This is a genomic window from Streptomyces sp. NPDC055140, from assembly GCF_053607285.1.
Genome location: NZ_JBSGTG010000019.1, coordinates 37973 through 152462 on the forward strand (window position 1 = coordinate 37973; position 114490 = coordinate 152462).

General features: G+C 69.7%; 106 protein-coding genes and 2 pseudogenes (1 of these 108 only partly in view). 51 read left to right on the forward strand and 57 right to left on the reverse strand.

Going from position 1 to position 114490, the window contains the following annotated elements:
* Nucleotides 1–55: 55 nt before the first annotated feature.
* From ACWFR4_RS30810 to ACWFR4_RS30845, 8 genes are all read right to left on the reverse strand, one after another.
* Complete coding sequence (locus tag ACWFR4_RS30810; protein WP_453655484.1) at nt 56–1006, reverse strand: quinone oxidoreductase family protein; 951 nt, start codon at nt 1004–1006, stop codon at nt 56–58.
* A complete protein-coding gene (locus ACWFR4_RS30815; RefSeq protein ID WP_453655485.1) occupies nt 1006–1860 on the reverse strand; it encodes an alpha/beta fold hydrolase in 855 nt (284 codons plus the stop codon). Before ACWFR4_RS30815 ends, ACWFR4_RS30810 begins: the two co-directional genes overlap by 1 nt.
* Nucleotides 1861–1922: 62 nt before the next feature.
* Nucleotides 1923–2771: an alpha/beta fold hydrolase gene (locus tag ACWFR4_RS30820; RefSeq protein ID WP_453655486.1), complete on the reverse strand. Its 849-nt coding sequence runs from the start codon at nt 2769–2771 to the stop codon at nt 1923–1925.
* A gap of 105 nt (nt 2772–2876) precedes the next feature.
* Nucleotides 2877–3065 (reverse strand): hypothetical protein, encoded by a 189-nt coding sequence (locus ACWFR4_RS30825; protein ID WP_453655487.1) that lies wholly within the window; start codon nt 3063–3065, stop codon nt 2877–2879.
* 90 nt (nt 3066–3155) lie between these two features.
* Nucleotides 3156–3956, reverse strand: coding sequence for an enoyl-CoA hydratase/isomerase family protein (locus ACWFR4_RS30830; protein WP_453655488.1), 801 nt, complete (start codon nt 3954–3956; stop codon nt 3156–3158).
* A 20-nt stretch (nt 3957–3976) separates the two neighbouring features.
* The gene (locus tag ACWFR4_RS30835) at nt 3977–6289 is read right to left on the reverse strand and encodes a CoA transferase (RefSeq protein WP_453655489.1); all 2313 of its coding nucleotides are present in this window, start codon (nt 6287–6289) and stop codon (nt 3977–3979) included.
* Between the two features lie 159 nt (nt 6290–6448).
* Nucleotides 6449–7300 carry an IclR family transcriptional regulator gene (locus tag ACWFR4_RS30840; RefSeq protein ID WP_453655490.1) on the reverse strand — a complete coding sequence of 284 codons (852 nt, stop codon included), beginning with the start codon at nt 7298–7300 and terminating at the stop codon, nt 6449–6451.
* Nucleotides 7301–7389: 89 nt separating this feature from the next.
* Nucleotides 7390–8751, reverse strand: coding sequence for an MFS transporter (locus ACWFR4_RS30845; RefSeq protein WP_453655491.1), 1362 nt, complete (start codon nt 8749–8751; stop codon nt 7390–7392).
* A gap of 545 nt (nt 8752–9296) precedes the next feature.
* Between ACWFR4_RS30845 and ACWFR4_RS30850 the strand changes: the two genes are divergently transcribed.
* Complete coding sequence (locus tag ACWFR4_RS30850) at nt 9297–10268, forward strand: quinone oxidoreductase family protein (RefSeq protein WP_453655492.1); 972 nt, start codon at nt 9297–9299, stop codon at nt 10266–10268.
* A 504-nt stretch (nt 10269–10772) separates the two neighbouring features.
* On the opposite strand, the gene ACWFR4_RS30855 is transcribed toward ACWFR4_RS30850, so the two are convergent.
* Complete coding sequence (locus ACWFR4_RS30855; protein WP_453655493.1) at nt 10773–11195, reverse strand: cupin domain-containing protein; 423 nt, start codon at nt 11193–11195, stop codon at nt 10773–10775.
* 366 nt (nt 11196–11561) lie between these two features.
* On the opposite strand from ACWFR4_RS30855, the gene ACWFR4_RS30860 reads away from it, so the two are divergent.
* The 3 genes from ACWFR4_RS30860 to ACWFR4_RS30870 are packed head-to-tail and all read left to right on the forward strand — an operon-like array spanning nt 11562 to nt 14706.
* Entirely contained in the window at nt 11562–12353 is a 792-nt protein-coding gene (locus ACWFR4_RS30860) for a 6-phosphogluconolactonase (RefSeq protein ID WP_453655494.1), read from the forward strand.
* A 44-nt stretch (nt 12354–12397) separates the two neighbouring features.
* Nucleotides 12398–13699, forward strand: a complete 1302-nt coding sequence (locus ACWFR4_RS30865) for a family 4 glycosyl hydrolase (RefSeq protein WP_453655495.1) — start codon at nt 12398–12400, stop codon at nt 13697–13699.
* Complete coding sequence (locus ACWFR4_RS30870) at nt 13696–14706, forward strand: BadF/BadG/BcrA/BcrD ATPase family protein (protein ID WP_453655496.1); 1011 nt, start codon at nt 13696–13698, stop codon at nt 14704–14706. Before ACWFR4_RS30865 ends, ACWFR4_RS30870 begins: the two co-directional genes overlap by 4 nt.
* Before the next feature lie 15 nt (nt 14707–14721).
* On the opposite strand, the gene ACWFR4_RS30875 is transcribed toward ACWFR4_RS30870, so the two are convergent.
* Nucleotides 14722–15450, reverse strand: a complete 729-nt coding sequence (locus ACWFR4_RS30875) for a GntR family transcriptional regulator (RefSeq protein ID WP_453655497.1) — start codon at nt 15448–15450, stop codon at nt 14722–14724.
* A 127-nt stretch (nt 15451–15577) separates the two neighbouring features.
* Here ACWFR4_RS30875 and ACWFR4_RS30880 point away from each other — a divergent pair, with 127 nt between their 5' ends.
* Genes ACWFR4_RS30880 through ACWFR4_RS30890 form a run of 3 tightly spaced genes read left to right on the forward strand, consistent with a single transcriptional unit; the run spans nt 15578 to nt 18742 of the window.
* A complete protein-coding gene (locus ACWFR4_RS30880; protein WP_453655498.1) occupies nt 15578–16966 on the forward strand; it encodes an ABC transporter substrate-binding protein in 1389 nt (462 codons plus the stop codon).
* Between the two features lie 5 nt (nt 16967–16971).
* Nucleotides 16972–17934 (forward strand): carbohydrate ABC transporter permease, encoded by a 963-nt coding sequence (locus ACWFR4_RS30885; protein WP_453655499.1) that lies wholly within the window; start codon nt 16972–16974, stop codon nt 17932–17934.
* Nucleotides 17935–17974: 40 nt separating this feature from the next.
* Nucleotides 17975–18742 carry a carbohydrate ABC transporter permease gene (locus ACWFR4_RS30890; protein WP_453655500.1) on the forward strand — a complete coding sequence of 256 codons (768 nt, stop codon included), beginning with the start codon at nt 17975–17977 and terminating at the stop codon, nt 18740–18742.
* Between the two features lie 80 nt (nt 18743–18822).
* Here the strand turns inward: ACWFR4_RS30890 and ACWFR4_RS30895 are convergent, their stop codons facing one another.
* Nucleotides 18823–19926, reverse strand: a complete 1104-nt coding sequence (locus ACWFR4_RS30895; protein WP_453655501.1) for a Gfo/Idh/MocA family protein — start codon at nt 19924–19926, stop codon at nt 18823–18825.
* Between the two features lie 55 nt (nt 19927–19981).
* The gene (locus ACWFR4_RS30900; RefSeq protein WP_453655502.1) at nt 19982–22519 is read right to left on the reverse strand and encodes a beta-galactosidase; all 2538 of its coding nucleotides are present in this window, start codon (nt 22517–22519) and stop codon (nt 19982–19984) included.
* 189 nt (nt 22520–22708) lie between these two features.
* Here ACWFR4_RS30900 and ACWFR4_RS30905 point away from each other — a divergent pair, with 189 nt between their 5' ends.
* The 10 genes and pseudogenes from ACWFR4_RS30905 to ACWFR4_RS30950 all read left to right on the forward strand — a co-directional run.
* Nucleotides 22709–23692 (forward strand): LacI family DNA-binding transcriptional regulator, encoded by a 984-nt coding sequence (locus ACWFR4_RS30905; protein ID WP_453655503.1) that lies wholly within the window; start codon nt 22709–22711, stop codon nt 23690–23692.
* A gap of 60 nt (nt 23693–23752) precedes the next feature.
* The gene (locus tag ACWFR4_RS30910) at nt 23753–25426 is read left to right on the forward strand and encodes an ABC transporter substrate-binding protein (RefSeq protein ID WP_453655504.1); all 1674 of its coding nucleotides are present in this window, start codon (nt 23753–23755) and stop codon (nt 25424–25426) included.
* Nucleotides 25427–25432: 6 nt separating this feature from the next.
* Complete coding sequence (locus ACWFR4_RS30915; protein WP_453655505.1) at nt 25433–26428, forward strand: ABC transporter permease; 996 nt, start codon at nt 25433–25435, stop codon at nt 26426–26428.
* Entirely contained in the window at nt 26428–27366 is a 939-nt protein-coding gene (locus ACWFR4_RS30920) for an ABC transporter permease (RefSeq protein ID WP_453655506.1), read from the forward strand. The genes ACWFR4_RS30915 and ACWFR4_RS30920 overlap by 1 nt, the downstream gene beginning before the upstream one ends.
* A gap of 1 nt (nt 27367) precedes the next feature.
* Nucleotides 27368–29224, forward strand: coding sequence for an ABC transporter ATP-binding protein (locus ACWFR4_RS30925; RefSeq protein ID WP_453655507.1), 1857 nt, complete (start codon nt 27368–27370; stop codon nt 29222–29224).
* Between the two features lie 69 nt (nt 29225–29293).
* Nucleotides 29294–30067, forward strand: a complete 774-nt coding sequence (locus ACWFR4_RS30930; RefSeq protein WP_453655508.1) for a phytanoyl-CoA dioxygenase family protein — start codon at nt 29294–29296, stop codon at nt 30065–30067.
* Nucleotides 30068–30103: 36 nt separating this feature from the next.
* Nucleotides 30104–30976 carry a hypothetical protein gene (locus ACWFR4_RS30935; RefSeq protein WP_453655509.1) on the forward strand — a complete coding sequence of 291 codons (873 nt, stop codon included), beginning with the start codon at nt 30104–30106 and terminating at the stop codon, nt 30974–30976.
* A complete protein-coding gene (locus ACWFR4_RS30940; RefSeq protein ID WP_453655510.1) occupies nt 30973–31911 on the forward strand; it encodes an ROK family protein in 939 nt (312 codons plus the stop codon). The genes ACWFR4_RS30935 and ACWFR4_RS30940 overlap by 4 nt, the downstream gene beginning before the upstream one ends.
* 76 nt (nt 31912–31987) lie before the next feature.
* Nucleotides 31988–34156 (forward strand): glycoside hydrolase family 3 N-terminal domain-containing protein, encoded by a 2169-nt coding sequence (locus ACWFR4_RS30945; protein ID WP_453655511.1) that lies wholly within the window; start codon nt 31988–31990, stop codon nt 34154–34156.
* Nucleotides 34157–34195: 39 nt separating this feature from the next.
* Nucleotides 34196–34321, forward strand: a pseudogene (locus ACWFR4_RS30950) (IS5/IS1182 family transposase); the annotation flags it as partial.
* 9 nt (nt 34322–34330) lie between these two features.
* Here the strand turns inward: ACWFR4_RS30950 and ACWFR4_RS30955 are convergent.
* Nucleotides 34331–34711, reverse strand: coding sequence for a hypothetical protein (locus ACWFR4_RS30955; RefSeq protein ID WP_453469583.1), 381 nt, complete (start codon nt 34709–34711; stop codon nt 34331–34333).
* Between the two features lie 101 nt (nt 34712–34812).
* Here ACWFR4_RS30955 and sigJ point away from each other — a divergent pair, with 101 nt between their 5' ends.
* On the forward strand, nt 34813–35730 hold the full coding sequence (sigJ, locus tag ACWFR4_RS30960) for an RNA polymerase sigma factor SigJ (RefSeq protein WP_453655512.1): 918 nt from the start codon (nt 34813–34815) through the stop codon (nt 35728–35730).
* A 156-nt stretch (nt 35731–35886) separates the two neighbouring features.
* Here sigJ and ACWFR4_RS30965 read toward each other — a convergent pair whose 3' ends face one another.
* Nucleotides 35887–36447: a hypothetical protein gene (locus ACWFR4_RS30965; RefSeq protein ID WP_453469869.1), complete on the reverse strand. Its 561-nt coding sequence runs from the start codon at nt 36445–36447 to the stop codon at nt 35887–35889.
* A 301-nt stretch (nt 36448–36748) separates the two neighbouring features.
* On the reverse strand, nt 36749–37006 hold the full coding sequence (locus ACWFR4_RS30970) for a hypothetical protein (RefSeq protein ID WP_453655513.1): 258 nt from the start codon (nt 37004–37006) through the stop codon (nt 36749–36751).
* Nucleotides 37007–37135: 129 nt separating this feature from the next.
* Here ACWFR4_RS30970 and ACWFR4_RS30975 point away from each other — a divergent pair, with 129 nt between their 5' ends.
* The gene (locus ACWFR4_RS30975; protein ID WP_453655514.1) at nt 37136–38059 is read left to right on the forward strand and encodes an NADP-dependent oxidoreductase; all 924 of its coding nucleotides are present in this window, start codon (nt 37136–37138) and stop codon (nt 38057–38059) included.
* Between the two features lie 263 nt (nt 38060–38322).
* Here the strand turns inward: ACWFR4_RS30975 and hypE are convergent, their stop codons facing one another.
* The 17 genes from hypE to ACWFR4_RS31060 form a co-directional block, all read right to left on the reverse strand.
* On the reverse strand, nt 38323–39396 hold the full coding sequence (hypE, locus tag ACWFR4_RS30980) for a hydrogenase expression/formation protein HypE (protein WP_453655515.1): 1074 nt from the start codon (nt 39394–39396) through the stop codon (nt 38323–38325).
* Nucleotides 39389–40513: a hydrogenase formation protein HypD gene (gene hypD, locus ACWFR4_RS30985; protein ID WP_453655516.1), complete on the reverse strand. Its 1125-nt coding sequence runs from the start codon at nt 40511–40513 to the stop codon at nt 39389–39391. Before hypD ends, hypE begins: the two co-directional genes overlap by 8 nt.
* Nucleotides 40510–40830, reverse strand: coding sequence for a HypC/HybG/HupF family hydrogenase formation chaperone (locus ACWFR4_RS30990; RefSeq protein ID WP_453470017.1), 321 nt, complete (start codon nt 40828–40830; stop codon nt 40510–40512). The genes hypD and ACWFR4_RS30990 overlap by 4 nt, the downstream gene beginning before the upstream one ends.
* A 49-nt stretch (nt 40831–40879) precedes the next feature.
* On the reverse strand, nt 40880–43237 hold the full coding sequence (hypF, locus tag ACWFR4_RS30995; RefSeq protein ID WP_453655517.1) for a carbamoyltransferase HypF: 2358 nt from the start codon (nt 43235–43237) through the stop codon (nt 40880–40882).
* The gene (gene hypB / locus ACWFR4_RS31000; RefSeq protein WP_453655518.1) at nt 43234–43983 is read right to left on the reverse strand and encodes a hydrogenase nickel incorporation protein HypB; all 750 of its coding nucleotides are present in this window, start codon (nt 43981–43983) and stop codon (nt 43234–43236) included. Before hypB ends, hypF begins: the two co-directional genes overlap by 4 nt.
* A 3-nt stretch (nt 43984–43986) precedes the next feature.
* On the reverse strand, nt 43987–44385 hold the full coding sequence (locus ACWFR4_RS31005; RefSeq protein ID WP_453655519.1) for a hydrogenase maturation nickel metallochaperone HypA/HybF: 399 nt from the start codon (nt 44383–44385) through the stop codon (nt 43987–43989).
* Between the two features lie 135 nt (nt 44386–44520).
* Nucleotides 44521–44625, reverse strand: coding sequence for a DUF6893 family small protein (locus tag ACWFR4_RS31010; protein ID WP_453655520.1), 105 nt, complete (start codon nt 44623–44625; stop codon nt 44521–44523).
* 10 nt (nt 44626–44635) lie between these two features.
* Nucleotides 44636–45178: a hydrogenase maturation protease gene (locus ACWFR4_RS31015; RefSeq protein ID WP_453655521.1), complete on the reverse strand. Its 543-nt coding sequence runs from the start codon at nt 45176–45178 to the stop codon at nt 44636–44638.
* On the reverse strand, nt 45175–46611 hold the full coding sequence (locus ACWFR4_RS31020; protein ID WP_453655522.1) for a hypothetical protein: 1437 nt from the start codon (nt 46609–46611) through the stop codon (nt 45175–45177). The genes ACWFR4_RS31015 and ACWFR4_RS31020 overlap by 4 nt, the downstream gene beginning before the upstream one ends.
* Complete coding sequence (locus ACWFR4_RS31025) at nt 46608–47273, reverse strand: DUF6084 family protein (RefSeq protein ID WP_453655523.1); 666 nt, start codon at nt 47271–47273, stop codon at nt 46608–46610. Before ACWFR4_RS31025 ends, ACWFR4_RS31020 begins: the two co-directional genes overlap by 4 nt.
* Nucleotides 47270–47923 carry a DUF5947 family protein gene (locus tag ACWFR4_RS31030; protein WP_453655524.1) on the reverse strand — a complete coding sequence of 218 codons (654 nt, stop codon included), beginning with the start codon at nt 47921–47923 and terminating at the stop codon, nt 47270–47272. The genes ACWFR4_RS31025 and ACWFR4_RS31030 overlap by 4 nt, the downstream gene beginning before the upstream one ends.
* Entirely contained in the window at nt 47920–48516 is a 597-nt protein-coding gene (locus ACWFR4_RS31035; protein ID WP_453655525.1) for a hypothetical protein, read from the reverse strand. Before ACWFR4_RS31035 ends, ACWFR4_RS31030 begins: the two co-directional genes overlap by 4 nt.
* Nucleotides 48513–50291 (reverse strand): nickel-dependent hydrogenase large subunit, encoded by a 1779-nt coding sequence (locus tag ACWFR4_RS31040; protein ID WP_453655526.1) that lies wholly within the window; start codon nt 50289–50291, stop codon nt 48513–48515. Before ACWFR4_RS31040 ends, ACWFR4_RS31035 begins: the two co-directional genes overlap by 4 nt.
* A gap of 91 nt (nt 50292–50382) precedes the next feature.
* Complete coding sequence (locus ACWFR4_RS31045; RefSeq protein WP_453655527.1) at nt 50383–51471, reverse strand: NADH-quinone oxidoreductase subunit B family protein; 1089 nt, start codon at nt 51469–51471, stop codon at nt 50383–50385.
* A gap of 128 nt (nt 51472–51599) precedes the next feature.
* Nucleotides 51600–53336, reverse strand: coding sequence for an enoyl-CoA hydratase-related protein (locus ACWFR4_RS31050; RefSeq protein WP_453655528.1), 1737 nt, complete (start codon nt 53334–53336; stop codon nt 51600–51602).
* 378 nt (nt 53337–53714) lie between these two features.
* Nucleotides 53715–54182, reverse strand: coding sequence for an SRPBCC family protein (locus ACWFR4_RS31055; protein ID WP_453469108.1), 468 nt, complete (start codon nt 54180–54182; stop codon nt 53715–53717).
* A gap of 133 nt (nt 54183–54315) precedes the next feature.
* Nucleotides 54316–54780: a RidA family protein gene (locus ACWFR4_RS31060; RefSeq protein ID WP_453469107.1), complete on the reverse strand. Its 465-nt coding sequence runs from the start codon at nt 54778–54780 to the stop codon at nt 54316–54318.
* A 401-nt stretch (nt 54781–55181) separates the two neighbouring features.
* On the opposite strand from ACWFR4_RS31060, the gene dctA reads away from it, so the two are divergent.
* The 3 genes from dctA to ACWFR4_RS31075 all read left to right on the forward strand — a co-directional run bounded on the left by dctA (nt 55182) and on the right by ACWFR4_RS31075 (nt 58966).
* Complete coding sequence (gene dctA, locus ACWFR4_RS31065) at nt 55182–56603, forward strand: C4-dicarboxylate transporter DctA (RefSeq protein WP_453655529.1); 1422 nt, start codon at nt 55182–55184, stop codon at nt 56601–56603.
* 128 nt (nt 56604–56731) lie between these two features.
* The gene (locus tag ACWFR4_RS31070; protein WP_453469298.1) at nt 56732–57646 is read left to right on the forward strand and encodes a LysR family transcriptional regulator; all 915 of its coding nucleotides are present in this window, start codon (nt 56732–56734) and stop codon (nt 57644–57646) included.
* Between the two features lie 237 nt (nt 57647–57883).
* Nucleotides 57884–58966, forward strand: coding sequence for a tartrate dehydrogenase (locus ACWFR4_RS31075; RefSeq protein ID WP_453469297.1), 1083 nt, complete (start codon nt 57884–57886; stop codon nt 58964–58966).
* A gap of 646 nt (nt 58967–59612) precedes the next feature.
* Here the strand turns inward: ACWFR4_RS31075 and ACWFR4_RS31080 are convergent.
* The 3 genes from ACWFR4_RS31080 to ACWFR4_RS31090 all read right to left on the reverse strand — a co-directional run bounded on the left by ACWFR4_RS31080 (nt 59613) and on the right by ACWFR4_RS31090 (nt 63511).
* Nucleotides 59613–60953, reverse strand: coding sequence for an MFS transporter (locus ACWFR4_RS31080; protein ID WP_453655530.1), 1341 nt, complete (start codon nt 60951–60953; stop codon nt 59613–59615).
* Between the two features lie 42 nt (nt 60954–60995).
* Nucleotides 60996–62477 carry an NAD-dependent succinate-semialdehyde dehydrogenase gene (locus ACWFR4_RS31085; protein ID WP_453655531.1) on the reverse strand — a complete coding sequence of 494 codons (1482 nt, stop codon included), beginning with the start codon at nt 62475–62477 and terminating at the stop codon, nt 60996–60998.
* A 263-nt stretch (nt 62478–62740) separates the two neighbouring features.
* Nucleotides 62741–63511, reverse strand: coding sequence for an IclR family transcriptional regulator (locus ACWFR4_RS31090; protein WP_453655532.1), 771 nt, complete (start codon nt 63509–63511; stop codon nt 62741–62743).
* Between the two features lie 329 nt (nt 63512–63840).
* On the opposite strand from ACWFR4_RS31090, the gene fae reads away from it, so the two are divergent.
* From fae to ACWFR4_RS31110, 4 genes are all read left to right on the forward strand, one after another.
* On the forward strand, nt 63841–64389 hold the full coding sequence (gene fae, locus ACWFR4_RS31095) for a formaldehyde-activating enzyme (RefSeq protein WP_453469497.1): 549 nt from the start codon (nt 63841–63843) through the stop codon (nt 64387–64389).
* An 83-nt stretch (nt 64390–64472) separates the two neighbouring features.
* Nucleotides 64473–65408, forward strand: a complete 936-nt coding sequence (locus ACWFR4_RS31100; protein ID WP_453655533.1) for an NAD(P)-dependent oxidoreductase — start codon at nt 64473–64475, stop codon at nt 65406–65408.
* Nucleotides 65409–65589: 181 nt separating this feature from the next.
* Nucleotides 65590–66399 (forward strand): DUF4389 domain-containing protein, encoded by an 810-nt coding sequence (locus ACWFR4_RS31105; protein WP_453655534.1) that lies wholly within the window; start codon nt 65590–65592, stop codon nt 66397–66399.
* A 178-nt stretch (nt 66400–66577) separates the two neighbouring features.
* Nucleotides 66578–67855: a hypothetical protein gene (locus ACWFR4_RS31110; protein WP_453655535.1), complete on the forward strand. Its 1278-nt coding sequence runs from the start codon at nt 66578–66580 to the stop codon at nt 67853–67855.
* Here ACWFR4_RS31110 and ACWFR4_RS31115 read toward each other — a convergent pair.
* Nucleotides 67827–68267 carry a universal stress protein gene (locus ACWFR4_RS31115; protein ID WP_453469522.1) on the reverse strand — a complete coding sequence of 147 codons (441 nt, stop codon included), beginning with the start codon at nt 68265–68267 and terminating at the stop codon, nt 67827–67829. The two genes, ACWFR4_RS31110 and ACWFR4_RS31115, sit on opposite strands and share 29 nt — an antisense overlap.
* A gap of 208 nt (nt 68268–68475) precedes the next feature.
* On the opposite strand from ACWFR4_RS31115, the gene ACWFR4_RS31120 reads away from it, so the two are divergent.
* A complete protein-coding gene (locus ACWFR4_RS31120) occupies nt 68476–71433 on the forward strand; it encodes an AfsR/SARP family transcriptional regulator (protein WP_453655536.1) in 2958 nt (985 codons plus the stop codon).
* Nucleotides 71434–71450: 17 nt separating this feature from the next.
* Here the strand turns inward: ACWFR4_RS31120 and ACWFR4_RS31125 are convergent, their stop codons facing one another.
* The 3 genes and pseudogenes from ACWFR4_RS31125 to ACWFR4_RS31135 form a co-directional block, all read right to left on the reverse strand.
* A complete protein-coding gene (locus tag ACWFR4_RS31125) occupies nt 71451–72959 on the reverse strand; it encodes a carotenoid oxygenase family protein (protein ID WP_453655537.1) in 1509 nt (502 codons plus the stop codon).
* Nucleotides 72960–73098: 139 nt separating this feature from the next.
* The gene (locus ACWFR4_RS31130; RefSeq protein ID WP_453655538.1) at nt 73099–74253 is read right to left on the reverse strand and encodes a hypothetical protein; all 1155 of its coding nucleotides are present in this window, start codon (nt 74251–74253) and stop codon (nt 73099–73101) included.
* 112 nt (nt 74254–74365) lie between these two features.
* Nucleotides 74366–74650: pseudogene (locus ACWFR4_RS31135) on the reverse strand (ATP-binding cassette domain-containing protein); the annotation flags it as partial.
* 77 nt (nt 74651–74727) lie between these two features.
* Here ACWFR4_RS31135 and ACWFR4_RS31140 point away from each other — a divergent pair.
* Nucleotides 74728–75255 (forward strand): hypothetical protein, encoded by a 528-nt coding sequence (locus ACWFR4_RS31140; protein ID WP_453655539.1) that lies wholly within the window; start codon nt 74728–74730, stop codon nt 75253–75255.
* A 156-nt stretch (nt 75256–75411) separates the two neighbouring features.
* Here the strand turns inward: ACWFR4_RS31140 and ACWFR4_RS31145 are convergent, their stop codons facing one another.
* Nucleotides 75412–75924, reverse strand: a complete 513-nt coding sequence (locus ACWFR4_RS31145; RefSeq protein WP_453469015.1) for a MaoC family dehydratase — start codon at nt 75922–75924, stop codon at nt 75412–75414.
* 271 nt (nt 75925–76195) lie between these two features.
* Here ACWFR4_RS31145 and ACWFR4_RS31150 point away from each other — a divergent pair, with 271 nt between their 5' ends.
* Nucleotides 76196–77395, forward strand: a complete 1200-nt coding sequence (locus tag ACWFR4_RS31150) for an acetyl-CoA C-acyltransferase (RefSeq protein ID WP_453469016.1) — start codon at nt 76196–76198, stop codon at nt 77393–77395.
* 26 nt (nt 77396–77421) lie between these two features.
* Here the strand turns inward: ACWFR4_RS31150 and ACWFR4_RS31155 are convergent, their stop codons facing one another.
* From ACWFR4_RS31155 to ACWFR4_RS31185, 7 genes are all read right to left on the reverse strand, one after another.
* Nucleotides 77422–78675, reverse strand: coding sequence for an RNA-guided endonuclease InsQ/TnpB family protein (locus ACWFR4_RS31155; RefSeq protein WP_453655540.1), 1254 nt, complete (start codon nt 78673–78675; stop codon nt 77422–77424).
* Between the two features lie 272 nt (nt 78676–78947).
* On the reverse strand, nt 78948–79265 hold the full coding sequence (locus ACWFR4_RS31160) for a putative quinol monooxygenase (protein ID WP_453655541.1): 318 nt from the start codon (nt 79263–79265) through the stop codon (nt 78948–78950).
* Between the two features lie 51 nt (nt 79266–79316).
* Nucleotides 79317–80366, reverse strand: coding sequence for a phosphotransferase family protein (locus ACWFR4_RS31165; RefSeq protein ID WP_453655542.1), 1050 nt, complete (start codon nt 80364–80366; stop codon nt 79317–79319).
* 150 nt (nt 80367–80516) lie between these two features.
* Nucleotides 80517–81329, reverse strand: coding sequence for an SDR family oxidoreductase (locus ACWFR4_RS31170; RefSeq protein ID WP_383112018.1), 813 nt, complete (start codon nt 81327–81329; stop codon nt 80517–80519).
* Nucleotides 81330–81445: 116 nt separating this feature from the next.
* Nucleotides 81446–82318, reverse strand: coding sequence for an SCO6745 family protein (locus tag ACWFR4_RS31175; protein WP_453469329.1), 873 nt, complete (start codon nt 82316–82318; stop codon nt 81446–81448).
* Complete coding sequence (locus ACWFR4_RS31180) at nt 82315–83907, reverse strand: long-chain-fatty-acid--CoA ligase (RefSeq protein ID WP_453655543.1); 1593 nt, start codon at nt 83905–83907, stop codon at nt 82315–82317. The genes ACWFR4_RS31175 and ACWFR4_RS31180 overlap by 4 nt, the downstream gene beginning before the upstream one ends.
* A 19-nt stretch (nt 83908–83926) precedes the next feature.
* Entirely contained in the window at nt 83927–84745 is an 819-nt protein-coding gene (locus ACWFR4_RS31185; RefSeq protein ID WP_453655544.1) for an enoyl-CoA hydratase-related protein, read from the reverse strand.
* Nucleotides 84746–84888: 143 nt separating this feature from the next.
* On the opposite strand from ACWFR4_RS31185, the gene ACWFR4_RS31190 reads away from it, so the two are divergent.
* Together ACWFR4_RS31190 and ACWFR4_RS31195 are read left to right on the forward strand one after the other, a co-directional pair.
* Entirely contained in the window at nt 84889–85830 is a 942-nt protein-coding gene (locus ACWFR4_RS31190; RefSeq protein ID WP_453655545.1) for an alpha/beta fold hydrolase, read from the forward strand.
* A gap of 55 nt (nt 85831–85885) precedes the next feature.
* Nucleotides 85886–86542 carry a TetR/AcrR family transcriptional regulator gene (locus tag ACWFR4_RS31195; RefSeq protein WP_453655546.1) on the forward strand — a complete coding sequence of 219 codons (657 nt, stop codon included), beginning with the start codon at nt 85886–85888 and terminating at the stop codon, nt 86540–86542.
* A 34-nt stretch (nt 86543–86576) separates the two neighbouring features.
* Here the strand turns inward: ACWFR4_RS31195 and ACWFR4_RS31200 are convergent, their stop codons facing one another.
* Nucleotides 86577–87776 (reverse strand): cysteine desulfurase-like protein, encoded by a 1200-nt coding sequence (locus ACWFR4_RS31200; protein WP_453655547.1) that lies wholly within the window; start codon nt 87774–87776, stop codon nt 86577–86579.
* A gap of 509 nt (nt 87777–88285) precedes the next feature.
* Nucleotides 88286–88654, reverse strand: coding sequence for a DUF6479 family protein (locus tag ACWFR4_RS31205; protein WP_453468540.1), 369 nt, complete (start codon nt 88652–88654; stop codon nt 88286–88288).
* A gap of 237 nt (nt 88655–88891) precedes the next feature.
* Here ACWFR4_RS31205 and ACWFR4_RS31210 point away from each other — a divergent pair, with 237 nt between their 5' ends.
* From ACWFR4_RS31210 to ACWFR4_RS31240, 7 genes are all read left to right on the forward strand, one after another.
* A complete protein-coding gene (locus ACWFR4_RS31210) occupies nt 88892–89407 on the forward strand; it encodes a MarR family winged helix-turn-helix transcriptional regulator (protein ID WP_453468541.1) in 516 nt (171 codons plus the stop codon).
* Nucleotides 89404–90240 (forward strand): ABC transporter ATP-binding protein, encoded by an 837-nt coding sequence (locus tag ACWFR4_RS31215; protein WP_453468542.1) that lies wholly within the window; start codon nt 89404–89406, stop codon nt 90238–90240. The genes ACWFR4_RS31210 and ACWFR4_RS31215 overlap by 4 nt, the downstream gene beginning before the upstream one ends.
* A complete protein-coding gene (locus ACWFR4_RS31220) occupies nt 90200–91051 on the forward strand; it encodes an ABC transporter permease (protein ID WP_453655548.1) in 852 nt (283 codons plus the stop codon). The genes ACWFR4_RS31215 and ACWFR4_RS31220 overlap by 41 nt, the downstream gene beginning before the upstream one ends.
* Before the next feature lie 86 nt (nt 91052–91137).
* On the forward strand, nt 91138–91359 hold the full coding sequence (locus tag ACWFR4_RS31225; protein ID WP_453468544.1) for a hypothetical protein: 222 nt from the start codon (nt 91138–91140) through the stop codon (nt 91357–91359).
* 153 nt (nt 91360–91512) lie between these two features.
* Nucleotides 91513–92430 carry an LLM class F420-dependent oxidoreductase gene (locus ACWFR4_RS31230; RefSeq protein ID WP_453655549.1) on the forward strand — a complete coding sequence of 306 codons (918 nt, stop codon included), beginning with the start codon at nt 91513–91515 and terminating at the stop codon, nt 92428–92430.
* Complete coding sequence (locus tag ACWFR4_RS31235) at nt 92427–92759, forward strand: hypothetical protein (RefSeq protein ID WP_453468546.1); 333 nt, start codon at nt 92427–92429, stop codon at nt 92757–92759. The genes ACWFR4_RS31230 and ACWFR4_RS31235 overlap by 4 nt, the downstream gene beginning before the upstream one ends.
* The gene (locus ACWFR4_RS31240; protein WP_453468547.1) at nt 92756–93352 is read left to right on the forward strand and encodes a Dabb family protein; all 597 of its coding nucleotides are present in this window, start codon (nt 92756–92758) and stop codon (nt 93350–93352) included. Before ACWFR4_RS31235 ends, ACWFR4_RS31240 begins: the two co-directional genes overlap by 4 nt.
* Nucleotides 93353–93377: 25 nt before the next feature.
* Here the strand turns inward: ACWFR4_RS31240 and ACWFR4_RS31245 are convergent, their stop codons facing one another.
* Together ACWFR4_RS31245 and ACWFR4_RS31250 are read right to left on the reverse strand one after the other, a co-directional pair.
* Nucleotides 93378–93731 (reverse strand): hypothetical protein, encoded by a 354-nt coding sequence (locus ACWFR4_RS31245; RefSeq protein WP_453468548.1) that lies wholly within the window; start codon nt 93729–93731, stop codon nt 93378–93380.
* On the reverse strand, nt 93728–94123 hold the full coding sequence (locus tag ACWFR4_RS31250; RefSeq protein WP_453655550.1) for a zinc ribbon domain-containing protein: 396 nt from the start codon (nt 94121–94123) through the stop codon (nt 93728–93730). Before ACWFR4_RS31250 ends, ACWFR4_RS31245 begins: the two co-directional genes overlap by 4 nt.
* 664 nt (nt 94124–94787) lie before the next feature.
* On the opposite strand from ACWFR4_RS31250, the gene ACWFR4_RS31255 reads away from it, so the two are divergent.
* From ACWFR4_RS31255 to yicI, 6 genes are all read left to right on the forward strand, one after another.
* Nucleotides 94788–95831: a LacI family DNA-binding transcriptional regulator gene (locus ACWFR4_RS31255; protein WP_453655551.1), complete on the forward strand. Its 1044-nt coding sequence runs from the start codon at nt 94788–94790 to the stop codon at nt 95829–95831.
* A 153-nt stretch (nt 95832–95984) separates the two neighbouring features.
* On the forward strand, nt 95985–97223 hold the full coding sequence (locus ACWFR4_RS31260; protein ID WP_453655552.1) for an ABC transporter substrate-binding protein: 1239 nt from the start codon (nt 95985–95987) through the stop codon (nt 97221–97223).
* A gap of 10 nt (nt 97224–97233) precedes the next feature.
* On the forward strand, nt 97234–98196 hold the full coding sequence (locus ACWFR4_RS31265) for a carbohydrate ABC transporter permease (protein ID WP_453469455.1): 963 nt from the start codon (nt 97234–97236) through the stop codon (nt 98194–98196).
* Between the two features lie 6 nt (nt 98197–98202).
* Nucleotides 98203–99030: a carbohydrate ABC transporter permease gene (locus ACWFR4_RS31270; protein WP_453469456.1), complete on the forward strand. Its 828-nt coding sequence runs from the start codon at nt 98203–98205 to the stop codon at nt 99028–99030.
* Between the two features lie 32 nt (nt 99031–99062).
* On the forward strand, nt 99063–100490 hold the full coding sequence (locus tag ACWFR4_RS31275) for a GH1 family beta-glucosidase (RefSeq protein ID WP_453655553.1): 1428 nt from the start codon (nt 99063–99065) through the stop codon (nt 100488–100490).
* Nucleotides 100487–102817, forward strand: coding sequence for an alpha-xylosidase (gene yicI, locus ACWFR4_RS31280; protein WP_453469284.1), 2331 nt, complete (start codon nt 100487–100489; stop codon nt 102815–102817). Before ACWFR4_RS31275 ends, yicI begins: the two co-directional genes overlap by 4 nt.
* 29 nt (nt 102818–102846) lie before the next feature.
* On the opposite strand, the gene ACWFR4_RS31285 is transcribed toward yicI, so the two are convergent.
* The gene (locus ACWFR4_RS31285; protein ID WP_326708545.1) at nt 102847–103551 is read right to left on the reverse strand and encodes a FadR/GntR family transcriptional regulator; all 705 of its coding nucleotides are present in this window, start codon (nt 103549–103551) and stop codon (nt 102847–102849) included.
* 215 nt (nt 103552–103766) lie between these two features.
* On the opposite strand from ACWFR4_RS31285, the gene ACWFR4_RS31290 reads away from it, so the two are divergent.
* Entirely contained in the window at nt 103767–105077 is a 1311-nt protein-coding gene (locus ACWFR4_RS31290; protein ID WP_453655554.1) for an MFS transporter, read from the forward strand.
* Nucleotides 105078–105101: 24 nt separating this feature from the next.
* On the opposite strand, the gene ACWFR4_RS31295 is transcribed toward ACWFR4_RS31290, so the two are convergent.
* Nucleotides 105102–106298, reverse strand: a complete 1197-nt coding sequence (locus ACWFR4_RS31295) for a Rieske 2Fe-2S domain-containing protein (protein ID WP_453655555.1) — start codon at nt 106296–106298, stop codon at nt 105102–105104.
* Nucleotides 106299–106781: 483 nt separating this feature from the next.
* Here ACWFR4_RS31295 and ACWFR4_RS31300 point away from each other — a divergent pair, with 483 nt between their 5' ends.
* The 6 genes from ACWFR4_RS31300 (at nt 106782) to ACWFR4_RS31325 (ending at nt 111388) form a co-directional block, all read left to right on the forward strand.
* Nucleotides 106782–107588, forward strand: a complete 807-nt coding sequence (locus tag ACWFR4_RS31300; protein WP_453469449.1) for a ferritin-like domain-containing protein — start codon at nt 106782–106784, stop codon at nt 107586–107588.
* The gene (locus tag ACWFR4_RS31305) at nt 107585–108157 is read left to right on the forward strand and encodes a hypothetical protein (RefSeq protein ID WP_453469450.1); all 573 of its coding nucleotides are present in this window, start codon (nt 107585–107587) and stop codon (nt 108155–108157) included. The genes ACWFR4_RS31300 and ACWFR4_RS31305 overlap by 4 nt, the downstream gene beginning before the upstream one ends.
* Nucleotides 108158–108229: 72 nt before the next feature.
* Entirely contained in the window at nt 108230–109480 is a 1251-nt protein-coding gene (locus ACWFR4_RS31310; RefSeq protein WP_453655556.1) for a sensor histidine kinase, read from the forward strand.
* Nucleotides 109477–110166, forward strand: a complete 690-nt coding sequence (locus tag ACWFR4_RS31315) for a response regulator (RefSeq protein ID WP_453655557.1) — start codon at nt 109477–109479, stop codon at nt 110164–110166. The genes ACWFR4_RS31310 and ACWFR4_RS31315 overlap by 4 nt, the downstream gene beginning before the upstream one ends.
* A 250-nt stretch (nt 110167–110416) precedes the next feature.
* A complete protein-coding gene (locus ACWFR4_RS31320; RefSeq protein ID WP_453655558.1) occupies nt 110417–110707 on the forward strand; it encodes a zf-HC2 domain-containing protein in 291 nt (96 codons plus the stop codon).
* A gap of 231 nt (nt 110708–110938) precedes the next feature.
* A complete protein-coding gene (locus ACWFR4_RS31325) occupies nt 110939–111388 on the forward strand; it encodes a spore-associated protein (RefSeq protein ID WP_453655559.1) in 450 nt (149 codons plus the stop codon).
* Between the two features lie 127 nt (nt 111389–111515).
* On the opposite strand, the gene ACWFR4_RS31330 is transcribed toward ACWFR4_RS31325, so the two are convergent.
* The 4 genes from ACWFR4_RS31330 to ACWFR4_RS31345 all read right to left on the reverse strand — a co-directional run.
* On the reverse strand, nt 111516–112406 hold the full coding sequence (locus ACWFR4_RS31330; RefSeq protein WP_453655560.1) for an MBL fold metallo-hydrolase: 891 nt from the start codon (nt 112404–112406) through the stop codon (nt 111516–111518).
* A gap of 18 nt (nt 112407–112424) precedes the next feature.
* A complete protein-coding gene (locus ACWFR4_RS31335) occupies nt 112425–113903 on the reverse strand; it encodes an FGGY-family carbohydrate kinase (RefSeq protein WP_453469513.1) in 1479 nt (492 codons plus the stop codon).
* A 48-nt stretch (nt 113904–113951) separates the two neighbouring features.
* The gene (locus ACWFR4_RS31340) at nt 113952–114101 is read right to left on the reverse strand and encodes a hypothetical protein (RefSeq protein WP_453655561.1); all 150 of its coding nucleotides are present in this window, start codon (nt 114099–114101) and stop codon (nt 113952–113954) included.
* 122 nt (nt 114102–114223) lie between these two features.
* Nucleotides 114224–114490, reverse strand: the 3' portion of a protein-coding gene (locus tag ACWFR4_RS31345; RefSeq protein ID WP_453655562.1) for a YybH family protein. The gene runs 123 nt beyond the window's last position; only the last 267 of its 390 coding nucleotides appear in the window; its start codon lies beyond the right edge, outside the window — the gene reads right to left on this strand; its stop codon occupies nt 114224–114226.

Genomic DNA, 114490 nt, shown 5'->3' on the forward strand with positions numbered 1-114490 from the left:
GTTCCCCGCGCCCCGGGGAACTGCGCGACCAGCACCCGGCCGACGGACCTCGCCCCTAACCGGGCAGCAGAACGGCGCGACCCCGCACCCTCCCGTTCCGCAGAGCGTCAAGCGCTGCGGGAGCCTCCGCCAACCCGAACTTCTCCACCGCGAGCGAGAGTTCACCGGCGGCGAGTCGCCGGACCAGCTCGGCAGAGACTTCGCGGGCCCGCCGCTCCTGGCGGATCATGTTCACCGGCAGCAGCGCGACCTCGTCGAGGAGCCAGCTCGGCAGGTCGAGTGCGACGTCCGGACCGGCGACGTATCCGATGACGACCGCACGTCCGCCCTGCCGCACCCAGCGGCTGCGCCCGATCAGGCCGTCGCCGCCGAGTGTGTCGACGAGGAGGGAGGCCGAACGGTCCGGGGCGAGGAGTCCGTCCGCGTCGGCCAGGGTCATACCCTCCACGCCGGCCGGTACGTCGGCCAGCTGATCGGCCCGGCCGACCACACCGGTCACACGCGCGCCCGCGGCCAGCGCCTGCTGCGCCACCATCGCTCCGACCGCGCCGGCCGCACCCACAACGACGACCTCTTCTCCTTTCTCGACGCGGCCGACGTCGTGCAGAGCCACGTACGCCGTCGTCGCGGGGACGAAGAAGCTTGCCGCCACGGCGGGTTCGAGCGGGGCGTCGAGGACCGTGACGGCCTTGCGCTTCACACTGACCCGCTCCGTCCACGTACCGTCGCGCAGGATGCCGAGGCCGCCGCCGCGCAGCACGACCTGCGTGCCGGGCGTGAGACCGGAGTCCGCGTCGGCCTCCAGGACGGTGCCCGCCCCCTCGACTCCCCCGATGTACGGCAGGGCCGGCTTCATGGCGAACTCGCCGGAGGCGACGGTGACATCGAGGTGCGCGACCCCGCCCGCCTCGACCTGGACCAGGACCTCGCCCGCGCCGCGGACGGGCTCGGGCACGTCATCGATGACCGGAGCGGCGCCCCGATCGTGGAACCGCGCTGCTCGCATCAGGCGGCCGCCTTGCCGATGAAGTCGAGGCTGAGGACGTTGAAGCGCTCGGCCTGCTCGTGCTGCGGCCAGTGCCCGCAGGCGTCGAGAATCTCCAGCTGGGAGCCGGCGACCGCCTGGTGGATCGCCGTCGCCTCGGGCGTCTCGCCGAACGGGTTCTGCCGCCCCCACACGACCAGCGTCGGCTGCGTGATCCGGGCGAGGTGTTCGGGGCGCAGCAGATTGCGCTGCCGGCGCTCCATGTCCTGCAGGGAGAGGAGGTTGTCGACTCCCGCGACGAACTCCGGCGTGTGGTAGATCGCGTGCCGGACCTCGACCAGCTCCTCCGTGGCGTCCTTGTCGTCCGCCATGAGCAGCCGCATCCGCTTGCGGGTGAGGTCGAGGTCGTCGCTGGTGACCGCGTCCTTCGTGCTGGTGCGGATCCGGTTCATGACCTCGGGATTGGCCACGGTGCCGCCGGAGCACAGGAGTTGGAGGCTGCGGACCCGCTCGGGGTGCTCGATGGCGGCGCGGGCGCCGACCCATCCGCCGAGGGACTCGCCGACGATGTGGGCGCTGTCGACACCGACGGCGTCCAGGTAGTCCAGCAGGTGGGTCACGTAGTCGGCGATCTCGTACGGCTTGTCGGGCTTGCCGGTGTAGCCGTGGCCGAGCATGTCGATGGCGTGCAGGTCATAGGCGGCGTGCGCGGTGATGTTCCGCGCGAAGGCCTCCAGGTGGCCGCTGGTGCCGTGCAGGAAGACGACGGCCTGCGCGGTGGGGTCGCCGGCGCGCAGCGTGCGGGTGGGGACGCCACCGGCGTCGACGTACTCGACGCGGAAGGGGGTGGGGCTGATCTCGTTCCAGATGGTCACGGCGGGATGCTCCGTTCAGGTTCAGGCAGGTGGTGGGAAGCGAAGGAATGTGAAGCGCAGCGTCAGGAAAGGGAGTTGAGGAATCCGTCGACCACCGAGTGGTAGGCCTCGGGTCGCTCCTCCTGGAGGTGGTGCGAGGAGTGGTCCATCACGTGGAGGCTCCCGCTCGGCACCATGCGGGCCAGCATCAACGGGTAGTCCGGGGTGAGGAACGCGTCCTGCATGCCCCACAGGAAGAGCGTCGGCGCCTGGACCCGGCCGAGCTGCTCCGTCAGGTCCTGCCAGTCGCCGCGCGGCGAGTCGGACATCGCGGCGAGCGCGCGCTCGCCCTCGTCGAGGCTCTGCTCATGGCGCAGCGTCAGCGTCTCCTCGGGGAGCTTCGCGCCGTCGTACCACTCCAGCTTCGTGATGAGCTGCCGCATCTTCTCGCGGGTCGGGCCCTCGCCGCCGTAGTAGGTGTCGCGGGCGGTGCGGCCCCGGTGGCCGTTCTCGGGGAGCGGGGCGAGCGGCCCGTAGAAGACGGGCATGGAGCCGGTGATGACCAGGGACCGGACCCGCTCCGGGTACAGGGCGGCGAGGTTGAGGGCGATGGTGCCGCCCCAGGAGTTGCAGACGAAGTCGGCGCGCTCCACACCGAGGGTGTCGAGCAGGCCGACCGTCCTGGCCGCGTGGTGGTCCCACATCGGGCCTTCGATACGGGACTTCTCCGACTTGCCGTACTGGTGGATGTCGACGAGCAGACAGCGCCGGTCGGCCGCGAACAGGGGCGCCACCGGCCCGAAGTCGCTCCAGGCGGTGCAGCCGGGGCCGCCGCCGTGCAGAAAGACGGTGTCGGGGCCCGTCCCGAGGTCGTGGTAGTGGTAGCGGATTCCCGCGCCGTCCGCGTAGTGGCTCTCCGGTGCTGGTGACATGCGAGTCCTTCCGATCCTTCCGTACGCGTACCGCGTCGTGCGGGGTCGAGCCCATCACCGCGACGGCCGTGGGCCCAGGGCGGCGGTCCGCTCAGCGAACCGCTCTCACTGGGCGGTGCAGCCGCCGTCGACGTGGACGACCGAGCCGGTGGTGAAGGAGGATTCGGCCGCGAGCAGCGGCAGCACGGCGTGGGCGATCGCCTCGGCGACGACGATGCCCGTGCCGCTGGTGCCGTCGGCCACCAGGACGGGTCCGGTGAACGTCGTGGACGGTGAGCAAGTCGTGGGTGCCATCCGGCGAGGATGCGGATGGCACGCCGGTGACGCCGACGCGGACGGTCCGTTCCGCGGACCGCCCGCTGCGGCGTCACCGGCCGGCGGACGTCACCGGCCCGTGAACACCGCCTCCCGCTTGTCCAGGAACGCCTGGAGGCCCTCTGCCGCGTCAGCCGTACGTGTCAGCTCCGCGACGCCCTTCTCCTCGCGCTTCAATGCCTCCTCCACAGGCAGTCCGTACCCCTCGTCCACGACTCGCTTGAGCAGGGCGATGGCCGCCGTCGGCTTCGCGGCGAGGCGTCGCGCCTGTTCGGCGACCACCGACTCGAATTCGGCCTGACCCGCCACGAGATCTACGAGGCCGAGCTCCAACGCCCGCCCCGGCGCCATCCGTTCGGCCTCGATCATCAGCCGCTTCGCCAGATGCGGGCCGACGAGCCGCGGCAGCCGCTGACTGCCCCCAGCTCCGGGGAAGAGGCCGAGCTGCATCTCCGGGAACCCGAACGTGGCGTCGGCCGAGAGGATCCGCAGATCGCACGCGAGCGACAGTTCGGCTCCCCCGCCGAGGGCATGTCCGTTCATCGCCGCGACCACGGGCTTGGGCGCCTGCTCGATCAGCCGCTGGACGTCGATCCACAGGCGCATCCTGGCCTGGTTGTCGGCCGACAGGTCGCGCATGACCGCGATGTCGGCGCCCGCGATGAAGAAACGGCCGGTGCCGGTGATCACGATGCAGCGCACCTCCGGGTCCGCCGCGAGGGGCGGTAGGACCGTGAGGAACTCGTCGATCATCGCCGGATCGACGGCGTTCGCCTTGGGCCGGTCGACCCGGACCGTCACCACGGCGCCGTCGCGGGTCACGTGAAGTACGGAGGCCTGCGTCATGGTGTCGGTGTCTTCCTGGTTCATGTCGCCTCGTTTCGCCTGGTTCACTCGGTCACGCCATCCGCGGCCAGCTCCGCGAGCCGGTCGGCGCTCAGACCCAGCAGCTCGTGCAGCACCTCATAGGTGTGCTGCCCGAGGAGTGGCGCGGACCGCGTGAGTTTGCCGGGTGTCGCGGCGAGGCGGGCGACGATGCCCTCGTGCCGGACCGCTCCGGCCAGGGGATGGTCCAGCACGGGGTAGAAGCCGCGCGCCGCGAGCTGCTCGTCGACGTCGACCAGGTCCTGCCCGTTCGCCACGACCGCCGCCGCGACGCCCTCCGCCTGGAGCAGCTCGGCGAGTTTGTGCGCGTCCTGGTCCCGCGTCCAAGCTGCGAGGGCCGCGTCGATGTCGTCCTCGCGGACGCGGCGGGCGTTCACGTCATCATCAGTGCAAGGGAGTTGGACCAGTCGATTCAGTGCGTGCCACTGCGCGTCGTCCGTCACGGAGACGGCCACCCACCGGTCGTCCCCGGCCGCCGGATACACGCCGTGCGGCACGGCGTGCGGCGAGCGGTTGGGGTGCTCGGCGGTACACGGATCCGGTCGGCCCGTGCCCAGCACCGGCTCCAGCGCGGCTGGTCCCATCGTCGAGGCCATCGCCTCCAGCTGGGACAGGTCCACGTGACCGCCGCGCCCCTGCGCGAGCAGGTCGAGCGTGGCGAGCACGGCAGCATTGGCCGCGACCATGTCGCCGAGCCCGAAGGTCAGGCCCTGCGGCGGGCCGCCCGGGTCGCGGGTCTCGCTGGACAGACCGGACATCGCCGCGAGCGTGTCGGCGAACGTCACCGCCTTGCGCCAGGGACCGGTCTGGCCGACCCCGGCCATCGATACAAGGACCACATCCGGGTTGAGCTCACACAGCGACGCGTAGTCCATGCCCCAGCGGGCGAGCACGCCCGGGCTGAAGTTCTCCACGACCACGTCGCAGTGCGGCACCAGCTCCCTCAGCAGCCGCTGTCCTTCGCCGGTTCGCAAGTTCAGGGCAACGCTGCGCTTGTTGCGGTTGAAGTTGAGGAAGTACCCGCTGTCGTCGGGGTCGGAGCCCGGTCGCAGATGCATCGAGGGGGCGAACCGCGTGGGGTCCTGCCGGTGCTTCGATTCGACCTTGACGATGTCCGCGCCGTGCTCACCCAACTGCTTGGTGACGTACGGTCCGGCGAGCACCCAGGTCAGATCGAGGACCCGAACCCCTTCCAGGGCACGGGACTTGGACGGCCCGCTCCTCGTGGCGCGCCGGGGTTCGGGGCGGCGCCACGGCGATGCGGGCCGCTCCACCTCACGTATCGCTTCGAGCGTGACGGGCCTGGGAAGCGCCGCCCACGGAAAGCCGACGTCCTCGACGCCGCCGTCCGGCAGTCCGTCGCCGGTGACCGTGACGAGGAATCCGCGGTCGCGCAGCTGAGGGTTGGCCGTCAGACGCTCCGGTGGCACCACCTCCGCCCAGGGAAGGGCGCGCGCCCGCGCCGCGTCGGCCAGGTCTGCGGCCGGCCACCCCGCCGCGAACCGCTGCACGAGTGCGTCGACATGGGGCCGCTCCCGCCACCGGAAGAGGGCGTCGCTCCAGCACTCGTCGACCAGGTCCCCGGCCTCGCCCCGCTCCGCCATCCACGCCAGGAGATCGGTCCACATGCGGTCGCTGCCCGAGTAGCCTCCGGCGACATGCCCGTCCGCCGCCGCGAAGATCCGGTGCGCGACGTGTTCGTACACCCCGCCGTTGCGTACGGGGAAGCGCCCGGCGTGGATCCACGCGAGGGCGGCGGTCTCCAGCGTGGCGGCGACGGCCTCCTGCACGGACACGTCGACCAGCTGGCCCGTCCCGGACACGACACCGAGCAGCGCGCCGATCGCCGCGTGCGCGCCCGCGGTCTGCAGCGCCTGCTCGCGCGGCGGCGGCTTCGGCTGACCGTCGAGGCGCCCGCCGAGCCAGGTCATGCCGCCCGCGGAGGCCAGGATCAGGTCGTCGCCGACCCAGTCGCGCCGCGGACCGGTGAGCCCGAACGGCGTCACCACCACATGCACGACATGCGGCCACCGGGACGTGCCGTCGGCCCGTACACCACGCAGCCGTGCGACGGGGCCGCTCTCCAGGACGATGTCGGCGCCCGCCGCCAGCGTGTCGAGCTCCGCCTCGCCGCGTACCGTCGCCCAGCGTTTGCCCGCGTGCCAGTGCACCCGGGCCGCGGGATCCAGGTCTGCGCCCGGTTCGACGCGTACGACGTCGGCGCCGAGGCCCACGAGCAACCGTGCGCCCTGGAAGGCGAGTTCGTCGGTGAGATCGAGCACGCGCAGCGGCGTCGGGTCCGTGTCTGTTCGCACCACGGTTCCTCCCCATACGTTTCCGCAGCTCTTGCGGAATCTCACGATCACCGAGTACGGAGTGCCGGGCCAGAGGGGTGTTCTGCTGACCGGACCCAGGCCGCCGTGGCGGGGAGGGACTGCCCGCTGTGGGATGTGGGATGTGGGAGAGGCTGCCGCCGCTCAGCCTGCGGAGGGCACGGCTGGGGCATCGCCTGCCCGCGGTACTCGCGACCCGCGGGACACGTCGCGTGGCGCGCCGCGCTCGACACCCCGCTCCACGCCCCGCCCGATGCTCTCGGCCGACGCGCGCAGCGTCGGCAGCAGCCGTTCCACCGACACCTGCGCCACAGGTGCCGTGACCGAGACCGCGGCGCACACCCGTCCACCCGCGGTGACGGGCACCGCGAGGCTCGCGTATCCCGGGCGTACGCCCTCGATCTCCAGCGCGTAGTCCTGCCGTGCCACCGCGGCCAGTTGCCGCGCGAGCACGGCGGGGTCCGTCACGGACCGTGGGGTGAGCGACGGCAGCCCGCCGAGGGCCAGCCGCTCCACCAGCTCGGGCCCGTCCGCTGCCAGGGCGAGCAGCACCCTCCCCGTCGCCGTGCAGGAGGCGGGGAGCCGGCCACCGATGTGCGAGTGCGTGAGCACGTTCGCCTCACCGGCGATCTTCTCCAGGAACAGCACATGGGCGCCGTCGAGCACGGCGAGGTGGACAGCGGCGCGGGTGCGCGTGAACAGGTCCGTGAGCAGCGGGCGCGCGACGGAGCGCAGCACCGCGGAGGCCGGCACACGCTGGCCGAGGTGGAACAGCCGGATGCCGAGTTCGTACGTGTCGTCGTGCCGGTCGAGCAGCCCCCACTGCACCAGCTCCTGCGCAAGGCGGTACGCCGACGCCTTCGGCACCCCCGACCGCCGGCTCAGGTCGCTCAGGCGCAGCCGCACCGCACCCGACTCGAACGCGGCAAGCAGCAGCTGCGCCTTGCCCAGGACGGAATTGGGCGGCGTGACATCCTCGTCGGCGTACGGCTCCATCGGTGTTACCTCGCTTCTTCACATGGCGGTGCACAGGCCATTTGAAGTGCAACAACGGCATGTTGCATAGAGGAAAGCCGGTGTGAACATCAGGCAACGGGTGTGTCGGCGTCCTCCTTCGCACCGGCCGCTTCCCCGGTGACGGCCTGGCCTGGGGCGGGTTCCGCCGCCTCCTGCGCCGTCCGCCCGCCCGCGAAGAAGACCAGTGCCACCAACGTGACCAGAGCCATCCCGACGGTGAGCAGCGCGATGGGCAGGAAGTGTCCCGTGGACGCGAGCAGCGCCGTCGCGACCACCGGAGACAGACCTCCGGCCACGGCCGAGGAGAGCTCGTGGCCCAGCGCCATCCCGGAGTACCGGGTCTCGGTGCTGAACAGCTCGGAGAAGTACGACGGCTGGACGCCGATCATCGCGGCGATGGCGATGTGCCCGACGACGAACGCGAGCCAGACCGCGGCCGTGCTCCCCGTATCCATGAGCAGGAAGAAGGGCGCGGCCCATACGATCATGCCGATCGCACCGCCGAGGTAGACGGGCCGTCGGCCCACCCGGTCGGAGAGGCGGCCGAAGACCACCATCATCGCGGAGTCCACCAGCATCCCGACGATCCCCGCCCAGAGCAGCACCGTCGACGAGATGCCGACATACGCCCCGTAGACGAGCGAGAAGGACATGAAGATGTAGCTCGCGCCGCTGTCGGCGAAGCGCAGGGCCATCGCGAACAGGACCTGGCGCGGATGACGCCGCAGCACCTCCCGCAGCGGCGAACGCCGCTCGCTCTCACCGGACTTGGCCTCGAACCCGGTCGTCTCGCCGAGATTGCGGCGGATGTAGATGCCCACCACGAAGATCAGGGCGCTCGCCAGGAACGGCAGCCGCCAGCCCCAGGCGAGGAACGCGTCGCCGGTCACCTGTTCGGCCAGCCACAGGGCCAGGGAAGACAGCACGAAGCCGAGCCCCATGCCGGTCGAGCTGAACGAGGCGAGGAAGCCACGACGGTCGGCCGGGACGTTCTCGGTGATGATGAGCACGCCACCGCCCCACTCGCCGCCGGCCGCCGCGCCCTGCAGCACCCGGAGCAGGACGAGCAGCAGCGGCGAGACGATGCCCGCCGTGTCGTAGGACGGCAGCAGTCCCATACAGAAGGTGGTGCCGCCCATCAGGGAGAGCGTCGCCATGAGCGCGGTCTTGCGCCCGCGCCGGTCCCCGATGTGTCCGAACACGATGCCGCCGACGGGCCGGGCGGCGAAGCCGACGGCATGGCCGGCCAGGGCGGCGATGGTGCCGAGCAGCGGATGCCCCTCGGAGGGGAAGAAGACCGAGCCGAGGACCATCGCGGCGGCCGTCGTGTAGAGGAAGAAGTCGTACCACTCCAGCATGTTGCCGGCGACGGACGCGGTCACCACGCGCCGCGTCGCGGACGCGTCCTCGGTCGTGAACTTTCGGGACATGAGCACTCCTTGCCGATCGGGGCCGGGAATCGACGGAGCGTATGGACACCCGGGTGCCACCTCAACCGGGTCGGTCCGCCAGACGGGACGCCTCGCTTCATACGCGCCGCTGCCCGCTGGGAACGTGCCGCCACCACCACCCCACTCCGACCCGGAGGTCGCATCCGATGACTCGGCACCACCGCACAGGAGGGCGCCCGGCGCCGTTCTCGTTACCCTGCTCGCCGTGGTCCTGGCCGCCGCATGCGGCGCGGGCCGTCCGTACATCGTCACCGGCGCCCACCTCGCCATGGGCAACAGCGTCCTCACGAACGTCTGGGCGGAGATCGTCGCCTCCCAGGTCGGGCTGGGCTCGCGGATCTGGACTCGCGCCACTACGGGCGGATCGACCGGGTCTTCGTCGGCATCATCACCCTCGGGATCCTGGGGTTCGTGTATGACCGGATCCTGCACATCAGCGCGATACGTGTACTACACAGGTACGGAGTTAAGGTATGAACGACGGGAACAGCGGGGGGAACCGCGTGATCGGAGAACGGAAGCAAGTGAGCACCACCTCAGCCGCATCCACACCCACATCGCGAGCCCTGCTCCTGGAGGAGTTCGGCACCCTTCCGCGCCTCGTGGAACGGGCGGTCCCCGCGCCGCAGCCCGGACACACCCTCGTACAGATGAAGGCGGCGACGGTCGCCCACCTCGACCTCAACGTCCTTGACGGACAGTTCGGCATCCTGCCCGACCTGCCCTCCGTCCCGGGCACACAGGGCAGCGGTATCGTCCTCGCCTCCGACACCCACCCCGAGGGCGCGCTCGTCCGGGTACGCGGCGAAGGGCTCGGGCTCAGCCGCGCAGGCGCCTGGGCGGAGCACGTGCTCGTGCCCGACGCCGCCGTCGAGGTCATGCCGAAGGGCACCGACCCCGCGCTGGCCTGCATCTACTTCTCCCCCGTCGGCACCGCCTGGGCCTCCGTGCACCCGATCGCCCAAGTGCGGCCGGGCGAGCGGGTCATGGTCACCGGAGCGTCCGGCGCGGTCGGCGCGACGGCGGTGCAGCTGGCCGCCCGGGCAGGGGCCGAGGTCGTCGGCGTGGTCGGCCGCCCGGCCAAGCTGCCGCACGTCCCCGGCGCCGCGAAGGCGGTCCTCGCGGCCGACCTGTCCGAGGAGGCGATCGGCGGCAAGGTCGACGTGCTCATCGACACGGTCGGCGGCACGATTCTGCGCAATGCCCTCGGCCTGGTCCGCCCGCGCGGCCGGGCGGCGCTCGTCGGCTACACCGCAGGCCGTGAACTCACCCTCGACCTCGCGGACTTCTTCCTCGCCGACGTCTCGCTGCTCCCCGTCAACATGATCAGCCGGGGCAAGGAGGTCGCCGCGGAGGTCGTGCGCCTGCTGCCGGACCTCTCCTCCGGCGAGCTCACGCTGCCGTACGAGCGCTACGGCATCGACCATCTCGAGGAGGCGGTGGGGCGGCTGCGTACGGGCGAGGCAATTGGCAAGGTGGTGCTCGACCTGGGCTGACACCCGGCGGGTCGCCGAGGCGACTGACGGCCGGCGTTGCGGCGCCGCCGGGGCATGGACGGAATTGTGGACGCCCGCGGCGCCTGGAGCCGCAGCGCCGTGCAGACAGGGATGGCAGCGGAGGCGGCCGACGCTCAGCCCGGTTCAGGGCCGGGATGGCAGCGGAGACGGCCGACGCTCAGCCCGGTTCAGGGCCGGGCGACGGGTGGAGTCGGGGATCACGGGCGGACGTCTGACGGCGCCAAGGGACAAGGGCTGCCGTCAGCGTCCCGAAAGCGACGGCGACGACGTCGGCTGCGCCCGGTTCAGCTGCGAGGTGGAACTGTCGGACGACACTGGTCCTCGGCCCGTGCCCCTACGGTCCTGCCTGACTGGCCACCGCCGGATCCTCCGTAGAAGTAGCGGTTCTCGGTGTACATCTTGTCGGCGACGGCTGTCACGCGCGCCAGCACACGGCGGACCGTTCGACCGCACCACCCGCGCCGCCCTCACCCCGCTCGCAGGTCAGGCGCGGTACCGGATTTCCAGCATCGTGCAGCCGGCCGGCGTGCGATAGGGGCCGTGGTGCATACCGGGACGGCGGCTCGCATAGTGACCCGGCCCGAACGTCTGCCCGAGCGTGAGGTCGACCAGGTCGCCTTCCAGCAGGTACACCTCTTCGACGTAGTCGTGAGTGATCACTCCCGCGGCGCTGGTGTCCAGACCAGGCATCCAGCGCACAAGCCGGGTCAGCACAGCAGGATCATCAGGATCCCGCGACAACACCCTCTCCTCGGTACCCGGCTGCGCGGCTTCCCGCCACGGCACATCGTCGCCCGCAAAGAACTCGAGTTCCTCTTTCATGACACCTCTTCCTGATCGCCGACGGCGGCACGCCGCCGGAATGCGCCACAACTCCGTTTGCTGCTCGACCTCTTCCAGGTCCACCGCCATAGTGTCGCCCCGGAGCGCGCTCGGCCGACCGGTGACCTGCATCGCGCAGGAACCGGGCGTTCGCCTCATCGCCACGACTTCCTCCGTCGGCGGGCAGAGAGATCACCTTGACTGCGACGTGCCGGTCCGGCGTCTCGTCGTGTGCCTCCCGCGACTGCCCCACGCCGCCCTCGCCGGGAGGCCGTCCCAACCGGCAAAGACCCAGGACGAGTTGATCGCGGGGCTGTCCGGCTGAGCCGGTGCTGCCCGTCGCTGCCTGCGCGACGATCAATCAGCTGCGCCCTCACCCTTGCCGCGCCGCGAACAGCCCGGTTAGCGTATCTGGTGCAACTGGTCTGCGAAGGAGTCACTCTGGTGCGCGTGTTGCCGACGGTATTCCCCGATCCGTACGCCCTCGGACGCGCCCTCGCGACGATGGTCGCGGACGGGCTGGAAGAGGCCGCCCGCGAGGGCAGACCGTACGTCCTGGGCTGCCCGGGCGGGCGCAGCGCCCGGACCACCTATCAAGCGCTCGCCGGCGAGGTCGCGCGGCGCGGACTCGACCTGCGCCATCTGACGGTGGTGATGATGGACGAGTACGTCGTCGAGGGCGCGGTGCCGGGTGAGTTCCGGCCCGTCGACCACCGACTCCCGTACTCCTGTGCGCGGTTCGGCCGGGAGGAGATCGCCGGACCGCTCAACACCGCAGCGGGCGTCGGCCGTTCGATCGCACCCGACCGTCTGTGGGTGCCCGATCCGTCTGATCCGGAGGCTTACGACAAGCGCATCGCAGACCTCGGCGGCATCGACCTGTTCATCCTCGCCACAGGCGCCGGGGACGGCCACGTCGCCTTCAACGCGCCCGGCACGCCGGCCGGCACCCGCACCCACGTGGCCCGGCTCGCGGAGCAGACGCGCCGCGACAACCTCGTCACGTTCCCGACCTTCGACGGCCTCGACGACGTGCCGTCGCACGGCGTGACCGTCGGGGTCGGCACGATCAGGGAACAGTCGCGCCGGACCGTCCTCGTGGCCCACGGCCCGGACAAGGCGGCGGCCGCGCGCCGGCTGGCGGCGGCCGTGTCGTACGAGCCGGACTGGCCCGCCACGGTCCTCAGCGACTGCGCCGGCCCCGGCCTCTTTCTCGACGCCGACGCCGCGCACGCCCTCTGACCAACACCCCCCGCCTTACGCCTCACGTCCAAGGAGACCCCGGCATGGCCCGTATCAAGATCGCTTATCTCGGCGGGGGATCCACCCGCGCCCCCGGCACGATGGCCTCGTTCATGCACCAGGGCGAGAACTTCGACGGCTCGGAATTCATGCTGATCGACCTCGATCCGGACCGCCTCGAGGTCGTGAAGACGATCACCGAGAAGATGGCCCGCGCCAAGGGTCTCGACATCACGGTGACGGCCACCACGGACCGGCGCGAAGGCGTACGCGACGTCGACGCCGTCCTGTCCTCCTTCCGTCCGGGCGGCTTCGAGGCACGGGCGCTCGACGAGCGGATCCCCCTCAAGCACGGTGTGATCGGCCAGGAGACGCAAGGCCCCGGCGGCCTGATGATGTCGCTGCGCTCGGTCCATGTGATGCGCGGGCTCTGCGACGACCTGGCCGCCGTCGCGCCGCGCGCCCGCATCTTCAACTACACCAACCCGGTCAACATCGTCTCTCAGGCGGTCTCGGAGTACAGCGGCATTCCCATCGTCTCGTTCTGCGAGGGCCCGATGTGCTTCCCGCCGGTCATCGCCCGCGCCGCGGGACTCGACCCCGACCTGCTCGTGACGAAAATGGCCGGCGTCAACCACAACTGCTGGTCCACGGAGGCGACGTACGACGGCGAGGACGCCATCGCGCTCCTGCGTGAGCGCTGGGAGCAGCTGAAGGACACCCCGACCGCCGACGTGCACGGCCGGCGCGCCCTGCACCTCGCCGTCACCATGGGCTCGATCCCCTCGGACTACTTCCTCTACTACTACTTCCGCGAGGACCGGCTGCGCGAGCTGCGGCACGCACCGACGACCCGCGCGGAGGACATCCTGTCCGAGGTGCCCAACTACTGGGCGCACTACCGCGAGCAGGCCGCCGCCGACGACCCGCGGCTCGACCCGGCCCGTTCGCGTGGCGGCATCCACGAACTGGAGCTCGCCATCGACGCGATGAGCGCGTACTACAACGACACCGGCGCCCGCCTCCCGTTCAACGTGCCCAACACCGGCGGATTCCTGCCCGGTTTCGACGAGTCCACGGTCGTCGAGGTCTGGGGCACGGTCGACGCGAAGGGCTTCCACCCGGAGGAGCAGAGCCCGCTCCCGCACTCCGTGCGTGGCATCACCCAGGCCCTCGCCGAGTACCAGATCCTCGCCGCGAAAGCCGGCTGGGACGGCGGACGTGACGACGCCGTACGCGCCATGGCCGCGAACCCGCTGGTCCCCTCACTCCCGGTCGCCGAGGCGCTGTACGCCGAGATGGCCGTGGCGCAGCGCGCGTGGCTGCCCGAGAGGCTTCTTCCGTGAGCAGATCCGGCCTGTATCTCGGCGTCGACGCAGGCAACAGCAAGACCGTCGCGCTGCTCTGCCTGCCCTCCGGCGAGACCGTCGGCGCCGGGCGGGCGGGCTGCGGCGACATCTACGGGGCGCCGAGTCCGGCCGACGCGGTGCGCGAGGTGACGGCGGCGATCGGCGACGCCCTGGCCGCGGCCGGGGCGGGCCGCGCCTCGGTCGCGGGCGCTGCGTTCCGGCTGGCCGGAGTCGACTGGCCCGAGGACCGGGAGTTCTGGGAGGGCGTACTGGAGGACCACTGCCCAGCGCTGCGCCGTCGTACGGTCCTCAACGACGGCTACGCATCGATCCGCTGCGGCGAACTGTCCGGGGCCGGCGTCTCCGTCCAGTCCGGCACGGCCGCCGCGGTCGCCGCTCGCGGGCGCACCGGCGCCATGTGGGACATGGGCTTCCGGGTCCAGCACCCGATGGGCGCTTCGGGCCTGGTCATAGAGGCGTTGAGGGCGGTGTTCCTCGCCGACCTGGGATTGGCCCCGCAGACCGATCTGACCAAGGCGCTGGTGGAGTTCTACGACCAGCCGGGGGTTGAGGAGCTCAACCACTGGTTCACCCGCCGCGTGAACGGGGCGCCGCTGTCGGCGCGCCCCCGTGCCGCCCGGGTGGTCACAGCGGTCGCCGCGGCGGGCGATCCGGTGGCGGAGGCGATCGTGCGCGAGGAGGGGCGGCGCCTGGCGATGTACGCGGGTGTCGCCGCCCGCGCCACCGGGCTCGCGGAGGGGAACGGCACGGTGGATGTCGTCCTGTCCGGCTCGGTCCTGATGGCCGCGGATTCGCCCGTGACCGCGGCTCTCGTGACAGCGCTCGAGGCCGAACTGCCCGGTGCCGTACCGCACCGGGCGGTGCTGCCCCCGGTCGCGGGGGCGGCCCTGGACGCGCTCGGCGAGAACGGAGTCGCGGTGACGGAGACGGTCGCCGCCCGGCTCGCCGCGAGCCTTCCGCCGCCCGGGTTCTTCACGACCTGACGCGCTGCGCGGTGTTCAGGCCGGCCGGAACAGGTCCGCCTGGAAGCGGTAGGCGTCGCTGCGGTAGACCGCCTGCCCGATCAGCACCGGTGTCTCCTCAGCCGTGTATGCCACCTCGTCGCCGATGAGCACCGGCACTCCGGGCTCGACGTCGAGCAGCGCCGCCGTCTCCTCGTCCGCGGCATCGGCCCGTACCGTGTACGCGCTGCGCGCCACGGACAGCCCGCACTCCGCCTCCAGGACCTCGTACAACGAACGGTCCGTCATGTCGTACGAGGCCAGCGCGTCCGCGTGGGCGACGACGCTGAGGTCGACACAGATCGGCACTCCCTCCATGGACCGCAGCCGCCGCAGCTCCAGGACCCTGGCGGCCGGCGCGATCCGCAGCCGCTCCGCTTCCTCGAAGGCGGCCGGGCGCGCCTTCTGCGTCAGGATTCTGGCCTGCGGGGTCAGCCCGCGGGCCCGTGCCATCTCGGAGAAACTCTGCAGCGTGCTGGGCGGTTCGCCGACCGCCTCGCGCGGGACGAACCAGCCGCGCTGTGCGGAGCGTTCGAGCCGCCCCTCGGCCGCGAGCCCACCCAGGGCGTGGCGCAGCGTGGAGCGGCTCACGCCGAGAGCGACCGCGAGATCGCGCTCTCCGGGCAGTCGGCGGCCGGGCGGGTAGGTGCCTCGGCGAAGCGCGTCGTCGAGCTTGCGGTACGTCTGTGCGGCAACAGCTCCACTCGCCGCGTCCTGGTCGGCCATGCGGCCCGCCCTTCCACCATCCGGTCCCACGGGTCAAGGAAATTGCCAGCGTACCAACCACTGGACTAACTGGTCTGCCCGCTCCTAAGCTCACCGCACCTCACGCCCCTCAGCGACAGGAGGCGCCGTGCACATACGCAGGCGACCATCGTGGATCCGCACCCTCGCTGCCCCGCTCCTCGCCGCCTCGTTACTGACCGCCTGCGTGCCCGGCATGTCCACCGGGGTCCGGGCCGACGCAAAGGCGCAGGGCCCCGTGGTCACCCGTCCGGGCGCGATCGGCCCGGCCCGGCTCCGCGTCCTCGACTACTTCGGCGGCGGCCCCGACAAGGCCTGGATGACCGGAGTCATCAAAGCCTTCCAGAAGAAGTACCCGCAGATCACCGTCAGCGAGACCAAGCAGAACTTCGACGACATCATGAAGTCCCTGCCCCTGAAGCTGCGTTCGGGCAGCCCTCCCGACATCGTCCCCGCCAACAACGGCTGGCAGTCCCTGGGTACCCTGGTCCGCGGCAACCTGGTCCTCGACCTCGACCGGTACGCGGACGCCTATGGCTGGAAGAAGTCGTTCCCCGCTTCGATCCAGCGCGAGCACGCCTTCTCTCCCGACGGCCGGGAGATGGGCACCGGCCCGCTCTTCGGCACCCCCATCAGCCGGGGTTCGATCATCGAGGTCTACTACAACCGGGCGCTCCTCAAGAGGATCGACGCTCAAGTACCCAAGACCTTCGGCGAGTTCGAGGACGCCTTGGTCAAGGCGAAGGCGGCGGGCATCACCCCGGTCTCGCTCGGCAACGTCGAGGGAAACGGCGTCCTCTCCGGCCTCTTCGCCCTGACCGACGCCCTCGGCGACCCTGAGAAGATCGCCGACTTCACGTACTCGCAGGGCGACGTCCACATGCGCGAGACCGGCTTCCAAAAAGCCGTGACCACCCTGAAGAGATGGTCGGAGAAGGGGTACCTCACCAAGGGCTACGCCGCCACCCCCTACGCCGACGCGATGCAGTCGTACCTCGACGGCAAGGAACTCTTCCGCTTCGAGTACTCGGGGACTCTGCCGACGAAGCCGGGTGACGGCGACCGGTTCGGCTCGTTCGTCCTGCCGCGGGCCGACGGCGGCGCACCGGTCGCCACCATGTCGGCCGCCAGCAACTTCTCCATCTCCGCCAAGTCGAAGTACCCGGACGCCGCCGCCGCGTTCCTGAACTTCGCCGCGAGCCCGCAGGCCGCTCAGATCGCCGTCGAAGTCGGGGCCATGCCGATGCTCGCGACTCCGCGTCTCCCGGCCGACCACGACAAGCTCACCGCCGACGAGGTCGCCAACGTGGCGCAGGTCGCTCAGGACGACACAGCGGTCCCGTACATGGACTGGGCCACCCCGACCCTGGTCACCACGATGACCCGCCGCATGCAGGACCTCCTCGCGGACAAGACCTCGGTCACGGCGGTTGTCGATGCCACGCAGGACGACTACGCGAAGTTCCAGAAGGAACAGCGCGAACAGAAGGCGAGGTAGCGACGGTGACCACCATCGACGCGCGTCGGCCGGACGCGGTACGGGACGGCATCGCGGCCCCGGTCTCCCGCCCGGCCGACCGCAGGACGTCCCGTTCCGCGTCCGGCCGGCACCCCTGGCTCGGCCTTGCCTATCTCTCCCCGGCTCTGCTCGTGTACGCGGTCGTGGTGCTCGTGCCGGTCGTCCAGGGCGGCTATGTCTCCCTTTTCGACTGGGACGGCGTCACCCCCGCCCGGTGGACGGGCCTCGGCAACTACGCGACCTTCCTGCATGATCCGGTGCTGCGCCAGGCTCTCGCGCACACCCTGGTCTTTCTGGTCTTCTTCGCCTTCCTGCCGCTCGTCCTCGGCCTGGTCAGCGCGTCGCTCACCTCGCGCAGGGACGTGCGCGGCAACTCCGTCCTCCGCTGGGTGATCTTCCTGCCCCAGGTGATGACACCGGCGGTCACCGCGATCGTGTGGAAACAGATCTACGCACCGCAGGGCCCGGTCAACTCGGTGCTTCGCGCCTTCGGCCTCGACGCCCTGGCCCGCGGCTGGCTCAGCGACTACACCTGGGCGCTGCCCGCCCTCGGCCTCATCGGCACCTGGGGCGCGTTCGGCCTGTGCACGGTCCTGTTCGTCGCGGGCACTCAGGCGATCCCGACCGAACTGTACGACGCGGTGCGGATGGACGGCGCCGGTCCCATCAGGGAGTTCTTCACCGTCACGCTGCCGGGCCTGCGCGGGCACCTCGCCATCGTCCTCACGCTCACCACGATCGGCGCGATCCGTGTCTTCGACGTCGTCTGGCTCACCACTCATGGCGGCCCCGGCACCTCGACGGTCACCCCGACGACCGTTCTGTACGAGCGTGCCTTCGCCAATCCCGACATCGGCGCCGCAGCTGCCGTCGGCGTCGTGATCGCTCTTGTCTCCCTGGCCGTGTCCCTGGCCATCCTCCGGCTCTCCGAGGACAGGTCCCGATGATTTCCACGAAGGAAAAGTTCTCAACTACGCGGTCCTGACCGTGATCGCCGTCGGTGTGCTCTTCCCGATCGGCTGGGTGCTCGGCGTGGCACTCAGCCCGAACGCCACCGGCACGCTCGACCTCGGCGATCTGCGGTGGGGCAACTTCACCACCGCCTGGGCCCAGGCGGACTTCACCCACTACCTGAAATCCAGCCTCATCATCAGCGGCAGCGCGGTGGTGGTCTCGACCGCCCTCGCGATCCTGAGCGGTTACGCCTTCGGGGTCCTCGGCGTCATCGGTGAGAAGTGGCTTTTCCCCCTGGTGCTGCTCGGCCTGATGGTCCCGATGGAAACGATCGTGGTGCCGCTCTACTACGACTTCTTCGCGTACCACCTGACCGACACCTACCAGGGCATCGTCCTCATCCATGTCGGCATGGGCGTGAGCTTCGGGGCCTTCTGGATGCGGGCCGCGTTCCGGACCGTTCCGCGGGCGATCGCCGAGTCGGCGGAGATGGACGGGGCGGGCTCGTGGGCCCAGCTGTGGCGGATCCATCTGCCCATTGCCCGGCCCGCCGTGATCACCTTCGTACTCCTCACGTTCATGTGGACCTGGAACGACTACTTCCTGTCCCTGATCATGGTGACCGATCCGGATCACCAGCCGATGACGCTCGGCCTCGGCGCCTTCTCCACGCGCTACGGCATCCAGGCCAATCTCCTGTCGGCAGGCGCGGTGACGATCTCGCTGCCGATCGTGCTGCTCTATCTGTTCTTCCAGCGTCACTTCATCCGCGGCATCCTCTCCGGGGCCGTACGCGAGTAACAAGCGCGGACCAACACCCGTGCCCCGCACTCGACTTGAGTGCGGGGCACCGGTCATACGCGGGTCATGTCGTAGGCGGGTCAGGACGAACGCGGGTCGTGCTTGCCCCGGCCGTCCTGCGCCGCCTGCTCCGCGCCGTCGTACGCGAAGTCGGGGAAGGTGCTCTGGATCTCCACGACCCGTCCCTCCTCCGCCGAACGCTTGGCGGCCAGCATCACTTCGAGGGCGTGGTAGGCGTGCTCGGGCCGGGTGAGCGTACGGGTGCCGTTCTCCACGCAGTCGACGAGATGACGGAGGCCGTCGGTCCAGGGCCAGTTGGGTTCAGTCTCGCCGACGATCTCCCAGGAGCCTCGCGCATTGGTCCATTGCTCGAAGCCCTCGGGCGCCCAGTCGTCGCCCAGCATCTGCATCGTCCCGGCGCTGCCGTACAGCTCCACGGCCGGCGACCGGTACTTCTGCAGCGTGAAGCCGGTGGCGATGGACGCGAACCGGGCGTCCCCGAAGTCCAGGACGATGTGCGCGTTGTCGTCGGAGCGTACGGTGACCTGCTCGCCCTCCGCCTCGCGCTTGGGAACGGCGACGCCGACCATCGCGGTCACCCGCTGCACGGAGCCGAGGAATCCGCACAGGCTGGTGAGGTTGTAGACCCCGAGGTCGAAGAGCGAGCCGCCGCCCTGCTCGTAGAACCAGCGTCCCCACCAGGGCCCCGACCAGCCGTAACGGGCCCTGGCCAGATGGAGCGCGCCGATCTCCCCGTCGCGCACGCGCCGGTGCATCTCGCGATACGTCGGGGACAACGCGACGTGCGGGGCGCAGACCAGCTGTCCGCGGGCACCGGCGGCCGCCTCGAGGAGTTCGGCGGCCTCCTCCAGGGAGGTCGCCATCGGCTTCTCGACCAGGACGTGCTTTCCGGCCTCCAGGGCTGCACGCGCCAGCGATCCGTGCTCGTTCATGCTGGTCAGGACGAGGACGATGTCGAGGTCCGCGCGGTCTATCAGCTCCTGGCCGTCCGCGAACGAGGTGTCGGCCCCGAACCGCTCGGCGGTCGTCGCCCGCTTGCCGGGGTCCGGGTCGTACCCCGCCACCAGCTCGATACGTCCTTCGTGCTGGAGCTTGGTGATCAGGGAGGAGTATGGGCCTTGGAACACACTGCCGAGGCCCAGGACTCCGATCTTGAGTGTCATCGCACCGGTCTCCTTCTGTCGATCGGATCGGGTAGAGGTCGTGCGGTGGAACTGCTCACGCGAGCTGGACGACCAGCCGCTCGCCGTCCGCACCTCCCGGCCACGTCACCAGGACGCCGCCTTCGGTGCGTTCGGTACGGACGCCGTCCTCGACGACGACCGTCCGGCCGGTCTCGAGAAACGCGCTGCCGGGCCCCGCGCCCCGCCGCAGCGACAGCATGGATCCGTCCCCCGGGCCGTCGAGTTCGGCCGTCGCCCAGCGCAGCACCGCCGCGTCGAGACGGACGTCGAGCGGCAGCATCAGGCCGGTGCGGGCGGGCAGTTCGAGCACGGTGCCACCGGCGTACACCTCTCCCGCCACGGTCAGCGTGAAGCGCTGCGGCTGCACGGAGACGTTGATCAGGTGGACGAGCTTCTGGCCCGTCGCGTCCGCCGTGACCGTGGTGGCGAGTCCGGGCGTCGCTCCGTCGGCGACGGTCGTGGCGCGTACGCCGAGACGCCCGAGCAGCATGCGCCAGAACTCCAGGTGGCACGGATAGTCGCAGGCAATGACGACTGCCCGGCCGCCTCCTTCGAGGGTGACGTCCATCGCGGCGGGCGAGCCGTCGGCGACGTCCAGGGCGAGCGGTTCGGCCTTGGCCACGCCGGTGCCCGTGGTCCGCAGCCGCTCCAGGAAGCCGACCCGGACCTCGGGCTGCGGACCGGCCCAGCCGATGGCCCGTACGGACGGGAAGTAGCCGCCCGTGCCGTCCGCGGTCTCCTCGACCGCGAGACCGAGCGCCTCGGCGAGCACCGTGCAGGGCGTGCCGTCGTCGTCGAGGACCGGAAGCCGCCCGTGAAGAAGCAGGCGGCCGCCCGCGCGCAGATACGCGGCGAGCCGCTCCTGAACCGCGTGCCCCAGCGTGGCGGGCGTGGCGAGCGCGAGCACCGGTCCGGCCGGATCGAGCTCGCTGCGGAACGACGTCGGCGCCGCCGAGAGGTCGCGCGCCGCGAAGGAGTGGCCGCCGAGGACGAGGGCGCGGGCCAGGATGTCGCGCGGCCCCATGCCCCGCGAGCGTTCGATGTCGCGGCGCTGTTCTCGCCGGGCGCCGGAGGCGGGGTGGGCGAACTCGGTCAGATAGTGGTCGGGGACGTAGCCGAGGACGAGGTCGTCGTGCACCTCGTCCATGTCGGCCAGCAGGTGCTCGCTGCCGCGCACCGCGCGCACGACGTCCCGGATCCCGGTGTACGCCTCGCTGAGCCTGCCCTCGGGGTCGACGGGCGCGGCGAAGCCATGGCGTTCACCGGTGAAGGCGATCCGGTCGTTGCCGTCGCCGGCGGGCTCGTCCAGGGGCGGATTGTGGCCGCCGCTGAACAGGTAGTAGTTGATCAGCCGGTTGCCCTGGGCGACGCACAGGCGGGTCTTGAGTCCGGTGGCCTCGGGGGCGGCCTGGCGGCTCAGGTCCTCGCCGTAGTCGCCGGTGCCGGCCTCGAACTCCAGTGAGGTGAGCGGCTGGTCGGCGTCGTGGACGGCGGCCATGAAGGCGTTCATGACGTACAGGTCGGGGGTGTTCTCGACGGTCGCGTCGTACAGGTAGTGGTCCGAGCCGGAGGTCATCCGCGGGATGCCGGCGTACGCGCGGGACAGCTGGCTGATGCCGATCGGGAAGGTGCGGCCGCGGGCGGCGTCGGTGCCATGCAGGTTGACCAGCATCGGGACCTCGATGCCGTGCTCCAGGGCCACGTCGCGCAGTCGCAGCAGGTACGTGGCGTACCGGTCGCGGTGGTGGTCCGCGAGGTCGTGGTGGAGCGTCAGCTGCTGGGCCTCGGTGCCGCTGCGGGTACCGCCGGAGCGCCACTGATCCGCCCATGCCGCGAAGTCCGCGGGGTCCGCGCCGTAGCGGCGTACGGACTCCTCGCGGCCCCACCGCTCAAGGGACTGCGACGCCAGCGCGGCCAGGGTGCGGTCGGTGAGTTCGGGGGCGCCGCTGACCCAGGTCAGCATGCCGACCTCGTTGTCGAGCTGGAGGGCCGCGACCGGGCCGCCGCGGGTGATCTGATGCTCGGCGAGTACGGACGTGACGGCCGCGAACCAGCGTTCGGCCTGGGAGAGATAGCCGGGGGCCAGGTAGTCGAGCGTGCGGGTCGGCACGGGGTCGCCGTCCCAGCCGCGCGGCACTGCCTCGGGGTGGTCCCGGTAGATCCGGAAGGGCACGCCCTCGTTCTTGAGCTCGGCCATGACGAACGGGCCGGGACGTGCGATCACCAACAGATCGCGTTCGGCGGCGAGTTCGAGGAAGTGGACGAGGTCGCGGTACTCGCTGGTGGCTCCCGTCAGATCCACCTCGCCGTCGGGGGTCTCGTGCACCAGCCATGGCATGTAGCTGGCGACGGCGGTGCAGCCTGCCGCCAGCAGCTTGTCGAGCCGGTCGGCCCAGTCCCCACGGCGCAGCCGGAAGTAGTGCACCTCCCCGGCCATGACGATCCTCGGCACCCCACCCACGAGGAGCCGTCGTCGCTCGAACTCGACTGTTCTGTCTGCCTGTTCCCCGGACGCGGAGCCCTGCGCCCGTGCCCCGTGTGTCGCGCGGTCCGAACCTTGCGAAGTGCTCACGAAACAGTCCCCATCAGGTGATTTTCGGAATTCTGAGATCTGAACCCCGGTTCCTGACAGGGGTATTGCCATCTCTGCCAGGGCCGGACTACGTTCCTGAAATCGCCGTGAAACCGGTTTCCCGAAACCGGTTTCCCGAACATATCGGGGGCCGTCACGATGGGCAATAGCCGTGTATCACTGCGCTGGGTGGCACAACAGGCGGGTGTTTCGCCCGCCACGGTCTCGCGTGTCTCGCGGGGTTCGGCCACGGTCTCACCGGAGTTGCGCGAGAGGGTCCTGCGCATCATCGAGGAGTCCGGCTACCGCCCCAACCATCTGGGCCGCGCCCTTGCCGAGACCCGGCACGGAGCGCTCGGCCTGGTCTTCCCGGGCCTGTCGGGACCGTACTTCTCCGAGCTGCTCCAGGGTTTCGAGGAGGAGGTGCAGGAGTCGGGCGACAGCATGTTCCTGCTCGCCTCCCACTCCCACTCGGAGACCGACACGCGGGTGATCGATCTCGCCGGCCGCGTCGACGGCCTGGCCATCCTCGCCGGCACCGTGTCCGACGCGGCCCTCGAACAGGTGGCGCGCCAGGTGCGGCTGGTGGTGGTGTGCGCCCGGGAGCGGGGCGCGCACACGACGGTGACCATGGACAACACCACCTTCGGGGCGCTGGCCCGGCATCTGCTCGTCGAACACGGCTACCGCCGCCTCGCGTTCGTCGGCAATCCGGACGGCTCCCCCGATGTGACGTCCCGCTGGGAGGCGTTCCTCGGCGCGCACCAGGAGGCGGGGGTGGTTCCACCCGCCGAGCCCGTACGGGTCGGGCTCCAGCAGTCCGACGGGATCATCGCCGCCCAGCAGATCCTGGACGGCGGACAGCGGCCCGACGCGGTGATGTGCGCCAACGACGAGACCGCGCTGGGGCTGGTGCTCAGCGCGCTCGGCCGCGGCCTGCGCGTGCCCGACGACCTCGCGGTCACAGGATTCGACGACATGGATATGGCGGCCATGGTGCGGCCAGGACTGACCACGGTCCGTCAGCCCATCCGCGAACTCGCCACCACCACGGCCCGTCTCCTGGCCGACCGGGAGCCACGGGTCACCCGGCACATCACCCTGCCGACCCGGCTCGTCCTGCGCGAATCGTGCGGCTGCCGCCCGGCGGTCGCAGACCCCTTGGACACCTGAGCGCCGACCATCGGACAGCGGAACAGACGCGCGACACCTGCAGACGACGGAGGTATCTCAATGACGAGACGGCCACGCTTCACCACTGCGCTCATAGCAGGCCTGGCGAGTTCGAGCCTGCTGCTCGCAGGATGCACGGGCACCGAGGACACCGCCGACAGCGTCAACTCGGGCGGAATGATCAGCCACATCACGTACGCGGGCATCGGCGGCGGCAGCGCACCGCAGGCCAACTACAACCCGTTCCTCGACACTTCCAAGCTCGTGGCCACGAACTTTGTGTACGAGAGCCTCTACCAGATCGAGCAGAACAGCTGCAAAGAGGTCCCCTGGCTGGCGAAGTCGTACGACTGGCAGGACCCGAAGACCCTTGTCTTCACCCTCCGTCCGGGCGTGCAGTGGAACGACGGCAAGCCGCTGACCGCGGACGACGTCGCGTTCACCTTCAACATGATCAAGAAGTACGACGTCCTGGACACCAAGGCGGTGTGGCCGCTCCTGAAGTCGGTGAAGGCCACCGGTGACAACCAGGTCACCTTCTCCTTCAAGAAGCCCGGCGCCTCGGGCTTCACGACGATCAGCTCCATCCCGATCGTGCCCGAGCACATCTGGTCGAAGGTCAAGGACCCGACGAAGTTCACCAACGCCAAGAACCCGGTCGGCACCGGCCCGATGAAGGTCAAGTCGTTCAACCCCCAGCAGGTGGTGACCGAGCGCAACGCCCGCTACTGGCAGGCCGACAAGGTCAAGGTCAAGGAGGTCCGCTTCAAGGCCAACAACGGCTCTCCCGAGATCGAGCAGCTCAAGATGGGCCGCGGCGAGTACGACACCAACGGGATGTTCATCCCGGACGTCAAGAAGGCGTACGTCGACAAGGACCCGAAGCACCACCACTACTGGTACGCGCCGGGCATGGTGATGAGCGTCTACATGAACCTCACCGAGGCCCCCTTCGACGATGTCGCCTTCCGCCGCGCGCTCACGAGCGCCTTCGACCGCGACACCGTGGCGCGGAAGGCACAGCTCGGCTATGTGAAAACGGCCAGCCAGACCAGCCTCGTCCTGCCCGGCCAGCAGGACTGGCTGCCCAAGGGCATCAAGAACGACGGCCGCATCCCGTTCGATCCGAAGGCCGCCGACGAGGCGCTCACGAAGGCCGGTTACAAGAAGGACTCCCGGGGCCGGCGGCTCGGCAAGGACGGCAAGCCGATCTCGTTCAAGTTCAAGGCCCCCACGGCGTACACGGACTGGGTCGCGGCGGCCGAGATCCTCGTCAAGAACCTCAAAGCGCTCGGTCTCCAGGTCGAACTGGACCGCACGACGCCGGAGGCCCACGACGAGGACCGAGCCATGGGCCGCTACGACATGATGTTCGGCGCGCACGGCGGCGACTGCAACATGTCCAACGGCTTCGGCTACCCACTCGGCAGCGAGGGCACCGCCCCCATCGGGAAGCACGCCTTCAGCAACGAGGTCCGCTGGAAGGACCGGAAGACCGACGCGCTCCTCGCCGATCTGCGGTCCGCCACCACCAAGGCGGACCAGAAGAAGGCCGTCGCGGGCCTCAGCGCGATCATGACGGACGAGGTCCCGATGATCCCGATCTGGTACGGCGCCAAGTGGTTCCAGTACGACACCACGCGGGCCGTCGGCTGGCCGAACGCGAAGAACCCGTACGCCGCGGGCGGCGACAACCTCATCATCCTCACCCATCTGCGCCCGGCCAAGGACTGAGCCGGAATGACGTACTTCCTCCGCCGCGCCGGGTTCTTCCTGGCCACCCTCTGGGCCGCGGTGACCCTGAACTTCCTGATCCCCCGGCTCCAGCCGGGCGATCCGGCCCAGGCGCTCCTCACGCGTCTGGCGGGCAAGACCGGCGTGACCGACCCGACCCAGCTGGCGGCCGTCCGCAAGATGCTCGGCGCGCCCGACGGCAGTCTGCTCACGCAGTACTGGGACTACCTCGGGGCGCTCGCCCACGGGCAGTTCGGCATCTCGTACACCTACTATCCGTACAGCGTGGGCGACGTCGTCATGCAGGCCGTGCCCTGGACCCTGATCCTGGTCGGGGTCACCCAGATCCTGTCGTTCGTGGTCGGCACGCTCCTCGGGGCCTGGGCCGCCTATCGGCGCAACAGCCGGGTCGACACGGTGATCACGCTCGGTTCGACCTTCGTGGGCACCCTGCCGTTCTTCTGGATCGCGCTGCTCCTCGTGTTCGTCTTCGCCATCACCCTCAACTGGTTCCCCGAGGGCGGCGGTTACGGCGGCGGCAGCTCTCCGAGCTGGACCTGGTTGTTCTTCTCCGACGCGTTCCAGCACAGTGTCCTGCCCGCCGTCGCGCTGCTGGTCACCGGGCCGATCGGCTGGATCATCGGCATGCGCAACAACATGGTGCAGACCCTCGGCGAGGACTACGCGCGGCTCGCCCGCGCCAAGGGCCTGCCGCGCCGCCGGATCGCCCTGACCTACGGCGCGCGGATCGCGATCCTGCCGAATGTCACGGGCTTCGCCATCGCGCTCGGCGGCATCCTCGGCGGCACCGTGCTCGTGGAGAGCATCTTCAGCTACCCCGGGCTCGGGCGTCTCCTCCTCGAGGCAGTGAGCAACAAGGACTTCCCGCTGATGCAGGCGCTGTTCCTGTTCACCACCGTTGGCGTCCTGATCGCCAACTTCCTTGCCGACATGGCTTACGGGTTCCTGGATCCGCGGGTCCGCCGCACGGAGGCAGCCTGATGACCCTCGCCAACACCCCGAGCGCCGCGGCGGTGCCGAACGCCGGCGACACCGAGGGCGTGCAGCTCGCCGCGATCACCGCCGGCCGCTCCGCGCGGCTGCCCGGCTGGTTTCTCATCCTGTGGCGTAACGGCAAGTGCCGCGCCGGGCTGCTGCTGCTCACCGCCTTCGTCCTCGTCGCGGTCTTCGCCCCCGTCATCGCGCCGTACTCGCCGCGCACCGACAGCTTCGGCCTGTCCGAGGGGCCGACGGCCGCGCACTGGCTGGGCACCACCGCACGCGGTGAGGACGTGTTCTCGCAGGTGATCCACGGGGCCCGGACCTCACTGATCGTCGGCGTGGTCGCGGGCACCCTGTCCACCCTGATCGCGGTCGCCGTCGGGCTCACAGCCGGCTATCTGCAGGGCGCGGTCGACGAGGTCCTCTCGTTCTTCATCAACCTTGGTCTCGTCGTCCCTGTCCTCCCCCTGATGATCACCCTCGCGGCGTACGCGCCGGTCAAGGGCCTCTGGCTGATCATCGTCGTCATCACGGTCACCGGCTGGGCCTTCGGCGCCCGCGTCAAACGCGCCCAGATCGCCACCCTGCGCACCCGCGACTACGTGACGGCCGCCAAGTTCGCGGGCGACAGCACGCCACGCATCATCCTGTACGAGATCGCGCCCAACATGATCTCGCTGATCGTCGTGGACTTCATGGGAGCGTCGCTCGGCGCGATCGGTGCCGAGGCGGGCCTGTCGTTCCTGGGCCTCGGCGACCCGTCGACGACGAGCTGGGGAACGATGCTCAACCAGGCGAGCATGGGCGGCGCGATGACGACCGGCCAGTGGGCATGGCTGATCGCGCCGGGCCTGGCACTCGCCCTCCTCGTCACCTCGTTCTCGCTGATCAACTTCGGCGTCGACGCGCTGAGCAACCCGCACCTGAGGGAGGACTGAGATGGCCCTGCTCGAAGTCACCGATCTGACCGTGACCTACAGCCCGCGCGGCGCCGAAGCCGTACGGGCCGTCCACCGGGTCGGACTCGAGGTCGCCGAGGGCGAGTTCGTCGGCCTGCTCGGCGAGTCGGGCTGCGGCAAGTCGACCCTGGGCAACGCGATCCTGCGGCTCCTGGAGAAGCCCGCCGCGATCACCGGCGGCAGCATCGTCTTCGACGGCCACGACATCACACACGTCGGCGAGCACGAGCTGCGGGCGCGGCGCTGGGCCGACCTGTCGACCGTGTTCCAGTCGAGCATGAACTCGCTCAATCCGGTGATCACCGTGCGGGAGCAGTTCGCCGACACCTACGCCGCGCATCCCGAGGCGTCGGGCAGGGATGTCGATGTGGACGCGCGGGCCGGTGAACTCCTGGAGCTGGTCTCCCTCGACCGGGACGTGCTGCGGTGTTACCCGCACGAGCTGTCCGGCGGTATGAAGCAGCGCGTCGCCCTGGCTCTCGCGCTCGCCCTGCGGCCGAAGTTCGTGCTTCTCGACGAGCCGACGACCGGCCTGGACGTCGTCGTGCAGCGCGACATCCTCGACCGGCTGCGCGAGCTCCAGCGCACGCTCGGGTTCGCGGTCCTGTTCATCAGCCACGACCTCGGCACCGTCATGGAGATGGCCGACCGGGTGCTCGTCATGTACGCGGGCGAGATCGTCGAGAGTCGGCCGGCCGCCGACATGGTCGCCGAACAGCTTCACCCGTACAGCACCGGGCTCCTCGGTTCGTACGCCGACCCGCGCGACGAGGTCGTTCAGGTCGCCTTCATCCCCGGACGGCCGCCGAACCTGGCGCGCGAACACCAGGGCTGTCTCTTCGAGCCGCGCTGCCCGGTGGCCCTGGACGCCTGCCGCACCCGTCATCCGGAATTGCTGCCCGTCGAGCGCGGGGCGGCCCGGTGCCTCCTCGTCGAGGAGTCCGGGGGGTCGCGGCCCGCGAGTGCGCGCCCCGCCTCGGTGTTCTCCGCCGTCGGCGGCGCACGCAGCAGGGATGCGGCCGACACCGAGCCGGTGCTTGTCGTGGCGGGCGTCGGCAAGGAGTACCGCACCAGGCGCGGTTTTCGCACGACGACCGTACGGGCCGTGGACGACGTGTCGTTCGCGCTCCGGCCGGGGCGGGTCGGCGCACTCGTCGGGCAGAGCGGCTCGGGCAAGACCACCATCGCCCGGATGATCACAGGGGTGGAGCGGCCCACCAGCGGCACGATCCACTTCAAGGACGAGCGCGTGGACACCCTGGGCCGCCGGGCCCTGCGCCGCTACCGGCGCCACGTCCAGCTGGTGTTCCAGGACCCGTTCGCGGCGCTCAACCCCACCCGCACCATCGGCTACGCGCTGAGCCGACCGCTCCGCAACCACCTGGGCCTGAACGCCGAACAGGCCCGTACCCGCGCGGCCGAACTCCTGGAGACCGTCGGCCTCAGCCCGGCCGAGCAGTATCTCGACAAGCTGCCCGGCCAGCTGTCGGGCGGCCAGCGGCAGCGCGTCGTCATCGCCCGCGCCCTGGCACCGGAGCCCGACGTCCTCGTCGCGGACGAGCCGATCTCCATGCTCGACGTCTCCATCCGCGCGGAGATCGTCGAACTCCTCGACCAGCTCGTACGCGACCGCTCCATCGCCATGCTCTACATCACCCACGACCTGCTCAGCGCGCGGCTCCTCGCCGACGAGGTCCTGGTCCTGAATCAGGGAGCCCTGGTCGAACAGGGCCCCACCCTCGACGTGATCGGCCACGCCCGCGACCCGTACACCCGCAAGCTGCTCGCGGCCATCCCCCGCCCTGACGGGGCGCGCGCGGTCCCCTCCGGCACGTAACGGTCCTCTACGTCCCACGACAGCACTCCACTTATGGCACTTCCTCACGCCACAGCCCAGGAGGCATTCATGGCAACGAACAGCACCCTCGGCGAGCTCGTCACGCCCGCGCTGCGCGAACAGTACGAGAACGAGGGCTACTTCGTCCTCGAGAACGCCCTCAGCGAAGAACAGCTGGAGCTGCTGCGCGGCGGCGCGCAGTACTCCATCGACCGGCTCGACGCGGAGATGGACGCGGCCGGTGTCGACACGATCGGCATCAACCACCGCGGCAAGCGCTACTTCTCCAACATGATCTACCAGCACCGCCCCGAGCTGCGCACCTTCCTCTTCAGCGAGCTGACCGCGGAGATCTGCCGGGCCACGATCGGCGAGGAGGCGTATCTGTTCTGGGAGCAGTACGTCATCAAGGCAGGCGATCCGGACACCGCGTTCTCCTGGCACCAGGACTCCGGTTATGTGCACGAGGACCACGAGCCGTACGTGACGGTATGGATCGCGCTCGACGACGTGACCCTGGACAACGGCCCGGTGCATCTGTTGCCGTACTCGCGCTCGGGAGTGAAGTCGTATGTGAAGCACATCACCGATCCCGTCTCCAACGACCGTGTCTGCTACTTCGGTTCGGACCCTGGCATGCCGATGACGGCGCCGGCGGGTTCGATCGTGGTGTTCTCCAGCGTCGTGATGCACCGCAGCGGTCCGAACCTGACCGACCGCAACCGGCGGGTGTACATCGCGCAGTACTCGAAGGACGTCATCACGCTCAAGGACGCGCCGGACACCCCGCAGGGCGCCACCGACCGGTTCTTGTCGGACGGAAAGATCGTGGCGGAGATCTGAGGACCGGGAGACGGAAGGAGAGAGAAGAGGAATCCGGTGACCGAAGGCGTACGGCGTCCGACACCCCGTCCCATCTACGAGCACCCCACAGTCGTCCGGCAGCAGGATGCGGTACGGCATCTGTGGGGCGACGAGGACGGTTCGGGGCATGTCAGCGACCGGGTGTACGTGTCGTCGAGCGATCTGCACGTCCTGCAGTTCACGCTTCCGCCGCGCGGACGGTATGTGCATTCGGCGATGAACCCGACGGTGTTCGCGGCCGATGTGGCGTACACCGTCCTGGAGGGCGAACTGATCCTGATCGACCCGGAGCACGGCGAGGTCCGCCCGCTGGCCGTCGGTGACATCGGTTTCTTCCGGCGTGACACCTGGACGCACGCGGTCAATCCACGCCACGAGCCGGTACGGGTACTGGAGTTCTTCTCGCCGCCGCCGTCGCACGACACGGCGTCGCCGTATGCGCGAAGTCAACCGCTGCTCGGCGAGACGCGGTACCGGGACACGCGCTGGAGCGGCCGATGGCCGGCGGCGCGCGCCGACCGGGAGGCGGCCTCGCGCATCCACGTCGTACGGGAGGACGGTCATCTGCACTGGCTGCCGGAGGACGACGGCGGGCATCTGGCGGGGACGGCGGTGGACACCGAGTATCTGACGGTCACGCGTGGGCGGTTGACGCCGGGCCACCGCGGCCAGGAGCACGTCACGGCCGACGAGACCGTCCTGTACGTCACCGAGGGCACCGTCCATCTGCATCTGCCCGGCTTCGCCGGCCCGGCGTGGCACCGCGTCGAGCCGCACGACGCCGCGTACCTGCCGGCGGGCACCCGGTACCAGCTGATGGACTTCGACGGCGGGGGCGCGGCGTACTGGGCCGGTGCCGGGCGTGTTCCCGAAGGCTGGCGGCCATGAGGACAGCGAGTGGCGCCGGTGCGCGGGTGGTGGTTGCCCTCGACATCGGCGGCACCACCCTGTCCGGCGGGCTCGTGGCGGAGGACGGCGCGGTGCTGTGCACGGGCGAGCGTGCTGCGGTGCGGGACGGCGGCTGCGATCCGGGGCTGCGCGGCACGGTGGCGCTGGCGCGTGAACTGACTGTCCGGGCAGAGGACATGGGCGCGGAAGTCGTGGGGATCGGCGCCGGGTTCCCCGAGTACGTGTCGGGGGCCGGCGCTCTGACCAGCCGTGAGGTCATCGGCTGGTCAGAGCAGCCGGCCGGTCTCCTCGCCCCGCTGGTGCCCGGACGGCCGGTGGTCGTCGAGTCGGACGTGCGCTGCGGCGCGCTCGCGGAGGCGCGGACCGGCAGCGGCCGGGGGCTCGGTTCGTTCTTGTACGTGTCTCTGGGCACGGGCCTGTCCGCCGCGTTCGTGCAGGACGGACGCGTGTGGGCGGGGCAGCGCGGAGAGGCGCTGGGCCTTGGCACGTGGCCGGTGCACGGCGGTCTGCCGCCGGACCTGGAGGGTTACGCCTCGGGGTCCGGGATCGCCGCGCGCTACTCGGCGGTCACCGGATCGGCGGTGACCGGAGCCCGCATGGTGGTGGCGCGCGCGGAGGCCGGTGACGCCGCGGCATTCGACGTACTCGGCACGGCCGGAGGCGCCCTCGGCACGGCACTTGCCTGGGCGGTGGCACTGCTCGACCCCGCCGCGATCGTCGTCGGCGGCGGACTCGGCACCGCCGGCGGACTGCTCGACGAGTCGATCCGGTCCGCCTACGCCGCACACGCCCGGCGCCGGGGCCGGCCGCCGGTCCGCCTCGCGGAACACGGCGCCCTCTCCGGGCTCTCCGGCGCGGCCCTCGCCGCCTGGGAACACCCGGCCTGCGCCCGGGAAGCACACCGCATCGCCTGACATCACGGCGTGTTTCCCGCTCTTCTCTTCCGCCGCCCTGCCACGCGGCCCTCACGACTTCCCTGGAGGTACCCCCATGCCCGGACCGCACGAAAACAAGATCAAAGAACTCCTCGGCAGGATGACGCCCGAAGAGAAGCTGGGCCAGCTCCAGCAGCTGTCATGGAACGGGGACACCGGGCCTGGCGGCGGCCAGACCGATCACGCGGAGGCCTCGGCACGCGCCGGGCTGCTCGGGTCGGTCCTCAACATCCACGGCGCTGCGCACACCAACGCGCTGCAGCGCATCGCCGTTGAGGAGTCCCGGCTCGGCATCCCGCTCCTCTTCGGCCTCGACGTGATCCACGGCTACTGGACGACATTCCCGATCCCGCTGGCGCAGGCCGCGAGCTTCGACCCGGAGACAGCGCGGCGCGACGCCGAGGTGTCGGCGAAGGAGGCCCGCTCGCAGGGCGTGCGCTGGACGTTCTCCCCGATGATGGATGTCACCCACGAGCCGCGCTGGGGCCGTATCGCCGAGGGCTGCGGCGAGGACCCCTATCTGACGTCCGCCTTCGCGGCCGCCAAGGTGCGCGGCTACCAGGGCCCGGCGGACGGCGGCGAGCTGGCCGACGACGGCCGGATCGCGGCCTGCGCCAAGCACTTCGTGGCGTACGGAGGGGCGGAGGGCGGCCGCGACTACAACACGGTCGACGTGTCCGAGCAGCGGCTCCGCAACCTCTATCTGCCGCCGTTCCGGGCGGCCGTGGAGGCCGGGGTGGCCACCGTGATGGCCGCGTTCAACACGGTCTCGGGCGTCCCGGCGCACGGCAATCCGCACACCATGAACGACGTCCTGAAGACCGAGTGGGGCTTCGACGGCTTCATCGTCAGCGACTACACAGGCGTCGAGGAACTCATCGCCCACGGCTACGCGGAGGACGGCGCGGACGCGGCACGCCTCGCCCTGAACGCGGGTCTGGACATGGAGATGGTCTCCACCCATGTCGTCGACCACGGCACAGAACTTCTCGCACAGGGCCGCATCACGATGGACCGGGTGGACGACGCGGTGGCGCGCATCCTTCAACTGAAGTTCGCACTCGGCCTGTTCGAGAACCCCTACGCCGACGAGTCCGCGGAGATCACGGAGCCGGCGCGTGAGGCGCGGGCGGCGTCGCGGGCCGTGGCCGCGCGCTCGATGGTGCTCCTGAAGAACGAAGGGGAGCTTCTCCCGCTCAGCCCCACGGGTACGGGCTCGGTCGCCGTGGTCGGCCCGCTCGCCGACTCGGCTGACATGCACGGCACGTGGGGCGGTCCGGGCGCGTACCGGTTTCCGTCGGTGAGCGTGCTGGACGGCGTACGGGCGGCGGCCCCGGACCGTACGGTCACGTACTCGGGCGGGGGCATCGACGAGGCGGTGGCCGCCGCCTCGGCCTCGGACCTCACAGTGATCGTGGTCGGCGAGGAGTCCCGGCTGAGTGGCGAGGCCTGCTCCCGCAGCGACATCCGACTCCCGGCCGGCCAGGAGGAACTCATCGAGGCCGTCGCCGCGACCGGAAAGCCGTACGCCGTGGTCCTGTTCAACGGACGGCCCCTCGCCCTCGGCGCCTGGCTGGACACGGCGCCGGCTGTCCTCGAGGCATGGCACCCCGGCATCGAGGCGGGCCACGCGGTGGCCGACGTGCTCTTCGGCCAGGTGAACCCTGGCGGCAAGCTCCCGGTGACCTTCCCGCGCTCGGTGGGTCAGGTCCCGATCTACTACAACTACGAGAACACCGGCCGCCCCTACGATCCAGAGACACCGGACGAGCACTTCCGCTCCCGCTACCTGGACCTTCCTCAGGGCCCGCGTCTTCCCTTCGGACACGGCCTGAGCTACACGTCCTTCACCGTCTCCGAGCCCCGCCTGAGCCAGGAGACCATCAGCGCGACCGCTCTCCTGGACGACGGCGCGACGGTCGAGGTCACGGTCACCCTCACCAACACCGGCGTCCGCATCGGCGACGAGGTCGTCCAGCTGTACGTCCACGACGTCGCGGCGAGCATCACCCAGCCGGTCCGCAAACTGCGCGGCTTCGAACGCGTCACCCTCGCCCCCGGCGACTCCACCACGGTCACCTTCCACGTCGGCACCGACGACCTGGGTTTCTGGACGAACGACCAGGCCGGAACCTTCACCGTCGAACCCGGCCGTTTCGACCTCTACACCGGCACGAGTTCGGAAACGGAGAGCCGGGGCACGCTGCGAGTGGTGCCGGACTGACGCCTCGACGGGGTGGTGGCCCTCCCGGGGCCACCACCGCGTCCCGTGTCCTGGCTGACCGGTTACCGCCGACTCAACCACCGCTGCGAACGACACCCCCGCAACCACCTCGCCTTCCTCAGCTTCGCCGCAGCCCTGTGCTGCCACAGACGCCTCACCACATAGGAAACGGTCTCAGCGCCGGGCCAGCGCCAGCACGCTCAGGCCGAACATCAGGACGCCCAGGGGGAGATGGACCGACGGGACGTGCGCGATGCCGAGCACGACCTGGACCGAGGCGAGTGCGAGGAAACCTGACGCGTGCCAGATCGGCCGGGGCGAGCCGCCACCCCGCTTCCACGCCAGCACCGCCGCGAGCACGTACAGCATCGACGCCCCGTACATCACACGGGCTCCGACACTGTGCAGTGTTTCTCCGTACGACGCGGTCAGCAGCAGTCCGGCGGAGACCGCCTGAAGAAGGATGGTCAGAGTCTGCAGCGCGATCGCGATCTGCAGGAACGAGGAGCTGCGCCGTGCATTCGCCGTCGTCGTCGGCTTCACCTCAGTGGCCATGTCACAGTCCCCTTTTCCGCCCTCGGGCAGTAGATCGATAAGGTCTCACCAGCCCGACGACGCGGGCCTGCGAAAGGTAAGGCGAGGGGACGGCCGGAAGCATGGGGACTGTCGGGGCCGGCACGGATGAGGTAGCCGGCGAGCGGCGCCAACTGATCAATGTCGCCTACCGGTTGCTCGGTTCGGTGACCGAGGCCGAGGACGCCGTGCAGGATGCCTACGCACGCTGGTACGGGCTGACGCGAAGCCGGCAGGAGGAGATCCTGTCCCCCGGCGCCTGGCTGACGACGGTGACCGGCCGCATCTGCCTGGACCTGCTCGGCTCGGCGCGGGCCCGCCGTGAACGCTATGTCGGCGCATGGCTGCCCGAACCGCTGCCCGACCGCACCGAGTGGGACCACGCGGGCGGCGCCGACCCCACCGGCGCCGCAGATCCCGCCGACCAGATCGTCCTGGACGAGTCGGTGTCCATGGCCTTCCTCGTCGTCCTGGAGTCAATGACGCCCGCCGAGCGGGTGGCGTTCGTCCTGCACGACGTCTTCCGGTACCCGTTCGCCGAGATCGCCGACGTTCTCGGCCGGACCCCCGCGGCCTGCAAGCAGTTGGCGGCCTCCGCTCGGCGCCGGGTGAGCGTCGCGCGCGTTCCGGTGACGGCGACCGGCCAGGCTGACGTGGTGAAGCACGTCAAAGAGGCATGGGAGACCAAGGACATCGCAGCCCTCGTCGGCCTCCTCAACCCGGCCGCCGTGATGACCGCCGACGGCGGCGGCATGGTCGGCACCGTCCTGCGCCCGGTCGAGGGCGGCGCACGCATCGCGCAGTACATGGTCGCCATTGCCGACAAGGCTCCGGGGCTCGAACTCCTGGAGCGGTCGGTCAACGGCGTGCCGGGCCTGGTGGCCCAACGTGCCGGCGTCGTCATGACCGTAGCCTCGTTCGACGTCTCCGACGGGCGCGTCACCCGGATCTGGGCGATCCGCAACCCGGAGAAGCTGCGGCCGTGGTGCGCGGAGGGCTAGCCCACGGCTCGACTCCGTGGTGATGCCGGCGATCAGTGTGCTCCTGCTCGTCGCGTAACCGCTCGTCACGCCGCTTGGGCCGGGTGTCGCGTCCAACATCCGGGCCGGCTGACAGCTGTGTCCGTGGCGCGGTGTTTCCCTGTCCAGGCAATCCCGTCAGACATACCGGTCACAGGGTCGGACCGACTCTCGCGTCAAGGCGTACGACTCTCCGCCCAGCCAGATCCGGTCCTCGTGGTCCACGTGGCAGCCGTGCTGTTTGGGCAGGCCCCGGAGGTACGCGACGGCGGTGGCGGTGAGGCGGACCCGGCGGTTGCCGAGGCGGGTGACGCCGCCGGGTTCGGCGAGTGCGGTGAGCCGGGCAGCGTGGCCGCGGGGCAGGTCGGCGGTGTAGGTGGCGTTGGAACCCGCGGCCAGTTCCATGGCATGCAGGACATCGCCGAAGTGGGCGTGGTCGAGGACCGCGCGCACGGCCGACTCGGCACTGGACAGGCCGGATTCGACCTGGTCGCAGGCGAAGATCCGGCCGGGGCGTGCCCGGGCGTAGGCGAACCAGGTTCCCGCGCGGGACGGGAGGACGTAACCGATCGGGTATCCCCCAGGAAGCCCGTCGTGCAGGCATACGTACGTGATATCGGCGGCGTCGCTGCGCTCCTGAGTGAGGTGGAGCCCGCGCTGCTTCAGCAAGGCTGTGAGGGGGCGATCGGCAACCGTCACTTTCGTGTTCCTTCCGCAGGTCGGGGCGGCGGCCGTTCCCCCTTCGCCGGCCGCCGCACTCACACACGCTCGCGGAAGACGCTGCAATACCCATGAAATCTTGATGATGTGTGTGGTGGGGCGGAGGCTTCGGGTTGGGCGCGGGATCTCGGCAGTGGCTGCGACTCGCGGTGCTCGGGCCGGTTCGGGCCTGGCGCAACGGTGCGCAGCTGCCCCTCGGACCGGTCCGACAGCAGGCGGTGTTGGCCGCACTCGCGCTGCGCAGACCCTGACCGTCCTGAGCGCCGCAGCGCAGGCCGATTCAGCGCACGCCACGGCCCTCGACTTCGGCAACGCCGCCCCGATCGCCCATCGCGAAACCGGCCACCGCCTCGGCGAAGCCCGCGCCTTGGCCGCCCTCGCACACGCGCGGCGCAAGACCGACGGCGCTGCCGCTCAACTCCTGCGGCAGAAGGCGTCGGCAATCTGCGCGTCCGTGGGAGTACCGGCGCAGGCGTGCCAGGACCTGGACTGATGACTTGGGCGTGAGCCCGCTGCCCTTGGGGCTGTGTGGGGCCATGGTGGTGGGGTGAGGGGTGGTTGGACAGGTCTGTGTGCGTGTGACGCTGGGTCGGGTCCGGCACGCGAGGGTGGCAGGCTGTCCGTGCGCGGCAGCCGCGGCACCTCGGGGTCGAGATCGGAGTGAGTGATGAAGGCAGTTCGTTTCAGTCGGTTCGGGGGGCCGGAAGTTCTTGAGCTGGTGGATCTGCCTGATCCGCATCCGGGTCCGGGCGAGGTCCGGATCGCGGTGCGCGCAGCCGGCGTCAACGCGAGCGACTGGAAGAAGCGCAAGGGCCTGATGGATGAGGAGCTTCCGCAGACTCTGGGCTATGAGGCGGCGGGCGTCGTCGACGAGCTCGGCGAGGGCGTTGCGGACGTGGCCGTCGGCGACACCGTGTTCGGCTTCTCCACCGAGGGGGCGGCTCAGGCCGAGCTGGCAGTGCTGTCCTACTACGCGCCGATCCCGCCGTCGCTCGACTTCCCAGGCGCTGCCGCGCTCCCGGCCGCCGGCGAGACGGCCATGCGCGCGATCGACCAACTCGGCGTGGTCAGCGGCAGCACGTTGCTCATCAACGGCGCCTCCGGAAGTGTCGGCAGCGCCGCGGTTCAGTTCGCCGTGGCGCGCGGTGCGCGTGTGATCGGCACCGCGAGTCCGGCGAACCATGAGTACCTACGTTCGCTGGGTGCCGAGCCCGTCGCCTACGGCGATGGCCTCGCCGAGCGGGTTCGTGCAATGGCCCCCGACGGCGTCGACCTCGCGCTGGATGTGGCCGGGAGCGGCGTCCTGCCCGAGCTCATCGGGCTCGCGGGCGGCCCGGACCACGTAGTGACGATCGCCGACTTCACCGGCGCGCAGGAGTACGGTGTGACGTTCAGCCGGGGGGACACAGGCCGCGCGGTCCATGTGCTCAGCGAGATCGGCGAGTTGATCGAGTCCGGGCGCTTCTCCCTCCCGGTCGTGCAGACCTTCCCGCTCGCCGAGATCGCCAAGGCGCACCGGGTCAGCGAGGACGGTCGCCCCCGCGGGAAGCTGGTGCTCGTGATCGGCCCCCCGACACGCGGCTCCCGGTAATTCGGATCTTGCCGGGGCGCGCGGCGACCGCGGGGCTGCATGAGCGGTGGGCTGACGGTCCGTCAATGCGACCGTACGGGGTGATCGTCGCAGCCATCCGTATGCAGTTCCTCGCTGGGCGAGCGGTGCCGTGTGATGCGGTCTGCGCCTCGCCCGCCTGCCACCGCTCGAAACGACGGTGCGGCGGTGCGGCGGTGCTCATGCTGGGCACCGCCGCCGATGTGCGTGGTCTGGCGCGCCGCCGGTCCGAACTGTTATGACCGTCAGCAGATCCGCGGAAGCTGCTCGCCGATCGGCAGGTCGACGACGCGTGTGCCGCCCAGGCCCGTGCGGGCGACCACCATGCCCGGATGCTCTTCCACGGCCTCGCCGATCACTCGCGCGTTCGCGCCCAGGGGATGTGCCCGCATCGCGCCGAGTACGGCGTCCGCGTGTTCGCGGGGGACGAACGCCACTAGTTTGCCCTCGTTGGCCACGTAGAGGGGGTCGAGGCCCAGGATCGCGCACGCGTTGGCCACAGCCGGCGGGACAGGCACGTCACCTTCCTGGATGACGACTCCGGCGCCGGCGGCCACCGCGATCTCGTTGAGCGCGGCGGCCAGACCGCCACGGGTGGGGTCACGCAGCACGTGGAGGTCCTGTGTCACCGCGAGCATGGCGTCCACCAGGCCGCCCAGCGCAGCGCAGTCGCTCTCGATCTCGACACCGAATTCCAGGCCCTCACGCACGCTCATGATCGCCACGCCGTGAACGCCGATGTCACCGCTGACGATGACGACGTCGCCCGGGACCACACGCTGGGGGCGGATGTCCACGCCTGACGGGATGAGCCCGATCCCGGCGGTGTTGATGAACACCCCGTCTCCGTGACCGCTTTCGACGACCTTCGTGTCACCGGTCACCACCTCGACTCCGGCGCGCCGTGCGGCCGCACCGAGGGTCTCGGCGACCCGAGCCACCACGGACATCTCGACGCCCTCTTCCAGGATGAAGCCGCAGGAGAGGTAGGCGGCCCGTGCGCCGCTCATGGCGAGGTCGTTGACGGTGCCGTTGACCGCGAGGTCGCCGATGCTGCCGCCCGGGAAGAACAGGGGCCGCACCACGTAGGAATCGGTGGAGAACGCCATCCGGACACCGCCGAGCGAGACGGCGGCGGAGTCGCCGAGCTGCGACAGGGTCTCCCCGCCGAAGGCGGGCGCGAAGATGTGCTGCACCAGCTCGGCGGACAGGGCCCCTCCCCCACCGTGTCCCATCACCACCCTCGGATGATCACGCAACGCGACCGGGCAGGTCCATGCGGTCGGGTCCACGGCTGTCAGTTGGGTGGTCTCAGGCAACGGGGCTCGCCTCCAGCGGCGCGGTGGTGATGTCGAGGCGTCGGTACAGGTAGTAGGCGGCACACGCGCCCTCACTCGAGACCATCGTCGCTCCGAGTGGATTGCGCGGTGTGCAGGTGGTGCCGAATGCGGCGCACTCGTTCGGCTTCAACAACCCCTGCAGAACCTCGCCGCTGCGGCACTCCGCGGGCTCACGGGTGTCGATGTCACCGACCGAGAACCGGTGCTCGGCGTCGAAGTCCCGGTATCGGGAGGAGAGCCGCCATCCGCTGTCCGGGATGACGCCGATGCCTCGCCAGGCCCGGTCGGTGCCCTCGAAGACGTCTGCCAGCATGGCCTGGGCCGCAGGATTTCCCTCGGGCCGGACGGCGCGCGGATAAGCGTTGTCGACCGTGTGTTCACCCCGCTCCAGTTGCAGCACGGTCCGGCGCACGCCTTCCAGAATGTCCAGCGGTTCGAAGCCGGTGACCACGATCGGAACGCGATAGCGGTCCGCGAGTTCGGGGTACTCGCCGACACCCATCACGCTGCACACGTGTCCGGCGGCGAGGAATCCCTGGACCCGGCAGTTCGGAGACTCCATGATCGCCTCGATCGCCGGCGGGACACGCACGTGGGACACCAGGAGACTGAAGTTCCTGATGCCCAGCTTGCGTGCCTGATAGACCGTCATGGCGTTGGGCGGGGCCGTCGTTTCGAAGCCGATCCCGAAGAACACCACTTCCCGGTCGGGGTTCTGCTGCGCGATGTGCAGAGCGTCCAGCGGCGAGTACACGACGCGCACGTCGCCGCCCTCGCCGCGCACCTGGAAGAGGTCACGGCCGGTGCCCGGCACCCGGAGCATGTCGCCGAAGGAGCAGAAGATCACTCCCGGCCGGGAGGCGATCTCGAGGGCCTTGTCGATGACCTCGAGCGGGGTGACGCACACGGGACACCCCGGCCCGTGGATCAACTCCACCTGGTCCGGAAGAAGTTGATCGATCCCATGCCGGATGATCGTGTGCGTCTGTCCGCCGCACACCTCCATGAGGGCCCATGGCCTGGTCACCACTGAGTGGATGTCGTCGAGCAGACGCCGTGCCAGGTCCGGGTCCTGGAACTCGTCGAGGTACTTCACTGTTGCGCCTCCTGGGGAACGTCCTTGTCGTCGGCCCACCGAGGTCCGCCCGCTTCTGCCGCAAGCTCCCACGGGTCGCCGAACTCCTCCTGGAGCAGGCCGAGATTCGCGAAGAGCTCCAGCGTCTGCTTGGCCGATTCCTCGTCCAGTTTCTGGAGCGCGAATCCCACGTGGACGATGGCGTATTCGCCCACCTGAAGGTCCGGCAGGTACTCCAGGCACACCTCTTTGACCACTCCGCCGAAGTCGACGGTGGCCATGCGGGTGCCGTCGCGATCCTCGATTTCCGTCACTCTCCCGGGTACCGCCAGGCACATGGGGGCTCTCCTCACTGTGGTGGTCCGATCCGGCTTGCCGACTGCTGTGTCATCCGGCGGTTGCACGCCCCGCGATCATCAACTGACCGAGGGCCAGCCCTCCGTCGTTCGGCGGCACTTCGCCGGCACGCAGCACTCTGAATCCGTCCTCCCCGAGCCCTCGGGCGCAGGCCGAGGAGAGCAGGACATTGGCGAACACGCCGCCGGTCAGGACGACGGTGGCCGTGCCGTGTCGGTCGCGCGCCACCGCACACATCCGCCGCACGAGATCTGCCACTCCGGCATGGAAGCGGGCAGCGATGACCGCCGGCTCCGCGCCCGCGCGAACGTCATCGACCACGGCTCTCACCACAGGTCCAGGGTCGGCAGTCATCGGCTCCGAGGTGTCCGGACTCAGCGCGAACCGGTATCCGGCGCCGTCCCCGTCCACGGCCCCCCTCAGTGCGGCCGCCTCCAGTTCGATGGCTGCCTGTGCCTCGTATCCCACCTGGTGGCACACGCCTGCCAGAGAAGAGACGGCGTCGAAGAGCCGTCCCATGCTCGACGTCGGCACACAGTTCAGTCTCCGCTCCAACTGGCGTGCCAGTACCCGCCGTTCGTCATGCGGGCAGGCGATCACACTGGGCAGGTCGTCCGTCCACGCGATGCCCGCTTGCCGGAGCTGCGCGAGCGCCATACGGTACGGGCGGCTCACGGCAGCGTCGCCGCCGGGCAGCGGGACGTACGCGAGATGCCCCAGACGCCGGTACGTGTCGTAGTCCGCGAGCAGGATTTCGCCGCCCCACACCGCGCCGTCGTCCCCGTATCCCGTGCCGTCGAATGCGACGCCGATGACCGGCCGGCTGCCGTCGAGGCCGTGCTCGGCCATGACCGCGGCGACATGGGCGTGATGGTGCTGCACGCGGACGACCGGGCGGTTGTTCGCGTGCCGTTGGGCCCACTGTCCGGATCGGTAGCCGGGGTGCCGGTCCGCCGCCAGCAGTCCGGGCTGCACACCTGTGATCGACTCCAACTGCCGTTCTGCGCGCGCGAAGGCGTGCTGGGTCCGAAGGTCGTCCATGTCTCCGATGTGCGCGGACAGCCAGGCCTTCCGGCCTTCGCCGAGGCAGAACGTGTTCTTGAGGTCTCCCCCTACGGCGAGCGAGCCCCTGAGGGATACCGGCAGGGAGACGGGCAGCGGGGCGTAGCCGCGAGCGCGGCGTACTGTCATCCGTTCCCCGTCGCACACGCGCAGTACGGAGTCGTCGCAGGGCACGTGGATGGGGCGGTCGTGGGTGAGCCAGGCGTCGGCCAGAGAGGCAAGCCGCTCAAGCGCCTCGGCGTCATCGGTGACGATCGGCTCACCGGCCACGTTGCCGCTGGTCATGACCAGCGCGCGCGGCCCGTCCGGGTCCCCGGGCAGGCCGAGCAGCAGGTGGTGCACGGGGGTGTACGGAAGCATGACTCCCAGGTCGGGACTGCCCGGTGCCACCGCGTCCGAGAGTCCGCATGTCTCTGACGGAACGTCAATTCGACGTCTCAGCAGGACGATCGGCCGGACGCCACCGGTGAGCAAGGTCCGCTCGGGGGGACTGATGTGCACGAGGTGCTCGATGTCGGCGAGGCTTTTCACCATCACCGCGAACGGCTTGTCGCCCCGTCCCTTGCGGCTGCGCAGCGCGGACACCGCCTGGGAGTTCCCGGCGTCGCAGGCGAGGTGGTAGCCGCCGATGCCCTTGACGGCGAGGATGGCACCGGCGGTGAGGAGCGCGCGTGCCTCGTGGACCGGGTCGACATCGGTAGCGGGTCGGGGCGACGCGTATACAAGGCTCAGGCGCGGGCCGCAGGCACGGCAGGAGACGGGCTGGGCGTGGAATCGGCGGTCTCCCGGGTCCGTGTACTCGCGTGCGCAGTCGGCACACATCGGGAAGCCGGCCATGGTGGTGTGCGCCCGGTCGTACGGGAGTCCGGTGACAATGGTGAAGCGCGGCCCGCAGTGTGTACACGTGATGAACGGGTGACGGTGCCGACGATCACCAGGGTCGGTCATTTCGGCGAGGCACGCAGCGCACGTTGCCGTGTCCGGGGAGACGAGTGTGCGCGACGATCCCTGCGACCGCGAGGCGACGATGGCGAATCCGCTGCCGCCTGTGAGGGGGACCTGCTCGTGCTCCACGGACTCCACCAGGGCCAGCGGCGGGGCCTGTTGAGCGATCCGGTCACAGAACCGTGCGACGGCGGAGTGATCTCCCTCGACCTCGGCGACGACACCGTCTTCGGTGTTCGTCACGTGCCCTGCCAGCTCCAGTGACGTGGCCAGGGTGTACAGGAACGGACGGAACCCGACGCCCTGTACGACACCTCGTACGGTGACGCGACGGCGCTGAAACACCTGGGCGACGGCCGGGCCGGGCTGAAGTGTGCTCACGGGAGAGGCCGCGTCATGACGACATCGTCCAGGTCGTGGTGGTGATGGTGCTCGTGCGGCTGTCCGGCCATGACCGGTGCGTGGACGGCCCCGCCGTCCGCGACGGCGAGGGCACGATCGAGCAATTCACCCACGCCACCGCCCCGTCGGGCCGAGGTCAGGACCACCTCCACGCCGGGATTGACCTGCTCGACGTTCGCGCGGAAGGCCTCCTCGTCGAACTCGACGGCTTCGGCGATGTCGGCCTTGGTGACCACCACCAGGTGCGCGAGACCGAAGGCGGTGGGGTACTTCAGCGGCTTGTCCTCGCCTTCGGTGACCGACGCGAGGACGACTCGCAGGTCCTCCCCGAGGTCGTAGGAGGCCGGGCAGACCAGGTTTCCGACGTTCTCCACGAACAGCAGACGGGTGGCCGCGGGCAGCCAGCCTTCCAAGTGGCGCCCGAGCATCGAGGCTTCGAGATGGCACAGCCCGTCGGTCAGTACCTGCTTGACCGGCACTCCGGACCGGGCCAGACGTCTGGCGTCGTTCTCCGTGGCGAGGTCGGCGGTCAACGCGGCGGTCGGCACTCCGCGCTCACGCGCGTGCAGGAGCTCGCGCTCCAACAGGGCTGTCTTCCCGCTCCCCGGGCTGGACAGCAGATTGATCATCGTGATGCCGCGGCCCGCGAGTTCGGCCCGTAGAGCGTGCGCGGTCGCGTCGTTCTTGGCGAGCACCGCCTGGTGCAAGTCAACGGTTCGGCACATGACTCAGCGCTCCTCGGAGATCGGTTCACAGGTTCGTTGACGGGCGGCCGGCTCTTCCTCCCACCGCACGCTGACGATCTGCAGTTCTCGGCCCGACAGCAGTTCGGGCGTCGGCTCACCGCAGCGCGGACAGCAAAGTCGTGGCGGCATGCCCACCGCCCATTCGTCGGCACAAGGTGAGCAGCGTGCCCGGCCGGGCACGGACTCGGTGACAAGCTCGGCCCCCTCGAGGAGGGTTTCGGCGCAGGCGAGTTCGAAGCAGAAGGACAGCGCGTCCGGGACGACGCCGGCGAGCTCCCCCACCTGTAGTCGCACCGAAGTGACCGAGGTGACCTCGCCGTTCAGTTCCGCCGCCTCTTGCACCTGGCCGACAACAGCCATGGCGATGGACATCTCGTGCATCGGTCTCCGTCCTGGCAGAGGCCGGTCGTTGGGCGGCCATTGCGCTCGGCTCCATTACAGAGGGCTCACCGCCGTGCGACCTCGGGGCTCGCCGACTCCACTGCCCTGGTGCACCGTTCGGCGCAAGGGGGCCCGTTACATGCTTCTCATACGCAGGTAGCGCTGGATGTCGGGCGTGATCTGCCGTGCGAGCACGGCGAGGGCGACGACAGCGATGGCCCCGACGACGGACTTCTTCATGAACCTCTCCTCACTTACCGGCCTCACGGGCGGCGGTCCCGACCGCGGGCGCCTGGCTCTCCCGCACGATTTCCTGGATCACACGTACAGCTTCGGGAACTGCGGCGGCCACCGGAGCACTCAGGCCGATGCCTTCCTCTAGTGAGGCGGGCTCGCAGCCGACCACCACGGTGCGGCCGGGAGGTGTCCCGCCCGTCCCGGAGCAGAGGGTCTCCAGCAGGGCCAGGACCGCGTCCGGTGACATGTGGTGGCCGTCGAGCACGGGTCCTTGCGGCGCGATGTCACCGGGCGAGTCGACTTCGATGCGGTAGAGCGTTCCAGGGGCACCGCCGCGGGCGGTGGCGTCGACGAGCACGAGCGTGTCGTATCCGTCGAGCAGTTGGTACGCGAGGTGCACACCCCGTACGCCGATGTCCACGACCTCGACGTGCGCGGGAAGCTGGTGTGTTGCGAGTACGCGCACCGTCTCGACGCCGAATCCGTCGTCGCCGAGAAAGATGTTTCCCACGCCGGCGACGAGCGTGCGAGCGCCCGTCTTGCAGTCCTCGGTCACTCGTCCTCCAGTGGTGCGACCTCGTCGGGCTGGAAGTACAGGAACCGGCCCTGCTCGCGACGGATGTCGGCGCCCGGGTCGCCGTCGACGGTCACCGCCAGATGCACGCCCCCGTCGACGTCGTGCAGCACGGCCTCGACGAGCGCGGTGCGTCCGTGCAGGAACAGGTCCTGGGCGTCGGTGCGGCGCCGTCCCGCGCGCAGGGTCACCCGGCTTCCGGCACTCACCGGCCGGCCATCGACCAAGATCTCGTCGCGGGCCGGGTCCAGGCCTGCGTCACCCTCCGGATCCCACCAGGGAGTCTCGGGCATGACGACATGCGGCTGACCCGGTTCGACGAGAAGGTCCGCTTCGCCTGTCGCGGCCGGGGCAGAGCCTGTTACTTCCCGGAGGGACCGAACCGCGCCGTGCAGGCGTTCCAGCACCTCGGGGGGCATGGACTCGGCCAGGTCGATCACGGCGGCGGCCTTCGGGTCCGTGCCGCGGGCCTCGCGCTTCTCCTGCTCGGTGAGGGCCGCGGTGCGCAGGGCCAGGATCTCGTCGATCTCGGTGGCGTCGTACAGCGCTCCGGGACTTTCGGGGGCGACGGCCGGGTGGTCCTCCAGGATGATCGGCGAGGACAGCACCAGGTCCGCACGGCCCGGCTCGCCGGCGAGGACCGGCCAGGTGTGCAGGTTGCGGCACGAGGCGACAGCGCCTTTGGCCCATTCCGGAGGGTCGGTCATGGAAAGAAACGAGCCTGCGCCGAGGCACAGCAGCAGGTGTGTGGCGACGAGGGAGTGAGGGAGCGCGGCGTCACGGTCGGCGCTCCCGTCAGCCGGGGACCAGGTGCTGGTGTTCTCCACCACGGCGGTCAGCCGGGAGACGCGATAGGGGCCGTCGACTTCGCGCGTGGAGAGACGTACGACTCCGCTGACCTCTTCACACCGGCGGACCAGTCTTCCCACCAGCCGGCCCTCGGCGTCGTGAACCAGTTCGGTCTCCTCGCGCGCGGGGCGGCTGAAGGGGACAGTGATTCCGTCGCCGGCGATCTCGGCCACGGTGGCGGTCACCTCGACGCGTTCCTCCGCTCCCTCGTCCCAGGGAACCAGCACACGGTCCGGGAGCGACAGTTCGTACGCGTCCTCGAACGAGCCGTCCTGGCGGGCCCGTTGCACCGTGCGGCGCTGAGGATGCAGGAAGCGCACCTCGACCGACAAGGTGGCGCCCGTCCTGGGCTCCATCAGACACTCGGTGTGCTGGAAGTCGTGCTCGTCGCAGTCCGCACCCCAGGCCGGCGGGACCAGCACGCCGAACTGCCAGCGCAGCCGGTTCTTGGCCGCCGACGCCCGATACGGATACAGCACGTAGCCCTCGAACAGCACCGCGTCGGCCACCGCGCGGGCGACGGCGAACCGTGACTCGGTCTCCTGGCTGAACACGGCTGTCGTCACGGCGCCGACCTCCCACTGGTCTGGGACGGAGCGTCCGAGGCAGCGGACTCCAGAAGGGCGCGCACCGTCGCCTCCCAGGAGGACAGCGCCCGCCGCGAACGGAACTCCAGCAGGTCGTCCATGGTGTCGCGGGGCAGCCTCACCCAGCCGGTACCCGGGAAGTGCTGGTCGATCATCTCCTGCCACACCTTGACCGGCATGAGGTAGGGGGCTTCGCGGTCCCAGGGCACGGGTTCGACGTGGAAGCCTCCGGCCCCGGTGAACGCGGTCCCGGAAAAGAGCATGAGGAGCGGCACGTCGCCACTCGACAGGGCGTGGAAGTAGCGCGTGGAGGCTACGTCCATGTCGTACGTACAAGGCACGGTCAGGTCGACCTCCGTCTGCCCGGTGAAACTGGGGACCATCAGGGAGATCTGTGCGAACTGCAACGGCTGGAGGGTGCTGCCCCAGCGGGCTCGCCGGCCGAACAGGTCATGCAGCCCGTCGGCCTCTTCGGCGTCGTAGCCGCGCCTGGCCGGTTCGATGCGCATCTGGCAGCGCAGGGCGAGCGCGTGCACGCGTGTCTGCTCGGAAGCGTTGACGCGCAGCCGGAAGACCAGGGTGGGGCCGGCGGCGTACTGGTCGGCGCGGACGCCGACGCAGGAGAACGAGAACTCCGTCATCGGCGGCGCGCCTCCTCCGGTGTTCTGGCCCGCTGCGCGATGTGGTCGAAGAACGCGGTCAGATCGGCGCGGGCCTCCGCCCCGCCGTCGAAGCCCTGCCACAACATGCGCATCCGCCCTACGAGTTCGTAGCAGATGTCGACCGGCACGAGATAGCACTCGGTCCGCTCCTCGACCCGGCGCAGAAGCAGAGCCTCCACGTCGGGTTCGAGCAGTTCGGCCAGACGGCTCTTGCCGAGTGCGGTCTGCCAGGTGGACGGGTCGAGTTCGCTCTCCGTGGCGCCGGCCGGGCTGGGGTAGAGCGCGACCAGTCTGTCCAGCGAGGCGTTGCGGAAGAAGAACGCGACGCTGACCGGGATCTGCAGGAGTTCCCAGACGCCCGGGTCGAGTCGGTGGTCCGGGTCTGTCAGATAGCGGTCCGGGACGGTGCGGAACCTCCCGCCGCCCGCGCCGCTCTGCTCGAAGAGCATGGCGCACGGCGTGCAGGCGCAGGCGAGGGAGCGGTTCTCGGTGTCGACCATGTGCCGGTGGTTGCCGTCGTCGATCGGCGCTCCGCACAGTTCGCATGCCTCGGGCCGGGACATGCGCGGCGCGGCGAACCGCCGGAGCCCCGCTGCCGGCGGACATGTCCGCTTGTGTGGCGTGCTCATGGCGTCTTCGGCGAGGCGGGTGCGCTGCCGAGCGCACCGGAGGGCGGCCGCGAGATCTGCAGCAGAGGAGGTTCCTGCGAGGATGCCGCCCCCTGAATCTCGACCGTCGTCACTTCCGGCGCGAAACAGGAGAGGGCAGCCTCCACCTCCTGCCGGCCGGCCGCCGCGGTGCTCGCGCAGCCGCAGCCCGAGCTCTCCGCGGAGCGCAGGTGCAACGTGCCGGTGGCTTCGTCGAAGCTCAGAAGCTCGACAGGATGGCTGCGCACGCTTCCCAGGGCGCGGGCGATGCGTGTGGAGGTGTCCTCCGGGTGCAGGTCGTGCAGCACCAGCAGGCTGGTGACCAGGGCGTCGTCGAGCAGCGCAGCGAACGGGTCGCCCTTGGCCTTGGGGGCTTCGAGCAGCGAGACCATACGGGCCAGACCTGTGCCGTAGAAGTCCATCAGTACGCGCACCAGTTCCTCGGCCGCGCCGGCGGCCTCGGAGTCACCCTCGGCGGTCAGGTGGTCGATGATTTCTTCGACCCGCCGGCCGGCCTCCTCCGCGTTCGCCGCCGTCCCGCCGGGCGGCCGGGCCGTGGTGGTGGACGCGCTCATCCGGCCAGGCCGCTCAGTCCGGTCGGCACGTGCATCTTCTGCACGGTCTTGCCGCCACCGACGTACATGTGGACACCGCAGGGCAGACAGGGGTCGAAGCTGCGCACCGCCCGCATGATGTCGATGCCCTTGAAGTTCTCCGGGGTGTTCTCCTCGAAGATCGGTGTGTTCTGCACGGCGTCCTCGTACGGGCCCGGGGTCCCGTAGGTGTCCCGGACGCTGGCGTTCCACGGAGTCGGCGGATAGGGATGGTAGTTGGCGATCTTTCCGTCGCGGATCACCATGTGATGGGACAGGACTCCGCGTACCGCCTCGGTGAAGCCGACACCCAGGCCCTCGTCCGGCACCTCGAACTTCTCCCAGGTCTGGGTACGCCCGGCGCGGACCTCCGCCAGGCCCTTCTCGGCGCAGTGCAGCGCGATGGCGGCGGCGTAGGCCTGGAAGTAGGTGCGGGCCCGGTTGCGCTCCAGCGCGTTGCTCCACTTCGGGATCTTCCACTCGAAGCGCGTCTCGGGCTTGGTCATCGTGCGGGGCAGGGTGATGACGACGCTGTTGCCGGTGGCCTTGACGTAGTCGGTGTCGACGAGTCCCGACAGCGCGGTCGACCACAGGCGGGCGATGGGGCCACCGCCGGTGTCGAGCGCCAGGTAGTCCTTGCCGTCGAACCAGCGAGGCGACATCACCCAGCTGTAGTTGCCTTCGAAGTCGCGCTTCTGGGGGGCGGGGATGGTGTGCTGGTTCCAGGGGTGGCGCGGGTCGACCGGATTGCCGAGCGGGTCGTGGGTGACGAACTGCTCCCTGCCCTGCCAGTCCTCGTAGTACGAACTGCCGAGCAGGATACGGATGCCCAGGTTGATCTCGGTGAGGTCGTTGGTGATGAGTTTGCCGTCCACGATGATGCCCGGGGTGACGAACATCTTCCGTCCCCAGTCGGTCATGTTGGCGTACGTGAAGTCGCAGTACTCGGGGTCGTTGAGCGCACCCCAGCAGCCGAGCAGTACGCGGCGGCGTCCTACTTCCTCGTACCCGGGCAGGGCCTCGTAGAAGAAGTCGAACAGGTCGTCGTGCAGGGGAACGACGCGCTTCATGAACTCCACGTAGCGCATGAGGCGGCTCATGTAGTCGGTGAAGAGCTGGACGGACGCGATGGTGCCCACGCCGCCGGGGTAGAGCGTGGAGGGGTGCACATGGCGGCCCTCCATCAGGCAGAACATCTCGCGCGTGTAGCGGCTGACCTGGAGGGCCTCACGGTAGAACTCGCCCTCGATCGGGTTGAGCGAGCGCATGATGTCGGCGATCGTGCGGTAGCCGTGCTCTGCCGCGTGCGGCGCCTCGGTGCGTTCGGCGAGTTCCAGAACGCCGGGATTGGTCTCGCGGACCATCTTCTCGCAGTAGTCGACCCCTACCAGGTTCTCCTGGAAGATGTTGTGGTCGAACATGTACTCGGCGGACTCTCCGAGGTTGATGATCCACTCGGCGAGGTGCGGCGGCTTCACTCCGTACGCCATGTTCTGCGCGTACACCGAGCAGGTGGCGTGGTTGTCGCCGCAGATGCCGCAGATGCGGCTGGTGATGAAGTGCGCGTCACGGGGGTCCTTGCCCCGCATGAAAACGCTGTAGCCGCGGAAGACCGACGACGTGCTGTAGCACTCCGCCACCCGCTTCTGCTTGAAGTCGATCTTGGTGTGGATGCCGAGGCTGCCCACGATCCGGGTGATCGGATCCCAGGACATCTCCACCAGGCCGTTGCTGTCGGTCTTCGTCTTCGGTGCCATCTTCTGTGCAGCGCCCTTCGTCAAGTCTTCGTACGGGAGGTCGGATCACCTGGGACGGCCACCCCGAAGGCGCGCCGTGCGGGACATACACTCACCACGGCGGCCGGTATCCGGTCGTCAACTCGTCGCTCCGCTGACGCCACTTCGGCTCCTTGTCCACGGTCTTGGCCGTGATGGAGCGGAGCTTTCGGATCACCGATCCGTACGCGCCGCTCGCCGCGCTGGACAGCTTGCCGCCGGGCGGCTCGTCCATGAACGGCATGAACTTGTCGGGGAAGCCCGGCATGGTGCAGGCGATGCAGATGCCGCCGACGTTCGGACAGCCGCCGATGCCGTTCATCCAGCCACGCTTGGGCACGTTGCACTTGACGACAGGTCCCCAGCAGCCGAGTTTGACCAGGCACTTGGGCGAGTCGTAGGTGGTGGCGAACTGGCCCTGCTCGTAGTAGCCGGCCCGGTCGCAGCCCTCGTGGACGGTGGCCCCGAACAGCCATGCCGGACGGAGCTTGTCGTCCAGCGGGATCATCGGAGCCGACCCTGCCGCCTGGTAGAGCAGGTAGGTCAGGGTTTCGGAGAAGTTGTCCGGCTGGATCGGGCATCCCGGTACGCACACGATCGGGATGCCCGCCTGGGACTTCCAGTCCCAGCCGAGGTAGTCGGGGACGCCCATGGCACCCGTCGGGTTGCCCGCCATCGCGTGGATGCCGCCGTACGTGGCGCATGTCCCGATGGCGACGACGGCAAGTGCCTTGGGCGCGAGCCGGTCGATCCACTCGCTCGTCGTGATCGGCTGGCCCGTCTCGGGATTGTCACCGAACCCGCACCAGTAACCCTCCGGCTTGATGGCCTCGTTGGGGATGGACCCCTCGACGACCAGGACGAACGGGTCGATCTCGCCGCGCTCCCCCTTGAAGAACCACTCGATGAAGGTGTCCGCGCCACCTACCGGTCCGCATTCGAAGTCGATCAGCGGCCAGTGGACGGCGATCTTCGGCAGGCCGGGAAGCACGCCTTGCACGATCTCCTCGATGCTCGGCTGCATGGCGGCTGTCAGGGCCACGGAGTCACCGTCGCAGCTCAGTCCCGCGTTGATCCAGAGGATGTGAATCGTCGGGGATTCTTCCTCTGCGGGCATACCGGGCACGTCGGAATCGACCACGGTCGGCGTTGCTGCATCCATAGAGATGCCTCCTAGGGGGGAGGTATACAACGAAAGGGCACAAATGGGCCCTCGCATTCCTTGATAGCAGGCACCCGGTCACTGCGCGACGTGGCCGTGCGCAGGCGTGCGCGGACCACCCGGACAGATCACCGACCCGTCGCACCTACGCGGACCAGGTGGGACGGCGTCTCCGCGGGCGGCTGCTTGCGGACAAACGCACGCCGCAACGCGTGGTACGGGGCATCGGGATCCGAAAAGGTGCGGAGCATGCTGGAGAGCTCCGCTTCCCGGTACTGGGACAGCGGCCTGATGGATTCGTCCCGCTCCCGCGTCTGCTTCTTCGCCGCGATGCGCTCCTGCAGCCCGGGGGACTTGGCGAGCCGTACGGCCGAACGGGTCACTTCGCCCGAGAAATCCTGCGGGCAGCACTCGACCAGGCGGTCCACCAAACCCATCCGCGACCCCGCCGACGCGCTCACCGGCAGCGCCTCCTGTGTAAGGCGGTCGGCCGCCTCGGCGCCCACGCGGCGCGGCAGCGTGTAGGTCCAGTACTCGGACCCGTACAGCCCCATCAGACGGTAGTGCGGGTTCAGCACCACGCCCGCACGGCACCACACTTCGTCCGCGGCGAGCGCCAGCATGGCCCCGCCCGCGGCGGCGTTGCCGCCCAGGGCACTGACCACCAACCGGTCGGTGGTGGTCAGGATGGCCTCGACCAGGTCGTTCATCGCGTTGATGTTGGCCCAGGACTCGCCGCCCGGATCGTCGGCCGCGTCAATCACGTTCAGATGGATGCCGTTGGAGAAGAAGTCCCGGGTGCCGCCGAGGACAAGCACCGCAGTGGGTCGCGAGCAGGCGGCCACGTAGGCGTCGAGCAGGCGCCGGCAGTGCGATGTGCTCATGGCGCCGCCCGGGAAGGAGAAGGACAGGAAGCCGACCGCCCCCTCCTCGCGGTAGCGGATGTCGGACCAGGTAGGCCGGTCACCGGACGCGGCAGGCACGAAGGTGCTTTCGGAGAGCTCGGGAAGCCCGGACAGCTCGGGAAGCGCGGGGAGCCGGTCGGCGAGGGCCTGAACCGCAGGCAGTTTGAACGGCCTTGGCTGCCCCGGTCTGCGGCGGGGCCTCAGTTCGGGAATCCACACGGCGCCATCTGCAGTCGCCCGGCAGATCGCGCCGGCTCTGGTGGCGAGCAGTTCCCCGGGGCGCCCCTTCAGCTCATCCTCCGGGTAGCCCCCGTGCAAGTGCCACTCATCGCCCAGGAGTTCGTCCAGCACACCTGGGGACGAGTCGGCGGCGCGCAGCTTGCGCAGCACGGTCTCGGTACTGTCCCGCTGCCAGCGGATGTGCCGCAGGCTCTGGGGGTAGGAGGGGCGGGTTCCTGCCGCCGCCCTGTTCCGCAACTGAGCCTGGGGCTGGGGCGCATGGACGCCCGAGGCGAATCGGTCGACGGCCAGGAGCACCGCGGCCGACGCGGCGTCCGACACCTCGTTCCGGTACAGGTCACTCTTTCCGACCCGAGGCACCGGGAAGCCGACCGATGCCCACACGTCGCCGGCGTCCATCTCCCCGTTGGCCTGGAGCACGGTGACGCCCCAACGGTCCACGCCCGCGTTGACCGCCCAGTCGAGCGAGGAGGGACCCCGGTCACCGACGGGGCCGGGGTGAACGATGAGACATGTGTGCTTCTGCCACACATCCTCGGGGATGGCCCTCTTCAGCATGGGCGCGATGACCAGCTCCGGCTCACAGTCGCGGAGTGCGTCGCGCAGTGCATCGTCACTGAAAGCGAGATGCACGTCCAGGGTGTGGCCTCGGTCCCGCAACTCGGCGTGGACGCGCTGAGTGAGGCTGTTGAACGCGCTCGCCACCAGCAGAATGTGCACGGCAACCTCCCATAGCCCCGGGGCAGCGGCCGGAGCGGGTCCGGCCACCCGCGATCCTCGGACACAGGTCAGGAGCCACACCGAAGCCGGGCCGCGCCGTCACTCCAAAGCGCAGAGGTTGACGACCACTCGGCGCACGTAAGAGTCATCGGCAGCGGGTCAGGACGACCGACCGCTCCTGGGCCCGGCTGGAACCGCACCACAGATGCGCGCCACATACCGGCCCCACCAGCTTCGACAAGCCAATGTAGGAGCGCAGACCCGTAGTTAAGCGGACGATCAAACACTTCCCTCACCCCGCTTCCGGAGATTTCGGTGCCGCCTCACATTCAGGAACGCACCTGAAGCGGTTCTCCGCAGCCACGTGACTGCGCTGCGTCAGAGGGACCCTTCGACGTACGACGCCAGGTTGGCCAGCGAGGAAGCGATCCCGGCCTCATGCGCCGCTCGGTCGATTCCGGGTGGAACGTCCGTGGCAGTGACAGTCACCTCGGTCCCGGCGCGTGTGGCGGTCAGATGCCAGGTCATCGTCATGGTGCCCGCGTACGACGGGTCGTCGGACTCGAACACCGCACTCTGCACCACGCGCTCCGGCGGCACGAGGGCAGCAAACCCGACGTCGACGACATCCGTCGAAGCGGACGTCTTGCCTGGGTTGTCGGCAGCGTCGAGATAGGTGAGAACCATGCGAAACCCGCCACCAGGCCTGGGATCCCACCGCTCCACCCGCCCGCTCATGCCGTCCGGCGGCAGCCAGGCCTCGAGGGACTCCCGGTCCACCAGGGCGCCGTAGACGATCGCCGGAGGCGCCGCGATCATCCGCCTTACGCTGTCAGTCCTACGCATGGGCCCGATTCTAGGAATCGGCAGCGTTGTGCGCGTCGAACAGAGCGGCTGCTTCGGATGAGGGGGCTTGGCCTGCGCGCGGCCTCGCGGCTGGCATCGACGCTGAAGCCCGGAACCGCGTCGTCCGCTCAGGTCACTCGTCCACCTCGAAGGTGGACTCGATCTCGACGGGCGAACGGCGCGGCAGGGCGGCCACCCCGACTGCGGCCCGGACATGGCGGCCTCGCTCCCCCAGGGCCACGACGAGCAGCTCGGAGGCACCGTCCATGACGAGCGGGGTGTCGGCGAAGTCGGGGCCGCACCGCACGAAGCCTGTGAGCCGCAGCGCCCTGAGGCGGTCGAAGTCGCCGTCGCAGGCAAGTCCGGCAATGGCCAGCGCGTTGAGCGCACACAGAGCGGCGGCGTGCTGAGCCTGCGGGACGGTGAGGTCGACGCCGACGATCCCTTCGTACTGGAGCACTCCGTCGCTCGTCGAGGTCTGTCCCGCCACAAGCACCTGGCGGCCGGATCGGACGAAGGGAAGGTAGTTTCCGTTGGGCTTCGGGGGCTCGGGGAGACGGAACCCGCGTTCCTTCAGCCTTGCGTGGATGTCGGACAAGTCTCGTGTCCTTTCGGGCGGTGAGGGCTGGGGCGGTCGCAGGTCACTGCACCAGATACCGGCCACAGTGGCAAAGGCCGATCCGGACTCTCGCCCATATCCGCGGCGTCTTGTCGGTCCTGGGCACGACATACCCCGCTGAGCCCGGCTTCTCTCTGGGACGAGGGGCTGAGCCGCCTCATAGGCGCGGCCTATGCGGGGCATCGATTTTTGGTCGTGGACCCCCACGAGTGTGACCGGCTTCACTGTCCTGCTAGTAGGTGGGCCACCGAACGGGCTCGGTGACCCCACAGACCTGGCCGAGCCGGCATCTGCGAACGCACCGCGCAGGACAGCAAACGCTGTCGCCGCGCCCCGCAGCGTGTGCAGGCGAGCCTCTCCCACCCCGTATGGAGGTTGCAATGACGCACACCCCGCACGAAGCGACACCGATCGCCGCGACAGCTCAGACCAAACCCTGGTACAGGCAGCTCTACATACAGGTGTTGGCCGCGATCGTGATCGGCATCGTGCTGGGGTGGCGGTGGCCTGATCTGGCTACCTCGATGGAACCGATCGGCACCACCTTCATCGCCGCCATGAAAATGCTGATCGCGCCGATCGTCTTCCTGACCATCATCAGCGGCATCGCCGGGGTGGCCGATCTGAAGAAGGTGGGTCTCACCGGTCTCAAGGCCCTCACCTACTTCCAGGTGGGCACAATAGCCGCGCTGGCCACCGGACTTGTCGCCATCAACCTCTTCCGCCTGGGCGACGGCGTCCACGCCGATCCGTCCCGGCTGACCACTTCCGGGGACGCCGGTCAGTACATCCAGCAGGGCGAGCACCAGCAGTGGTGGGAGTTCCTCACCAACCTGGTGCCGCACAGCTTCTTCGGCGCCTTCGTCGAGGGCGACATCCTCCAGGTCATCTTCCTCGCGGTGATTTTCGGCGTCGCCATCAAGTCGGTCGGCAAGGTCGGGGAACCACTCATCGCCGGCGTCAACCGCCTGACCGAGGTGGTCTTCAAGGTCCTGTCCTTCGTGATGAAGGCGGCACCGCTGGGAGCTTTCGGCGCCATGGCCTACGCCATCGGGAAGTTCGGCCTGTCCACGCTGACCAGCCTGGGCTCGCTCATCCTGCTCTTCTACGTCACGTCCATCCTCTTCGTCGTTGTCGTGCTCGGCACGGTGCTGCGCGCTTACGTGAAGCTGAACATCTTCCAGCTCTTCCGCTACTTCAAGGACGAGTTCTTCCTCGTCCTCGGCACCTCCACGGCCGAACCGGCCCTGCCCGGACTGATGCGCAAACTCCAGTTCATGGGTGTCGAACGGTCGACGGTGGGACTGGTGGTGCCGACCGGCTACAGCTTCAACCTCGACGGCGCCGCCATTTACCTCTCCCTCGCCACCCTCTACATCGCCCAGGCCACCGACACCGCGCTCTCGGTGGGACAGCAACTCGGGCTGCTGGCCGTCATGCTGCTCACGTCCAAGGGTGCGGCAGGAGTGGCCGGCGGCGGCTTCATCGCTCTGACTGCCACCCTGTCGACTGTCGGCCACGTACCGGCCGCCGGCATCATGCTGATCTTCGGCATCGACAAGTTCATGTCCGAGTGCCGGGCCCTGGTCAACTTCTACGGCAATGCCGTCGCGACGCTGTTCATAGCCACCTGGGAGAACGGCCTCGATCTGCCGCGCGCCCGGCAGGTGCTGGCGGGCGAGGTCGTGGAAGTCCCAGCTGCGGCGCACCCGGCCGACCACGCGGCCGCGGGCCCGGCGCCCGTAGACCAATCGGACACCGATCCCCACTCCTCGCCCCAGTCAGCGTCGTCCCGCCTCTGACCGTGCCGCCGCCTGTGTCCCGGGTACGGATGCCTGAGCGCTGGGCACCCGTACCCCGGCAGCTTGCGCTGCGACCTGACCGATAGGCTGCGGCTATTGCTTTGTCGTCTACGGGTCGGGGAGGCGCCGTGGACGCCCGGCAACTCGAGTACTTCCTCGCGATCGTGGAGCACGGGGGATTCAGCAAGGCGGCGGCCGCGCTCCATGTCGCGCAGCCCTCCTTGTCGCAGGCGATGGCGAACCTGGAGTCCGATCTGGGTGTCTCCCTCTTCCACCGGCTGGGCCGTGGCGTGGTGCTCAGTGAGGCCGGCGCCGAGCTCCTGGAGCCCAGCCGACGGGTTCTACGGGATCTCAATGCCGTGCGTGAGAAGGCGGCGGCACTGTCGGGGCTGCACGGCGGGACCGTCGAGATAGCGGTCATGCCGTCCCCCGGCATCGAGCCGCTGACCACACTGGTCCAGCGCTTCACCGAGCTGCACCCCTCACTGAGGGTCAGCACGCAGGCCGCGTTCACACCCGAAGAAGTGATCGCTCTCGTGCGCAGCGGCGCCTGTGAACTCGGCCTGCTCGGAGCGGCCAGCCCGGTCGACGTCCCGGGGATCGAAGTCCTGTCCGTCGAGGTCCAGCCGTTCGTCGCCGTCTCCGCGCCGGGAGGGGAGATCCAGGACGCCGTCCCCCTGCGCCCGGAAGACCTCGCCGGGCGCAAGCTCATAGCGTCCCGCCGCGGCAGCCTGATGCGCACCATCGTCGACGACATCACCACCGCCGGAACGGACACCGACATCGTCGCTGTGGTCGACCACCGCACGTCGATCCTCCCGCTCGTTCTGAGCGGTGTGGGCATCGCCGTACTCCCTGCAGCCTGGACGCGCCTTGCCCGCCGGTGCGGAGCCGCCGTCGCACCCATCGAGCCGACCGCGCATCTGCACGTCGCCATGATCAGCCTGCCCGCGCACCTGACCCCCGCCGCCCGCTCGTTCCTGGACCTGACCCGGTCCCTGGCCAGGCAGCGAACCGCCGGGGACCGCGCCGACCTCGCCTGAACGGCCACTGTGTCACCCGGCATACCACCGTCGGGTGGACCGCCGGCCTCTCCTGAACGGCCCCCGTTCCACCCGTCGGACACCGTCGGGTGGTTCACGCTTTCCTGCTGCCCCACCCATCGGCTGCAGCTATGGGTCGTATCGAAAGCAGGTCTTGGACGCGATGCCGGGCCCCTGTGTTGACTCGTGGATGTCCAGCCACGCACCCCATGTGCCCGCTCATCGCCGGAGGCCGTTGTGACCACACCCCAGATATTCAGGATCGCCGCCATTCCCGCCGACGGCGTCGGCGCGGAAGTCGTCGCCGCGGGCCGCGCCGTGCTTGACGCGCTGGCCCAGGACTCGGGCGGCGCCTTCTCCTTCGCCTGGGAGGAGTTCCCCTGGGGGTGCGACTACTACACCAAGACCGGCAAAATGATCGACGACGACGGCCTCGACCGCCTCAAGGACTTCGACGCCATCTACTTCGGCGCCGTCGGCTGGCCCACTGTCCCCGACCACATCAGCCTGTGGGGCCTGCGCCTGAAGATCTGCCAGAGCTTCGACCAGTGGGCCAACGTCCGCCCCGTCCACTTCCTGCCCGGCGTCCAGAGCCCGCTGCGCAAGGCCGACGACACCGACCTCGACTGGGTCGTCGTGCGCGAGAACAGCGAAGGCGAGTACGCCGGCCTGGGCGGACGTAACCTCGCGGGCCGCGGCCCCGGCGGCGAAGTCGCCGTCCAGTCCGCTCTGTTCACCGAAGTCGGATGCGAACGCATCATGCGCTTCGCCTTCGACCTCGCCCGCACCCGCGACCGGCGCAAGGTCTCGAGCGTCACCAAGAGCAACGCCCAGCAGTACGGCATGGTCCTCTGGGACGACGTCTTCAAGCGCGTCGCCGCCGACTACCCCGAAGTGGAGACCGAGAGCGTCCTCGTCGACGCCATGTCGGCGAAGTTCGTCCTGCGCCCCGAGGACCTGTCGGTCGTCGTCGCCTCCAACCTCAACGCGGACATACTCTCCGACCTCGGCAGCGCGCTGGCGGGCAGCCTCGGACTGGCCGCGAGCGCCAACCTCAACCCCGAGCGCCGCTTCCCCAGCATGTTCGAGCCCGTGCACGGCTCGGCGCCGGACATCGCCGGCCAGGGCCTGGCCAACCCGATCGGCGCGGTGGGCAGCGCGGCGCTCATGCTGGACCACCTCGGCCTGCCCGAACAGGCCGCCCGACTGCACCGAGCCATCGAGGCCACGACCGCGGCGGGCATCCTGACCCGCGACGTAGGCGGAACCTCGACCACCGAAGATGTCGTCAAGGCGCTCATCGACGCCCTGAACGACTGACACCCCCATACCGTCCCGGGCCGTTCCATGTTCGCGCCAGCGGCCCGGGACCCCCGTACTCGTCGGTGCGGCCTCCGTTGGCGACCCGGGCTGCTGAAACAGGCCGTTGCCCTGCAGGAGGCGGCACTCAGACTGACCGGGGACAGCAGGCAGGTTCGGCCGGGCGAGTTCACCACCCCCTTCGCGGAAACCCTCGCTGGCCCGTGGGTCGGCGGCGCCAACCCCAAGGCGATGTTCACCGCCATGATGGCGGTCAATCGGCTCCGCGAACTCGGGCTACGACCGGAGTCCGGCGACGCCGACGCTCCCTGGTCCAGGCCCATGCTCCAGAACTCCGAGCCGGGCGGCCAGAGGGACCGACCGATGCGGCTCGGCTGTCGGCGCGCCGCTCGGACAACGCCGACAGCCAGTCTCGACATGCGAGCCATCCAGGAGACAGCATTTGCGAGAGAGTTGGCGCATCTCCAAACGGTCACCGCGACCGGCAGGCAGTGTTCCGTGCGGGCCTGCCCGGCGCCGCGGTGACGCCCGGACTCGTTGTCCCGGCCTGATCCGAACGACAACTCCTGGCGCGTGACGACCGCGCCGTCGTGGACGGGGGCAGGCTGGACACGCCCCGACCTGTCGGGTGAGCGTTCAGGGCGGGTCAGCGTCCCGCGCGCGCCGTGTGGGCCAAGTCCATGTCCGTGGTCTCCGGGGCCAGGAAGTGGGAGACCAGACCGCCGAGCGCGAGCACCGCCGCGCCGACCAGCAGGACGAATCGCGGGCCCACATGTTCCAGCCCCATCGGCAACAGGAACGTACCGATTGCGGCACCCACCCGACTGATCGCTGCCGCGAATCCGACGCCCGTGGTGCGCAGTGCGGTGGGGAAGACCTCCAGCGGGTACACCGCCGTCAGCGCGCTGGACGCCGCGTTGAGGAAGATGAAGAACAGGAAGCCGCCCACCACGACGGGCGTGACGTCCGGCCACATCGCCACCAGGGCGAGGCAGACCGCGGTGATCCAGAACGGAGGGATCAGGAGCTTGCGGCGGCCGATGCGCTCGACCACGAGGCAGCCGAGTGTGACGCCCGCGACCGCGGTGAACGCGTAGACAAGGAGTGCGGCGACCGCGTTGTCGCCCATGTTCAGGGCCTCGAACACCTCGCTCCAGAAGGCGCCGATCGCGAAGTACGGCAGCACGAGCGCCGCCCAGAACGTGCCGGCGAAGACGGTCGCCCGCAGGTGCTTGCGGCTGAACAGCGCCCGGAATCCCCCCTGTTCACCGCTGTCGGCGAGTTCGGCATCCGCGTCGAGCTCGATGCCGTACCGCTCGATGAGCGTTCGGGCCTCCTCGGTGCGGCCCCTGCTGAGGAGCCAGCGTGCCGACTCCGGCACGCCCCCGCGCAGTGCCAGACAGACGACGGCGATGACCGCGCCGCTCGACAGGGACCAGCGCCAGCCGCCGTCCATCTCGGCGAACAGGGCGCCGACCACGGTGGCCAGGGCGTATCCCACGTACCAGCTGATCTCCAGGCTGCCGAGCAGTCGGCCACGGCCCTTGCTGGGCGCGTACTCGGACAGCAGGGGTGCGCCCACCGCGTACTCGCCGCCGATCGCCAGGCCCATCACCAGGCGGATCAGAAAGAGTTGGGTACCGTCCGCCACGAAGAACTGGGCCACCGAGCTGATCAGGAAGATCAGCATGTCGACCATGAAGACGGGGCGGCGCCCGAAGCGGTCGGCGAGCCGGCCGAAGACCGGTCCACCGAAGAAGATGCCGATCAGTGGCGAGGCTCCGACCAGGCCCTGGGCGACCGTGCCCAGGTGCAGGTCCGCGGTGAGCGCGGTCATGGCCATGCCGATGCCGCCGATGACGTAGCCGTCGAGGCCCTGGCCCAGCTGAGTCGCGGTCTTCAGGCGGAAGTGCAGCCGGGCCCGGTCGCGGGGGCTGCCCACCGCGGGCGCGCCGTGGGGGCGTTGGGAGACAGGCGTCATTGCCATGGGGACTCCGTAGGTTGTGGGGGCGGGGGGGCGGGCCGGGTCTCAGTCGGTGGGCCAGTCCAGGGCGACGTACTTGGTCTCGAGGAACGCCTCGATTCCCTCGCGGCCTCCCTCACGGCCGATGCCGGACTGCTTGACGCCGCCGAAAGGGGCGGCCGTGTCGGAGATCAGGCCGCGGTTGAGACCGACCATGCCGGCCTCCAGGCGCTCGGCGATCCGCAGGCCGCGGGCCAGGTCACGGGTGTAGACGTACGAGGCGAGGCCGTACGCGGTGTCGTTGGCTGCGGTGAGCATCTCCTCCTCGTCGGTGAAGGTGACGATGGGGGCGACCGGGCCGAAGACCTCGGCGTGCAGGATCTCGGCGTCGGCGGGGACGTCGGTGAGGACGGTGGCCGGGTGGTACCAGCCGCCGTCGGCAGGGATCTCGCCCTGCGCGGCGATCCGGGCCCCGCGCTGCACGGCGTCCGTGACCAGGCCGCTGATCCGCTCCACGGCCGCCGGATTGATCATCGGGCCGAGGGTGACGCCCTCGGCGAGACCGGGTCCGGCCTTCACCTCTCGCATCGCGGCGCCGAACTTCTCGGTGAACTCGGCGGCCACGTCGGCGTGGACGTAGAAGCGGTTGGCGGCGATGCACACCTCTCCCCCGCCGCGCATCTTCGCGTCCATCGCACCGCGTACGGCGGCATCGACGTCGGCGTCGGCCAGGACCACGAAGGGGGCGTTGCCGCCGAGTTCCATCGTCACGTTGACGACGTGGTCGGCGCACTGGCGCAGCAGGACGCGGCCGGTGGCGGTGGAGCCGGTGAAGGAGAACTTGCGCACACGCTCGTCGTCCAGCCATGCGGAGACGGTCTCGGGGGCGCGGTCGGTCGGCAGGACGTTGAGCAGCCCGTCGGGCAGTCCGGCCTCGGCGAGCAGCGCGGCGACGGCCAGCGCGGTCAGGGGTGTCTCGGGGGCAGGCTTGAGGACTACGGGGCAGCCGGCGGCGAGGGCCGGCGCGATCTTGCGGGTGGCCATCGCGGCGGGGAAGTTCCACGGCGTGACGAACGCGGTGACGCCGACGGGCTGCTTGGTGACGACGTGCCGGAAGCCGCCGGCCGGTGCCTCGCCGAAACCCGAGCCGACGCGTACGGCCTCCTCGGCGAACCAGCGAAAGAACTCGGCGGCGTAGCCGACCTCGGCTTTGGCGTCGCGGTACGCCTTGCCGTTCTCCAGGGTGATGAGCCGGGCGAGGGCGTCGCTGTGCTCGTGCATCAGACGGAAGGCGCCCGTGAGGATCTCCGAGCGGCGGCGGGCCGGGGTACGCCGCCACTGCTCGGCCGCGGCCGAGGCCGCGTCGAGGGCGGCGGCCGCGTCGGCGGCCGAGGCGGCGCCGACCTCGCGGACGACCTCGCCGGTGGCCGGGTCGTACACCGGGTACGTGCGACCGTCGGACGCGGCACTCCACTGCCCGCCGATCCACAAGTCCCCTTCTCCATAAGGTGACTTGACGATGCTTTCGATGTCGATATCGATGTCCATGGGCTGCTCCTTGCATCGGGTCGCGGGCGCTCAGGGCGCACGGAACCGGCAGGTGGAAGAAAGTGTTGCCGAGCAGACCGGCGAAAAAGGGCGTGCCGAAGGGCAGGCCCGGTGCGGGGCGGGGACGTCTCTGGGGTCTCTGTCCGTCGCGCTGGGGCCGGGATGCGAGGAATTTACGGGCCGTTAACCGCCGAGAACAAGGTCTCAGCGGTGATCGAGACGCGAGTTGCGCTCAGCGCAACCCCTCCTCGTGCTGTCGGCTACTACCGCGGCTCCCAGCCGAGCTGGGCCGACACCTTCGCCGCGGCGGCCGCGGCCGCCTGTCCGGCGTGGTCGAGGCGGGCCGCGAAACGCTCGGTGGGCGCGGTGACGTTGAGCGCTGCCACGACCCGGCCGCGGAAGTCGCGCACCGCCGCGGAGACGCCGACCAGGCCGGGCTCGAACTCCTCGACCTCCCGGGCGAATCCCTCGGCCTCGGCCCGCCGGATACGGGTCCAGAGGTCGGGCACCGACACCTCTTCCGTGGCCCCGAACCGCACGTACAGCTCGTCCGGGCTGGCGCCCTCCAGGAGCACCGGTCCGGCGGAGGTGATCCAGGCGGGGCAGCCGCGGCCCTCCCATTCGCGTAGCCGGTAGGAATGCCCGGACACCGAGAGCAGGGTGCGCACCTCCCTGTCGTGCAGCACGCACAGGTGCGTGGTCTCCTCCAGGTCCGCGGCCAACCGGTGCATGACCGGCCCCGCCACCCGCACGACACGGCTCTCCGAGGTCCGCGCGACCAGCGAGAACAGCCGCCAGCCGAGCCGGTACTCCAGGCTGTCGGGGTCCCGCTCGACGATGCCCTCGTCGGCGAGCGCCTTCAGCGCCCGGGACACCTGGCTCTTGTCGCGTCCCACCAGCTGGGCTATTCGCACGACGCCGAGGCCGCCGGTGCGGTGGGCCTCGGGCGAGCCGAGGGCTTCGAGGAGATCGACGTCGCGGCGCAGGCCATGGCCCTGGCTGCGGACGGACCGGGGGGCGTTCGCTTCGTTCACGCTTGCATCGTAAGGGCGTCGGCCTGCCGCCGAAGTGCCTGGTCAGAGTGTGGTCAGACGGGCATCCGAGCGGCGGGGCGCGCGGGGGGTTGCGCGCATCGCAACCCTGGTTTCGATTTCCGGTGCGGGCTTGCACGCCGGACGCGCGGCGACCTAGTTTCGCCGAACAGCCAACCGAAGGCGGGGTACGCCCCGCCGGTCCGGGCCACGTCTCGTGCCACAGGTCGGCACACCCTTCAACTCGGCTGGCGTGCCCGCCTGTTGGGCCTTACGCGCCTCTGGCTCGATCCACCCATTTCCCGCCCTGATCCTCGTACGGGAGCACCACCATGTCCTTTGCCTCCACCGCCCTCATCGGTGAAGCCTTCGTCGGCGACGGCGTCAACGCCGCGCACACCAACATCGTCCTCGGCCGCAAGGGCGGTCCGGTGGAGACCGCGTGGGCCACCGCACTGGCGACGCCCAGCGCGGGGCATGTGCCGTTCATGACGGTCGTGCGCCCCTCCGTGCCGGTGAAGCCGCTGACGCTGTTCGTCAACAAGGCAGCCGCCGATGGTGAGTTGCACGAGCGGGCCACCTGGGGTTCGGCCCAGGCGGGCCTCGCGCAGGGGGTGACCGACGCCGTGCTCGACGGCACCATCCCTGCCGGCGAGGCGGACGATCTGCTGATCATCGCCGCGATCTGGGTCAACCCGGGCGTCGACGACCTGGACGAGTCCTTCCGCAACCAGCGGGTCGCCGCACACCAGGCTCTGCGCGCCGCCGTCGAGGGCCGGCCGACGGTCGGGGACGTGACCGACGCGGCAAAGTCCGGTGTCACCAACCCGTTCTACACGCCGTCGGCGCAGCAGCTCGCGGACTCGGCGCCCAAGGTCTGACCGTCCGCTCAACTCCCCACCCCCGCACCACACTTACGGCATTTCCCTTACATCTCCGTACGCCGCTGCAGTAAGGAAAGATCATGAGGATCGGATTCATCGGTCTGGGCAACATGGGCGGCCACATGGCCCGTCATCTCATCCAGGCGGGGCACCAGGTGACGGTGCACGACACCCGCCCCGAGGCCGCCGCCGAGCACGTGGCTCTCGGTGCCGCGTGGGCGGAGACCGCCGCGCTGTGCGCGAGCGACGCCGAGGTGCTGGTGACGATGCTGCCCAACCCGCGCATCGTCGAGGACGTGCTGCTGCGCGGCGCGGTCGCCGAGGCGCTGCCCGGCGGGTCCCTGTGGATCGACATGTCCACGTCCACGCCGGCCGCCGCCGACCGGGTCGCCGTCGAGGTGCTCGACAAGCGAGGTGTGCGCCGGCTCGACGCGCCGGTGAGCGGTATGGCGCACGGCGCCGAGGCGGGGCAGCTGCAGATCTTCGTCGGCGGCTCCGACACCGACTTCGCGGTGGCGCTGCCCGTCCTTGAGGTGATGGGCGACCCCGCCCGCATCCTCCACGTGGGTCCGCTGGGCGCCGGTTACACGGTCAAGCTCATGATCAACCTGCTGTGGTTCACCCACCTCACCGCGTCCGCCGAGGTCCTGGCCATGGGCGTGAAGGCGGGCGTCGCCCTGGACACCCTGCGCAACGCGCTCCTGGCCAGCCCGGCCGCCTCGAACTTCCTCGAGAACGACATCATGTCGATCCTCACCGACGGGGACTACGACGACTCGTTCGCCATGGCACTCGCCTGCAAGGACCTCGGGCTCGCCGTGGACCTGGGCCGCGACATCGGCGTCTCCACCGAACTGTCGGCCCTGGTCGAGCAGATCTACCGCCGCTCCAAGGCCCAGCACGGCGACCTGGCGGGCGAGATGAGCCCGGTCCGGCTGTACGAGTCCCTGGCGGGCCAGGAATTCCGGCTCAGGGCGACCAAGGCACGGGAGGCGGGTACGCCGGCGGCCGTGTGACCGGGGCGGGCTCGGCGGCATGAGGTAGCGCTCGGGCCCGGTGCCGGGTGTGGCACCGGGCCCAGGTGATGGGCTCCCCCGCACCTCCCTGCCGCCTCCGTTTGGCTCTGTGCCCGCGCGGGCCGGGCCGGGAGGGCAGAGCATTTCGGTGTCAGCCGTACCGGAACGATCAGGAGTGCTCATGGCGACAGGCTGGGGCGAGCGACCCGCGACCGGCGCCGGGGGAAGCGGCGCCGAGTGGCTGCCGGCCCTCGACGTCGCCGCGCCCGAACGTCAGAGACGCTGGACCGTGCTGCTGCGGTGGTTGCTTCTGATTCCCCAGTTCGTGGTGCTGTTCCTCCTCGCTGTCGCGGCGTTCTTCGTCGTGATCGCCGGCTGGTTCGCGGCTTTGTTCATGGGGCGTCTGCCGGACGGGATCTTCTCGTTCCTGGGCTCCGTCGTGGCTTACGAGACTCGGGTCAACGCGAGCGCCACGCTGTTGGTCGACCGCTACCCGCCCTTCGCCTTCTCGGCCCCTCAATACCCGGTGCAGATCGAGCTCCGCGCCACCCCGCTCAACCGTCTCGCGGTGTTCTTCCGTCTGATCCTGCTCATTCCCGCAGCCATCATCGCGACCCTTGTCCGCAGCGGCTGGGTCACGATCAGCTGGGTGTTCTGGCTCATCGCCCTCATCCTGGGGCGCCTGCCCGCTCCGCTGTACGCCGCGACGGCAGCCGTCGTCCGGTACAGCCTGCGTCTGAACGCGTATACCTTGCTGCTCACGCCCGCCTACCCCAAGCGGCTCTTCGGCGACGAGCCGGTACCCGCGCAGGAAGTCCACTCGGGCACTCGGCCGCTGCTGCTCGACACCGCGGCCAAGGTCCTCGTCGTGCTGTTCCTGCTGCTCGGCCTGGTCGGGCAGATCGCCAACAGCACCGTCGACTACGACTCCGACTACGCCGACAACATCACCGATCACTCGGCCGGCGCCGTGGCGCCGGAGCGCTTCTGACCGGTCCCACAGCGTCAAGGAGGCGATGACACACTCATCATGACAGGTCAGAAGGCATTTTCGTAGGACGAACGGCACAGGTCACCAGGCTTGTTCGGCCCTCTCGGATGCACCCAAAATCTCCGCTGTGAATCATTCGGGGAACGTCGATCAGGACGACATAGTGCGAGCGCGGAATGTGCTGCTCGCTTCCGGACGCCGCACTCCGCGCGAGGAAGTCGACGCCTACCGAGTACTCGCCCAGGTCAGCCCCGCCGCTTACCTGCCCCGGTTGGCCAAGGCCCTGCAGCGCCTGAGCTACGACACCGGCTCCGGCCGACGGCACGACGCCTGTCTCGCGCTGCGCGAGGAGGCGGTGGCCGCGGCGCGGGCCATTGATCCGGCCGAACCTGCCCGTGCGGACCTTCTGTACGACGCGCTCGACAGCTGCCAGAGAGAGCTCTACGCCCAGGGCCGGCGCACCGAAGGCCTCGCCATGCGCGCCGAGATGCTCGCCGTCGGCCGTGCGCAGGCCGACCTGACCCGAGACCCCAGGGTCCGGGGGCTGCGTGACTGGGCTGCCGGCCTTTCCGAGGAAGGCCGCTTCGCCGAGGCTGCCGACGCGCTGACCGAGTGGGTCGGGGCACTTCTGCCCCACGGGCCCAACAGCGGGAGTCTCGCCTGGTCACTCCTGGAATGGATCGCCGCTCTGGATGCCGCCGGCCGGCCCGGCGAAGCACTCACAGCCTTCGAAATACTCGTCGATATGGAAGCGGCCGAGGCCGCGAACGATCGCAGCCCGATGGCCTGCCACTTCTACTCACTGCTCGGCTACGCACACATGCTCGACACCTACGGCCGAGGCAAACAGGCCGCTGCCGTACGGCAAGACGCGCTCGCCTTGCTGACGGAGTTGGCCGCCACGGGCGAGCGCAGGTCCTCGAGCAGCTATCAAGCAACCTACTGGGCGGTCCTGCTGCCCTTCTACGGCGCCGACACACAGCGGCAGGCGTCCGGTGAACCGCGCTTCCCTTCGGGATCAACGCCCATGATGTGGACTCCCGATGTCAAGCAGCGCTACTTCGACAGCCGTATCACTCTGCGCGAAGAGGTGGACAGCCTGGCCCTGCGAGCCGCTGAAGATCCAGATCAGCACTTGGCCGAACTGGTGCGGCTTCACCGAGTCCTCACCGTCCGCTCCGCTGTCTACTGGGAACAGTGCACCCATCTGTTCGCGGAGCGAGTGCGCCCTCTGTTCGACGAAGGAGTCAGCCTGGCCCGCCAGTTGTCGCGGCAGGACCCGGCAGACGGTCCCCGCACACTGGCCAAGGTCCTGATCGACCGATCGACCTTTCACACCGCGGCCCGCGAGTTCGGGCCCGCCCTCGATGACTTCCGCCAAGCCCTGAGCCACCTGGGTGAGGCCGACCAGCACAACGGGCGGGAGGTCACTCGACAGGCACGTCCGGCCGGATGATCGTCACCGGGCACGGAGCGTGCTGCGCCACCTGCTGACTCACCGAACCGAGCAGCGCCCGTCGGAAGCCTCCGTGGCCGCGGCCGCCCACGACCAGCATCTCGGCACCCTCGGCCGAATCCACCAACACGTCGGCCGCATTGCCACGCACCAGCCGTTCGTGCACCAGGGAGCCGCTCTCCTCGCCGAGGACGGCACGGACCTCCTCGACCAGACCCCGCTCGGCCTCGCCCTCGTCGAATTCGGTGTCCACCGCCGGCGCCGACCACGACGCCATACCGGGTACCTCCCACGCCGAGACCGCCTCCACCCTCCCGCCCACCAGGCGCGCGTACCGAACCGCCCAGCGCAGCGCGGCCTGCGAAGAGGGCGAACCATCGACGCCCACTACGATCCTCGGCACCCTGTCCATCGCGTTCACCCTTCCGACACCTTTACCTCCACAGTGTCCGAAACCCGTACACACCGCCACGCGAGGCGAGCTGTGTGCCGCGGGCTCCACTTCGGTCGCTCGCACCATCTGCAGTTGTGCGGATTGTGCGATGTAGTGTCCGCCGTCCTGGCCGGGCGTGCTGCAATGCTGACGAATTTCCGATGATGTAAGGGAGTGGAGGTTGGGGGTGGACGGGAGACCGCCTCAGCGGCTTCGCATCGAGGTGCTCGGGCCGTTACGCGCCTGGCGGGGCGAGACGCCCTTGGACCTGGGGCCGGCCAAACGGCAGGCAGTGCTCGCCGCGTTGTTGCTCCGCCACGGAGCCGTGGTGAGCCATGAGCGGCTGCTCGACGGAGTGTGGGGGGCCGATCCTCCCGCAACCGGTCACAAGGTGCTGGCCAGTCACGTCAATCCGCTGCGCAGAGCACTCGACGCCGCAGGCACCCGGCCCGCAGAGTCGGTGATCCTCAGCGGCAAAGGCTGGTACCGCTGCGCGGCCGACTACGTCCGTCTCGATGTGACGGACCTGGCCGAACGGAGTGACGAGGCGCTGCGTACAAAGGCGTCGGGCGATCTGTCCACCGCCGCGGACCAGCTGTCGGCAGCGCTCACGCTTTTCCAGGGCGAGCCCTTGGCCAACCTGCCCGGACCCTTCGCGCAGGCCGAGCGGCAACGTCTGCTCGAGCGCCGGCGAACGCTCCGGCTGGCCCGGCTCGAATGTCTGGTTCTGCTCGGCCGGTTCGCTGATGCCCTGGACGACCTGGCCTGCCTGCCCGAGTCCGATCGGTACGACGAATCGCTGATGGCGTTGCGGATGCGCGCCCTGTACAGCTGCAAGCGCCAAGGAGAGGCGCTGAACGCCTATGAGGACTTGCGCGTACGGCTGCGCGACGAGCTCGGCGTCGATCCCGGTGAGGAGCTCACCCGGATCCACGACGCCGTCCTGCGCCAGGACAACGCCTATCTCCTCGGTCCCGCGGCGGGCCAGGCCAATGCGCCGGACCGGTCGCGGCTCCGTCCCACCGTCAATCAGCTGCCCGGCGACACCGGGCAGCTCGTCGGGCGTGAGGACGAACTGGCGCTCCTGACGGCGCCCTGTAACCCCGACTCCGTCTCCGTCGTCGCGGTGGACGGTCCGGCGGGGGTCGGCAAGACCGCGCTCGTCGTACGCACGGCTCAGCAGATCCGCGACCGTTACCCGGACGGCTGCCTGTTCGTGGACCTGCACGCGCACAGCACGGCGCGTCAGAAACTGTCGCCGCAGCGAGTGCTGAGGCGATTGCTGCGCTCCATCGGCGCGGACGACCGCGAGGTGCCGAACGACCTCGACGAACTCATGACTCACTGGCGCACGGCAACCAGCTCGCTGCGGCTTCTTCTCGTGCTCGACGATGCTCTGGGCACGCAGCAGATCCAACCGCTGCTGCCGTCCGGGCCGGGCAGCAGCGTGATCGTGGCCAGTCGGCAGCGCCTGCCCGCACTGGATGCCGATCGGCGGGTCACCCTGGACACTCTGGGCACCGGCAACGCGACGCACCTGATCCGGCACATCGTCGGGCCGGAGCGCACCGACCAGGAACCCGAGGCGACACGTGAGTTGGCCCGGATGTGCGACGGGCTGCCGCTGGCACTGCGCATCGCCGGTACGCGGCTGCAGACCCGCCCGGCCTGGACCCTGGCGTACCTCGTGGAACGCATGACAGGCGACGCGCACCGTCTGGGCGAACTGAGCGCCGGGGACCGCAGCGTGGAGGCGGCCTTCCGCCTGTCGTACGACCAGCTCTCACCCACGCAGCAGCAAGGGTTCCGCACCCTGGGTCTGGCACCGACGGTCGAGTTCGACGTGCGGACACCGGCGGCGATGCTGGGCTGGTCACCACAGGATGCCGAACTGGTCCTGGAGAGTCTGGTGGACACGAGTCTTCTGCAACAGCCTCGTCCAGGCCGCTACCGGATGCACGACCTGGTGCGCGTCCATGCGCGGCGGCTGGCCGAAGCCGCGCCCGCCGAGACCGGCGCCATACGCAGGGCTGCCCTCCGCCTCCATCTCGACGCCGGCCGGATCGCCAGCGTTTGGGGCTCCGGCGCTTTCCCCAATGGCCCGCAACCCGCCGGAGCTCCCTTCACGCAGTGGAGGGACGCAACCCTCTGGCTGGACTCGGCCGGCGCGGAGCTCGTCGACGTCGTCGGACACGCCGCGGCGTTCGGCGAAGCAGACCACGCATGCTGGATCGCCGAGGCCCTGACCGACCACTTTCTCAGCCGGGGCCGGTTTCACGAGTGCCAGACCGCCCTCGAGATCGCGCTCACGCAAGCGGACCGGGCCACCGACCGGCGTATGGACCTCTCGCTGCGAAACGGCCTTGGCCTCACCCTCATGCACCGGGCCCGTTTCCCGGAGGCGCTCACCTGCCTCAAGCAGGCACTGGCACTCAGCCGTGAACGCGAGGACGGCCGCGAGGAGGCCCGGGCCCTGGTCGGACTGGGAACCATGGCCGGTCTTGGAACCGCCGGGCCGAGCACGGACCGAGGCAGACAAGGAGCCTCCTGGCTCGCCTCGGGACTGGAACTGGCTCAGCAGTGTGACGATCAATGGCTCGCCGCGATGGCATCCTTCGCCCTCGGGCTCGTCCACCACGCCCAGGGGCGCAATGACGAAGCGCTGGCCTGCTTCCGCGCCGCGTTTGTCCCCAGCCTGATCATCGGCCACCCTCGCGCGGTCAACAGGGCCCTCACGTCCAACTTCGACCTGTACCTCTACCTCGACCGCCCCGGGACCCAGACCCTGCTCCGCCAGGTGGCCGGCCTCGTTCAGGAAACCGGCGACGTCCCTCTGCACACGCTCACCCTGACCAGACTGGGTACGGCAGAGCACAGCGCAGGAAACCTGAGCGCCGCCGCGGCCGCCTACCAGCAGGCTCTCGCACAGCACCGGACTCTGGCACCACGGGACGATCCCGATCACGACCGCAATGAGATGGACATCCGCTGCCGGCTGGGCCGCTCCTACTACGCGGCGGGCCAGATCACCGCTGCGAGAGACCAGTTCAGCACCGCACTCGCCATTCCCGGCGCCGCCAGGCATCCAAAAGAGCACGCGCAGGCGGTCGAAGGACTCAGCCGCTCCGAAACTCTCGAGCAGTGACACGCCGGGGTCCGGCCTCACGCATCCGGCACCCAGCTCCCGTGGAAGCCGAGCGGTACCCGGCCCGGAAGGTGGATACGGGCCAGGGGACGGGCGGTGAAGTCCTGAGCGGAGAGGATCACCAAGTCGCTCGCTCCGCGATCAGGATTGTGCACATAGGACAGGAGGTAGCCGTCGTCCTCGTCCCGTGCCCCGCGGCGTGGCACGAACACCGGTTCTCCGGCCGCCGCGCCCTGCGGGAAGCGGTGCACCTGCCGGCTGCCGCGCAGCATGTCGTGCTTGACGAGGCAGTTGGTGAACTTGTCGTCCGGCGGCACCCCATCGACCGTTTCGTAGGCGCGCCACATCTCCGCGGCGCTCGCCGCGTACGCGAAACGGTGCCGCCGCGACACCAGGGACTCGTTGACTCGGGGGAACTCCTGCGGCAGGTCGTCGAGCCGGGTGCTGGTCACACGGCCCGCACGCAGGTCGATGATCCAGCGGTCGAGCGTGGGCGTACCGGTCGTGGAGGGCCCGCCGTTGCCCCGGCCCGCGGCGTAGAACGGGGCGGGCATGGTGGTCAGTTCCATGACGACGGTGTCGCCCTGGTCGTACGCGTTGAGCGTGTGCGAGTAGAACACCGGATCGATCTCGAACCAGCGCGTGGCGCCGCCACTTCGGGGCATCACCCCCACCCGCATCGGATGCTTCGGGTTCCACACGTAGGGCACGAGTGCGCCCGCCTCGGCGGCTGCCATGTCGAAGGTGATCGGGACGTCGACGATCACCACGTACTTCCCGGTCAGGGCGAAGTCGTGCATCATCGGCGCGTCCGCGACCGGGATCCTGGTGGTCCGTGCCACGCGGCCGGTCCCGTCGATCACGAGGTGCCGCACGTGGTTCCAGGTCGGGTAGTACGCCACCGCGTGCAGTTCGTCCGCCGCCGCGTCGTACTTGGTGTGCGCGGTGAACGCGCCCTCCAGCGTGGAGCGGAAGTCGTAGGGCCGCACCGTGTTCAGCTCGCCGTCCAGTTCGTACGGCAGCGGTCCGCTCTCCTGGAGGGCCAAGATCCGGCCCTTGTACGGGATGACGTGTGTGTTGCAGGCGAAGTCGTCCGGCGGCGCCTGGCCCGGGTACGGCTCGCCCAGTTTCCGTGCCACCTGCGAGGAACGCACCCACCGGTTGCGGTACCACTCGGCCCGCCCGTCGCGCAGCCGCACCCCGTGCACCATTCCGTCCCCGAGCATCCAGTGGTGGGCCCGCGGGTCCTCGACTCCCAGAGCGTTGGGGCCGGTACGCAGGTAGCGGCCGTCCAGGTCACGCGGCACCCGGCCGGTCACCTCGAGGCCGAACGCCGTGAGTTCCTCGGTGACCGGCGCGAACGCGCCCTCCAGGAACGGAGTTGACTGCCCGCCGCCCGCCGCGGTTCCGCGGCCGGCGGCCTCTGCCTCGGTGGCGTGGTATCCGGGACCATAGCCCCCGACGACGCTGCCGGCTGCCGCGAATGCCGCTCCCTGGAGAATCCTTCGGCGTGTGTGACCGCTCATCGCTCTTCCCCGTCCTTGGCCGGTGCCCGGCGCTTCTTCACCGGTACTGGGAAAAGCCTGCCGCGCGGCAGACGGCGAGTCAGGTGGCCTGAGGCCCGGGTGGGGGTGGTGCCGGCAACACCCCCACCAAGGGCCCGCCCTACCCCGGAACGTCGGCCGTGTCTCGGCCGGCAGGAACGTCACCCGTGTCGGGGCCCCCGGCAAGCCGCAGTGTCGCGGCGGCCGCCAGGCCCGCCGCGATGCCAAAGGTGAGTGCGGCCGGGACGCCGCCTCCGAGCGCCGAGAACCGGTGCACAGGCCCGTACACGCCGGCCGTGTCGTCAATCGCCATGTGCAGCACTTGGCTCGCCAGCAGCCCCAGTACGGTTGCGCAGACCGCACCCACCGCCATCGCCGACACCGTGGCGCGCGTGAGCAGGCCGGGCAGCAGTCGCAGCGCCCACCACACCACGGCCAGCATGAGCACGTCGACGGCTCGGTACAGCAGCCAGTCCCCCAGGCCAGTGCTCGCTGGGCCCGTCCAGCCACCGAGCAGCAACCACTGGCGCAGCAGGTCGCCGGGCTCGGACAGCATTCCCCCGCCGCCGAACGAGGTCTGGATCCAGGCCGCCACCGACTGGTACGAGAGGACCACCAGCGACAACGCGACCACCACTGTCCCCACGCTCGCGGCCATGCGGGCGGCGCGCGGCGGCACATTGTGCCGGGGCAGCGGGTCCTCACCCTTGGCGGTGACACGCGCCACGAGCACCGTGACCACGGCGGTCAACAGTCCAGCGAACACCGTGACCGGGCCACTCGACGCGATCACGCTCGCCAATGCCGGCAGGACCCGGTAGCTGCCGTGCCCCCTGGAGGCGATCAGCCACGGCGCGGAGACGGTCACGGCCAGCGTTCCGGCCACCGGGGCCCAGGCCCACAGCGCGAGCAACGTGGCCGGCGTACGGCCCTGCGTCGGCGGGATCCTGCGGACCAGGAGCAGTGCACCGGCCAGGAAGAGCACGAAGACCGCCACGAATCTGATCTGCATCGCGGTGCTGTACAGATCGGCGTACTGGGTGTCTCCGCCCATCGCCGTGCTTCCGCCCACGGGCCCGCCGGACATCAGCTCCGCCGTTGAGTCGTACGACCAGGGTGCGAGCCAGCGTTCGAGTTCGCTCACGGACTGAGGGTCGAACACGCTCGTGGTGCCGCGCAGTTGCAGTGCGTGCGTGCTCGCCCCCGCCCACCACAGCAACAGCGTGATGAGCAGGCCTCCGACCAGTGCCGGTATCACCGCGCGCCGATATGTCATGTGTCGTCCCCCGCCTTGGCCCTTGCAGCTACATGTGCTGCGATCAGCGGAAGAATAAGGGGTGGCGATCTCGTACGGCATACGTCCCGCCGTACCGCTGCGGCGGACAAATGAGTGCGTCGACCGGGTCGCCGCCCCCATCGCGCAGGGTCACGCTGCCGGTGCGCGCCCGGTACAAGCGGGCGACGGCACGCAACAAGGTCGACTTCCCACTGCCGTTCGGGCCGATCAGCGCTGTGACCCGACCTTTCGGGAGGTGCAGTGCGGCCTCGTGCACGACGTCGACGCCGTCGTGGGCGACCGTGACCCCGGCAGCGACAAGCCCGGCGGCGCCGGCCCCGCCCGACTTCACGGCCTGCGCCTGCAGGGCCGTGACGTGGGAACTCCCCGCCCCCATCTCGCGTTACGGTGGACGACCTGATCGTTTGAGAAGTGACACGACGGCCGCGCCGTCGTCGGGGGAAGTGAGCAACCATGGCCATGGTGGGTCTTTTCTGGATCGCCGAGGGCGACGTGTACGTGGGCGCGAAGCCGTCCGGTCTGGCGCCTGGGGTACGCCTGACCCCCAAGGGCGTGGTGGGCCTCGGCGACAGACAGCCCGGCCTCCACCTGTGGGAGGACGTGACCGCCCTGACGGTGGCGGACGTCCCCGTGAAGTCCCTGATGCGGCGGGTCGGCGTGGTCAAGGACCTGGCTCTGAGCGCGGTGACGGAGCTGGCGCTGCCTGTGAGCTCCGGCCGACTGGAAGACGCCCCGCCGCTCATGACCGTGCACGTGGAATCAACCGGCGGCGACCACGAGTTGGCGGCCTACGTCGCCGCGGCCATCGGCTACCCCCAGACCGAGGTCAACCTCTCCCTCACCCTGCTGTCCCGCCTCACGCAGGGCGCCGCGACGATGGAGACGACGCTGGCGGCGATGTCGGCGTGGGGCCGCGCGTGGGAGGGCGGATCGCCTCGGAGCTCACAGCGGGAGCAGCTGTTGCGGGAGTGGGCGGCCTAGGGTCTCCGACCCGTACCGCACGCAGTCATAGTCGGCCGGCCGCCGCACCATCGTCGGCGTCCGGCCTGCTGATCCCTCTTCTACGTAGTCACATGCCGGATACCGTTCTGGCACAGCTGGACCGGACGGCAGGGTTGCCGCACTCCCGCTCGGCACTCACACGGTCACCCCCTGCGCCCCACCCTCGCCCCGCGCGTGCTCGGTGAAGCGGCCGATCGACTCGGCGACGACGATCGGCTTGTCGATGCCGTCCGCCTCGATGGTCATCTGCGTCACGACGTTGACCTGTCCGGGCTTCACCACGTCGACCGACAGGAACGTCCCGCGCATCCGGATACGCGAGTTCACCGGCAGCGGATGGATGAACCGGACTCTGTTGTAGCCGTAGTTGAGGCTGTGCGCGAAGCCGTCGAACGCCATCAGCTCCTCCATGAAGCGCGGACCTCGCGACAGGCTGTACAGACCGTGCGCGATGGTCGATCCGAACGGGCTCTGCGCCGCACGCTCGGGATCGACATGGATCCACTGGTGATCGCCGGTCAGGTCGGCGAAGGCGTTGATCCGTTCCTGTGTCACGGCGTGCCACTGGGTCGGGCCGATCTCGGTGCCGATGAGGTTCACCAGATCTTCGACGGTCGTCGGGCGCAGCTGGGCCGCGGTCTCGGTCATGGCAGCTCCTGGAATCCGGGGGACGCCGACGACGGTATTCGAAGATGAATCCGGCTTCAATATCTGGACCGGATCACATCACTCCTTGACGCCATCTGCCGCAGGCGGCACGCTCAGTAGGACTTGAATCCGACGTCAATACCGATATGTTCACATCCCCAGACTGGTGGGACTGCGCCGCTCGGCGGAAGAGGCAGCCCTCAACGCCGCTCCCCTGCACCGCAGTTACCCATCCCCATGCCGAACGGCTCAACAGACACCTGGAGCACCCTTGAGGCAAGCCGTCATCGTTTCGACCGCCCGCACCCCCATCGCCAAGGCCTACCGCGGCGCCTACAACGACACTCAGCCCCAGCAACTCACGGCCCATGTGCTCGCGGCTGCCGTCGAGCGTGCCGCCCTGGAGGGCGGTGAGATCGAGGACGTTGTCATCGGCGTCGCCGCGCAGCAGGGCGCCAGCGGTTTCAACCTGGCACGGCAGGCGATTCTGCGCGCCGGGATACCCGACTCCGTGCCCGGCATGACGATCGACCGGCAGTGCTCGTCGGGGCTCATGGCCATCGCCACGGCGGCGAAGCAAATCGTCCACGACGGCATGCAGATCGCCGTGGGCGGTGGCGCGGAGTCCATCTCGCTCGTGCAGAACGAACACGCCAACTCCTATCGCGCGCAGGACCCTTGGCTCACCGAGCACCGCCCGGACCTGTACTTCCCGATGCTCCGGACCGCCGAGATCGTCGCGCAGCGGTACGGGGTCAGCCGTGAACGGCAGGACGCGTTCGCGCTGCTGTCCCAGGCGCGGACGGCCGCCGCGCAGGAGGCGGGCCGGTTCGACGCGGAGATCGTGCCACTGGACACGACCAAGCTCGTACAGGACAAGGCGACCGGTGAGGTGCGCCGGGAGCAGGTCACGCTCACCACCGACGAGGGCAATCGGCCCGGTACGACCCTTGACGGTCTCGGCACGTTGAAGGCGGTGCTGCCGGACGGCGCCGCGGGAGCCGTCTCGACGGTGACGGCGGGCAATTCGTCCCAGCTCTCGGACGGGGCGTCGGCGTCGGTCCTGATGGAGGCCGCGGAGGCCGAGCGGCGCGGGCTCGAGCCGCTCGGGGCGTACCGCGGGATGGCCGTGGCCGGGTGCGGGCCCGACGAGATGGGCATCGGGCCCGTGTTCGCGATCCCCAAGCTCCTCAAGGAACACGGGCTTTCGGTCGACGACATCGGCCTGTGGGAACTCAACGAGGCGTTCGCTTCCCAGGCGGTGCACTGCCGGGACGCGCTCGGCATCGATCCCGACCGGTGCAATGTCGACGGTGGCGCGATCGCGGTCGGCCATCCGTACGGCATGACCGGAGCCCGCCTGGTCGGCCACGCGCTCGTGGAGGGGCGGCGGCGCGGTGTCCGCCATGTGGTGATCACCATGTGTATCGGCGGTGGGATGGGGGCCGCCGGGCTCTTCGAGGTGCTCTGACGGGTCCGAGGGTTTCTGAGAGGTTGTCAACGACCCGGGACTGAAAGTCCCGGGCTTGCACAACGGGCGCCACTGGCTGTGGTGCTGGGTTTGCGTCCTGTCCCACACTCGGTGTTCGGGGGTGGGTCTGGGGCGGTTGACTGCGCCCCGCGTCGCCACAACTCTTCCGCGCGGTGGCGGATGTTGCGGGAGCCGTTACGGTCTGCGTGATCAACGAATCCGCAGGACCGGCATACGAAGCGGGCCTGACTGGCCCGGTTCGCCTTGTCGATGTGCCCGCATTCGGCGCAGGTGCGGGAGGTGTATGCCGGATCGACGTGCACCACCGGTACCCCCGCCTTGCGGGCCTTGTACGCGATGAACTGGCCGAGCTGGGCAAAAGCCCAGGAGGAGTGGGTGGCCCGTTGGGGCTTGCGAAGCCGTACCCGTGCGCGGATGCCCGTGAGGTCTTCCAGAGCGATACCGCGACCGGTGCGTTCTGCCTCGGCCACCACATGCTTCGCGATCTTGTGGTTGATGTCCCGCGCCCGCCGCGCCTCCTTACGACGCCGCCTCTTCAACCGGCGTTTGGCGGACGGGGTGTTCTTACGCTGGAGCTTCTGCCGCAAGGTGCGCTCGCGCATGCGCCCACGATTCAGCCGACGCCCGGCCATGATCTGACCGTCCGAGGTGGTCGCGATGTTCACGATCCCCAGATCGACCCCCAGGAACTCCACCACGCTGGTGTTGAGTTCGGCCTCGGGAACCTCGCAGGTCGCGATCAGGAACCACATCCCGTCACGGAACAACAGATCGGACTCGCCCCTGCGGCACAGCGCCAAGCGCGCCACATGCTCGGGAGCGGCGGTGAACGCCACGCCCTTCATCCGGCCCGACAGCGTCCAGATCGACACCGTACGCTCCGTGTACTGCCAGGACAGCATCCGGTCGTCATACGGCTGCGCGCCCACCGGGCGGAAAGCGATCGGTTTCTCGACTGCGCGCCGGTAGCGCTTGGAGGAGGGCCTGCCGAGGTTCCCCGCCTTCAGGTTCGCCTTGAGCGTGCGGTAGGCGTCGCACGTCTTCTTGATGACATGCTGGGCCGCCTGAGCGCCGAGCCCCCACCGGTCCTTGACCGCCGTATAGGTGTGCTCACGCAGGGCGAAGTTGCGCTTGATGTCCTTCTCGAACGCCACGGACGACACCCAGGTCGCGGCCTCGTTGCAGGCATGCAGGGTTTCCTCAAGTGCCGCCGCCTGCACGGGCGTCGGCAGGAGTTTCACCTGCACGGTCAACTTCACGACCGTGACGCTACCCGCCACCCGACGCACCGGCATTCGAACAGCGCACATTCCTCACCGGGCACTGCGGCCCGGCTTCTTGCGTGCGCTCCGCGCCCGTTGCCGCGGCGATGCTCCGCATCGCCGTCACCGGATGCGATTCCTCCCGGGGGTGAACCCCCGGGGTTCCTCGCAAGAGCACGCTGAACGGCTCCGGTGCACGTGCCGCCCGCCACGGGCACCGGAGCCATCAGCACGTACGGACCACGCGTGGCCGACGCGATCGCGCGTGTCTACAGCGCGCCCTTCTCGGCGTCTCCCACCGGAAGCGCGTCGAAGACGGCGACATCCGCCGGTCCCTCCAGCGCGTCCTTCAGTGCGCGTCCGATCCCCGCGAGCGCGGCGCCCTTGCCGTGGGTGTGGAGCGCTTCCTTGGACTCCCATTTCTCGACCATGACGAAGTGCCCGGTGGTGCCGGTCTTGCGGTGCAGGGCCCAGCGGGCGCACCCCGGCTCCGCGTGCACATCGGCCGCGGCTTCCCGCAGTGTCTTCTCGACGAGTTCCTCCTGGCCGGGCTTGGCGATCATGGTGGCGATGACGACGTACGACATGGGGTGCCTCTCCTTGAGTCGGGCGATGGGCCGGCGGCGCATGGCGCCGTGTCAGAGGCCGTAGTGGGTGGCCAGTGCCCAGGCCTGGTCGACCATCTGGTCGATGTAGGCGGTGCTGGGCGGGCCGCCCTCCGCGGCGTTGCGTGGCTCGTCGAGGGCGCGTCGCAGGACGCCTTCGCCGATGACCGCCACCTTCCACACGGCGAGTACGTGCCAGAAGGCGAGCTCCGGTCCGATGTCGCGGCCGCTCGACCCGGCATAGCTCTGGATGAGCTCGTCGCGTCGGGCGAAGCCTTCCAGTGCCGTGACGCCGAGTGCGGGGCGATCCGCCGGGACTTCGCCGGGCTCGGGCCAGTAGGCGAGCAGGGTGCCCAGGTCGGCCATCGGGTCGCCGAGCGTCGACAGCTCCCAGTCGAGCGCGGCGCGTACGGTGCCGGTGTCCGGCGAGCAGATCACGTTGCGGACGTGCAGGTCTCCGTGGACCAGGACGAGGCTCTGCCGCTCGGGGACGCGGCGGCGGAGCAGCTCGGTGAGCCGGTCGAGGGCGGGCAGGTTTCGGGTGCGGCTCTGTTCCCACTGCCGGGACCATCGCTTCAACTGCCGTTCGGCGTAGGGCCGGTGGCTGGCGAGGTCGTGCAGGCCTGTCTTCTCCAGGTCCACCGCATGGATCGCGGCGAGGGTGCGTGTCAGCGACGGCCCCAGGCCCGCACGCACCGGAGTGGGCAGGGCCTTGGCCACGTCGAGGCCGTCGAGCACGATCCCGTCGACGTGCTCCATCACCAGGTGGTGCACGCCGTCATCGTCACAGAGGCCGACCACGGCGGGTACGGGGACCTGGGTGCCGGTGAGTGCCGCCAGGATGCGGTGTTCGCGCCCGATGTCGTGGGCGGTGGGAAGCAGGGTGCCGAGCGGCGGACGGCGGACCACCCAGCAGTGGCCTTCGGCGTCGTCGACGCGGTAGGTGAGGTTGCTCTGGCCGAGGCCGATGCGCCGGGCGGTGAGCGGACCGGTCACGTGCTCGCCCCGCTCGCCCAGCCATCGGGCGAGCGTGCCGAGGTCGGTGCCCGCCGGCGCTCCGGCGTGGGCGTCGACGGACTTCATACGGCGCCCGGGCCGTGGGACAGCTCGAACACGAATCCTCCAACGGTCATGTGTCTTACGGTTTCACCGACGGCCACCCGGCGCGAGGTCCACGCGAGGGCCGCGCTCATGAGGCACGGGCGGTGCGCAGCACCGATGTGCTGTCTCAGCTCACTTCACCGCATCCTGATAGCGCCGCATGCCGCGCAGCCACCGGTCGTAGTCGCTGCCCTTGTGGCGGTAGAAGTCGAGTACCTGCGGGTGCGGAAGGACGAGGAACCGTTCGTCCCCGACCGCCTCCATCACGTGGTCGGCGACGTCGAGCGGCCGCAGCAGCTCGCCGGAGTCCAGCACGGCGCGTGCCGCTGCGCGTTCGACCGGATCGTCCGACCGGGTGCCGGACATGAGCAGTTCGGTCTCGACCCCCTGCGGGCACAGGCAGCTCACCCGCACTCCGCTGTCCCCGTACGTCACCGAGAGCCACTCGGCGAACGCCACCGCGCCGTGCTTGCTGACGGAGTACGTCGCGGAGCCGATCTGTGTGAGCAGGCCGGCGGCCGAGGCCGTACTGAAGAAGTAGCCGGCGCCGCGCTCGACCCAGCGTGGCACCAGCAGCTTCGCGGCTCGCACGTGCGCCATCACATTGACGTCGAGCGACCGGCTCCACTCCTCCTCGCTCGCGTCGAGCCCCGCGCCACCGCCGACCCCGGCGTTCGCGAAGTACAGGTCGACCGGTCCGAACCGCTCCTCGGCCGCATCGACGATCCGCTCCAGATCCGCCGTCGACGCGGCATTGCCCGCCACTCCCCCGACCCGCTCGCCGTGCGAACCGGCCAGCAGTTTGACCGTCGCCTCCAGGCGACCGGCGTCGAGGTCCGTCAGCAGGACGCCTTGAGCGTCGTGTTCCAGGAGGCGCTGGGCGATGGCAGCGCCGATGCCGCCCGCCGCTCCCGTGACGATCGCGACTTTCCCGTTGATCTGCACGAACTCTCCCGTTCAGTTGCTCGACCGGCTCTCCTCAGGCCCCTGCACCGTAGATGAATCCGGCGTCACCTTCAATGACCTGTGCCACGGACGGCCCGACCCGCTCGGAGCGCACGTCAGTCCTTCAGTCGCGCTGCGGCCCATGGCATCAACTCCGTTGCCAGGGACCGGCTCCAGGGCCGCACCAGGTCACGCAGCTCGGCGCAGCCGTCCCGTCCCAGGGCGGCGTAGGGCGCGGCGGCCAACCGGTCCGTGGCCTCCTCCACGGCCGATCGCCGCTCCTTCCCCTCCGCGGTGAAGGCCGGCTCGGGCCCGCTCGCGAGCCACCCTCGCGTACGCAGCCCCTCCACCGCCCCGGCCCATTCATCCGGCGACCAGGAGCGCGTCGTCCGCAGGGCCTCGGCCCCCACCGGCCCGGCCGCGGCATGGGTGACCAGCGCCTCGATGCCGCTCAGCCCGGCGTCCAGGAGCGCCGCCACATGGCCGTCTCCCCGGAATTCACGCAGCAGCGTCTGGGCATGCCACAGCACCAGATGCGGCTCGTCGGGCCAGGGCAGCGCGGCGTGCGCGGCGAACAGGGGCCGGCCGTGCAGGTGCGCCGACGTGGATTCCGCGGCTCGCCTGCCCAGCTCCGCGGCCCGCCGAAGCTCTTCCGACGCGAGAACCCCGGCCCCGAGGATCCTGCGCAGCGTCCCGTCGATGCCGGCCAGACGTGCGGCGAGGAATTCCTCGGGCGGAGCGGTCCGCCAGGCGGCGGGAAGCGCGGCCCGTACGGCCTTCGGGTTGAAGTTGTAGAAGGTGGCGATCACGACTTCAGGTGCGACCGGTCCCAGCGCCGCCGCACGGGAGGCGAAGTATCCGGGTCCGCTCTCCACTCCCAGAGCCGCGTAGGCGGCGTGTGCCTCGGGTGAGAAGTAGACCGCGCCGTGGTAGGGCTCGAGCGTCTGCCAGGTCTCGCGGGCGTAGGCAGGTGCGTGTGTCGTCGTCATGCGTGTGTCCCGTCACTGGTTCGAGGCGTTCCATGAGGCGCGGTTGCTCGGTCCCGCCGTGTCGGCTCCGGTGCGTCCGCCGTGCCCGCGTCCGCCTTCAGCAGGGCCGGATCGATCGCGCGCTTGAGGATCTTCCCGGTCGCCCCCTTCGGCAGCTCGTCCACTACGGCGACCAGATGGGGCACCTTGTAGGCGGAGAGGCGCTCCTTGGCCCAGGCGCGCAGTTCGGTCACGCCGAGGCGGGCGCCGGGCCGTACCGCGATGACGGCAGCGACCTCTTCGCCGTAGAACTCGTCGGGGACTCCTATGACGGCCGCTTCGACGATGTCGGGGTGTTCGTACAGGACCTCTTCGACCTCGCGCGGATAGACGTTGTAGCCGCCGCGGATGACGAGATCCTTCTTGCGGTCGACGATGCGCAGGTCCCCGTCGTCGTCCGTGGCACCGAGGTCGCCGGTGCGCAGCCACCCGTCGTGCAGGGCGTCGGAGGTGGCATCGGGGCGGTTCCAGTAGCCCTTCATCACGACGGGGCCCTTGATGTGCACCTCGCCGACCTGGCCGGGTGGCAGTTCATGACCGTCGTCGTCCCGTACGGATATGGCGCAGCCGGGCAGGGCCCGTCCCACGTGTCCTGGCTTCGCCGGGCGGCCCGCGAGATGGCAGGTGGCGGCGCCGGTGGTCTCGGTCAGGCCGTATCCCTCGACGATGGTGCAGCCGAACCGCTGCTCGAAGGCGCGCATCACCTCCACCGGCAGCGAGGCGCCGCCGGAGGACGCGAGGCGCAGGCCCGTGAAGTCGGCGCCCGTGTCGTCGGCGGTGCGCAGAAGGGCGTTCCACATGGTGGGTACGCCCGCGATGAACGTGGGGCGGTCGCGGCGGATCACGGCCAGCATGGTCGACGGGTGGAAGCGCTCGAGGAGGGTGAGGCTGCCGCCGGCGCGCATCGTGGTGGCCATGACGCACGCCTGGCCGAAAACGTGGAACAGGGGCAGGCCGGTCACGGCACGGTCGTCGGCAGTGATGGCGTGCACGTCGCAGAAGACCGCCGCGCACGCGTTGAGATTGCCGTGGGTGAGCTGGGCGCCCTTGGGCCGGCCTGTGGTGCCGGAGGTGTAGAGGAGAGCGGCAGTGTCGTCGTCCTCGCGCGGGTGCGCATCGAGGATCGCCGAGGCCTCGGTCGGCCGTGTTTCGACGAGACCGGGCCGCAACTCCCAGTACGGCACAGACAGTTCGTCCGCTGCCTGCTTGGGTGCCGGGGTGATCGCGTGCCAGCCCAGCACGAGCGACACTTCGGCGTCGCCCGCTATGTACGCCAACTCCCTGTACGGGGCCATGGTGTTGGCGGTGACGGCGATGGCCCCGGCGGCGAGGATCCCGTAGTAGGCGAAGGCAAACTCGGGCACGGAGGGCGCGACGAGCAGGACTCTGTCGCCGGGGCCTACGCCCTGCTCCCCCAGGCTGCCCGCGACGGCGGCGGCGCGCTCGCGCAGCCGGCCGTAGGTCCATTCCTCGCCCTCCTCCCCACGAAGGGCGATGCGGTCGGGCGTCGACGAGGCGTGGTTCCAGACTGGTGCGGCAGCGTTGGTCATGCGGGGCGACCTTCCGTGCTCACTTGGGGTCGAGGGGGCGGAATGCGGGCGCGCGGCCCTCCAGATAGCTGGCGACGCCCTCGGCGGCGTCGGGCCGGCGGAAGGCCTCCGGCATGAGCGCGTCCGCCGCGTCGGCGGCCGTGACGAAGTCGGTGTCGAGCGCTTGGAGCACCTGCCGCTTCATCATGCTCATCGATGCGGGTGAGGACCACGTGGCCAGTTCGGTGGCGTACTCGACCGCGGCGTCCAGGAGCTGGTCCGCCTCGACGACCTTGTTGACCAGACCCATTTCGTGGGCTTCCGTACCGCGCACGACCCGCCCGGAGAGCAGCAGGTCCATGGCCCGGCTCTGGCCGATGAGGCGCGGCAGCAGCCAGGCGATGCCGTACTCGGCGATCAGGCCGCGGCGCGCGAACGCCGTCGTGAACTTGGCGTCGGGTGCACTCAAGCGGATGTCGCAGTAAAGGGCCTCGACGAGGCCGAGTCCGGCCGCGGCCCCGTTGACGGCCGCGATGAGGGGCTTGCGCAGCGTCAGCGGGAACCACCGCGGGCGCTCCCTCTTCGGCATCGGGCCATCCAGCAACTCCGCTGTCGCACCGGCCTGTTGCAGGTCGTCCATGTCGGCCCCCGCGCAGAAGCCGCGGCCCGCTCCGGTCAGGACGACCGCCCGCACGCCGGGATCCGCCTCGGCTTCGTCGAGCAGTCCGAAGTAGCGTGCTTCCAGCTCGTCGGTCCAGGCGTTGAGACGCTCCGGGCGGTTGAGCGTCAGTACGAGCACGGGCCCACGCCGTTCCGACAGAACCGTCGTCGACTGGGCTGTTTGGATGCTTTCGGTCACCGTCGTGGTCTCCTCTTCAGCCGGCCCTGACCCGCCTCATGTATATTTGAACCCAACGTCAAGTTCAACACCTACAACACGCCCCTTACCGGCGTGAGTTCCTTGCGCCGGCGCAGCATGCGAACGACAGGAGCCCTGAGCACATGACGACACACATGCCGATCACCGACTGGGAGCGCGTCGCGGCACGGGATGTCACGACCAACGGCATCTCCCTGCGCGTCTTCGAGCACGGCGAGGGACGGCCGGACAGGCCCCTCGTGGTCCTGTGCCACGGCTTTCCCGAGCTGGCCTTCTCCTGGCGGCACCAGGTCCTCGCGCTCGCCGAGGCGGGATATCGCGTCCTGGTTCCCAACATGCGCGGATACGGCGGCAGCTCACGCCCCGACGATGTCGACGCCTACGACATCCTGACTCTCTGCGCCGACCTGGCCGGGCTCCTCGACGACGTCGACGCGGACGACGCCGTCTTCGTCGGGCACGACTGGGGCGCCTCCGTGGTGTGGAACATGGCCGTGATCCACCCCGAGCGGGTCCGCGCGGTGGTCGGCATGAGCGTGCCGGCGACGCCGCGCGCCCCGGCCCCGCCGCTGCCCATCCTGCGCTCACGCAACGGCGACGACTTCTACATCGTGTGGTTCCAGGAGCCGGGCGTCGCCGACCGGGCACTGAGCCAGAGCGTGCGCAGGACCCTCGTCACGAGGGAGATCTACTCGGCCAAGTGGGCCGCAAAGCCCGACGAGCAGCTGCCGCCCCCGAGCTGGCTGGGCGATGAGGAACTTACCTACTACGTCAAGACGTTCGAGGAGACCGGCTTCACCGGCGGCCTCAACTACTACCGCAACCTCGATCGCAACTGGACGCTGACCGAGCACCTGGACGGCCGCCTCATCACACAGCCGTCGCTGTTCGTCACCGGATCGAAGGACCCCGTCGGGAAGTTCATGCCCGCGCACGGGCTCGACCGGGTGCTCACCGACCTCCGTGGACACGTCGTCCTGGACGGCGCCGGCCACTGGATCCAGCAGGAGCGGCCCGCGGAAGTGAACGCCGCGCTCCTCGAGTTCCTCTCCACCCTCGGCTGATACCATCCGCTGCCACCGGTGAAGTACGTGATCGAACAAGAGTGGATGGACCTCAGTGGCTGCCCAGGCCCCGGCCGCAGACGGCGGCCAGAAACAACCCATCACGCCACGCAGCGCGCGCGGTGTCAGGACGCGTAACGCGCTGATCACCGCCGCCCGCGAGGTTTTCGAACGCGACGGATATCTGGACGCCCGGATCACGGACATCTCCAAGGCGGCCCACGTCGCCTCCGGGTCCTTCTACACGTACTTCAACAGCAAGGAAGAGATCTTCCAGGCGCTCGTCGAGCAGGTGCAGGAGGAGATGCTCCACCCGCACCTGCGCGAGCGCACCGGGATCACCGACACCCGACAGCTCATCGACGCGTCGAACCGCGAGTACCTGCGCGCGTACAAGAAGAACGCGCGCCTCATGGCGCTGTTCGAGCAAGTGGCCCAGGTCGACGAGAAGTTCATGGCGCTGCGCATCGAGCGCGGCAACGCCTTCGCGCGCCGTAACGCCAAGCTGATCCAGGCGCTGCAGGAGAGCGGCGAAGCCGACACGAGCCTGGATCCCCTCGTCACGGCGCACGCCCTGTCCGTCATGGTGAGCCGCATGGCCTACATGGTGTTCGTCCTGGGCCAGCGCATCCCTTTCGAGCGCCTCGTCACGACACTCAACAAGATCTGGGAGAACGGCCTCCAGCTCACGGCACCGGACCCGGAGCGCTGACCGCTCCGGGTCCGCCACGTACGGGACAAGCGGGTCAGAGGAAAGACGACAGACCGTCGAGGAACCTGTCCACGTCGTCGGCGGAGTTGTACGGTGCCAGGCCCACTCGCAGGGCAGGGTCCTCCAGCTTCAGGGCGGTGAAGGGCTCGTAGGCGTAGAACGAACCGGCGGGGGCCAGGACGTCGCGGGCGGCCAGATGGACCTGGGCCTCGCGGGCGTCGCGGCCTTCGATGGACATCAGAAGGGTCGGGGTACGATCGGCCGCCTTCGAGTGCAGGGTGACGGCGTCGCCCAGAGCGCGCAGCCCCGCCTCCAGCCTCGTACGCAGCGCCTTCTCGTGCTCGTGCAGGGAGCCCAGCGAATGGGCGAGCCGCTCCCTGCGGGTAGCCCCTGTGCCCGGATCGGTCGCCGCGAGGAAGTCCACGGCGGCAGTGGCGCCCGCCAGGATTTCGTAAGGCAGCGTGCCGAACTCGAAGCGCTCCGGCACGGTGTCGGCGGAAGGCACGAGCTTGTCGGGGTGGACGGTTTCGAGGAGTTCGGGCGCCGCCACGAGCACTCCGCAGTGCGGTCCGAGGAACTTGTACGGGGAGCAGACGAACAGGTCCGCCCCCAGCGCGGGCACGTCGACCAGATGGTGGGCGGCGTAGTGCACCCCGTCCACGTACACCAGGGCGCCGACCTCGTGCGCCCGGTCGGCGATCCGGCGCAGGGGCGGCTTGGTGCCCAGCACGTTCGAGGCCGCCGTGACCGCGACCAGCCGCGTCCGGGGCGACAGCGCCCGCTCGAACGAATCGAGGTCGAGCTCCGTGCTCTCGCTGTCGATCTCGATCCAGCGAACCGTCACTCCGGCGCGGTCGGCCGCCTGGGCCCAGGGCCGGACGTTGGAGTCATGGTCCAGGCGGCTGAGGACGATCTCGTCGCCGGCCTTCCAGCCCTTGGCCAGGTGACGGGAGAAGTCATACGTCAGCTGGGTGGCGCTGCGTCCGTGGACGACACCCTCGGCGGGCACATTGAGCAGGTCCGCATAGGCAGCGCGAAAGTCCGTGACAGCACGCTCGGCATTGAGCTCGGAGCGGCTGACAACCCCCCGGTTGGAGAGAGGGCCGGTCAGCGTCGCGACTATGGCATCGGCGACCGGGCGCGGGGTCTGCGTCCCGCCCGGACCGTCGAAGAAGGCGAGGCCGTGGTCCAGGGAGGGGAAGTGAGCCCGGAGAGCGGTCAGGTCGATGGCCATGGCCTCGGCTTTCTGGAGATGGAGAAAGGTCGTACGGACGGCTCACGCTGGTCGGCGACTGCGCAGGCGAACGCGTCCGTCCGCTGGTCGAGTCGACTCTGGCACCGGCAGCGGCACACGTAAAGCGATGGACGACGTGCGCGAGGGGCCGGCCGGACACACCCGTTCGGCACGAACGGTCTGCCGCGCAAGGCCAGTCGCGCGCTACGGCGGGACTCAAACCGCAGTGCCGCCCCGGTGCTTCCCGTGGGCCGGCAGGCCGTCGGCCCACGCTTGAGTGACGTTGCAGGCCGGTCCCGCCCCGCCGGGGCAGCCCGCGTGGAAGAGCATGGGAAACGGGGGCGGATTCATCGCGCCGCCCACCCGGGAAGCCACGCCCGCACGTAACGCGGGGCTCCGCGCGAGCAGCTGACATGGGCGATGAGGGCGCACCCTCCCGGTGCGTCACCCGGCCCCTGATGCGGCGACGTACTTGGCAGTGCACGCATGTTCCCCCGTGGGCTCACGCCTTACGTGTGGCCGGGGCCGCCGCTGCCGAACGAGCCGCTCGATCCCGGGGACCATCGTGGGACCTTCTGATCCGTGCTGCGTTTGCTGCCCGCATGGTGGAGTTCATAGGGCATGAGGCGCCCACTCTCGTCCTCGGCCAATGGGACCTCGTCCGGCTCCCTCATTTCCCGGATCTCGTGGACCGCCCCGCCTTCGGGCAGACGGGGCTGCTCATCGGGCCTGGGCGGCCTGAGCTCCAGCCTGCGCACCCGCATGCCGATGTTGACGGCCCATATCAGCATTCCCGAGATGAATCCACCTGCGATGAAAGCGCTGACGGCGGCGACCACCGTGTTCGCCGCGGCTATTTCGAAGTAAGCCGAGTTCATGATCGCTGAGCACCCCCTGCTCCTGACCTGTTCTCCGGCGCGCGCAACGGCACCGGATCGCCTCGGGTTACGCCAGATGATGACGCGGAGTGATCTTGCGCGAGGGGTGCGTCCTGCGCGTACCCGTTCCTTCCTCTCGAGTATCCGTCGCCGCAACGGTGAAATCGAGCCCAACCGGTCCCGGCGAGGTTCCGACAGGGTCTGTAATTAGCTCGTACACAGAGCTAAAATCATTTCATGGCCACGGATGAGCTGGCAGATTCCTTCGCCGACGTACTCGCCGCCGTGCAGCGGCTGACCCGGCGCAGGCTTCGGCACGGACTGAGCGCGCCACCGTTGCGCGGCGCCCAGGTGGAGCTGCTGCGCCTGGTGGTCGACAAGCCAGGAATTGGTGTGTCGGCCGCCGCCCGGGAGCTGCGTCTCGCCGGGAACTCGGTGTCCACGCTCGTCAACCAGCTGGTCAAGGACAGCTGGCTGCGCCGCGAGACCGATCCCTCGGACCGCAGGTCGGCGCTGCTGTACGCGACCCCGGCGGCCGCGGCCCGGTTGCGTGATTGGCAGGTCCGCCGGGGCACGTTGATGCGGGAGCAGCTGGCGGTGCTCGACCCGGCCGACCGGGCGGCGCTCGCCGCGGCGCTGCCTGCCCTGCGCAAGCTCGCCGACAACCTGCACGAGGACCGCACGCCCGTCATCCGCACAGAAGGTGAAACGCCCCACGCAGTACAGGGAGAACCGGAAGGTGCACAGGCATGAGCGAAGACCCCGCGGTCTGCTGCCGCGGACTGGAGTACGCGTTCGGTGAGACCCGGGCCGTGGACGGCCTCGATCTCACGGTCGGGCCGGGCGAGGTCTTCGGACTCCTCGGACCCAACGGCGCCGGCAAGACCACCGCGATCCGCTGCATCACCACGCTTCTGCCGGTGCCGCGCGGCCGCGTATCCGTGTTCGGCCACGACGCGGCGACCGAGCGGATGGCGGTCCGCCGACTCCTCGGGTACGTGCCGCAACAGCTGTCCGCCGACTCCGGCCTGACGGGGCGGGAGAACGTGACGCTGTTCGCCCGCGTCTTCGACGTGTCCCGGCGCGAACGGGCCCGCCGGGTGGCCCAGGCACTCGCCGCGGTCGACCTCACGGACGCCGCGGACCGGCTCGCCAAGACCTACTCGGGCGGCATGGTGCGCCGGCTGGAACTCGCGCAGGCGCTCGTGAGCGCTCCCCGCCTGCTGATCCTCGACGAACCCACCATCGGGCTCGACCCGATCGCCCGTACCAGTGTGTGGAACCACATCAACGCGGTCCGGCACGCCACCGGCATGACCGTGCTGGTCACGACCCACTACATGGACGAGGCCGACCAGTACTGCGACCGGGTCGCGCTCATGCACCGCGGACGCGTGCACGCTCTCGGTACCCCTGACGGACTCCGCCGCGACCTGCATGAGCAACGCGGCAACGCCGGATCCCAGGAGCCCTTGCCGACCTTGGAGGACGTCTTCCGCGACGTCGCCGGCCGCGGGCTCGACAGCGAAGGTGGTGACTTCCGCGATGTCCGCAGCACCCGCCGCACCGCGTCAAGGCTCGGCTGATCCGGCCGAGTTCGACCTGCTCCTCACTCCGCCCACAGCCCGTACCGGCTGGCGCGTGGCGCCTGCCCGCGTGATCGCCCTGTGCGCCGTCGAACTCCAAAAGCTCCGGCACGACCGTTCCGAGCTGTACACCCGAGCGGTCCAACCTGCCCTGTGGCTGCTGGTGTTCGGCGAGACCTTCACCCGGATCAAGGCGATCCCGACCCACGGCATCCCCTACATCGACTACCTCGCGCCTGGCATCATCGCGCAGTCCGCGATGTTCATCGCCATCTTCTACGGCATCATGATCATCTGGGAGCGGGACGCCGGCATTCTGACCAAGCTCCTGGTCACGCCCACCCCGCGCGCGGCACTCATCACGGGCAAGGCCTTCGCCGCCGGGGTCAAGGCGCTGATCCAGGCCGTCGTCGTGATCGTCATCGCGGCACTCCTCGGCGTCGCCCTGACCTGGAACCCGCTGCGCCTGCTCGGCGTGGCCGTCGCGGTGGTGCTCGGCTCGGCGTTCTTCTCCTGCCTGTCGATGACCATCGCCGGCATCGTCCTCACCCGGGACCGCCTGATGGGCATCGGCCAGGCCATCACCATGCCGCTCTTCTTCGCGTCCAACGCCCTCTACCCGGTCGCACTCATGCCGGGCTGGCTCCAGGCGATCAGCCGGGTCAATCCGCTCACCTACCAAGTCGACGCGCTACGCGGCCTGTTGTTGGGCACACCGTCACATCTCCCCCTGGACTACGCCGTCCTCGCAGTGGCCGCCGCGCTCGGCATCGTGGCCGCCTCCTCGCTGCTGCCCCGACTGGCCAGGTAGTCCGACGGCGCCGCCCCTCCAGGGACCTGGTCGCGCGAGCCGGTACCCGGCGGGCGAAATCGGCGCTGCCGCCGTAACGTCGAAATATGTCTGTGAATCTCGTAGTGCTTGGCAAAGAGGGGCAGACCTCGGAGCACGAGGGCGAGGTGCTGCACTTCGTCGACGGCAAGGAAGGCCAGTTCTCGTACTCGATCGACGCCGGCGCGCTGCTCGTATGGAAGGCGGACCCCGCTGCCGCCACGAGGGTCGAGGTGGCCTACTCCCCCCATGCGTGGATCAAGGCGAGCGGGGCGCGCAAGGACAGTTGACCAGCGGGCCGGCCGGACGTGGTGAGCGCGCGTCCGGGGCTCCTCGCTCGACCCGACCTCCCGGCGTTCACTCCCTTCCACACCTCACCTATTCCTGATAGGAACACTCCTAACAGGTATAGCAGCACGGTGCTGAAGTGAGGGAACCCTGGCATGCTCCGACTTGGAATGATGGCGCCGTTCACCGACGGCCTGATCACCTCGGGCGGCTTCCTCCGCGACCTCGCGGGCACGCTCGAGGAGTGCGGCGTCGAGTCACTGTGGACGGTCGAGCACGTCGCCGTCGCCGAACGCTACGAACCGCTCTATCCGTACTCCAACGACGGCCGGATACCCGGTAGTTCGGGCGCGGTACCCATGCCCGACCCGCTGGAGACCATCGCCTTCCTCGCCGGAGCTTCGAGCTCCCTGCGGTTCGGTACGGCGATGATCGTCGCCCCGCTGCACAGCCCGGTGGTCCTGGCCAAACGCGCCGCGACGATCGACCGCCACTCCGACGGGCGGCTGATGCTGGGCCTCGGCATCGGCTGGCAGAAGGAGGAGTACGCCGCCGTCGGCGTGCCCTACAAGGATCGGGGGCAACGGCTCGAGGAGTGTGTCGGCGCGATGCGCGCGCTGTGGGGCAGCGGCCCCGCCTCCTACCAGGGGCGGCACGTCTCCTTCGAGGGCCTGCACTCGCTGCCGCGTCCTGCCGGCGGGACCGTGCCCGTGGTGCTGGGCGGGAACAGCGATCCCGCCGTCCGACGCGCGGGCCGGATCGGCGACGGATGGTTCCCCTACACGATCACTCCCGAGGACTTCGCCCGCCAGGCCGATCTGCTGCGCGAGGCCGCGCGCGGGGAGGGCCGGCTGGAGGGCGCCGTGGAGATCACGGTGTGGCCGGGCTCCTGCGACCGTGAGCGCGCCGGGGACCCCTCATGGGTACGGGGCTTCGTCGACGCGGGCGCGACGCGCCTCGTCATCGCTCCACATATCCGCGGCTCGGACGGCCTTTCTGGCCCACGGGGTCTGGACGCGTTGCGCGAACAGATCGACCGGTACCGGGCCGAAGTACTGGAGAAGCTGTCATGAGCGGGGTCCAGGTTCTCGACGTCGTCCTCCTCGCGGGCGATGACGTCGATGAGTGGCTGCGACGCTGGCGCGCGGAGTATCTGCCGGGTGCCGCGGGCCGGGGCATGGTCGAAGAACGTCTGTGGCGCGCCTGGACGGGGCCTGACACCGTGGCGGTCCGGATCCTGTGGTCGCTGTCGGACAGCGGTGCGTTCTTCGCCGCGCGCGCCGCGGCCGGCGCCGACCCCCGGGTCGCGGCGTTCTGGGCGTACACGGACGAGATCGCGCTGGACCGCGATCGTCATGTACTGGAGCCGGTCGCCCGTGTTCGCGAGGAGGTGGCGCCATGACCCGCTGGGTGACTCTGTTGCCGGACGACAACACCGACGCGTACAGCAAGGCCGCCGCAGGGCCCGGCGTCCTGGGCGGCTCCGCGGCTGCCGATCTGCCGGGCAGTTTCGGCGGCACCGGCGCCACATGGGACGTGACGGCGGAACGGACTCCCGCCGACATCGCCGCGGAGGCCGGGCTGCCGGAGCCCCTCGACACGGTCGCTCTCGCGCCGGTGCGCGGGGGGTACGTGCCCCTGCGCGGCCCGCGCGTGAAACGCACACTGCTGCTCGCGGTGCGCCCCGGTACACCCGGCGCTCTCGTCGGGCAGCTGGAAGCGGATCTCATGGCGATGCCCGAGCACATCTCCACCATCCGCTCCTGGTCTCTGAGCAGGGTGGACCAGACGCTCACGCCCTCCCACTGGACCCACGTCTGGGAGCAGGAGTACGCGGACGTGCAGGGGTTGACCGGCGAGTATCTCGGCCACCCCTTCCACTGGACGTGCGTGGACCGGTGGTTCGACGGCGAGATTCCGGGCGCCGGGATCGTGGAGCCGCGCCTGGTCCACGTCTTCCGCTGGACCCGGGAGCCGGTCCTGGCCTCCCACTGAGGCCAGGACCTTGACAGTGGGGGCCTCAGCCGGCGACGTAGGCGATGAGTTCGGCCATGTTGCCGGTGTAGGCGGACGTCGTGATGCCCTCGGCGCTGGCGTGCGCCTGGTAAGGCGGCTCGGCGGGCGGAGATGCGGGGTCGTACGGCGAGGTGTCGTACAGGTCGCCCACGTGCTTGCTCATGTAGGCCGTGCCCTCGTACGGCGTGGCAGGCGCCGGGCCGAGGTACGGGTTGGTGGTGGTGCCGATCGGGGTGATCCAGTGGTCCTTGGGACCGAGGCCGTCCACGAGGGCGCTCGCCTGGTCCTCGGTCACCTCGGGCAGGGCCGGGTCGGCGCCTCGGAACAGGTCGGTCAGGTCGAGGTCGCGAACGGTCAACCACCCGGGACTGAAAGTCCCGGGCTTGCACAACGGGCGCCACTGGCTGTGGTGCTGCGTTTGCGTCCTGTCCCACGCCCGGTGTTCGGGGGTGGGTCTGGGGCGGTTGACTGCACCCCGCGTCGCCACAACTCTTCCGCACGGTGACGGATGTTGCGGGAGCCGTTCCAGTCCGCATGTGCAACGACACCGCAGGACCGGCATACGAAACGGGCCTGACTGGCCCGGTTCGCCTTGTCGATGTGCCCACATTCGGCGCAGGTGCGGGAGGTGTACGCCGCATCGACGTGCGCTGGGTGGCGTGATACGCGTCGAGGAGGCTGCGGCCGACGCTGGGCGTGCCGGGCGGCTGGACCCAGCACATGGTCCGCTTCGCCTCCATCTCCCCCCACGTGGTGGAGAGATCGGGGAGATAGCCCCAGACGTACGCACCGCGGTAGGACACGTGCTCGTCCATGAAGGCCGCAGCGCGGCGCATGGCTCGCGCGGCGTCAGTCCGGCCACTGCCGGTGCGTGACCTTGCCGGGTGTGTGGAGGGCCGGGACGCGGCCGACGCGATGCCGGGCCGCAGCCCGGCCAGCGCTCCCACGGCGGGTGCTGCGGCGAGCCGGGCGAAGGTGCGTCCGGACATGCGCGTTGTCAACGGTGTCGCCTCCAGGCATGACGGATGCGCGTGGTGGGGGCGCCGGTGGCACGGCGGCGACCCACAACTCGGGTGTCAGGGAAGGGAAATGTCGTCGGGGCACAGGCCTATCACCCGCCGTTCGGGACCCTCAAGAGTTCGTAGTAGTGAAAGTTGTTCATGTACTCGATCAACTCGCTTATCAAACCAGGCATTTGACCTGCTTCGTACTCCAAACCTCCATCAAAATTCACGTACATAAACTCAAACGATCTGCCGCAGAGGTATTGCCCTCACAGGCCGGGCTCTCCTAAAGTCACGCACGCCGCCAGTCGAATCGATTCGACGAATCGCTTCGACGACCAGAGCGGACAGCGCCGCCGCCCGAGCGGCCGGAACCAGCACGACCAGGACCAGACCGCAAAGGAGCGGGAATGGCCACGATCAAAGACGTCGCCGAACGGGCGGGCGTCGCGCCCAGCACCGTCAGTTACGTCCTCAGCGGCTCCCGCAAGATCTCCGAGGACACCCGGCGTGCGGTGCAGGCTGCCATCGCCGAGCTCGGCTACCACCCGCGGGCCAGCGCCCGCACACTGCGCAGCGCCCGCAGCGACGTCCTGGCCCTGGCCGTCCCCCGCGTGCCCGGCGAATACCGGGCGGTGGACGGCCGGTTCGCCATCGACATCAGCGATGCCGCCCGCAGCCACGGCTACGACCTGCTGCTGATGACCGACCTGGACGGGGTCGGCGGGCTGCGCCGGGTGGCCGGCAGCGGACTGGCGGACGCGGCGGTCCTGATGGCCGTGGAGGAGCAGGACCCCCGCATCGGCGCCATGCGTGAACTGGGCTTCCCCACCGCGCTGCTCGGCCGCGGCGACGACGACTCGGCGCTGCCCTGGGTCGACCTCGCCTGGGAGGCCGCCGTCGCCCTCGCCCTGCGCGAGACCGCCGCGGCCGGCCACCGGCACATCGCCTTCGTCGCCTCGGCCGAGCACGAGATCGCGGCCCGCCGCGGCTACGCAGTGCACGGCCTCGACGGCGCCCGGCGGGCCGCGAAGGAGACCGGTGCGGACATCCGGGTGCACCTCTCGAACGGCGACCCGGACGTACTGCGGCGCCGCGTACGCGAGATGTTGAGCTCGCGGCCTGCCCCGACCGCGCTGGTCGTCCAGCACCTGCACCGCCTCCCCCATCTGCTGGCCGAGGTGGCCGCGGCCGGGCTACGGGTCCCCGAGGACCTCGCCGTCGTGCCCGTCGGCACCCTCCCCGACGACCTGGGCGGTCGGATCCTGCCGCGCATCGAACTGCCCGTCGCGGAGATGTCCCTGGCAGTCGTCGAACTCGCGGTCAAGGCGATCGCCGCGGCTACCGGCACGCGGACCGGGAACCATCCGGCCCCCGGCCTCCCCCCTCACCGTCTGATCGCGCCCCAGATGGCGCCCGGGCTCACCATCGCGCCGCCGAAAATGCATCCCTGAGCGCCTTGTCGGCAAAGCGGCGGCCGCAAGCCGCGCACCTCGGCATGGAAACCGCTCACGAGACGCCCCCCGACGCACTGACGCGCACGATCCCCGAGCCGCACGTCAAGGCCATCAACTCCCCAAGCCGCAGCCCCGATTGGAGAACCGCTCGTGCACTCCCGCGCACAGCGCAGACTGCCACCCGCCATAGCCGCAAGCCTGGCGATTGCCACGGCCGCGTCGCTGGGCCTCACCGGGTGCGCCGCCACACCGGACGCCGACACCGTCACCGTGCTCAACTCGGCCACGGACACCGCCGAACACACCGCCAACCAGAAGTTCTTCGACCGCTGCGCGAGGCCCCTCGGGCTGAAGGTCGAGCAGATCAGTGTGCCCGCGGACCAGGTTGCCTCGAAGGCGCTCCGGATGGCCTCGTCCAAGTCGCTCACCGACATCCTGGAGCTCGACGGGTCCGAGCTGCCGCAGTTCGCCGGGACCGAGGGCCTGCGCCCACTGAAGGACGTCGGCGTCGACACCTCCGGATTCTCCGGCAGCGCCACCTCCCTCGGCTCGTACGACGGCACCCAGTACGGCATCGCACGCTCCGTCAACTCCCTGGCCCTGATCTACAACACCGAGCTCCTCAAGAAGGCCGGGGTCGAACCGCCCACCACCTGGGCCGAGCTGAAGACCGCCGCGAAGAAGATGACTCACGGCAGCACCTACGGGATGGCCTTCAGCGCCGGCCCCAACGCCGACGGGGTGTACCAGTTCCTTCCGTTCTTCTGGTCCGGCGGCGGTGACGAGGCGAAGCTCGACAACGGCAAGGGCGAGGCCGCACTCCAGCTGTGGAAGGACCTGGTCACGGACGGGTCCGCCTCGAAGTCCGTCGTCAGCTGGAACCAGCAGGACGTCAACGACCAGTTCGTGGCCGGCCGCGCCGCCATGATGATCAACGGTCCGTGGCAGGTGCCGGTGCTCAGCGCGCAGAAGAAGGTGGACTGGGCGGTCGCCCGCATCCCGGTGCCCGAGGCGGGACAGGACGCGATCCCACCGATCGGCGGCACCGTGATGGCAGTGCCGAAGAACGAGGACAGCGCCCGCGAGAAGAACGCGGGGAAGATCCTCAACTGCCTCAACACCCGGAAGAACCAGCTTCAGTGGGGCGAGTCGGTCAACAACGTACCCACCCGGGCCGCCGCCGCGCGGGCCTACGCCGAGCAGAACCCCAAGCTCGCCGCCTTCGCCGACCTCGTCACCACCGCCCGCTCCCGCACCGCCGAGGTCGGCACCCGCTGGCCGGTGGTCGGGGACGCGCTCGCGGGCGCCTTCCAGTCGGTGCTGACCGGCAGGACCAGTCCCGAACAGGCCCTGCACCGCGCCCAGCAACAGGCCTCCACGGGGAAGTGAGGAACCGGACATGAGCACCTTCGCCTCCACCGCCCCGGCCAAGACCTCCGGCTCCTCGGCCGCCCCCGCAAGGGCCGACTCCGGCACCCGCCGCCGCGGGCTGCTCCAGTGGCTCTTCGTCGCCCCCGCGCTCGCCTACATGGCCCTCTTCTTCGGCTACCCGCTCATCCGCAACATCGTGATGAGCTTCCAGCACTACACGCCCAAGACGTATTTCACCGGCGAGGCCCCGTTCAACGGCCTGGACAACTGGCGGGCCGTCTTCGCCGACGAGCTGTTCGCCGGCTCCCTGTGGCACACGGCGCTCTTCACGCTCGGCTCCCTGCTCGGCCAGTTCACCATCGGCCTGGCCCTCGCCGTCTTCTTCTCCCGCCGCTTCCGGCTCTCCGGCTTCGTCCGCGCGATCCTGCTGCTGCCCTGGCTGGTGCCCATGGTCGTGTCGGCCGTCGTCTGGCGGCGCATCCTCGACCAGGACCACGGGATGCTCAACAGCGCCCTGCACGCCGTCGGCCTGACCGAGGGCGGCGTGCCGTGGCTGAACAGCCCCGGCGTGGCCCTGCTGTCGGCGATCCTGGTCAACATCTGGATCGGCATCCCGTTCAACATGGTGATTCTCTACGGCGGCCTCCAGGAGATCCCGCGCGAGCTCTACGAGGCGGCGTCTCTCGACGGGGCGAGCCCCTGGCGGACCTTCCGCAGCGTCACCCTGCCGATGCTGCGCCCGGTCGTCACCGTCGTCCTCGTCCTGGGCTTCATGTCCACGGTGAAGATCCTCGACCTGATCCTGGCGCTGACCTCGGGCGGGCCCGCGGACTCCACGCAGACCCTGGGCACTGTCACCTACCAACTGTCGTTCCTCCAGCTCGACTTCGGCCAGGGCGCCGTCGTGGGCAACGTCCTCATCCTCATCAGTGCGGTCTTCGCCGTGCTGTACCTACGGGCCAACCGCGCCGACTTCGGCAAGGGGGAGTGACCGACCGTGAACCCGAACTCGAACCGTCCCCGCCTGCGGGCCGCCTGGAACACCACTGCCGCGCTGCTGATCCTCGGCGTCCTGCTCTTCCCGGTCTACTGGATGCTCAACACCGCGCTCCAGCCCGGGTCGAGCGTCGCCGCGACCGAGTGGTTCCCGTCCTCGCCCAGCCTGGAGAACTTCGACACGGCGATCTCCAGCCAGGGCGGCTCGCTCCTGACCAGCTTCGTCGTCGCCCTCGGCGCCGTCACCGTGTGCCTCGCGCTCGCCGCGCCCGCCGCGTACGGGCTCGCCCAGTTCGGGCTGCGCGGTGGCCGGGGCATCGTCTTCACCACGCTGATCACGCAGATGGTGCCGGGCATCGTCATTGCCAACGCCCTCTACAGCGCGTACGCGGAACTGGGCCTGGTCAACTCCTACCTGGGGCTGATCCTCGCGGACGCCTCGCTCGGGCTGCCGTTCGCGATCGTCCTGCTGCGCGCCTTCATGGTGTCCATACCGAGCGAGGTCGTCGAGGCGGCGATGGTCGACGGCGCCAACCGCTTCACCGCCTTCGTCCGCATCGTGCTGCCGATGAGCCGCAACGCCCTCATCACAGCCGGGCTCTTCACCTTCCTGTTCGCCTGGTCGGACTTCATGTTCGCGCTGACCCTCAACACCACCGACGAAGTCAAGCCGATCACGCTGGGCATCTACCAGTTCGTCGGCGCGCATGTCAGCGACTGGGGCGCGGTCATGGCCACCGCGGTCCTGTCCGCGGTACCCGCCGCGATCCTGCTGGTCGTGGCGCAGAAGTACATCTCCGCCGGGATCACCGGCGGATCCATCAAGTAATGCCATCACGTAGCGATAAGGGCTTCAGCCGCATGAGCACCCCCGAATTCCCGGAATTCCCCGACGGCTTCTTCTTCGGCGCCGCCACGGCGAGCTACCAGATCGAGGGGGCGTACGACGAGGGCGGCAGAGGGCCGTCCATCTGGGACACCTACTGCCGCGAGCCCGGACGGGTGGCCGGCGGCGCCACGGGCGACGTCGCCTGCGACCACTACCACCGCTACCGCGAGGACGTGTCCCTGCTTTACGGCCTCGGTGTGGACAGCTACCGCTTCTCCGTCGCCTGGCCGCGGATCCAGCCCGACGGCACAGGAGCGGCCAACGCCACGGGGCTGGACTTCTACGACCGGCTGGTCGACGAGCTGCTGGCCTGCGGGATCTCCCCCGCCGCCACCCTCTACCACTGGGACCTCCCGCAGGCGCTGGAAGACCGGGGCGGCTGGCGGGTGCGCGAGACGGCGGAGCGCTTCGCGGACTACGCCGGTCTTGTCGTGGAGCGGCTCGGTGACCGGGTGAGCCGCTGGATCACGCTCAACGAGCCGTACTGCAGCGCCTTCGTCGGTTACGCGGCGGGCGCCCACGCTCCCGGAGCACAGGAGGGCCGCGGCGCGCTGGCCGCCGCCCACCACCTCCTCGTCGGCCACGGCCTCGCCGTCCGCTCCCTTCGCGAGGCCGGCGCCCGCGAGGTCGGCATCACGCTCAACCCGGACCGGCTGCTCCCCGCCACCCCCGGCTCGCCGGCCGACCTCGCCGCCGTTCGCCGGGCCGAGACCCTGCACAACGAGGTGTGGCTGGACCCTTTGTTCGCCGGGCGCTATCCGCAGCACGAGGCGGAGACCTGGGGCGAGCCGGCCGACGGCTCGCCCCGGCTCGACACGCCATACAGGCTCGACGGCGACCTCGAACTCATCGCTGTCCCGCTGGACTTCGTCGGCATCAACTACTACCGGCCGATCACCATCGCCGACGCCCCGCACCGCGACCCCGACCCGGCGACCCGTACGGCGGTCGATATCCGGGCCACCGAGACCTGGCGCGACGACGTGCGGCACACGACCATGGGCTGGCCCGTCGTCCCGCACACCTTCACGGATCTGCTGGTCGACCTGACCAAGCGTTACCCCGAGCTGCCCCCGCTGGTCATCACCGAGAACGGCTCGGCCGAGGCGGACACCGTCACGGACGACGGCCGGGTTCACGACACCGAGCGCATCGACTACCTCCGCAGCCACCTGGAAGCCCTCTCCGCCGCCATCCGCGCGGGCGTCGACGTGCGCGGCTACTACGTGTGGTCGCTCCTCGACAACTTCGAGTGGGCCCGCGGCTACGGCCAACGGTTCGGCATCGTCCGGGTCGACTACGACACCCAGGAGCGCATTCCCAAGGACAGCTACCGCTGGTTCCGGGATCTGATCGCCACCCACCGCGCCCGTACCAGTGCTGACAAGGACCACCGATGAAGTTCACCGACGGCTACTGGCTGATGCGCGAGGGCGTCCAGGCGTCGTACGCGGCCGAGATCGCCGAGGCGCGCGTCGATGAGGGCCGGCTCACTCTGTATGCACCGGTGCGGCATGTGGAGCAACGGGGCCACACCCTCAACAGCCCGCTCCTGACCGTCGAATGCTGGTCGCCCGCCGAGGGCGTGATCGGCATCCGCTCCACCCACCACGCGGGCGCCGCCGCGCACGGCCCCGACTTCGCCCTGCGGACCGACCCCGACCACACCGCGAAGATCACCCGGGACGGGTCCCTGCTGGAGCTGACCAGCGGGGAGCTGTCCCTGCGGGTGGACACCGCGGCACCCTGGCACCTGGACTTCACGGCCGAGGGCCGCGTCCTGACGTCCGTCGGGTCCCGTGGCGCCGGCTTCGCGCTCACCGGCGACGGCCGACACCACTCGCTGGCCCAACTGTCCCTGGATGTAGGCGAATTGGTCTACGGGCTCGGCGAGCGCTTCACCCCGTTCACCAGGAACGGCCAGAGCGTGGACATCTGGCAGGCAGACGGCGGTACCGCCAGCGAGCAGGCGTACAAGAACATCCCCTTCCATCTCACCAACCGGGGCTACGGCGTCTTCGTCAACCACCCCGGCCACGTCTCGTACGAGATCGGGTCCGAGGCCGTGGGGCAGGTGCAGTTCGGCGTCGAGGGCCAGTCGCTGGAGTACTACGTCATCCACGGCCCCACACCCAAGGACATCCTGGACCGCTACACCGCCCTGACCGGCCGTCCGGCACTGCCGCCCGCCTGGTCGTTCGGGCTGTGGCTGTCCACCTCCTTCACCACCTCCTACGACGAGGAGACGGTCAACCGGTTCGTCCGGGGCATGTCGGAGCGCGGTATCCCGCTCGGTGTCTTCCACTTCGACTGCTTCTGGATGCGCGAGTACCAGTGGTGCGACTTCACGTGGGACCCGGACGTCTTCCCGGACCCGGAAGGCATGCTGCGCCGCCTCAAGGACGAGCAGGGGCTGCGCGTCTCGGTGTGGATCAATCCGTACATCGGCCAGAAGTCCCCGCTCTTCAAGGAGGCCATGCGCCACGGCTACCTCGTGCGCAGGGCCAACGGCGACGTGTGGCAGTGGGATCTGTGGCAGGCGGGCATGGCGCTGGTCGACTTCACCGACCCCGAGGCGCGGGAGTGGTACGCGGGCAAGTTGCGCGGGCTTGTCGCACAGGGCGTGGACTGCTTCAAGACCGACTTCGGCGAACGCATTCCGACGGACGTGGTGTGGCACGACGGTTCCGACCCGGAGCGCATGCACAACTACTACACGCAGCTCTACAACGAAACCGTCTTCGAGGTGCTGAGCGAGGCGCGGGGCGTCGGCGAGGCCGTGCTCTTCGCGCGGTCGGCGACCGCGGGCGGGCAGCAGTTCCCGGTGCACTGGGGCGGCGACTGCGAGTCCCACTTCGGGGCGATGGCCGAGTCCCTGCGCGGCGGCCTCTCGCTCGGCCTGTCCGGCTTCGGCTTCTGGAGCCATGACATCGGCGGTTTCGAGGGCACTCCGACGCCCGAAGTCTTCAAGAGGTGGGTGCAGTTCGGCCTGCTGTCCTCGCACAGCAGGCTGCACGGCAGCAGGTCGTACCGTGTGCCGTGGGACTTCGACGAGGAGGCCGTGGCGGTCACCCGCGACTTCACCCGGCTCAAGCACCGCCTCATGCCGTATCTCTTCCGTGCGGCCCAGCAGGCGCAGGAGCGGGGCACCCCGGTGATGCGCGCCATGCTCCTGGAGTTCCCCGAGGACCCGGCGTGCCACACCCTCGACCGGCAGTACATGCTCGGCGACGACCTGCTCGTCGCGCCGGTGTTCTCGGCCGACGGCCTCGTCGAGTACTACGTGCCCGAGGGGTCCTGGACCCATCTGCTGTCGGGCGACCGGGTCGAAGGGCCGGGCTGGCGGCGCGAGCGGTACGGCTTCGACAGCCTGCCGCTGCTGGCCCGCCCCGGCTCGGTGATCCCGTTCGGGGAGAGCGATGACAGCGCCGTGTACGACTGGGCGCACGGAGTGACGCTGCGTGTCCACACCCCGGCGGACGGCACGACGAGGGTCGCGCAGATCCCTGCCGTGGACGGTTTCGCGGGTGCCACGTTCCGCACGCGGCGGGACGGCGACGTCATCACGGTCGAGGCAGACGACACCCAAGTGCCGTGGCAGGCGCTGCTCGTCGGCATGGAAGCCGCCGGCGAGAACGCGGAACGGACCACCCTCGGCACACTTCTCACGGCCGTGCCCGGCGTCACAGCGGTCTCGGCGGTTCTGATGCAGGCGAGCTGGGCGTAGCGACCTGAGGGGGAGTGACTGGAGGGCGGTCACTCCTCCTCAGGTCGCCAGTGGAGAAGTTTGACCTTGCCGACGCTGTCGACGTGGGCGTGCATGGCCAGGGCCGCGTCTTCGGGGGAACCGGCCCGCACGGCGTCGGCGACGAGTTGGTGCTGTTGCAGGGACTGGGCGGGGCGGTCGGGCTGGCGCAGCGACTCGTTGCGGCTCTCCGCGATCGGCTCGGCGATCTCCGCCATGAACTCGGCGAGAAGCGGGCTGTGCGCCGCTGCGGTGACGGCGGCGTGGAAGCGCTGGTCCTCGGCGACGCACAGCTCCCCGCGCCGGACGGCGCCGGCCATGGCCTCGAGTGCGGCGTCGATCTCGTTCAGGTCCTCGTCCGTGCGGCGTTCGGCTGCGAGTGCTGCGAGTTTGGTCTCCAGGGCGTCCCGGGCGTCCAGGACATCGGGGAGTCGACGGCGTCGTTCCACCATGGCTTGAAGCGGTTCGGCGTCGAGGCGGTCGCGGAGCAGGAAGGTGCCGCCACCGTGGCGCACTTCGACGAGGCCCTGCACTTCCAGGGCCACGATGGCCTGCCGCACCGAGGTCCGGCTCACCGCGAGGCGTTCGGCGAGGTCGCGTTCAGGGGGCAGCCTGTCGCCCGCCTGGAGGCTTTCCGCCTGCACGTATTCACGGAGCCGCTCGACGACTTGCTCGTACAGACGAGGCCGGGGAACCGGACGCAGTGACTCGGACAACGGACTACCCGTCCCTTCTCCCAACATTCTTGCTGTCGCCGGCCCTTGACAGCAGATCAGACCCTGCCGACACTCTAGCGCAGGCCTAGAGGCCCAGTGGTCCATCCAATTTTGACTTCTGAGAGGCACGCCGCCGCACGGCCTCGATCGATACCCCCGTCCCCTCCGTCGACATCCCCCCATGTCGTCACCTCCTGAGCCGAATCGAGGTACCCGTGACGATCAACGAGCAGTCCACCGCAACCACCGGAACCCCCACCCCTACACGGCTGACCGGTCCCCAACGGCACGCCTTCTGGGGCTCGTTCGGCGGTTGGGCCATGGACGGCTTCAGCTGGACCATCCCCGGTCTCGTACTGGCCCCCGCCCTGACCGCACTGCTCCCAGCGAGCAACATTCCCGTCACGCCCGACAACATCGGCTGGCACGGGCAGGTCAGCGCCGCCGTGTTCCTGCTCGGCTGGGGATGTGCCTTCATCTGGGGGCCCATCGCCGACCGCTTCGGCCGCAAGCCGGCGATGATGGCCTCCATCCTCATGTACGGGGTCTTCACCGCCCTGGCAGGCACCGCCACCCACCTGTGGGAATGGAATACGTTCCGCTTCCTGGCGGCCGTCGGTGTCGGCGGCGAATGGGCCATGGCCGGCACCCTCCTCTCCGAAGTGATCCCGGAGCGGGTACGGGCGCGATTCGGCGGTCTGATGCACTCCGCCGCCTACTTCGGCGTCCTCGCCATCTCCGTCGTCTATCTGCTCGCCGGACCTGAACTCGGCTGGCGGGGCATGTTCTTCGTGGGCGGCCTCCCGGCACTGGCCGTCTTCCTCATCCGGCGCACCACCCCCGAGCCGGAGCGCTGGCAGGAGGAGACCTCCGGCCGACAGGAGCGGTCCTTCTGGCAGCCCGTCGTCGAGGTTCTCTCCCCGCCCTACCGCGCCCGCACCGTGGGCAATCTGCTGCTCCTGGTGGTCTGTGTCATCGGCCTGTGGGCGGGCTCGACCTACGTCCCCACAGCCATCACCGCCCTTTCGCAGGAGGCCGGTTACAGCCACGCCGCCACGGTGCGCCTGGCCAGCCTCTCGTCCATGACAGTGGCCGCCTTCACGATCCTGGGCTGCTTCGCGGTGCCCCGCCTCGCGGCTCGCATGGGGCGGCGCGGGGCGCTCGCCTCACTCTTCGCGTTGATGATCGTCGGAATCGTCGGTTCCTACGGCTGGGCCTACCCCCACCACTCGATCGCCCTGCTCTTCGCCTTCCTGCCGGTACTCGGCCTGGGCGGCGCGAGTTTCGCGGTCTTCACCATCTGGCTGCCGGAGCAGTACCCGACGCGCATGAGGGCGACCGCCTTCGCCTTCACCACGACCTTCTCCCGCTGGGTCGCAGCGGGCGGCACCTTCCTCATCGGCTACGGCATCCACGCCACCGGCTCCCTCACCCTCCCCCTCACTCTGACCGCGGCCGTCTTCGTCATCGGCATGCTGCTGGTACGCCTCGCCCCGGAGACCCGTGGCACGGCCCTTCCCAGCTGACCACCAACTCCCGGCCGGCGATGGTCAGTTCGTTTGCCGGGGGTCCTTCTCGCGACCGTCGGCATCCAGCCTGGCACCCTGCTGCCCGCCGTCGCCGACGGTCTCGGGGTCGAGCGGCACGCCGTTCGTCCGCAGCATGTGCCGCACGTCCAGGATCAGCGGGAACACTTCATGGTTCCGGTCCTCGCCCTGTTCGTCCCAGGCCCGCTGCTCGGCCTCGACCGCCATGCGGTCCTGGGCGAACACCCGTTCAGTGAAGCGGCGGATGAGCGGCCAGGCGAGCTGGAGCACCCCCGGGACAGGCGGCTTCGCGATCATCAGCAGGCCGTAGGCGTGGTTGACGCGCTGCTCGGCGTCCTCCGGCACGTAGGCCGCCCAGAGGGAGAACGACGGGAGTTCGGCGCCGTCGGGGACGGCTTGCAGGGTCTGGTACGGGTACTGGGTGCGGATGGTGATCTCGTCGGGTGTCTGCTGTCCACCGAGCCCCTCGGCCGACAGCAGACCGGCGCCGCGGTCCTTCTTGCCCCCGGCGGGGACGAAGAGGTAGCGGGCCTCGACGAACTGCGGGCCGGTCTCGTACCCCAGCAGCTTGGGCTGAATTCTGCCCAGCACGCTGCGGTGCAGGAACTGGTGGTTCATGTCCAGCAGGTTCTCGTGCATGAACGAGTAGTGGCAGTTCACGGTGCGGGAGAAGGTCATGGTCCGGTGCGTGGCCGCGCCGAACTCCGGCAGCACCGGGAACGGCGCCGACTCGGCCTTCTCGGGGTCTCCGGGAAAGACGAAAACCAGGCCGAACGCCTCGCGGACCGGATACGACCGCACGCCGCGCGGCGGCCGCTCGCACCCCTTGGGCAGGTACGGGATCTGCGAGATGCGGCCGTCTCCGCGGTAGGCCCAGGCGTGGTAGCAGCAACGCAGGGCGTCCCCCTCCACGACGCCGAGGCTCAGCGGCACCTGACGGTGCGCGCACCGGTCCTCCAGGGCGTGGACGCTCCCGCTCCGGCCGCGGTAGAGCACGATCCGTTCGCCGGCGAAGACTGCGGCGAAGGTACGTTCCTTGCGCACAGCACGTGACACGGCCACGGGATACCAGTAATCCGGGTCTATCCCGATGCGCCGCAGGTCGGCGACGGCCTCGCCACGTTCGTCCACCGGACGCGGCGGGAAACCCGCCGGTCCGTCGGCGCTGTACCCGTCCGTTCTGGGAAGGGCCTCGGTCATGTACTGCTCCCTTGCGCTGGAGCCGGGAGAACACGGCGGGGAGAGCACCAGGCTCCCGGAGGTGTACGCACGTCGCGCGGCCGGCCTGTCCTGGGCCGTGCCTTTCGTTCCCGATGGCTGCCGATCAGCGGGCAAGCCGCCGGCGGCATCGATTCGGTCCGACGCAGTGGAGGCCGAGGGCGCTCCGTCTGCCGCAGCAGGACTCCACTTCCACGGTGGTAGCAGGCTGCTCAAACGGCAACTGCGGTGCCGTGCGACCGCACGAATCGCGTGTCCATTCGGGTGCGACCGGCGGGCCCGGACGCGCTGGGGTGCGACCACCCGCGAGGCGGTCGCGTCCGTAAGCCCGGAGACGGCTTCCGCGTTACTCCATTTGCCTGTCCGGCGCTCCCCTGGGCGCGGTACTGAGCACCGGCATTCCCCGTCGGCGCGTTGACATCGTGCGATCGTGCAGCGTCAGAGCGACGCGATCAAAAGGGACGTATGAACGAGACAGTTTCCATTCCCACCAGAACGCCCGAGGCCGGGGATCACGCCTTCGCCGGGGCTACCACAAGGGCGACCGACCGGGCAGAGCTGCACTCGCTCCTCCGAACAGCCCTCGCCATCGAACACGCCACCATTCCCCCTTATCTCACGGCGATGTACTCCCTCAAGGGCGGTAAGAACCGAGAGGTCGGCGGCATCATCCGCAGCGTCGTCATGGAGGAGATGCTGCACCTGGCGCTCATCGGAAACATCATGAACGCGGTCGGTGCCACCCCCAGATTCGACGACCCGGACCTGGTTCCCGCCTACCCGGGGCGGCTGCCCGGCGGGGTGATGCCCGACCTGGAGGTCTCGCTCGGCGCCTGCTCGATCGAACGGGTACGCCAGGTCTTCATGGGCATCGAGCTGCCCGAGGCCCCCCTCGCCCCGGCCGGCCAAAGAGAACTCCAGTCCATTTCCGGCTACAACCCTCAGCTGGACGCGGCCGGGAACATCCAGAACCTCACCGAAGAGGCCCTCGACGCCCCTAGAAAGTTCTTTGCCCTGGCCGATTACGACGAGACCACCATCGGCGGGTTCTACCAGCACATCGCACAGGTGCTGACCGACCTCGACGGGCGTGAGAAGAATCTGTTCAGCGGCGATCCACGCAGGCAGGTCAGCTGGCCGCACGCTCCCGGACGGCTGTACCGGGTGACCAACCTGCAGACAGCGCTCTGGGCCATCCTGGAGATCATCGACCAGGGCGAGGGCCACGCCCAGGACCCGACCGTAGGCCCGCTCCCGGGAAGGGCGTCATGACCGGCACCGAACAGGACGGGGCCGTCGGCGGGCCCGACCGACGTACCGCTCTGCAACTGGCTGCCACTGTCGCCGTGTCGGGGGTGCTCGCCACCGGCGCAGGGGTGTCGTCCTCCGCATCGGCCGCCGTTGCCGAACCATCGGCGGCCGAGGGGCCACCGCCGGCCGTCCCTGCCGAGGCAGGCGCGGATGAGCTGGCGCACTACTACCGGTTCTGGGAGATCGTGCAAGGGCGCCGGTTGGTCAAGACGCACGGCTACTGGTCGTTCGACGGGCCGGAAATCCCGTTCGATCCGCGCGAGGTGTACCGCCTGGTCGAGAATCCCGACACCCAGCAGCTGGAGGAGGGCTCGGCAGCGCGCGAAGCGTCCGAACGGTGCGACCGCGTGTACACCGACATGCTCAGGACACTCAACCGCGTGTTCGACGGCCACCCCCAAGAACTCCGCCGGGCCCAGCGGCAGATGGAAGTCCTCGGCAAGCAGGCGCGTGCGCTGATGCGGATTCCGAGCGCCCCCGGCGCGAAGACGGTCCTGGCACCCGCCTTCCAACTGGCCGAGGACGACTGAGCAGGACGTGTCCGCGGTTACGACGCCTGCGCTCGCGATGCCTCGTCCGGTCACCAGCCCTAGGTTGGTGACATGGCAGTGATGACCGTTAAACGTCCGGGAGCGCAGGCTCGGACTCGCGTCGTGGACGTCTTGTTGGCGGCCTTGGTCTTTCTGCTGTCGATGGTGGCGGTCTCGATCGTTCATCAGGAGCACCGGATCTCCATCCGATGGCAGGCCGTGGTGCTCGTCGGGACCAGCTGCTTCGCGCTGGTGTGGCGGCGCCGCCACCCCTTCGGCGTACTCGTCGTGGCCATCGGCTGCGCAATGATCCTTCAGGCGCTCGGGTTCCGGGAAGGTCCGCTGGGGACCAGCTCGGTCATCCTGTCCATCTACACCGTCGCCGCGTGCACCGACCGGCGTACCACCTGGACGACAGCGGGCGTGACGGCGTCCGTGCTGGTGGCAGCGGCCTTGGCGACCGACCCACGGACCTGGCTTTCCCCGGACAACGCGGCGATGCTGGCATGGACGGCTCTGCCGGCGGCGGTCGGGGACGGCGTGCGATCCCGCAGAGCCTATGTGGTGGCCGTGGAAGAACGGGCGGAGCACGCGGAACGCACCCGTGAGCAGGAAGCCCGTCAGCGGGTGGCGGCCGAACGGATGCGGATCGCACGTGAGTTGCACGACGTCGTGACCCACCACATCGCCCTGATCAACGCCCAGGCGGGCGTCGCCGTCCATCTTGTGGAGCAGCGGCCCGAACACGTACTCACCGCGCTGGAGGGCATCCGCGACGTGAGCCAGTCCGCGCTGGACGAGCTGCGGGTGACCGTGAGCCTGCTGCGGCAGCCGGACGAGACAGCCGCCCCGCGCGATCCGACGCCGGGCACGAGTCAGGTACCTGACCTTCTGGCGTCCTTCGAACGTGCTGGGCTTGCTGTCAAACAGACGCTGAGCGGCGACCCCAAGCCGCTGGCACCGGCGGCCGACCTGGCGGCGTACCGCATCATCCAGGAGGCCCTGACCAATGTGCGCAAGCACTCAGGTGCGGACCAGGCACGACTGGATCTGTCCTACCGCCCGAACTGGCTGATGATCACCGTGGAGGACGACGGCCCGTCGCAGCCCACCCGCTCCGACCCGGGAAGCGGCCACGGGCTGATCGGGATGCGCGAACGGGCCGGCACAGTCGGAGGCAGGGTGCAAGCGGGACCGCGCGCGGAAGGCGGTTTCACCGTGACTGCCGAGCTGCCGCTACTGTCCGGCACCGCAGAGGACTCGACATCGGCGGATGCCGATGAGCCGGCTACGAAGGGCACCACCGAGGAAGGACGAGCGTGACGATCCGTGTTCTTCTCGCCGATGACCAGGCTCTGCTACGGGGCACCTTCAAGATGCTGTTCGATTCCGCGGACGACATGGAGACCGTGGGTGAGGCCGCCAACGGCAGGGAGGCCGTGGACCTCGCCGAGTCGCTGCATCCCGACGTTGTCCTGATGGACATCCGGATGCCCGAGATGGACGGCCTCGACGCAACGCGCCTGATCAGCGAGTCCGAGGACCTCGCCGGGGTGAAAGTCCTGATCCTCACCACCTTCGAGGACGACGAGCACGTCGCCGAGGCGCTGCGGGCGGGAGCGAGCGGCTTTCTCGGCAAGGGTGTCCGGCCGGAGGTCCTGCTCGAAGCCGTCCGCACGGTGGCCGCCGGTGAGGCGCTGCTCTCCCCCGTGGCGACCCGCGCGCTGATCTCCCGCTTTCTCGCTCAGCCCGAGCTGTACCCGGCCGTCGTGCAGGAGCGCCTGGAGTACCTGACACCGCGGGAGCGCGATGTGATGTGCCTGGTGGCGCTGGGTCTATCGAACGAAGAAATTGCCGAACGTTTGTTCGTAAGCCCGCTGACCGCCAAGACGCACGTCAACCGGGCCATGACCAAGCTGGCGGCGCGCGACCGGGCCCAGCTCGTGGTCATGGCCTACCAGTGCGGCCTGGTCAGCCCGGTGGTGGAACCAGCCGGCCCACAAGCCTGAGGGCCGCATGGGGCAGGCAGGACACCGTCGGCCGTAGGCACAGGGGCCGGATACCACGGATGCAGTAGACGCGATTCGCTCCAGGGGGACGACGCGCAACCACCCCCGCGTCGGCCACATTGAATGCATGAACGGAAGCAGGTCCTTGAGCCCCAGTGCCCCGCGGCACGACCGGCCCTCCGCACCTGCCCGCCTCATGGTGCCGTAGCTGCGTTTCCGCGCTTGTGCGGCGGCAAGGAGAGGAGTCGACATGTTCAGCACCCTGGAATGCCACATCATCCGTGACCGACTGGCCGACTACACGCTCGACGCACTCGCCGAGGAAGAGGCGCGTGCCGTCACCGCCCACCTGGCGACCTGTTCCACCTGCCAGGACGAGCACTACTGCCTCGCGGCCGTGGCGGCTCACCTGATTCCGCTGCGGAAGGCGCTGGCCGACGAGCCCCAGCGCCGCAAGCTCGGTCGGCGCCGCCCGGCCCAGCCACGGCACCTCACGCTCGCACACTGGGCGAACTGCAAGGTACTGGCGGCAACGGGCTGAACAGCCGTCCACGGACGACGTCACCCCTCCCCCGGCAGACGCTCTCCTCTCGCACCGTCGCCGCGTCCCCGTCCAGGGGACGCGGCGTCGCCAACAGGTCATCCACACAAGGGCGTTGATCCCCCGGCGCCGGGCCCGGCCATTCTCCCGCGGAGCGGCACAACCATCCGGATGTGTTGCGAGTCACATGATGTAAGAGCAGCAAACTCGCAAAGATCACAAGGGGGAAATATGCGATTCAGCCGACCTGTCCTGACCGGTGCCGCCCTGGCAGCCCTGGCGATCGGGGGCACGACCGCGCTGGCGGGACCCGCCTCCGCCGCACCCAACACCACACCGCAGAAGGTGTGCGGGAGCAGCTACAAGACCGTCAACTCGGCGCCCATCGGCTCACTGGGCACGGTCTACCTCACGTACAACTCCTCGAACGGCAAGAACTGCGTCGCGACGATCCGCAACAACCCCGGCACCCGGCTGGACATGTCCGCCTGGATCTACGTCTCCGACACCGACCAGGGAGACCAGGACTACGGGCAGTACACGTCGTACGCGGGACCCACCTACGTCTACGGCAAGGCCCACTGCGTCGACTGGGGCGGCAACATCAGCAACGTGTACGTCCAGGTGACCGGGTCCAACTGTGCCGCGCTCAGGGAGCACCGGGTCACCACGACCCGCTGATCCGCGCAGGGCACAGTCGACCGGCCAACCACCGACCGGCCAACGGGGGTGCGCTGCACCCGGCGTTGGCCGGTCTCCGTTCCACGTACCGACGCACTCGGATCTGTTGCAGCCGGCCGCAACGGGACTACGTCACGCGGAACCGTCCCTGATCCACCTCGGCGACCAGCCCTCTGCTCAGCAGCACGTCCAGGTGCTGCACCGCCGTCCTCCGCTCCACCTGCTTCACATGCGGCCCTTCGACGTGGGGCCGGTAGACGAGCCTGTGCTCGACGATCTCCTCGACGGTCCGCGGCTCACCGAGAAACGCGAGCAGCGTCGCCTCGCGCCTGGCCACCACACCGGCGTAGTCATCGAGCCGGTGCCGGAATTCCTCGGCGCCCTCGATCACACCCTTCTGGTGCGACGTGCCGTACCAGCGCGCGTCGATCTCCCGACACCGACGCATCGACGCCTCGAAGTCCACGAGACTGCTGCCGACGTCCCCGTAGTAGGGACCGAACGACGTCAGGTCGATGTCCCCCACGAACAGGAAGCCGTCCGGCTCGATCAGGAAACCGCTGTGGCCCGCGGTGTGACCGGGCAGGTGCACGACGGTCACGGTGCGGCCGCCGAGGTCGAAGACGGCGCCGTCCTCGAACCCCACAGCGTCCGGTCGACCCTGCACATGGAATTCGTCCCGCATCATCTTGTCGACGGCGTCGACCTCGTCGGGCGGCAGGCCGATCCCGGCGACCAGAGCATCTCGGGACCGCAGCGCGTCGAGGTCGCCTTCATGGGTGTGGACCGGCACCTCGTAACTGCCGAGACCGGCGATGTGGTCCTCGTGCGCATGGCTCACGAGGACCAGGTCCGCGGGCGGCGCGCCCTCGAGGAGCGACAACGACGGGTCGACGACGAGCGATTCGGCCGTGCCCCGCACAAGCAGCGTGTTGCCGTACGGGTAGGCACCCTGTCGGGCGCCTACGAGCACGCTGACGTCGCCGTATTCTGCCGCCGTGTATCCCGTGGTAAGCATTTTCAAACTCCCTGGAGTTCAGCGGGACTGGAAGTCGGACAGTGCGTGGACGACATGGGAAGACGCCGGATAGAGCTCGCGGTACAGGGCGTAAAGCTCGTCGTATCGGGACGTCATCTCCGGACGCGGGGTGATCACTTCCTGGACCGGGTTCCAGGTGTCGATGCGGGCGTCGCCCACGAGTTGGGCGGCGAGGAGTGCCCCTCCGTAGGAGGCCCCGATTGAGGTCGTGCGTACCTCTTGGGCCCGGCCGGTGACGTCCGAGACGATCTGGGTCCACAGGCGTCCCTGGACTCCGCCGCCGACGGCGACGACGCGGCGGATGTCACCGCCGGCCGCTTCGATGGCCTCGATGTTGTGCCGCACTCCGTACGCCGTGCCTTCGAGGGCTGCTCGGTACAGGTCTCCGCGTGTGTGGGAGAGCGTGAGGCCCGCGATGACACCGCGCGCCCGTGGGTCGGCGATCGGGGTGCGTTCCCCGGCGAAGTAAGGAAGCATCAGCAGGCCGCCCGCCCCGGGGCCCGACTCCTCGGCCAGGCACAGTAGTTGCTGGTAGTCGTCGCTGCCGAACAGGTCGCGAAGCCAGCTGGTGACGGCGCCGGATGTTGCCATTCCGCCGGCGAGGTTGCGGGTGTCGGGGAGGGCTCCGACGGTGCTCCACAGCGAGGGGTCGCGCAGCAGTCCCGGCACGGTGTGGACGAGGAACATCGTCGTGCCGTACATGAGCATGAGGTCGCCGATACCGTGCGCGCCGACGCTCAGCGCCTCGGCCCAGGCGTCGATGGTCCCGGTGGTGACCGGGATGCCTGCCGGCAGACCGGTCAGGTGTGCGGCCTCGGCGGTCACCGTGCCCGCCGCCTCGCCGGACCAGCGCAGTTCGGGGAGTTCGATGCCGGGGGCGATCCGGTCGGTCCACGGGGTGTACCAGTCGCGGGCCACGGTGTCGTAGAGCGGGGTGCTCTGGCTGGCCGAGTGGTGGTCGAGGACGTAGGCGCCGGTGAGTTTGCGTACGAGCCAGGAGCTGGGCATGTAGAGCCTGCGGGCGCGGCGGAAAAGCTCCGGTTCCCGTTCGGCGATCCACGCCAGCTTGGGTCCCGCCGCCTGGGTCGTCAGCCGCGAGCCGCAGCGCTGCGCGATCTCGTCAGCGCCCAGCTCACTTTCGAGCCGCTCGATCTGGGGGACGGAGCGGGTGTCCACGCCGTACAGGATCGCGGGGCGTACATGTGTGTCGTTCTCGTCGGTGAGCAGCACGCAGGGACCCATGCCGCTGACCCCGACCGCGACCACGTCCGTGTCGTTCGCGAAGGTCAACTCGCGGGTGAGGGAGACGAATTCGTCCCACCAGATGTCCGCGCGCATCTCGACGTGTCCGGGAGCCGGACGGTCGACGGCGTGTTCACGGACGGCCGTGTGCAGCACGGTGCCGTCGAGGCCGACCAGGACGCCCTTGCTGCTGGATGTTCCGATGTCCACACCGATGACTGCTGACTGAGGCATGCGAGCACCGTACTTCTCGGTTCGTTCCGGATCGTTGCGCTGGTCGGGTCACTTCAGGCCCGAGGTCTTGATGGACTCGACCATCTGGCGCCGGAAGACGAGGAAGAGGGCGAGCACGGGTATCACCGCGCTCACGGCGGCAGCCAGGACGTAGTTCCAGTTCGCGCCGTACTGGGTGCCGAAGGCCGCGATGCCCACCTGAATGTCCGTCAGGTCCGCGCCGTCGGTGGCGACCAGTGGCCAGGCGAACGCGCCGGAACGACGGCGACGTCGCCCCGGTACACCTGAGGCGTTCCGGGGCGACGTCGTGGAGCTGCAGGTCAGGCTTCGGGCGCCGGTGAGAGATGCTCGTGGACGGCGAGCCAGCGGCCGGAGTCCTGGCGGGCGAACACGATCGTCTCGCGTTCGTGGAGCGTCTCCTCGCCGGCCGTGGTGGCCACCGTGGTCGCGACCCGGTGGCTGAAGACGGCGGTGTCGCCGAAGGGCTGCACCAGCTGGTCGGCCGATGTGCAGCGCACGATCCGGAATCCGTCCTCGGCGACCCAGCGGTTCCACAGGGCGCGGTAGTCGGCGGTGGACGCGACGCG

Bases quoted from the DNA above. Each gene is read 5' to 3' on its own strand.
- ACWFR4_RS30810 (WP_453655484.1), bottom strand. From the start codon at position 1,006: ATGCGAGCAGCGCGGTTCCACGATCGGGGCGCCGCTCCGGTCATCGAT.
- ACWFR4_RS30820 (WP_453655486.1), bottom strand. From the start codon at position 2,771: ATGTCACCAGCACCGGAGAGCCACTACGCGGACGGCGCGGGAATCCGC.
- ACWFR4_RS30825 (WP_453655487.1), bottom strand. From the start codon at position 3,065: ATGGCACCCACGACTTGCTCACCGTCCACGACGTTCACCGGACCCGTC.
- ACWFR4_RS30830 (WP_453655488.1), bottom strand. From the start codon at position 3,956: ATGAACCAGGAAGACACCGACACCATGACGCAGGCCTCCGTACTTCAC.
- ACWFR4_RS30840 (WP_453655490.1), bottom strand. From the start codon at position 7,300: ATGGAGCCGTACGCCGACGAGGATGTCACGCCGCCCAATTCCGTCCTG.
- ACWFR4_RS30845 (WP_453655491.1), bottom strand. From the start codon at position 8,751: ATGTCCCGAAAGTTCACGACCGAGGACGCGTCCGCGACGCGGCGCGTG.
- ACWFR4_RS30865 (WP_453655495.1), top strand. From the start codon at position 12,398: ATGGCCCGTATCAAGATCGCTTATCTCGGCGGGGGATCCACCCGCGCC.
- ACWFR4_RS30875 (WP_453655497.1), bottom strand. From the start codon at position 15,450: ATGGCCGACCAGGACGCGGCGAGTGGAGCTGTTGCCGCACAGACGTAC.
- ACWFR4_RS30895 (WP_453655501.1), bottom strand. From the start codon at position 19,926: ATGACACTCAAGATCGGAGTCCTGGGCCTCGGCAGTGTGTTCCAAGGC.
- ACWFR4_RS30910 (WP_453655504.1), top strand. From the start codon at position 23,753: ATGACGAGACGGCCACGCTTCACCACTGCGCTCATAGCAGGCCTGGCG.
- ACWFR4_RS30915 (WP_453655505.1), top strand. From the start codon at position 25,433: ATGACGTACTTCCTCCGCCGCGCCGGGTTCTTCCTGGCCACCCTCTGG.
- ACWFR4_RS30920 (WP_453655506.1), top strand. From the start codon at position 26,428: ATGACCCTCGCCAACACCCCGAGCGCCGCGGCGGTGCCGAACGCCGGC.
- ACWFR4_RS30925 (WP_453655507.1), top strand. From the start codon at position 27,368: ATGGCCCTGCTCGAAGTCACCGATCTGACCGTGACCTACAGCCCGCGC.
- ACWFR4_RS30930 (WP_453655508.1), top strand. From the start codon at position 29,294: ATGGCAACGAACAGCACCCTCGGCGAGCTCGTCACGCCCGCGCTGCGC.
- ACWFR4_RS30940 (WP_453655510.1), top strand. From the start codon at position 30,973: ATGAGGACAGCGAGTGGCGCCGGTGCGCGGGTGGTGGTTGCCCTCGAC.
- ACWFR4_RS30945 (WP_453655511.1), top strand. From the start codon at position 31,988: ATGCCCGGACCGCACGAAAACAAGATCAAAGAACTCCTCGGCAGGATG.
- ACWFR4_RS30955 (WP_453469583.1), bottom strand. From the start codon at position 34,711: ATGGCCACTGAGGTGAAGCCGACGACGACGGCGAATGCACGGCGCAGC.
- sigJ (WP_453655512.1), top strand. From the start codon at position 34,813: ATGGGGACTGTCGGGGCCGGCACGGATGAGGTAGCCGGCGAGCGGCGC.
- ACWFR4_RS30970 (WP_453655513.1), bottom strand. From the start codon at position 37,006: ATGGCCCCACACAGCCCCAAGGGCAGCGGGCTCACGCCCAAGTCATCA.
- ACWFR4_RS30975 (WP_453655514.1), top strand. From the start codon at position 37,136: ATGAAGGCAGTTCGTTTCAGTCGGTTCGGGGGGCCGGAAGTTCTTGAG.
- ACWFR4_RS30990 (WP_453470017.1), bottom strand. From the start codon at position 40,830: ATGTGCCTGGCGGTACCCGGGAGAGTGACGGAAATCGAGGATCGCGAC.
- hypB (WP_453655518.1), bottom strand. From the start codon at position 43,983: ATGTGCCGAACCGTTGACTTGCACCAGGCGGTGCTCGCCAAGAACGAC.
- ACWFR4_RS31005 (WP_453655519.1), bottom strand. From the start codon at position 44,385: ATGCACGAGATGTCCATCGCCATGGCTGTTGTCGGCCAGGTGCAAGAG.
- ACWFR4_RS31010 (WP_453655520.1), bottom strand. From the start codon at position 44,625: ATGAAGAAGTCCGTCGTCGGGGCCATCGCTGTCGTCGCCCTCGCCGTG.
- ACWFR4_RS31025 (WP_453655523.1), bottom strand. From the start codon at position 47,273: ATGACGGAGTTCTCGTTCTCCTGCGTCGGCGTCCGCGCCGACCAGTAC.
- ACWFR4_RS31030 (WP_453655524.1), bottom strand. From the start codon at position 47,923: ATGAGCACGCCACACAAGCGGACATGTCCGCCGGCAGCGGGGCTCCGG.
- ACWFR4_RS31035 (WP_453655525.1), bottom strand. From the start codon at position 48,516: ATGAGCGCGTCCACCACCACGGCCCGGCCGCCCGGCGGGACGGCGGCG.
- ACWFR4_RS31040 (WP_453655526.1), bottom strand. From the start codon at position 50,291: ATGGCACCGAAGACGAAGACCGACAGCAACGGCCTGGTGGAGATGTCC.
- ACWFR4_RS31045 (WP_453655527.1), bottom strand. From the start codon at position 51,471: ATGGATGCAGCAACGCCGACCGTGGTCGATTCCGACGTGCCCGGTATG.
- ACWFR4_RS31055 (WP_453469108.1), bottom strand. From the start codon at position 54,182: ATGCGTAGGACTGACAGCGTAAGGCGGATGATCGCGGCGCCTCCGGCG.
- dctA (WP_453655529.1), top strand. From the start codon at position 55,182: ATGACGCACACCCCGCACGAAGCGACACCGATCGCCGCGACAGCTCAG.
- ACWFR4_RS31080 (WP_453655530.1), bottom strand. From the start codon at position 60,953: ATGGCAATGACGCCTGTCTCCCAACGCCCCCACGGCGCGCCCGCGGTG.
- ACWFR4_RS31085 (WP_453655531.1), bottom strand. From the start codon at position 62,477: ATGGACATCGATATCGACATCGAAAGCATCGTCAAGTCACCTTATGGA.
- fae (WP_453469497.1), top strand. From the start codon at position 63,841: ATGTCCTTTGCCTCCACCGCCCTCATCGGTGAAGCCTTCGTCGGCGAC.
- ACWFR4_RS31100 (WP_453655533.1), top strand. From the start codon at position 64,473: ATGAGGATCGGATTCATCGGTCTGGGCAACATGGGCGGCCACATGGCC.
- ACWFR4_RS31105 (WP_453655534.1), top strand. From the start codon at position 65,590: ATGGCGACAGGCTGGGGCGAGCGACCCGCGACCGGCGCCGGGGGAAGC.
- ACWFR4_RS31115 (WP_453469522.1), bottom strand. From the start codon at position 68,267: ATGGACAGGGTGCCGAGGATCGTAGTGGGCGTCGATGGTTCGCCCTCT.
- ACWFR4_RS31125 (WP_453655537.1), bottom strand. From the start codon at position 72,959: ATGAGCGGTCACACACGCCGAAGGATTCTCCAGGGAGCGGCATTCGCG.
- ACWFR4_RS31130 (WP_453655538.1), bottom strand. From the start codon at position 74,253: ATGACATATCGGCGCGCGGTGATACCGGCACTGGTCGGAGGCCTGCTC.
- ACWFR4_RS31140 (WP_453655539.1), top strand. From the start codon at position 74,728: ATGGCCATGGTGGGTCTTTTCTGGATCGCCGAGGGCGACGTGTACGTG.
- ACWFR4_RS31145 (WP_453469015.1), bottom strand. From the start codon at position 75,924: ATGACCGAGACCGCGGCCCAGCTGCGCCCGACGACCGTCGAAGATCTG.
- ACWFR4_RS31160 (WP_453655541.1), bottom strand. From the start codon at position 79,265: ATGTCGTACGTCGTCATCGCCACCATGATCGCCAAGCCCGGCCAGGAG.
- ACWFR4_RS31165 (WP_453655542.1), bottom strand. From the start codon at position 80,366: ATGAAGTCCGTCGACGCCCACGCCGGAGCGCCGGCGGGCACCGACCTC.
- ACWFR4_RS31175 (WP_453469329.1), bottom strand. From the start codon at position 82,318: ATGACGACGACACACGCACCTGCCTACGCCCGCGAGACCTGGCAGACG.
- ACWFR4_RS31180 (WP_453655543.1), bottom strand. From the start codon at position 83,907: ATGACCAACGCTGCCGCACCAGTCTGGAACCACGCCTCGTCGACGCCC.
- ACWFR4_RS31190 (WP_453655545.1), top strand. From the start codon at position 84,889: ATGACGACACACATGCCGATCACCGACTGGGAGCGCGTCGCGGCACGG.
- ACWFR4_RS31200 (WP_453655547.1), bottom strand. From the start codon at position 87,776: ATGGCCATCGACCTGACCGCTCTCCGGGCTCACTTCCCCTCCCTGGAC.
- ACWFR4_RS31205 (WP_453468540.1), bottom strand. From the start codon at position 88,654: ATGAACTCGGCTTACTTCGAAATAGCCGCGGCGAACACGGTGGTCGCC.
- ACWFR4_RS31210 (WP_453468541.1), top strand. From the start codon at position 88,892: ATGGCCACGGATGAGCTGGCAGATTCCTTCGCCGACGTACTCGCCGCC.
- ACWFR4_RS31215 (WP_453468542.1), top strand. From the start codon at position 89,404: ATGAGCGAAGACCCCGCGGTCTGCTGCCGCGGACTGGAGTACGCGTTC.
- ACWFR4_RS31220 (WP_453655548.1), top strand. From the start codon at position 90,200: ATGTCCGCAGCACCCGCCGCACCGCGTCAAGGCTCGGCTGATCCGGCC.
- ACWFR4_RS31225 (WP_453468544.1), top strand. From the start codon at position 91,138: ATGTCTGTGAATCTCGTAGTGCTTGGCAAAGAGGGGCAGACCTCGGAG.
- ACWFR4_RS31230 (WP_453655549.1), top strand. From the start codon at position 91,513: ATGCTCCGACTTGGAATGATGGCGCCGTTCACCGACGGCCTGATCACC.
- ACWFR4_RS31235 (WP_453468546.1), top strand. From the start codon at position 92,427: ATGAGCGGGGTCCAGGTTCTCGACGTCGTCCTCCTCGCGGGCGATGAC.
- ACWFR4_RS31240 (WP_453468547.1), top strand. From the start codon at position 92,756: ATGACCCGCTGGGTGACTCTGTTGCCGGACGACAACACCGACGCGTAC.
- ACWFR4_RS31255 (WP_453655551.1), top strand. From the start codon at position 94,788: ATGGCCACGATCAAAGACGTCGCCGAACGGGCGGGCGTCGCGCCCAGC.
- ACWFR4_RS31265 (WP_453469455.1), top strand. From the start codon at position 97,234: ATGAGCACCTTCGCCTCCACCGCCCCGGCCAAGACCTCCGGCTCCTCG.
- ACWFR4_RS31275 (WP_453655553.1), top strand. From the start codon at position 99,063: ATGAGCACCCCCGAATTCCCGGAATTCCCCGACGGCTTCTTCTTCGGC.
- yicI (WP_453469284.1), top strand. From the start codon at position 100,487: ATGAAGTTCACCGACGGCTACTGGCTGATGCGCGAGGGCGTCCAGGCG.
- ACWFR4_RS31295 (WP_453655555.1), bottom strand. From the start codon at position 106,298: ATGACCGAGGCCCTTCCCAGAACGGACGGGTACAGCGCCGACGGACCG.
- ACWFR4_RS31300 (WP_453469449.1), top strand. From the start codon at position 106,782: ATGAACGAGACAGTTTCCATTCCCACCAGAACGCCCGAGGCCGGGGAT.
- ACWFR4_RS31305 (WP_453469450.1), top strand. From the start codon at position 107,585: ATGACCGGCACCGAACAGGACGGGGCCGTCGGCGGGCCCGACCGACGT.
- ACWFR4_RS31310 (WP_453655556.1), top strand. From the start codon at position 108,230: ATGGCAGTGATGACCGTTAAACGTCCGGGAGCGCAGGCTCGGACTCGC.
- ACWFR4_RS31320 (WP_453655558.1), top strand. From the start codon at position 110,417: ATGTTCAGCACCCTGGAATGCCACATCATCCGTGACCGACTGGCCGAC.
- ACWFR4_RS31325 (WP_453655559.1), top strand. From the start codon at position 110,939: ATGCGATTCAGCCGACCTGTCCTGACCGGTGCCGCCCTGGCAGCCCTG.
- ACWFR4_RS31330 (WP_453655560.1), bottom strand. From the start codon at position 112,406: ATGCTTACCACGGGATACACGGCGGCAGAATACGGCGACGTCAGCGTG.
- ACWFR4_RS31335 (WP_453469513.1), bottom strand. From the start codon at position 113,903: ATGCCTCAGTCAGCAGTCATCGGTGTGGACATCGGAACATCCAGCAGC.